Origin of the sequence: Streptococcus mitis (assembly GCF_001281025.1) — a bacterium.
GTDB classification, from domain to species: domain Bacteria; phylum Bacillota; class Bacilli; order Lactobacillales; family Streptococcaceae; genus Streptococcus; species Streptococcus mitis_AK.
This window is the reverse complement of sequence record NZ_CP012646.1, coordinates 1,022,400-1,137,742: the sequence shown is the minus strand read 5'-3', so window position 1 is coordinate 1,137,742 and position 115,343 is coordinate 1,022,400. Positions and strand designations below refer to the sequence as shown.

Sequence of the window (115,343 nt, the reverse complement as noted above, 5' to 3'; positions counted from 1 at the left end):
TCTGGCTGGATGCAAACTGGCTGGGTAAAAGACGGTAGCTGGTACTATCTTCAAGACTCAGGCGCTATGAAAACTGGCTGGATGAAGGTATCTGGTAAATGGTACTATGCTTATAGCTCTGGTGCACTAGCAATCAATACAACGACCCCTGATGGCTATCGTGTTAATTACAACGGTGAGTGGGTTTAACATACAATAGAAATAGATTAAGGAGACAATTATATGAACAAAGTTATAAAAATTGAAGATGAAACAGTTTATGTTGGAAAAGGTGATAATGGCCAATTTACTGCAATTTCAAGAAAAAGTTTTGGTTTTGAACCACAAGTAGGTGATTACGTAGAATTTTATCAAAACGGTGATGAGTATATTGTTTCAAAAATAGATAACACATCTCCAGCTAGCTCTAGCCAACATTCAAATGGAGTGAGTGATAAATCTAAACTGGCCGCAGCCTTATTTGCCCTATTTTTAGGAGCACTTGGTGGATACGATTTTTACATCGGAAATTCCAAACAAGGATACAAGCGTATCGGCATAACTCTGCTAGCTATCATTCCTATTTTATTGCCATTTGTTTTACTAGCAAATGCAATTTGGAATATTATAATTACTATTCAAGTTTTAACGTCCAAAACTGGTAGCAAATGGCACCAAGATGCTCAAGGTTTAGAATTGCAAGATTAAACATATGAAAAAATTATTTCTATTCAGTATTAGTATTTTAGCTATCTCTATTTTAACGGCTTGCCAACATCAGAGTGAAAATACTTCTGCAACAAGTTCTGAAGCGATTGCCTCAAGTACTAGTTCCACTTCTTCCACATCGGAAGAAAAGAAAACTGACTACACCCTGTACAATCCTATCCTTAAAGAATATGCCAAAGTATTAGATGGTTCACCAGCTTCACATACAGAGGTCAATTCAAAAGCAAACTTAAAAAATACTTATCCTAAAGAATATTCTGGATTACAGTATAGCTTGTATGATTTAGACAAAAATGGTACGGACGAACTTTTGATTGCCCTAAAAATGGATTCTAACTATTACGATTTGTTAGATATTCGAACTCTAAAAAATGATGAAGTTATTCGACTGACCAATGCAGAAAACAAGCTGGACTTTATTGGAGAGCGAGTACATTTTAATCCTTTAGAAAATGGCTATTTCCAATTATCTACCCGTGTATCTACTAATCAAATCCAAGTTAAACTATACAAGTTAAATCAGGATGGAACACGGTTAGAGTTAATTAGCGAATCAGATACAGAAGAGGGACTGGGGACAAAACCACCTTCCCTTGATATAAGATCTTTCTCTTGGAAGTCTGTCACAAGTCTCATAAATGGAGAAACTAGCCTTCCGTCAGAAAGCAAAGGGATGGATATTTCTGCAATTCAAAATGGGGATTTTTCTAGTGTCTCAGGAACTTGGAGGAATCGTTCAGGTATTGAATTTACTTTCGACAAAAATGGTTTAGTAAGTGATCAGTCCAAAATTTCAATTGAACATGCTAAAGAAATTGACCACTATCTTAAGGCAAATTCTGTTTCTAAAGATGGAGGTGCTGGTGCAGCTATTGCCTTTTTACCAGCAGGAATCCCTATAACTATGTCTGTCACCTCTTCTACAGATAATGGCTATACCGACTCATCTGATATCACACAAGACCGCTTATGGTTTGGACAACAACTTATCAATGGTAGTACTGAGGGATTTTTCTATAAAGTAGAATAGTGTTAGTAAACCCTTAAACGAGCTCATAAAATATCTAGCACCTTTTCATAAACACATATAGGATAAATATTCTTATGCTCTGAGAATATCTATCCTATATTTTTATTCCATCTACATCCCTATCGATACTTGATGAATTCTCTCTAAAAAAGATTAGACTTTTAGTCTCAAAATTGATAAAATAAAAAAGAAAATAATTGTAAAAGGAAACTATAAATCACCATGATGAACATGCAAAACATGATGCGCCAAGCACAAAAACTTCAAAAACAGATGGAACAAAGTCAAGCAGAACTTGCTGCTATGCAATTTGTTGGCAAATCTGCTCAAGAACTTGTTCAAGCGACCTTAACTGGTGACAAAAAAGTTGTCAGCATTGACTTCAATCCAGCTGTCGTTGACCCTGAAGATCTTGAAACTCTTTCTGATATGACTGTTCAAGCCATCAACTCTGCTCTTGAACAAATCGATGAAACTACCAAGAAAAAATTTGGTGCTTTCGCTGGAAAATTGCCATTCTAAGCATAAGAAAAACAAGCATTCAATAGAATACTTGCCTATCATGGGAGGAACAACTGTTCCTCTTTTTGCTTACTAAAAATTAAAGAATTCCATTGCCTGTTTAAACAGTAAATCCGTATACTCTGGGTCTTCTTGGGCAATGGTAACCTGATCTTGAATCATTTCCAAGTCATCCGTTATCATGCCGTCTGCCCCCAAATGAACAGATTTATCAAAGGACTCTGAACTATTGATGGTCCACACGTACAATTTCTGATCGGTATTCCAAAGCTTGTTGACAAAATTTTCATCTAAAGTTGAATACTCCATGGTGTAACCTGTAGCCTTGGTTCTTGGAAAAATACTATTATAAGGTAGGATTAAAAAGACTGGAATTTGAGTATCGTAGACTAAAACCTGGTCAATCACATGGTAGTCCAAGGATTGCATTTGGTGACCATTCTGCTTAAGAACAGTTCCATATTTTTCCATAAAGCGTTTCATCATATCTGGACTATCTTTTCGACTGGTTTTAATTTCAATAAGGAGTTTTTGATGCAATTCATTGGCTTTATTGAGATAGTCATCAAAACTAGACACCTTGCTATGATAGCCATTTTCTGAAATATCAAGTTTGGTTAATTCTTCCAAAGTGAGATCCTGAGGATTGGCATTGACTCCTGTCAGATTCTTGATATTGGCATCATGCATCATGACAAACTGGCCATCTTTTGTTTCCTGAACATCTGTCTCAACGAAATCTGGAGATAACTGAGCGGTTTTTTCTAGTGATTGGACTGTATTTTGCACACCATTCTTATTAGATACTCCCCTGTGAGAAATGATTAAAGGTTTATTGGCAACTGGAGCTTCTAAATAAACATAACCCTCAAGAGCGAAAAAGATACCAGCACAGCCCATCACTCCCCATCTCATCCAGTGGTCTTTCTTTCTCCTTGGTGTGATTTCTAGTTCTTCTCCTGTTAAGAAGGAAACAAATTTAATGAGAAAGTAAGTCAAGGCCATATAGTGGAAATTCTTAATCAAGACAAAGTTGATAATTCCCAGCACAAGAGATTCCTTATGGGTCAAACCATCCATCAGCACCTGACTTGCTAATATTGGAATCAATAAAAGAATGAAAAATAGGTAGGTTTTGACGATAATCCAAAGCAAGTTCCAAATATAAAACCAGGAGTGCTTTCTTGTCTTCTCTAGACTATATCTGACCGCTTCTTTGACTGTTTTTTTCTCAAATAAAAGCTGAGGTAGAGCAAACATGAAACGCACTGAAATGTAAAATAGCAGTAAAGCCAGAATAGTAACCACTATACCTACTAGCCAATACTTGTCTTCTACATAATCAACAATAAAGTCTGGAATGACAATTTTATTGAGGTAGTAAATCTTTAAAATCTTTCGAATCAATGGAAAGAGCATCATGACATAAAAGAAGATAAAGGCTATCTTTGCAAGCGTGACTTGCTTCATAAACAAGAAACTTTGGCGAAAGACCTTACGACTGTACTCCAGCAAAGTTCTCTTTTCATGATAGAGTAGGTGCCGGGCTCCGATAAAGAGAAGTCCTATCTGGTAATAGGCGATCAGTAAATTAACGATTACCAGAATAAATAAAGCAAGACTAACAAAGGGAGAACCTTTTATAATGGCAAAAATATTGTTGTAAGATAGAAAGAGATAACCTGTCTGACGGAGCAAAAGTCCAGCAATCCAAGAATTTGACGGTAACCAGACAAACTCAATCATCATAAAAGTCAAGAAAAATAGAAAAAGTATTTTATCTAGATTAAAGTATATCTGCTTAAAACCTAGATTTTTAGGTTTTTCAGGTTTCATAGGCACTCCTAGTCAAATAATTGAGACAAATCCAAGCCTCCAAAAGGATTGTTTGAAAGACTACTTTCTGTCTCTAACAATTCTCTAGCTTGGTCTGACTCTAGAAAGGACTCGTAAACACGCGCTGTCATACGAGCATCCTCTAAGCTATTATGAGACTGACCTTGAAATCCAAGAAACGAGGCAACGGTTTGCAATTTGAGATTGGCAATACCGTGTAAATCCGAACTCCGACGTTCAAAAGCTTCATCATACAAGTCCACCTTATACTGCTGACTGTAGTCTAAACCATGATCCGTTAAAATAGGTAGATCACTTTTAGCAGCATTGTAGCCAACCATGGGTAAAGAACCCACAAACTCTTGGAAATCTTTTATAACTTTCTCCACTGGAGGAGCATCTTTTAAGGTTTCAGCTGTAATTCCAGTCAAACCATTGATAAAACTCTTTAGAGGCACACTAGTATGGACATAGGAATCATAGGCATCGATTTCCTGACCATCTCTAAAACGCACTGCCGATACTTGAATCAAGTGTGTTTGTCCTTCATGCTGATTAAATTCTAAGTCAAAAGCAATGTAATCTTCTAATCGTTCCATTCTATACCTCTCCTATACTGTTATTTTATACTTTTCGAAAATCAAATTCAAACTACGTCAGCTTCGCCTTGCCGTAGATATATGTAACTGACTTCGTCAGTCTTATCTACAACCTCAAAGCAGTGCTTTGAGCAGCCTGCGGCTAGCTTCCTAGTTTGCTCTTTGATTTTCATTGAGTATTACTTGAGCAACTATACTATTTAGAAACAAAAGAAGCCATCAGGTTAGCATTTAACCTAAACAGCTCCTTGATTATCCTCCAAATAAACGAGCAAAAAAGCCTTTCTTAGTGGATTGGACTTCTTCTTTTGCTTGGTCCAGCTCTAGCTTAAGATTTTCTTGATCCTTCATGGCTTGAAGGGTCAATTGTTGCTGCTGATCGAGTTGTTTGTCTTTCTCAGCAATCTGACGGTCTTTGATACGCATCTGCTCGTCTTTTTCTGATAACTGACGATCCTTGGCTTTTAATTGTTCATAAAGACGAAGAATTTCTGCATTCTTCTCATCAACCAAAATCTCCATCAGTTCACGTTGCTTGACATCTTCGCTGACAGGCTCATCTTCAAAAATCGTTTTTTTATAGATTTCTTCTAGCTTAATCAAGCCACTTCTGGTAACGACTGTTACCCCTTTGTCATTTTTATCTGTGTCTTCTTCTGGTAATTCTTTGACACGGTTATTGATTGCTTGGCGAGATAATCCTAAGACCTCTGCAATCTCACTGACGGTCATTTCAATACTCATAATATCCTCTGAAACGTTTTCTAGCTTTTCTTTACTTAAATCTTATCATAAGCTAGAAAAACTGTCAAATTTCCGCTTAATCTAAAGCCTTCAAAAAGGCTAATAAGACTTGGGCAGAGCGACGTCCAGCTTCGATAATAAACTCATCAAAAGAGATGTTTGCTTCATGGTTGGCATTGTCACTCATAGCTCGAATAACTAAAACTGGAAGATTAAGGGCATGCGCTGCCTGAGCAATAGCTGCCCCCTCCATCTCAACAGCTAAAACTTCTGGGAAATGGGACTTAATCGCTTCTATCTTGTCATTTCCTGCAACAAAACTATCTCCTGTAGCAATTAAACCAAGGTGCCATTTTTGCTCCAATTGAGATAAACTCTCTTGGATTTTAGCAACAAAGGTTTTATCTGATTCGAAATAAAGCGGTTGTTGCGCCATTTGTCCATAAGCATAACCAAAAGCTGTGACATCCACATCATGATAGGCTAATTTGTCAGCAATCACAACATCCCCAACAGCAATACCTTCTGCCACTGCCCCAGCTGATCCCGTATTAATTAGAGCATTCACCTGGAAATGATCAGCCAAAATTGCCACACTCATGGCAGACATGACCTTACCAATTCCACTTTCTACAAGAACGACTTCATGAGAGGCAATAGTTCCTGTGTGATAGGTATTGCCTAAAACAACTTGCTCCTGGGCATTGTCTAAATGCTGGACCAGATACGCCAGTTCTTCTGGCATAGCCGCAATAATTCCTATTTTCATTTCAATTCCTTTTCTATTACAAAAGTTTCATTGCTAAGACAAGCAAAATTAAGAGAAAGATGACTGCAAATAAGATTTTATTCAGTTTAGAATTGAAGACATTTCTCTTAGTATTTTCAATGCGACGGCTTTTATGAATAGACGGTTCGACCTGAATCTTCAAGGTTTCCTGGCTAAAACCATGTTCCCTAGGATTGGCATAACCAAAACGGGAAGAAGAGGTTGGTAAAATCTTGGTCTCCTCATCATCTAGCAAAGGGGGACCCGAAATTTTTTCGCCTCTATTAGCTCTTTCAATCATTTCATCCGTTAATAAAGGTTTACCCATACTGACCTCCTCTATTTTTTCTGCAATTCCCAATACTGAACAGCCATAATTGTCTTGGCATCACAGATATGACCTGATTGGATTAATTCCTTAGCTTCTTCTAGGCTCACTTCAAGGACTTCCAAGGTCTCATCCTCGTCCTGCGGACGCGGATTTTCCACTTTAGTCAAATCGCTTGCTCGGTATAGTTTTAACTTTTCATTACAAAAGCCAATGGCCGAGTAAAAATCGTACAAGAGTTCTAATTTCCCTGTATAGGCTGTTTCTTCCTCTAATTCACGAAGTGCTGCTGCGACAGGGTCTGTGTTTTCTCCTACTTCCAATTTTCCGGCTGGAATTTCATAAGAGGCTGCTTCAATGGCTTTGCGGTACTGCTTGACCAAGATGAGTTTTTGCTCATCCGTTACAGCTAAAACACAGACAGCTCCATTGTGGAAAATCAAATCCCGTTGGGCAGTTCCCTTTCCTTCTGGTAATTCAACCTGATCTTGGACCAGTTTAAATATTGGTCCTTGATAGATCTCTTTTCGGCTTAGCGTTTTTTCTTCAAATTCCATGATAGGCTCCTACTGATTCTTAGGATGATGAGGAAGGCGTGTTGCATATTCGTCTTTATTAACCTGACGACCGCGACCAATAGCAATAGCATCCGCCGGCACGTCTTTAGTAATAGTTGAACCAGCACCAACGAGAGAATTGTCACCAAGTTCTACTGGCGCAATAATGGTTGAATTTGAACCCACAAAGACATTGTTTCCAATGACTGTCTTGTATTTGTTTTTGCCGTCATAGTTGACTGTAATGGTTCCTGCACCAAAATTAACCTTGCTACCCACTTCACAGTTTCCGATATAAGTCAAATGACCAGCCTTGGTATTCTCACCGATAGAAGAACCTTTCACCTCAACAAAGTTACCAATATGAACTTGTGCACCTAGAGATGAACCTGGACGAATGTGGGCGTAAGGACCGACTGTTACACCGTCTGCAACACTGCTTTCCTCAATCATAGAATTGGTAATGACAGCTCCTGCTCCGATAGTGCTGTCCACTACATACGTTCCATTTGTCAAAACAGTCTCAGCACCAATTTTCGTATGCCCTTTCAAGGTAACGTTGGCTTCGATTTGAACTTCGGGAGCAATCTCAACATCAATATCAATATAAGTTGCTTCTGGGTTGACAAAGCTAACACCGTTGACCATGTGCTGATGATTGATGCGACGACGCATAACCGACTCAGCAGTCGCAAGAGCCACACGGTCATTTACCCCAAGACTTTCATCAAAATCTTTCAAAGTATAAGCGCCAACTTTTTCACCAGCTTCACGGAAAATGCCAATGACATCTGTAATATAGTATTCGCCTTGAGCGTTATTGGTATTGATATTTTTCAAAGCCTCAAACAAACGCTCGTTGTCAAAGACGTAAGTTCCGGTATTAATTTCCTTGATTTGTTTCTCAAAATCTGTGGCATCCTTTTGTTCAACAATGCGAAGAACCTCAGCATTATCATTACGCACAACTCGTCCATAGCCAAAAGGATTATCTGTTTCAGCAGTCAAGATAGTGGCCACATTTTTATGATTGATGTGGAAATCAATCAAGTTTTTCAAGCTTTCACCTGTGATTAAAGGAGTATCCCCTGCAATGACCAAGGTGTGACCTGACAAACCTTCTAGGATAGGCTCTGTCATCATAACTGCATGGCCAGTCCCTAACTGTTCAGATTGAGTCACAAATTCTGTCTGTCCAGCCAAGACCTCTTCCACCAATTCCGCCTTGTGTCCTACAACTGTTACTGTCTTTTCAGGTTGGATAGCTCCCACACTACGGAAAACATGTTCCAACATAGAAATACCCGCAACCTTATGCAAAACTTTTGGCAAATCAGATTTCATGCGAGTCCCTTTACCCGCTGCTAAAATAATGGCATAATTTGACATAATCTTCTCTTTTCTCTAGAAATTCCCTTTTATTATACCATATTTCAAATCATTCCGCGCTCTTGAATGAAAAAATACTCTAAAGTCCTTTCTTAACCCATTTTTTGAGTATTTTTTTTGATTTTTTTTCATTTTTAAGGTAAAATTATGAGATATGAGAAAGAAAATTAATCCGCTTATTTTATTTGGTTTTTTTGGGATTATGATTTTCATTTTAATCCTGAATCGCCCTCGTTTTGAGGACCATCCTGTAAAAACAAAGTCAAATATCGCGCAAGTAGAGACACAGGCGCTACACAATATAGATAAACCGGTAATTGATGTTTCTGGTTGGCAGCGTCCTGAGGAAATTAATTACGATACTCTCTCCCAAAACATTTCTGGAGCTATTGTTCGTGTCCATAGTGGTGCTCAAACGTCCAAAGAGAACGATGCTTCCTATGTTAATGGTGTTGATAAGGCCTTTAAAACCCATATCACTGAGTTTCAAAAACGAAATGTCCCAGTTGGTGTCTATGCCTATGTAGCTGGAAAAAGTGTCCAAGAAATGGAAAAGGCCGCTGAAGTTTTTTATAACGCTTCATCGCCATACAGCCCTAGCTACTATTGGCTAGATGTGGAAGACAAAACCATGTCCAATATGAACGAAGGTGTTGAAGCCTTTCGAGCAAAACTAGAATCACTTGGTGCTAAAAATATCGGCATCTACGTTGGGGTCTACTTCATGGAAGAACACAGTATTGATACAGACAAGTTTACGTCTGTTTGGATTCCTTCCTATGGTTCTGACTCAGGATTTTACGAAGCTACTCCTAAGACTGATTTAGATTACGACATTCACCAATACACATCTAAAGGAAAAATTGCTGGCTTTGACCACGATTTGGATATCAACGTCATTTCTTCCTTAAAAAACAAAGAAGAAACCTTTAGAAAAATCTTTTTAAAACCTTAAAAGCATTTGTTTATCATTTGCTTTTTCTTTTTGTGTTTGATTGTGATACAATATAGTAAGGATTTTTTGAAATAGAAATAGTTGGAGGAACAATATGCTCTCATGGTTAGCACGTGTTATTAAAGGGATTGTCATTGCTCTTGGATTTATCTTACCGGGAATTTCCGGAGGGGTTCTAGCAGCAATCTTAGGAATTTATGAACGAATGATTGGTTTTCTGGCCCATCCCTTTAAAGACTTTAAAGAAAATGTTTTGTACTTTATTCCAGTTGCCATCGGTATGCTTCTGGGAATCGGCTTATTTTCCTACCCGATTGAATACCTGCTTGAAAATTATCAGGTCTTTGTCTTATGGAGCTTTGCGGGTGCCATCATTGGTACAGTTCCTAGCCTTCTCAAAGAATCAGCTCGAGAATCTGACCGAGACAAGATTGATTTAGCTTGGTTCTGGATAACCTTTATCATTTCTGGATTAGGACTCTATGCCTTAAATTTTGTTGTTGGAACCTTAAGTGCCAGCTTTCTTAATTTCGTCCTAGCTGGTGCACTGCTGGCTCTTGGCGTATTAGTTCCTGGCCTCAGTCCATCAAATCTACTTTTGATTTTGGGCCTCTATGCTCCTATGTTGACTGGTTTTAAAACCTTCGACCTCTTGGGAACCTTCTTCCCGATTGGAATCGGGGCAGGTGCAACTCTCATTATTTTTTCAAAATTGATGGATTATGCCTTAAGCAACTACCACTCACGCGTCTATCATTTCATCATCGGTATCGTCCTATCGAGTACCCTTTTAATCTTGATTCCAAATGCAGGAAACGCTGAAAGTATCGAATACACAGGCCTTTCACTTGTTGGGTATGTCATCATCGCCTTCTTCTTTGCACTGGGAATCTGGCTTGGTATTTGGATGAGTCAATTGGAGGATAAGTATAAATAATGGCAAAAAAAGTTAAAATCAAAAAAACATTGGTGGAACAAATCCTGTCTAAAGCATCTATCCCTCATCAGGGGATTCAAATCAATGCCCTAGAAGGAGAGCTTCCTCAAGGTTATGAACGAGATCAGATTTTCAAAACCTTGGCTCTTTTGGGAGATAAGACAGGACCGATTATCGGAGTTATCCCTATCACCCAACACTTGTCTGAAAAGAAACTAGCCAAAATTTCTGGCAATAAAAAAGTGAGCATGATTCCACAAAAGGACTTGGAAAAAACAACTGGTTACATTCATGGAGCAAATAATCCTGTCGGAATTCGTCAGAAACACAATTATCCCATTTTTATCGATAAGATCGCTCTAGACTTGGATCAAATGATTGTCTCTGCAGGGGAAGTTGGTCACAGCATTATCGTTGCTCCCCAAGACTTAGCTAGCTTTGTAAAGGCTGACTTTGCAGATATCTTGGAGGACAGCAAGTAATGAAACTCTACTTTGTCCGCCATGGCCGCACAGTCTGGAACCAAGAAGGACGCTTTCAAGGTGCTAGTGGTGATTCTCCCCTTCTTCCTGAATCCATTGACACCCTAAAACTACTTGGCCAGTATCTCAAGGATGTTCCTTTCGATCAGATTTATTCAAGTGATTTACCTCGAGCGGTCAGATCTGCCGAGATTATCCAAAGTCAACTCCAGACCCCCTGTCCTTTAGAAAGCGTTCCAAATCTCCGTGAATGGCAGCTGGGTAAGTTAGAAGGTTTAAAAATCGCAACCTTGGAAGCAATTTACCCACAACAAATCAAAGCTTTCCGATCTAATCTTGCTCAATTTGACACTCAAATGTTTGGAGCCGAATCCCTCTATAGCACCACGCAACGGACCATCCAATTTATCAAATCATTAAAAGATAGTCCAGCTGAGCGTATTCTAATTGTCGGTCATGGTGCTAATCTTACTGCCAGTATTCGTACTCTTCTAAGTTATAAAGAACCTCTTCTTCGTAAAGATGGAGGTCTAGCAAATGCCAGCCTGACAATTCTAGAAACCCATGATTTTGAAACATTTACGCTCGATACTTGGAATGATACTTCCTATCAATAACAGAACTTGATTTTATCGTCAAGTTCTTTTTAGTTTTGAAAGATTATCCGTGAATTTCTTGCTTATTTATGATAAAATGGGAGTATCGCAAAAAATGACTCATCGTATTCAATTTTGAGTAAAACTAGGAGGATCCCATGTCAACAGAACATATGGAAGAACTAAATGACCAGCAGATCGTTCGCCGTGAAAAAATGGCTGCGCTCCGTGAACAAGGAATCGATCCTTTCGGAAAACGCTTTGAACGCACTGCAAATTCACAAGAATTAAAAGATAAATTTGCTAACCTCGATAAAGAACAATTACACGATAAAAACGAAACAGCTACTATCGCAGGACGCTTGGTAACCAAACGTGGTAAAGGTAAAGTAGGTTTTGCCCACCTTCAAGACCGCGAAGGTCAAATCCAGATTTACGTTCGTAAGGATGCTGTCGGTGAAGAAAACTATGAAATCTTCAAAAAAGCAGACCTTGGTGACTTCCTTGGTGTCGAAGGCGAAGTGATGCGTACAGATATGGGAGAACTCTCTATCAAGGCAACCCACATTACACACTTGTCTAAGGCTCTCCGTCCTCTTCCAGAGAAATTCCACGGTTTGACAGACGTTGAAACAATTTACCGTAAACGTTACCTTGACTTGATTTCTAACCGTGAAAGCTTTGAACGCTTTGTCACTCGTTCAAAAATCATTTCTGAAATCCGTCGTTACCTTGATCAAAAAGGTTTCCTTGAAGTGGAAACACCTGTTCTTCACAACGAAGCTGGTGGTGCTGCTGCCCGTCCATTTATCACCCACCACAATGCCCAAAACATTGACATGGTGCTTCGTATCGCGACTGAGCTTCACTTGAAACGCCTTATCGTCGGTGGTATGGAACGCGTCTATGAAATCGGACGTATCTTCCGTAACGAGGGAATGGATGCCACTCATAACCCTGAATTTACTTCTATCGAAGTCTACCAAGCTTATGCTGACTTCCAAGACATCATGGACTTGACGGAAGGCATTATCCAACATGCTGCTAAGTCAGTTAAAGGCGATGGTCCGGTCAACTATCAAGGAACTGAAATTAAGATCAACGAACCATTTAAACGTGTTCACATGGTGGATGCTATCAAAGAAATTACTGGTGTCGATTTCTGGCAAGACATGACTTTGGAAGAGGCTAAAGCTATCGCTGCTGAGAAGAAAGTTCCAGTTGAGAAACACTATACTGAAGTTGGCCACATTATCAATGTCTTCTTTGAAGAGTTTGTTGAAGAAACTTTAATCCAACCTACCTTTGTCTATGGACATCCAGTAGCTGTATCTCCACTTGCTAAGAAGAATCCTGAAGACGAACGCTTTACTGACCGTTTCGAGCTCTTCATCATGACTAAGGAGTACGGTAATGCCTTTACTGAGCTCAACGACCCAATCGATCAGCTTAGCCGTTTCGAAGCCCAAGCTAAAGCCAAAGAACTTGGTGATGATGAAGCGACAGGAATCGACTATGACTACATTGAAGCTCTTGAATACGGTATGCCACCAACAGGTGGTTTGGGAATTGGTATCGACCGTCTCTGCATGCTTCTCACTGATACAACTACTATCCGTGACGTATTGCTCTTCCCAACAATGAAATAAACTCTTATCCTCTGGTTCTTGCCAGGGGATTTTTTGATGCAAAAAGAGACTGAGCAAAAACTCAATCTCTACTTTTCACTTCTTTTGTTGCCACATCTTCTCCAAACCATTTTTGGCTGATTTCCTGGAACTTTCCTTCTTGGTATAGTTCGATAAAGGCTTGGTTTAAAGCTTGTAGTAATCTTTTGTCTGCTGGTCTTACTCCGACTGCAAAGGATTCACTTTCAAATCCTGCTGAAAAGACATTGTAATCATTTAATATTCCTTCAGACTGGAGATAGTAATTAGCATACACTCGGTCAATCAACAAGGCATCAACCCGGTCATTTTTCAAATCAATCAAGGCCTCATTGAAACTCTGGTACTGATTAGCCTTCTGGTCTTTGACACGATTTTTCAATAAATCTGGCTGGGCTTCAAAGTCTAAATAACCAGAGGAACCGGCTTGGGCTCCCAAGGTCTTATCCTTCATATCCTCTACTGAATGAATTTGCTGGCTTTTCTTCGCAACCAGAACTTGCTGATTTTCCATATATGGAATGCTAAAGGCAACCTTTTCTCGGCGTTCATCAGTGGCAGAATAGCCATTCCAGATGGCATCAATGGTCCCATTTTGCAGTTCTGTCTCCTTCATATCCCAGTCGATTGGTTGAAATTGAACCTTAAAACCTAATTTTTCAGAGACAGCTTGTGCTAAGTCAATATCAAAGCCTGTATATTGGCCATCCTTTTCTTCAAATCCCATAGGTACGAAGGTATTATCAAAACCAATGGTTATACTCCCCTGCTCTTGATACTTATCCCAGTTATCCTGCTTTGGATCACTAGCCTTCTGAGTGCAAGCCGTTAAAAAGAAAGTCAGGATAGAAACCAATACTAAAGCAATTTTCTTATTAGTCATCGGCACCTCCTACTTGGGCTCAACCTTGAGAATCTGATCTGCGATATTTTCAGCGAACTGTAAATCGTGGGTAACCACAATCTGCGTCATGCCAAGTTCCCTATTTTGCAAGATCAGTTTTTCCACTTCCAAGCGCAATTCTGGATCAAGTGCAGAAGTTGGTTCATCGTAACCAATGATTTCTGGGTCAATCATCATAGCACGCGCCAAGGCTACCCTTTGCTTTTGCCCACCAGATAGTGAGAAAGGATAGGCATCTGCGTGCCCTGCCAGTCCCAACTGTTCCAGGAGCCCACACGCCTTCTTCTCAGCCTCTTGCTGCTTCATTCCCATGGTTTTTACGGGCGATAAGGTCAAATTATCTAAAACTGATAAATGAGGGAAAAGTTGAAAATCTTGAAATACAAATCCCAGTAGATTCCGCTTCTCCAGTTCATCCAATTCTAAAGATTCTCCATTATAAAAGATTTGTCCTGAATCAATGGTTTCAAGACCTGCAAGCATGCGTAAGAGGGTTGTCTTACCTCCACCAGAAGGTCCAACGATAGCCAGGATTTGCTTTTCAGGAATTTTTAGACTGAAATTGGACAAAATTTGCTTTTCACCAAAGTCTTTATTGATATTTCGTAATTCTAACATGGCAGCCTCCTATCTATAGTAACTGTACTTCTTCTCAACTTTTTTGGCAAGAATGGTCACAATCCCAATCAAAATCAAGTAAATGGCTCCTGCCAAGAACATGGGAACCAGGCTAGCGTCACGGTTGGCAGCTGTTCGACTCGCCAAGATAAGGTCTGAAATGCCTAGAGCATAGACCAGAGAGGTATCCTTGACCAAACTCATAACTTCGTTAAAGACACTGGGAAGAACAATCTTGGTCACTTGGGGCAAGATGATATAACGCACTGTGTCAAAAGGACTGAACTTCAAGACCTTTGCAACCTCATATTGACCTTTAGGAATGGTATCAATCCCTCCACGGAAGATTTCAGCAAAGTAAGCCGCATAATTGAGAACAAAAGCAATGATAGCCGCAGGAAGACGGTCCAAACGAATCCCAATACTTGGAAGCACATAATAAATAAAAATCAATTGCAAGAGCAAGGGTGTTCCCCGCATAATCCAAATATAAATATTAATCAGATGATGGAGGGGCTTCCAATGGACTTGCAAGGCAAAGGCAATCAAAACGCCCAAAGGAATAGAAAAAATCAAGACCAGTGCAAAAACCTGCAAAGTCATGCTTGCACCGCTCAATAAACTCGGTAATATCTCAAACAAATAAGACATACTGCACCTCCTAAAAATAATTGTTCCTATTATAGCATAAATAAACAAAATAACCAAGAATTTTTGTAAAAAAATTCTCTTTAAAAAGAAAAACTATATCTATCAAAAATGATAAGATACAGTTTTAAAAATATATCCTTACAATGTCTCAAATAGTTCTTGCATTTGCACATCATCTGGAACCAGTTTTAAGTAAGCTTGAGCATTGACTTTTGCTTCCTCAAAGTAGCCCAATTCACGCAAGAGGTAGATATAGTGTTCCAGAAACTCTGGATTATCCTTTAAATCTCCTGCCAACTCTTGGTAAAGCTCATAGGCAGTATCCAAATCGTCCATTTCTTGATAAGAACGAGCAATCATCCATTTGGTCAAGAGATTTTCTGGCTCGTCGCTCTGCAAATCTAGAATATCCTCATAACGCTCCTGCTCTAGATAAATAGTAGCCAAACGAAGCAAGATTTCTTCTGTATCCTCAGCGTCTTCTTTTGCAGTAAGGAGGTAGTTCTCTGCCCCACTAGCATCATGCAATTCATAAGAAAATTGTGAAGCAGCCAGTAAGAGACGAGTTTCAAATGGATTTTTCTCCAACCCTTGCTTAGCGATACGCAGGGCTTCTTGAACTTGATGTTCCTTATGTAAGGCCTGACTGTAACCATACTCATATCCTTCAAAATCAGGTGAAATGGTATCAAGTTGCTTAAAGTAGAGGACAGCTTTTTGGTATTCTTCTTGATCAAAGTAAAGACTGGCCAACTCAAAAGCTGTTAGGTCATCGTATTCTAACTCCAGGGATTTTTCTAAAAACTCTGTAGCCGTTTCAAATTTCCCTAACTGGGCATAGGCAAAGCCAATCCGTTGATAGGTGGAAATGCCTGTTTGCTCATAAATAGTACGATTATCTAACTGGGCATAGCCTTGAATGGCCTCTTGATAATTTTCCAACTCACTATCCAATTCTGCTAAGCCCAATATCAAGAGAGGATCTTCTGAGTAAGTCAAGGCCTCCAGAAGTTTCTCACGCGCCACATCTGTCAAACCTTCCATCTGGTAAAGGTCTGCCTTAAGTGCCAAAGCCGAAACATACCAGTCACTGTCAGTTTGGATTTCCTCTAGATAGGCAAAGGCTTCTTCGATTTGACCATCCTCGCTAGCAATAGCTGCTAGATTAAGATGAACCTCTGGAAAATCCTCTACGATTTTCAGGTAAATTTCCTTGGCCTGAGGATAAAAACCAATTCCTTCAAGATAAGTAGCTAACTCATACAGAAGGTCACTTGGATCATTTTCTAAAGCTTTGACGAAATAATGTTCTGCCTTGGTTAAATCTTGCTCCTCCAAAGCCTGTAACATCTGTTGACTATTGTTCACTCTTTATTTCCTCTCCCTCTAGTTCATATAGTCCACTGACTACCTTATACCATTCAAAAATCGCTGAAATGACAACTTTAGCAGAAGCATAAACCGGAATACCGAGTAAAACTCCCCAGATACCAAACATGGATCCTGAAGTTAACAAAACAAAGAGAACATTAATGGGATGGATGTTTAATTGACTTCCCAAAATCAGTGGAGAGACAAAACGGCCTTCAATAGTTTGTTCTACGATAAAGACAATCACTACTTTTAAAAGCATAACTGGCCCAGCAATCAAGCCCAATACTAGGGCAGGAAACATGGCTAAAAAGCTACCAAGATAAGGAACCAGATTTAAAATACCAGCAGTAACCCCCAACGTAACTGCATAGCGTAGACCAATAATCTTGAAGAAAATCATAAACATTACCGCTACAATAATAGCCACTGTTACTTGCCCTCTAACATAGTTAGACAACTGCTGATTCACATCTGATAGAACTTGTCCAACAGGTTCTTTCAATTTCGTTGGCATGAATTGGGTCAAATAGTGACGTAGTCCTTTTCCATCACGTAAGAGATAAAAGAGCATGAAAGGAACGATAATCAAGGCAACAATCACTTGAGAAGCCCCGCTAATAAAGGCGCTCACCCAGTTGACTGCTTGAGATGAAACCTTACTTGCCCAAACTGTAGCCTGACTTGAGAAGTTTGTCAAAACTTGTTCTAACTGAGGTCTGAAATCATCTGGTAAACGCTTAGTTACCAGATCATCAATAACCCTGTCAGCATCTTCAAGGTAGACTGGAACATTCCTTGCAAAACTTAAAACCTGACGTTGTAGATTTGGAATAGCTACTGCCAAGCCCCAAATGATAAAGAGAGCGATGATGACAAAGACAATACTAATCGCTATAACACGATTGATTTTGTGTTTCTCCATCCAATCAACAATAGGATTTAACAAATAGTATAGTAAACCAGATAGAATGACTGGCAACATCACGACTGCCAAAAAGTCTAAAACAGGTGAAAATAGAAAACTAATCTTACTTAAAATAAACAGATTCAGTCCCAATAATAAAGTTACCAAAAATACCGTAATGGCCTTGTTATCCAAAAACCACTTGAAAAACCAAGATAGGCTAAAATGTTTCTCTTTTTGCTCCATAAATACTTCCTTTCTATTGTTCTCTCATTATACCATTTTTAAATCAAAATAACTCTTTTTTAAAGTGCTTACATGGAGACAGCGACATAAAAAATCCCCTCAAAAGAGGAGATTCGATTAGTCTTGAATATGACGGTCTAAGTTCTTCTGATAATCAGCATTGGATTTGCCTTTTTCATCAGCAAATTTCTTGCGGAACTCATCCATTTCTTTGGAAGTGACAATCTTATCTTGGAGTTTAAGATATTTATAACTGTTATCTCCTGTTTTGTCACCAATCCAACCATCAGCACCACTACCTAATACTTTCTTCGTTACTAACATTTGGGCACCGTCTGAGTGTACAGGAATAACTAGAGCACTATCTGTTAACCAAGCTTGCGCCTTAGCATATTTAGAATAACGTTTTTGCAGATCTGTTTTTTCACTATTTGCATCATCAATCAATCCTTTGTATTTATCCAATCCAACTGTTTTAATGGCTTGATTGTCTGTTCCTGGTGCTACACCAAGAGAGCCGAGGAGACTTGGACCTGAAGTTGGATCAAATACATCTAGATAAGTTGATGGGTCTGCATAATCCGGACTCCAACCACTATTAACATTAATGTCCCAATCAACATTATTATTTGATGTTGCTAGAACAGTCATGTTTCCCAATTCATCATCAGAAACCTGTTGAATATCAACAACTACATTTTCAGAGCCCAAGGCTTCTTCAATGGATTGTTTATAAGACTGAGCTTGATGGATAAAATCTGTCTGAGTCGATGAAACTGGAAGATCTAAATGAATCGGATACTGCACTCCATCAGCTTGAAGAGTTTTCTTAGCAGATTCAAACTTAGCTTTAGCCTTGTCTACGTTATGAAGTGAATCTTGGGCATCATCAAGACTGACATCTTTCCAGACATTATCCAATTTATCCAATTCTGTCTTAGTTACTTGACCAAACGATTGGTCTCCAACTTGTACAAATGTTGGAGGAGTGAAACTTGTACGTAGTTTACGAGGTGCCACTTCATCTCCAAACACCTGAGAAACAGCTGCTTTACGATCTGCAGCAAATGCCAAAGCTTGACGGAATTCTTTATTTAACAAAGCTTTTTTTGTAGATGATTTTTCTGCATCACTTGTTTTAGCAGTATGATTGTATGACACACGATCAATATTAGTAGACATATAGAAGACGCCACCTCTTTGTTGACCATATACAATATTATCCTTGTATTTTTCTTTTAGACGTTCATAGTTGGCAGAGTTTTTAAAGAGTGGAGCAGCTGGATAATGTCCCTCATCAAAACCGCGTCCTAGAGAGTCTGCATCTTGACCATCAAAGAATGATAACTTGATATCATCAATAAAGACATTTTGCTTATCCCAATAATTTTGGTTTTTAGTCATTTCGATAGAAGACTTAGATGTAAGACCCTTGAGGAGATAAGGACCGTTGTAGAGAATGCTCGTAACATCAGTGGTCTTACCAAAATCATCTCCTTTAGAAGCTAAAAAGTCTCCACTCACGGGAGCAAGGACTCCCATTGTTGTTTTTGAATTCCAGAAAGATTCTGGATGGTTCAAAGTATAAACAACAGTATAATCATCTGTTGCTTTCACACCTACGGTTGAGAAATCTGTTGTTTTCCCATTTACATAGTCATCCAATCCTTTGATAGAATCCTGTACCAAATAGAGAGCCTGTGATTTCTTATCAGCTGCATGCTTCAGACCAGTTACAAAATCCTGAGCCTTAACTTCACCATACTCCTCTCCCTCATTGGTATACCACTTGACACCCTGACGGATTTTATAGGTATAGGTCAAACCATCTTTGGAAACAGTCCAATCTTCTGCAACTGATGGGACCAGATTCCCATATTGGTCATTTTCTAATAATCCATCAATAACATTACCTGTAATCTGTTTAGTGCTGACATTACCAGAAACTGTATAATCCAAAGTAACAGGATCTAATGAGAATACATAGGCATAAGTAACTGGTTTAGTTGCTTGTTTAGTTGCTTCTTTATTACCATTACCAGATGAACACGCTACTAGCACTGCTGCCGAGAGTACAGCAACTCCTGCTGCTAAGAAAACACGTTTTTTCATAGTTAAACTCCTTTGCAATTTGTATAAGATTATTATAGCACTTTTATTAAGTAAATCAATGAAAACATTTCTAATATTATCATCAAAAGAATTAGGTAAAGCTCTTGCTAATCTTGATTTCTTTATACTTCCATTTTTGTGATATAATAGTCTTATCTTTTGTATAGAGGTAAAGTTATGAAAAAAACTGTTTATTTTGGAACTTATACACGTCGGACTTCCCAAGGGATTTACAAGGCAGACTTTGATACAGAAACTGGTCAGCTTTCAAATCTAGAACTTTTTGCTACTGAGCCAAGTCCAACCTACCTTGCCTTTGACCAGCACCAACATTTATACACTGTTGGTAGTCAAGACGATAAGGGTGGAATTGCAGCCTATCAAACTAATGGTAACTTATTAAATCACGTCGTTGAAGAGGGAGCCCCCCACTGTTATGTTGCCGTTGATGAAGAGCGTGATTTGGTTTACGCGGCAAACTACCACAAGGGACAGGTCCTTGTTTATAAACGTCAGGAAGATGGTCGTCTTGTACTTAGTGATATTGATCAACACAGTGGCCAAGGTCCACATGAAAATCAAGCTTCTCCACATGTTCACTATACAGATTTAACACCTGACCACTATCTAGTGACCTGCGACTTGGGAACAGACCAAGTTATCACTTATGATTTTGATTCAGAAGGAAAATTATCTAAGCTCTATACCTATCATAGCCAGCCAGGAGCAGGCTCACGCCATATTATTTTCCATAACCATTATAAAATCGCTTATCTCATTTGTGAACTCAATAGCACTATCGAGGTTCTAATCTACGATGGTGTTGGCGAATTTGAACGCATGCAAGTCATTTCAACTCTACCAGACGGTTATGAAGGCTTTAATGGTACTGCTGCCATTCGTCTCTCTAAAGATGGTAAATACCTCTACGCCTCTAACCGTGGTCATGATTCTATCGTAGTATATACAATCCTTGCGGACGGTAGCTTAGAGTTGTTAGAAATCGTTCCGACACATGGTCAGACTCCACGTGATTTTGATTTGACACCAGACCAAGAATTTGTCATTGCTGTCCATCAAGACTCTGACAATGCAACCGTCTTTAAACGCAATTCTGAAACTGGACGTCTAGCAGAACTTTCTAATGACTTTCATGTCCCAGAAGCAGTCTGCATCAGTTTTGCCCCTTAAGAAAACATAAAAAATGAACTTGGTAACTCAAGTTCATTTTTTTCTTATAGTCTATTTCCGACATTAATACGGTTAATGGCACGTTGCAGTGCAATCTTCGCACGACGTTCTTGGTCAATCAAGTGTTTGTCTTGTGCTTCTTCAATTTCACGCTCTGCTCGAAGTTTGGCACGTTCTGCACGACTAACGTCGATATCACGAGCCCGTTCTGCAGAGTCAGCAACGATTGTGATAACACCATTGGCAACTTCGATAACGCCTCCGTTCACTGCAATCCAGTTCACGTGATTTTCATCATCTACACGTTTAACCTTAACCTCATCAACTGCTAAAACTGCAATCATATTTTCATGTCGTGGCAAGATTCCCATCTCACCATCCAGAGTTCGAACTGATACAAAGCTGGCATGGTGATCATAGACGAGACCATCTGGTGTCACGATCTGGACAGTTAACTGAGCCATAGATCACCTCTTAAAATCCCATTTTTTCAGCTTTTGCAATCACATCTTCGATAGAACCAACCCCACGGAAGGCATCTTCTGGCAAGTGGTCGTGTTTACCATCAAGGATTTCCTTAAAGCCACGAACAGTTTCAGCAACTGGAACATAAGAACCTGGCTGACCAGTGAATTGTTCCGCAACGTTGAAGTTTTGTGACAAGAAGAACTGGATACGACGGGCACGAGCAACCAAGGTCTTTTCTTCATCAGAAAGCTCATCCATACCAAGGATAGCAATGATATCTTGCAATTCATGGTAACGTTGAAGAACGCGTTTTACTTCAGCAGCAACTGCATAGTGCTCTTCTCCAACGATTTCAGGTGCCAAGGCACGTGAGCTTGAAGCAAGTGGGTCAACGGCTGGGTAGATACCCAATTGTACCAACTTACGTTCCAAGTTAGTTGTTGAGTCCAAATGAGCGAAGGCTGTTGCTGGCGCTGGGTCAGTATAGTCATCCGCTGGCACATAGATAGCCTGGATAGAGGTTACAGAACCCTTTTTAGTTGATGTAATACGCTCTTGCAATTGACCCATTTCCGTAGCAAGTGTTGGTTGGTAACCAACGGCTGATGGCATACGACCCAAAAGGGCAGATACTTCTGAACCAGCCTGAGTGAAACGGAAGATATTATCGATAAAGAGAAGCACGTCTTGGCCTTCCACATCACGGAAGTATTCAGCGATTGTCAAACCAGTAAGGGCAACACGCATACGTGCTCCTGGTGGCTCATTCATCTGACCAAATACCATGGCTGTTTTCTCGATAACACCTGATTCTTTCATTTCCCAGTAAAGGTCGTTCCCTTCACGAGTACGTTCCCCAACACCGGTAAATACTGAAATACCACCGTGTTCTTGGGCAATGTTATGAATCAACTCTTGAATCAAGACAGTTTTACCAACTCCGGCACCACCGAAAAGTCCAACCTTACCACCTTTAAGATAAGGGGCAAGAAGATCGATAACCTTAATCCCTGTTTCAAGGATTTCAGAAGAGGTAGACAACTCATCAAAAGTTGGAGCTTTTTTATGAATTGGCTGACGCTCTGCATCTTCTGTAAAAGGAACTTCCAAGTCAATGGTATCTCCCAAAACATTGAAGACACGTCCCAAAGTTTCTTTACCTACTGGTACAGAGATTGGACGACCTGTGTCCAATACTTCCATTCCACGAGTCAAACCATCTGTTGATTCCATGGCGATAGTACGGACCATACCATCTCCCAACTCCAAGGCTACTTCAAGGACGATTTTTGTTTTTCTTTCGTCATTTTTGTAGACGACAAGTGCATTGTTAATCTCAGGAAGTTTTTCCCCTGCTGCAAACAAGACGTCTACAACGGGACCGATAACCTGAGCAATTTTACCTGAACTCATCTCCTTCTCCTATTCTATATAAGATACTGTCGGTCCCTAGCTTAACTAGGTCCTAAGTTCATTTTCATACGAGCTGGACTAGTGCCTATTCTAAGGCACTAGCTCCTGCTACGATTTCTGTAATTTCTTGTGTAATCGCCGCCTGTCTGGCACGGTTATACTGAATTGTCAAATCATTAATGACTTTCTTAGCATTATCTGTCGCTGTTTGCATGGCTGTCATACCCGCAGCATTTTCGGCTGTCTTAGCGTCGATAATAGCACCATAAATCATACTTTCTGCAAACTGAGGCAACAACTGCTCCAAAATTTCTTCTCGGCTAGTTTCCAATTCAAAGGTCAAGCTGTAACTGTCATCTGCTTCATTTGGATCCAAGTCAACAATTGGAAGCATTTGTTCCACACGCATTTGACTGGTTAGCGTATTGACATGGTGGTTATAGCAGACATAGAGTTCATCAAAAAGTTCATTTTGGTACATTTCAACAGTTTTTGAAATAATCTTACGGACTTCATCAAAGCTAGGTTGGTCTGCCAAGCCACGTAGTTCATAAAGTGGTTGAATACCACGAGCCTTAAAGAAATCAGCTCCCATTCCACCAATACAGATCATTTCAAAACCTTTACCATCTGGATGGTACTCTTCTTTCAGCTCCATAACGGCTTTCAGAATAGAGGAATTATAACCTCCAACCAAACCTCGGTCTGATGTAATGACGATATAGCCTGTCTTCTTAACTGGACGGCTAATCAACATCGGATTGGTTGAACTACCAGCTCCATTCCCATGAAGAATATCCGTCAAAAGTTTACGAACTTTCTGAGCATAAACTTGGAAGTTGCGAGCAGCTTCTTCAGAACGACCTAGCTTAGCAGCTGATACCATCTGCATGGCATTAGTGATTTGACTCGTATTTTTTGTTGAGGCGATTTTTGTTTTAATATCATTTAGAGATACTGCCATCTGACACCTCTATTCTTATTGGAAGCTGGTTTGATTGAGAAACTCTGTAATCGCAGCATCCAAGACTGCTTCTTCTGGCAAGTCTTTTGTATCACGAATGGTTTCTAAAATCTCTGGATGTTGAGCGTCAAAGAAGGCATGGAACTCTTCCTCGAAACGAACAATATCATCTACTGGAACAGTATCCAAGAAACCATGTGTCAAAGCATAGAGAATGGTTACTTGTTTCTCAACAGGTAATGGTTTGTGAACAGGTTGTTTCAAGACTTCAACTGTACGACGTCCACGGTTCAACTTAGCCTGTGTCGCCGCATCTAAGTCAGAACCAAACTTAGTGAAGGCTTCCAACTCACGGTATGAAGCAAGGTCGATACGAAGTGTACCAGCAACCTTCTTCATGGCTTTGATTTGTGCAGAACCACCTACACGCGATACAGAAGAACCCGCATCGATGGCTGGACGAATACCTGCATTGAAGAGACCATCACCAAGGAAGATTTGTCCATCAGTGATTGAAATCACGTTGGTTGCGATATAGGCAGAGATATCTCCTGCTTGTGTCTCGATAAACGGTAGGGCTGTAATAGATCCACCACCAAGTTCATCAGAAACTTTAGCTGAGCGCTCAAGCAAACGGCTGTGAAGGTAGAAAACATCCCCTGGGAAAGCTTCACGACCTGGAGGACGACGAAGCAAGAGAGAGAGTTCACGATAAGCTACCGCTTGTTTTGATAAATCATCATAAACGATCAAAACATGTTTCCCTTGGTACATAAATTCTTCCGCCATGGCAACCCCAGCATAAGGAGCTAGGAAAAGCAATGGAGATGGTTGTGAAGCAGAGGCAGTCACAACGATTGTGTAGTCCAAGGCACCGTACTGACGTAGTGTTTCTACTTGCGTACGAACTGTTGATTCTTTTTGTCCAATCGCAACATAGATACAGATCATATCTTGACCTTTTTGGTTCAAGATTGTATCAATTGCAATGGTTGTTTTCCCTGTCTGACGGTCACCGATAATCAACTCACGTTGACCACGACCAATCGGTACAAGGGCGTCGATAGCTTTCAAACCAGTTTGCAATGGTTCTGATACAGACTTACGTTGCATAACACCAGGAGCTGGCGCTTCTACTGGACGAGTTTTATCAGTGTGGATTTCTCCAAGACCATCAACTGGACGACCAAGCGGATCCACAACACGTCCAATCAGACTTTCACCTACTGGGACTTCCATGATTTTCCCTGTACGGCGGATTGTATCGCCTTCACGGATATCTGTAAAGTCACCTAGGATGATAATACCAACATCTGTTGACTCCAAGTTTTGAGCCATACCATAAGAGCCGTTTTCAAAAATCAACAACTCTCCACTCATGGCATTTTCAAGTCCGTGAGCACGCGCGATACCGTCCCCGATATAGGTTACAACACCTGTTTCAGTCACATCAAAATTGGGTTTGAAATTTTCAATTTGTTGCTTAATTAAAGCGCTGATTTCTTGTGCGTTAATTGCCAAAAGAACACCACTTTCTATTTCAAATTTTCTTTAACAACTTTAAGTTGTTGTTTAATACTCACATCAATTGTCTTGTGATTGGCAAAAATGACAAAACCACCAATAAGACTTTCATCGATTTGTTCTTTTACACTCCTTACTTTAAGAGACATTTTTTTCTCAATCAAAGGGAGCAAGCGACTCTTCTGTTCATCAGTTAAAGGATGAGCTGACGTAATCGTCACTTCAAATCGATTTGTTTCTTTTTCAAGTCGGTTCAAGCAATCTACAAGAATATCATAAAAAAGATTTGCTCTGTGATTGTAGATAAGAACCTGGATAAAGTTTTGCAATAAAGGTGACACAGAGTCTTGGAAGAAAGCAATTGTTTTTTCCTTATCAGACTCGTCTACTGCCACTTTTTTTAAAAAAGAAGGTAAACCTGTTTCTTCAGCAACTTGCTTGATTTGAGCTAAGTCTGAAAAGATACGGTCTTCTTCTCCTTTTTCTAAAACCAATTGGACAAAAGGCATGCTGTATTTTTCAATTACCTTTACTGTTTTCTTGTCCATTAAGCTTCTCCTAACTGATCGATATACTGATCAATGAGTTCTTTATGGGCATGACCGTCAAGGTTTTGTGAGATGATTTTACCAGCCAGGCTGATTGTCAAATCTGCTACCTCACCCTTAACGCTTTGTAAAGCTTCAGCTTTATTTTGAGCAATTTCTTGGTTCGCTTTTTCTTTCAAGCGTCCTGCTTCTAGCTTAGCATCTGCTAAAATACTAGCTTTGCTTTTCTCAGCTGTTTCTTTCGCATTCTCAATGATTGTCTTAGCTTCTTTACGGCTACCAGCCAATTCATCTTCGCGTTTTTGAGCCAATACTTCTGCTTTTTGACGTGCTTGTTCAGCTCCGTCAATATCTGCTGCAATTTTTTCTGCTCTTTGTTCGAAAATACTAGTCAAATTTGACCAAGCATATTTCTTAACCAAGACTAGCAAGAGAATAAAGGAACCAGCGATTAGTATAAAATCACCAAGTAATTCACCTACTGTTACATTCATAAACTACTCCTTTCTATTCTTCATCATTAATTTTATTTCCTAGGTACATTGAAGATAACAATGTAAATACATATGCTTGTACACAAGAAATAAAAACAGAAAATGCAGTCCAGATTAGATTTGTTCCAAAAGCAATAGGGTACCAATAGAAGGCCTGATGAGAAAGTAGGACTAACATACTTGCCATCACTTCCCCTGCAAAGATATTACCAAATACCCGCAATGCAAGTGAAAGGAGATTGGTAACTTCTTCCAAGAGATTCATTGGTGTCATAAAACCTGGTGTTACAAATGCTTTTAAATACTTTTTGATTCCACGACGACGAATTCCTTCTACGTGTGTCATTAAGATAATTGTAAAAGACAAGACCAAGTCAAATGACAAATTTGCTGTTGGTGAGGTCCAAAGATTTACACCATCTGTAGTCTGAATTCTAGCCATTAAGCCAATATTATTTGCAATGGCCATAAATAGGAATAAACAGAAATAAAAGAGAGAATAATCCTTTATCATTGGACCAAGGTTTGATTTTGTAAATCCAACAACAAAATCAAATAAATACTCTAATACATTTTGTTTTCCTGTGGGTCTCAAAGTCATATTTCGAGTTGCCCAATAAATAAAGCCAAAAATAAGTGCTACAGTCAACAAAGTCAAAACTACTATGGTTAAATTAAAGGTAACAGGACCAATATTGATGGTTGGATTAATACTTTCTTCCATCTAAAATCCTCCCTTTTTCAATTTATACTTCTTTTATTTGATGATAAATGAAAAGACAAGAGTAACGAAGAAAGTACCTTCAATAAAGGCAACCCCTAGGATCATCAAACTACGTAGTTCTGAGATGATATCTGGTTGGCGAGCAACTGATTTCAACAAACCGTTCATCAACATACCTTCACCAAGAGATACACCCATACAGGCAAGACATAGACCGAAAAATGTTAAATTCATGACGAATTCTCCTTTTAATTAAAATTTACTTACTTAGTTTAGTCCTAAAAATTGGATTTGTCAACTTTTTACTTACGTTGAAAGCGTTTAATGAAAATTATTTACAATTTTACTATTTTTTAGCTTATTATATAGAAAACTTTGGAAAAAACTTGTAATAAATCCGTCCATTATCTAGGTCTTTCTGAAAAATAATGAAAAATCCGAGATGAAATCTCGGATGGAAATTAATATATTTTTTTAACCTAATGTTCTTTTAGTAAATAGGATTAAAGGGAAAGCAACTAGAAAACTTTCGTCTCCTACATGTTTATTAAGCACGAACTGTGACGCTGGTTCCATCTTCCTTATAAAGATTGATAAGACCTTCTTTAAGAGCTCGAACCATGTCTCCAGCTTGAACAGGTTGTGGAACCTTGATAGTCAAGAGTTCCATTGGATTAGGAGCACGATCGATCTTATTTCCTTTAGCATCATGCAAATCTTCGATATAAGTCTCAAAATGACGGAAACCTGGACCATAAAACTCAACTTGGTCCCCTTCGTTAATGACGTTCCGTTGGCGAATGGTTGCTGTTTGTGTCGCATCATCGTAAGAAACCACTTCAGCGACAAACTTATACTCAGGAATTTTACGACGAGCACCAAACAACTGCTCATTTTCAGATGGTGTACCATAGTAGAAACCTGTTGCTAATTCACGTTGGGCAACCTTCCACATCTCATCAATCAAGTCTTGCTTGATAGCTTCAAACTTCTCTGGACTCTCTAGATAAGCATCAACAGCCGCCTTATAACAGTTAGTTACTGTTGAAACATAGTGAATAGACTTCATGCGTCCTTCGATCTTCAGACTGTCCACACCGTTTTCAATCATATCTGGGATATGGTCAATCATAGACATATCAACGGCTGACATTGAAAATTCTTCAGGAATTTCACCTTTAAGACTCTTACGTTCCTTCCCAAATGGCATATCGTAAAGGTCGTACTTCCAACGGCAAGACTGAGAGCAACCACCACGGTTAGCATCACGCATACTCATGTGATTTGAAAGCGTACAGCGACCTGAGTAGGAAATACACATAGCTCCATGAACAAAGGCTTCAATCTCAACGTCTGTACGTTTGCGAATTTCTGCCAATTCTTCCATTGAAACCTCACGCGCCAAAACGACACGAGTCAAGCCCAGTTCTTTCCAGAACTCAAGAGTTTCATAGTTGGTGGCACTTGCTTGGGTAGAAAGGTGGATTTCAAGACCTGGTGCTTCAGTCGCCGCAATCATAATCAAAGCTGGGTCAGATACGATAACTGCTGCAATCCCGATATCACGTAGTTTACGGAACCACTCACCAGCACCAGCCTCATTTCCTTCGTGCATAACCATATTGGCAGCCACATAAACCTTAGCACCATACTTGGCCGCAAACTGTACGCCTTCTTCCATCTGTTCGAAAGTAAAGTTTCCGGCACGGCTACGAAGACCATAGGCCTGACCACCGATAAAGACAGCATCTGCTCCATATTGAACAGCTACTTTTAGCTTCTCTAAAGTTCCTGCAGGTGATAAAACCTCAGGACGTTTTAATGTTTTTGCCATGTTTTCTCCTATTTGCAATATAAAAGTTTGACGTTTTTCCTTCTCATTTTATAGTAAATAAGCCATAAAATCAAGCCTAGACAGATTGTTTTGACAATTCTAATCTTTTAGACTTTAGATAACAGAGTTCTAAAAGCTTTTACTTATAACAAACTTCTCACATCATCATCTCGTGAAAAATTTATACTCAATAAAAATCAAAGAGCAAACAAGGTAGCTAGGCGTACAGCAAGGAGAAGCTAAAAATATCCTCCGATACACCACTTTCATCTAGCATATCGGAGGATTAGCTCTTATAGCACTATTCTTATTATGGAACACCTACAGTCTGGTAACCATAATTAACTATCTTAAGCCAATAAAAGCAAGTAAGCATCTGAAGGATTTACACCTTTTATACTCCATTCCTACTTTTGATAAACTAAGAGCGAAAAATTTAGCTTCTAGTCTTCTTTTCTTTTGGCTACATAAAGAGTAAGTAAGATTCCACTTCCTAAAAGAATTGAAATGACATCTGTTTGACTTCCAGTATTCGGTAAGGCTACTCTTGTATGATTCGTCATTCCAGAAGTTCCATAATCTGGGATTTGAGTATTTGTTTCAGATGTTACTGGAACTGTGTTTGGAATCTCAACAGTGTCAGAGGTATGTGATTCAAGTACATTTTGATTATTTGTACTTGGGATGCCTGTTCCTGACTTGTCCGTTCCTGGCTTCCCTGTATTTGGAGTACTTTCTCCTGGAATATCCGGTTTGCCGTTTTCAGGTGTTCCTGTATTTGGAGTGCCTACGCCCGGAGTGTTTGGTTTATTTGTTTCTGGCTTCGGCTTCGGTTTTGATTCCGGTTGTTCTGATGGTGGTGTAATTCTTCCCGATTCTGGTTTCGGTTGTTCTGGTGGTATTGTTCCAGTATTTCCTGGTTGTACAGGGGTTGGATTCACAGCACAATTACATGTTCCATCCTTACCATCACGTCCATCTTTTCCGTCTTTACCATTTTTCACTACAATTTCTTGTTTTGTTCCATCTGGATTTGTGATGACAATTGTATGACTTCCATCTAGATTCTCTTTCGTTTCAATTGTAGGAGATTTACCGTCTTGGCCATTTTTCACTACAATCTCACGTTTTGATCCATCTGGGTTGGTAATAATAATTGTATGGCTTCCATCAGAGTTTTCTCTTGTTTCAATTATCGCTGATTTACCATCAATACCATTACGACCGTCACGACCATCTACTCCGTTATAGATATCTTCCTCACTAATCAAAGTATCTCCAGCAGTATAGGTCAAAGTATTATCATTATCGTAATAAACTGTAATATGAACGCCAATTGGCTCCGTTGCTGGTTGAGTAGTTGCAAGATCCTCATCCACACTTCTTGCTCTTCTAGCGCTTCGAGGTTGTGCAGGATAAATTGGTTTTAGTTCAATTCTTGGAGAACGTCCATCTTTTCCGTTTTCTCCATTTTTAACCGTTGTTGCAATTGGTTCTTTACCATCTGGTTGAGTAATTGAAATTGTATGACTTCCATCTGGATTTGTCACTACACTTACTTCTGGTGTAAAGCCGTCTTTTCCGTCACGGCCGGCTACTCCAGCTTCACCTTTATCACCTTTTGCTCCCTTGATATTTCCTGCTGGTTTCCACTCTCCATCTTTCTTAACAAGGACATCTCCTGTTGTTGTATTGATGAATGTGTCGCCATCTTTTCCATCTTGGGCTTTTGGTGCATTTGCGCCACTTAAGATATCCTTCCCGTCTCTGCCGTTTTGTCCTGGTAAACCTTGAGCTCCATCTTGCCCACGTTCACCTTGAATACCTTGGTCACCCTTGTCACCTTTTGGCCCAGCTACTCCAGTTTCACCTTTTTCACCTTTTGGTCCAGCTGCTCCGTCTTGTCCATCTTTAATCACGGATGTGCCTAGAACTGTATCTGTTCCTTCGTCAAACTGATTATTGGCATTCTTGTCACTATAGAACGTTAATGTCGTTTCTTTCTTAGTTTCATCACGGTCTACTTTAACTTTTGGAGTCTCACCATCTTTACCATTTTTAATAACGGTTGATACTGGTTGTCCACCTGGTTGTGAAATCGTAACTGTATGCGTTCCATCATTGTTTTCTGCCACAGTTACAGTTGGTGTAGCTGGTGTTAAGTCTACAACATCTATGGTGATATCTTTGGTAATTGATTTAGTTTTACCTGCATTTATCACCGTTACTGGTATATCAAATGCTCCAGCTATTGTTGGTGTTCCTGAAATAGTCTTAGCAGATTCATCGTATGTTACACCATCTGGAAGTTTGGTCTTATCAACCGTTAATGTAGCACCTGCTGGTACTGTAAACGTAATTGGACGAAGATCAGTTTTTCCTAGCGCAATCATTTGACGATCATTTTTAATGTCTAATGATACTGGATCATCTACTACCGTTACAGTGATAATCTCTTCTGCACTACCTTTACCTAATGTTTCAGAATCCAATGTTGCTTTTAAACGAACTTTATAAACACCAGGCTTGGTTGGAGTTCCACTAATTGTATGCGTTGCAGCATTATAATTTAAACCTGCAGTTGATTCAAGATATGAGTCTAAGTCTGTTTCCGGTAAATCTACGCTTAGATAACGAGCACCTAAACTTGAATGTTCACTGTGAGAAACCACCATATTTTTAATAGTTTCACCCAGACGAATCGTTTGTTCTTTTTCTGTAACATTAATACTTACAGGAAGTGGGCGAACATTAATTTTAATATGCCCACCTGCAACTGGAGATTCTGCCATTTCTGGGAAAGTAGCTTTATATGGAATTAAGTACTCTCCCACTTTAGATGGTGTTCCAGAAATTGTTCTACTTGCTGAATCATAAGTAACTCCTGGTGGAAGTTGACTTGTATCAACTTCTAATCTTGCTTTACTGTCAGAAGGAGTCAGTACTACATTGTCTATAGCAGTTAGAACTGTCTTCTCTTGTTCCTTATTATCAACCGTTACAGTTAAATCACGTGATGTTACATTAATCGTTAAGGTTGCGCTTGCTGTTGAATTCCCACTAATTGTCGGACTTGTTGCTGTGAATGTTGCTGTATAGGTTCCTACTTTTGTAGGAGTTCCTGAAACAGTTTTCGTAGCAGCATCATAGTTTACACCTGGAGGAAGTTCTCCAGAAGTGATTGTTAACAAGGCTCCATCCGCTTTCAACTTAATCGAAGGAAGTTCATCCAAAACTTTCACTTCTTTTTTATTGTCTGGAATTGAAAAGTCTAAAGGAACACTTTTTACTGTGATATTGACATACGCATAGGCATATTGGTTATTTCCCGATTTGTCAGTTCTATATACATAAGCATATGTTTGAAACTTACCTACTTGAGTTGGAGTTCCTGTTATAGTTTTATTATCTGAAGACCAACTTAAACCACTTGGTAAACTTCCACTTGTATAACTTACTGTCGCATTTTTAGGAATTTTAAGAGTAATCGGTGGTATTGATTCACCTGCTGTAAACGTGTAATCAACTGCTGGAACATTAAAGTTTCCTGGCGTTACTGTCAAATCGACTACTTTAGTAATGGAAACTCCATCTTTTGTAGCAGTAACCGGAATCACATAATGTCCTTCATATAATCCAGTGCCTGATAATGTTTTGCTATTGCTATCATACATAACACCATCTGGCAGTGTTCCTACTGAAACTGTAGCCCCTTCAGTTGCTGTCACAACCATATCTGCAAATTTAGTTCCTTCTGAAACTGTTTGCTTATCATTCGTTACAGATAAAGTTAAATCAGAAACTGGTGGAGGTGTAACTGTATAAGTAAAGCTGGTCTTAATCTGACGACTTTGACCTTCATTATTGGTATAAGTAGCTGTTACAATCGCTGTTTGTGGTGCATCTGTATGTTTTAAAGCATAACCTGTTAGACCTGTATTGTCAGCATTAGGACTTAGGTAGAGATGTTCTCCATCAGCCTCAACTGATAGACTCGTAATCTTACTACCATTTGTCATCGAAACAGGAATAGTTGGGATAGCTTGTCCTTCTTGCCAACTTTGATTGGAAATAGGATTTAGGCCGTCCATTACTTCAAAAGTAAATTCCCGTACCGGAGCATCTTCTCCATAGTGTCCATCCTTAGCCTTTGCTGTAATCTTATGAACACCGATAGGTAAGATTACTCCATCTCTTTTGGTAATGACGTATTTAGTTGGATCTTCTGCACTTCTTGTAATGCTAACTCCCTCAGGAGCATTTATGTCCATCAACTCTGCATTTTCTTTATTTAGTACTAACTCACCTAATTTTTGAAGGGCAGTAGATTTAGGAACTGCAACTGGTGTTGGATTTTTTACTTGATAAAGCTTATCCGCATGAAACAAAACATCTGCATGGGTTAAGTAATTATTTAATCGATAATCACTGTTATTAGCAACTGAACGTTCCTCCGTCCTGACTGGAACTGTAAATAGTTTTTCAGTTCCAAAACTATCTGTCGTTTTAAACTTAATTGTAAAGTTGGCTTGCTGTTTAGGCAGTTTTGTAAAACGTACTCGATAAGGAAGTCTATCGACAGAATAAGAATCAGCTTGCCAATCATTGCCAGATTCTAATTTAGAAACATCGACTAGTTCGTATGCTACATCTGCATTGGTATCTATACGTTCAAATTTATCAATCCTTACCTTATCCAGAGAAACAGAAGAATCGCTAAATCTTAATCCAAACTCTGTATAGTAATGAAGCGTATCTTTTTTGGCATCTTTAATTGTTCTTATAGTGTCTGTACTTTCTAAATCATTGGAATTTCTACTATCAGAACCATATAGGACATTTGGATTATAATTTCTGACAGTTTCACTATCATAACCTACAGCATAACCAAAGGTTGTTGTAGGAATAACCAAACCTTCATCTGAACCGCTTGCAGCACTAGGATTAAAAGAATACCGACTAGCTCGTGCTGTATTTATTACATAAGTACCAGGATTTCTAATAGTTAGAGGTATACTCTTTTCATATTGACCGTCTTTAGAAACTAAACCAATATTATAAGTACCCTCCTTAATACTCTTATCTAAAGTTATTTTTCCTGAAATTCTTTGGTTGGCAGAATCATAAGTTAATCCTAAGTCTTTGGCCCCTTGAGTCAATTCCACTTGCGTTTTAGGATCTATACGGCTAGTTCCTGTTTTATAACTTAATGTTATGTCACGTCCATCTTTAGTAACAGTAGAATAGCCACTCTCATTTTCTACGGTAATATAGGGTAATTCACTAACTGATTTTATGATTAGACTTGTCGTATAGGTTTGATTGTTATATGTGAAGCCGACATTGTAAGTACCAGGCTCTACCGTAGTTGGAACATTTCCAGATAGGGCGAGAATCCAGTCACGATCCCCTGACGGATTCCTAGTCTCTTTTTCTATAATCTTTAAACCTAATTTTTGAGCATCTTCATTTACAGTTGAACCATTTTTAACTCCATAGTATAGACTAGAATTAGAACCATAGTATGGTGCAAGATCGGTAGAAATATCAAATTCGACTTTAGGTGCAGTTGCTGCTCCGTAGGAGTAAACCGTTTTTGACCCTGTTGTCGGGATTAGCACAGCTGGTTGACTCGTCGTCTCTGCATCCAACATATAACTAAGATTGCCTGAATGCCCCATCTTTTTGAGTTGGTTCCAGACTGCCTCGATGGCTTCTGCTAGATTGGTACGTGCTGTTTCAAAGGCTGTATTTGAAACATCTATTGACTTGAGGGAAGTTCTGGCCTCTGTTAAAAGTTGGTTGGAGCGACGCAAGGCTTCTTCGATGGCAGCTTTTTGATTTGAGTCTGTTAGACCGCTCAGGTATTTTTCTGCTTCCTTCGTTACTACCTCTGCTTCAGTGATTGTTGTTCCCAACTGGTCCTTGTCAGGATTTGTAACCTCTTCCTTTTCCTCCAGTTTCGTCAGAGGAGCCTCTACTAACGGTTTTTTATCGGATTCTTTCTGAACAGTCTCTGCCACTTCTTTTGACAGCATTTCTGGCTGGGCTTTTGGATCCTTTTCTGTAGAAACTGCTTTTTCTGAATTTGAAATGCTTGCTTCAACTGACGGTTGAGTTACAACTGGTTTTTCTGCCGACTGATCTGACTCAGGTCTAGGAACAACTTGATTTTTATCAGTGTCTACAGTAGCTGCTTCTACCTTGGGTTGAGCTACTTCAGCATCTGGGTCCTTTTGCTTTTCCGTATGGACACCTATCACTTCACTGGCGCGTACGACTGGCGCATTGGCTACAGCACCAATAAAGAATTGCCCAATCAAAACAGATGCCACACCGACACTGAATTTTCTAATGGCAAACTTTTGACGTTTTTCGAATTTCACTTCTATTCTCCCTTATTATTTTTTTGAGTTCTTTTATCAAACAATAATAAACATATACTAAATCATAAGCAATTGTGTATATTATTGCCTATTTTACTATTTTAATACTTTCTAAATAAAAATCAACAGATATCCACTGTTTTCTTTCACAGCAAAAGTAGAAATAACCACTAATAATAAATTTATCACAAAATAAAATACGCAAAATTAATAACTATTCATTTCATTAAGTGTTTGTTCTCGCTATACGCATATTTACCCCCCCCCCCCATGAAATATTGGGAGTTTTTTGTGAAATATAACATTTTTAGTACAAATTTCAATTTCTAGACTCAGAGATAGACAAAGTCCACTTCACAATTATTGTAGGGTGAAAGTTCTGCTATTTTCCATTTACTGAGTAGCAACTTCATTTCACGCTTGATAGCAAACAAAAAGACTCCATAAAATCTGAAATGGATCTTAGCCACTACAGATTTTATGGAGTTTTATTATCTTAATGCTGTTACATCAAGGATTCTTAGCCTAAGTTACTCTTATCTATTATTCCCATTCAACTGTTGCAGGTGGTTTACTTGTAATATCGTAGACGATACGGTTAACATGATCCACTTCATTTACGATACGTACTGAGATTTTTTGAAGGACTTCCCAAGGAATTTTGGCAAAATCAGCAGTCATACCGTCGATAGAGGTAATAGCACGGATTGCAATCGTGTAGTCATATGTACGACCGTCACCCATAACACCGACTGAACGAACGCCTGTGTTAACAGTGAAATATTGCCAGATATCGCGGTCAAGGCCAGCTTTGGCAATTTCCTCACGCAGGATAGCGTCTGATTCGCGAACTGTTTCAAGTTTTTCTTCAGTTATTTCACCCATGACACGGATCGCAAGTCCTGGTCCTGGGAATGGTTGGCGCCATACGATATGGTCTGGCATGCCAAGCTCTGTACCAAGGGCACGAACTTCGTCTTTATAAAGAGTATTGAGTGGTTCAATCAATTCAAACTGCATGTCTTCTGGAAGACCACCCACGTTGTGATGTGACTTGATAGTTTGAGCTGTATCTGTACCAGACTCGATAACGTCTGTATATAAGGTACCTTGAGCAAGGAATTTCACATCTTTTAGCTTGCTTGCTTCGTCATCAAAAACATATACAAACTCATTACCGATGATTTTACGTTTTTGTTCAGGGTCAGAAACGCCAGCAAGTTTATCAAGGAAACGTTTAGCAGCGTCTGCTTTGACGATATTTAAACCAAACTTACCACCAAGCATGTCCATAACTTGGTCCGCTTCCCCTTTACGAAGAAGACCGTGGTCTACGAAGATACAAATCAATTGATCGCCAATCGCTTTTTGGAGAAGAACCCCAACGACAGATGAGTCAACCCCACCTGAAAGGCCAAGAAGGACACGTTTATCACCGACGGTTTCACGGATTTTTTGGATCTGCATATCGATGAAGTTATCCATTGTCCAGTCGCCTTTAGCCTTACAGATGTTAAGGGCAAAGTTACGAAGGATGTCATTCCCGTATACAGAATGGCGAACTTCTGGATGGAATTGGATACCGTAAATGTGTTTATCTGGGTTTTCAATGGCTGCGTATGGGCAGTCAGCTGATGTACCTGTACGAACAAAGTCAGCAGGAATCTCAGTAACTGCATCGCCGTGGCTCATCAATACAGTCTGTTCATCAGGTGTTGATTCAAAAAGAGCTGATGGTGTGTGTGTTAGGGTTGATTGACCGTATTCACGATTCCCCGCATCTCCTGCTGGTACAACCTTTCCTCCAAGTTTATGGGTCAATAACTGCATACCATAACAAATTCCCAAAATTGGAATTCCAAGTTCGAAGATTTCTGGGTCAATATCGAATGAACCATCTTCATATACAGAGTTTGGACCACCTGACAGGATGATCCCTACAGGATTGATTTTACGAACTTCAGCAGCTGAAATTTTATGGCTTTTTAGTTCTGAAAAAACACCAATCTCACGGATACGGCGTGAAATCAGCTGGTTGTATTGGCTACCATAGTCCAGTACGATGATTTTTTCTACATCTTGCAAATCAGTTGAAATGTTGCTCATCTTTTTCCTTTCTCAAAAGAAATATCTTTTTTCAATATTCTATCACAAATAAGGGCGAATTACCAACTAAACAAGGCGAAGTTTGACTTTTTCTAGTTTATTGGGGTACAATAGAGAAAAGATAGAAATGAAGTGAAAAATATGCTACCAGCTTATATGAAAATCCATGATCAGATAAAAAAGGATATTGACGAGCACCGTTGGGCTATTGGGGAGAGACTCCCTAGTGAACGAGATTTAGCAGAGCAGTTTGCGGTTAGTCGCATGACCCTCCGCCAAGCCGTATCTCTATTAGTCGAAGAAGGCGTCTTAGAGCGCCGTGTAGGAAGTGGCACCTTTGTTTCCAGTACTCGAGTACAAGAAAAGATGCGAGGGACAACCAGTTTTACTGAAATTGTTAAGTCCCAAGGTAAAGTACCCTCTAGCCAACTCATTTCCTACAGAAAAACCATTCCCAATGAGCAGGAAGTTGCCAAGCTAGGAATTTCTACAACAGAGAATATTATCCGAATGGAACGTGTTCGCTATGCCGACCAAGTCCCTCTGGTTTATGAGGTTGCTTCTATTCCTGAAAAATTCATTAAGGACTTTAAAAAAGAAGAAATCACCAGTCATTTCTTCCAGACTCTACAAAAACATGGCTACCGTATCGGTAAATCACAGCAGACTATTTATGCTCGCCTTGCTAAAGAAAAAATTGCCCACTATTTGGAAGTTGAAAAAGGGCATGCTATTCTTGGTTTGACTCAGGTTTCCTACCTAGAAGATGGTACTGCTTTTGAATATGTAAAAAGTCAATATGTAGGCGAACGCTTTGAATTTTATCTTGAAAATAATTAGATTACTATGCAAAAACTCTCTGTCACGGACAAAGAGTCTTTTTATTTTTCTAAGAGTAAATCTTTCAAAGAAATCAGAGTTACAGCAAACAATATCATTGCCATACCAAGAAAATCAATGGGATAAAATTGTTCATTCATAATTAGGAAAGCAAAGAAAACCGCCGAGATTGGCTCAATTGAAGCCAACAAACTTGACTTGACCGGCCCAATCAGACTGGCTCCTTTTAGAAAGGCTGTATAGGCAAAGACAGTCCCGATAAGAATAATACCTGCAAAAGCAAGGAGAAAATCAAGACTAGTCGGTATATTGGCCTGTAGAACCCCTGTAAAAGGAAGGACGACCAAACCAGCTATGACCATTCCCACACCAATGATCAAACTGCTCCCCCACTTCTTAATCAAGGTTATGGGCAAAATGATATACAGGGCGTAAGTCAGAGCAGAAAAGAGACCCCAGAACAGGTCTGCAGGTGTCATGGATAACTGGTCCAACTGCCCATGAGTTGCAATCAGGAAGGTCCCTCCGATGGCTAATATGATAGAAACTATCTCTCCCAGTGTCGGTGCCACCTTATCCTTGATACAGCTATAAATTAAAATCCCGACAGGACAAACATACTGAAGCACAGTCGCAGTTCCTGCATTGGTCTCCTGAATAGCAGTTAGATAGGCGAATTGGTTGAGGAAGAGACCAATTAGAGCAAAAATAAGAAGAGACAGCAAACTCTTTCTATCCTTTAAAAAGGCCAGCATTTTATCCTTTGCAGTAACATAAGCTAAGAGCATGAGAATCCCACCAGCGATTAAAAGTCGTAAGTTAGTTAAAACCAGAGCCGAAATTCCGTGTGCCATCAGGTATTGGCCACTCGTTCCTGACAAGCCCCAAGCTGTACCAGCTACAACTGTTAATAGAGTCCCTTTTAAAACGTTTGACATGTCTCTCCTTACTCTTCTTTGCGAATCAAGTCCATCACTTGATTGCGGTCTAAAATCCATTGAGCCCTCTCATCCTTTTTATAGGTACGATTCGATAGGAAAATAGCCGCTTCTTGCTTCTGGCGATTCCACATGATAAAGGTACCTGTATAGCCCGTATGGTCTAACCAATCTCCTTCCAAATTCCATGCCAAAGAACGTTCCTTGTCATCCAAAGGAGAAAAATTTTGACTCAAATCTCTTGCAAAATCATCTGCTAAATAGTGTTCTAAAAAGATTTGTAAATCCTTTACAGTCGAAAACAAACCAGCACTACCTGCATGTCTGCCTAGGAGGCGAGCCTTGGGATCATGTACCAGACCTGCCTCGACACCTCTAACTGTTGGAACAGCAAGCTCAACAGGTCCAAATTGGGTTTCCGTCATTCTCCAAGGATTAAAAACTTGCTCCTGTAAAATCACATCCAAGTCTTGATTAAAGATTCTTTCCAAAACAAAGCCCAACAGTAAAAAATGAACATCCGAATAAAGAAAGGATGGCTGACTTCGTCTGTTGAGATGAAACATCGCTTCCTTTAATTCTGAGGCTGTTAAAAGATCACGATTGGGAATAAAAGGATCAAGGTCTGTAGCATGAGTTAAGAGCTGACGAATAGTAATATCTGGATAATCACTCTCAGCTAAAAAATCGGTTACTGGTCTGTCAATATCTAATTGACCTCTTTCCCACAAAAAAGTAAAAACAGTACCTACCCCAACAACCTTGCTGACACTGGCTAGGTCATAAACTAGTCCTGCTTGAGTCTGCAAGCCATGCTCTGGGTCACTCTGACCTAAATAGAACTCCTTCCATTGATGGTCCTTAAAATACGCAAAAGAGGCTCCGGGATAGATCCCTGCCTCGATTTGTTCTTCTATTTTTTTAATAATCTTGGTCCACTTCATACTTCTTCAAACCACAATTCAACATTATTTCTATCTTTTCCAAGGAAGAATTTTTCAGACTTGGGAATAAAATATTCAGTAGACTCAAATTTCTGGCGAAGACTTTCTATATCTAGTTCATTGACCAAGAACTTGAGCATAGATAAGTCCCAAGTAATCGTATTGTCCACAGTCAAATCTTGCCCCTGAGCTGGGATAAAATCAAGTGACGCCCCAATTTCAGATAGTTCCAAGAAACTATCTACATCCGTTGGGAGGTGTAATTCCATAGAAATTTCAAATTTACTTAAAGAAATTGACTCCAGATCTGTTTGAAATTCTGGCTTTTCTCCTACTTCTACTAGATTTTCTCTGTCATCTTCCGCATGAATCAAAACCAAATCATCTTCTGGAGAGTAAATTTCAAAAGCGTAGCCGTTTTGACCTTTATATAATTGATGAATCGAATCTGTTTTAGATAAGAGTCCTTCAATTTCTAAGGGATTTTCCACTTTGACAATCAATCTAGCTAGTTTTTTTCTTCCCTCTACCTTACGAGTGCGCATACTTGGAGCTTCTTCTAAAACCAGCTTTTCTAGACCTGTTTGATCACCTAGTGACAGAAAGGCTGACTCTTCTAACAAGGCCTTCATGCCAAGGGTTTCTATATAAAATGTTTCATTTAATTTTCTATTATTAACTTTTAAAGTAGGAATAATCCGTACAATCTGATTTACATTCATAAATTCCTCCAACTCTTTTATTTTAAAGGATTTTAGAATTTTTTACAAGAAATTATGCTCAGATTTACCTTTTTTTCGTAAAATTTCATCTAAAAAACCGAGGATTTCCTCGGTTTCAATTTCTTATAGGTAAAGGAATTTGAAGATAGCTACTGCCGCAATTGCTGCTGCGATCGGTGCTACTACTGGTACCCAAGAATACCACCATTTTGAATCACCTTTGTGCTCACCAAGAACTGATTTTGGAAGGAAAGCATGAAGGAGACGTGGTCCCAAGTCACGGGCTGGGTTCAAGGCAGGTCCTGTAGGTCCACCAAGTGATGTTACCAAGGCCATAACAAGGAATCCAAGTGCCAAGTGAGCAATTCCAAGACCAGATGTCATAAATGGTGCTACTTGTTCTTTAGCTTGATCAAGTGCTGCTGTTACTTGTTCTTGAGGAATTGTTTGACCTTGAGTAGTTGCTTGTGCAACTTGAGCATTGATAGCAGCTTGTGCTTTTGATACTAGTTCAGCACCAAAGAAGTTTTTAGTCATTCCAAGAGCTGCAAAGAAAAGAACAAATGAACCAACAAACTCGTTTACAAAACCGTTAACAGTTGCTGCAAAACGTGATTCTTTTGTACCATTATCCAAACTTGAAATGGTTGAGAAAGTACCCAAAATGTTGTTTGGATTTTCAGTTTTCAAGTAATATGGGCGGTGTGTCGCCACAACCAAGGCTTGACCAAAGATAGCACCCAAAACTTGTGCGATGATATAAGGCGCAACTTGTGCCCAAGGGAAGAGACCGCTGATCGCAAGTCCAAGAGTGAAGGCTGGGTTAATGTGGTTACCAGATACGTTACCAAACATCAAGGCTGGGATCATAACCCCCATACCATAACCAACAGCGATAACGATCCAGCCACTTTGGTGACCTTTCGTACCTTTAAGTTCAACGTTGGCAACTGCACCATTTCCAAGAATGATCAAAATAGCAGTGGCCAAAAATTCAGTGGCATATTTAATTGCCCATGTGAAATCCATTTGATAGATTCTCCTTAAAATTTTTTAGACAATCCTTATTCTATCAATTTTTATATCTTTTAGCAACAGGTTTTCTAAAAGAATGTATGAGAAAGCGGTTTTATTTCTCTTATTAAAACAAAAGGATTAAGGGGATCCATTTCCTTAATCCGAGAGTTCTTATTCTTGACGTTGTCCGAAATATTTTCCAATTTTTTAATTAGCAAAAAAGTTCGAAATTCTTTTAAATTTATAATTTCATATTCTTTAATATGTTCTTTTAAGAAAAGTTAACTCTTTTCACTACTTAAATTGATCTGATTCGTATATATCCGATGATAATAAAATATGCATATCACATTTCTCATTATTCTTAATACGAATAAACTCCCCATCTTTTAAATAATATTTGTAATTAGTCATACTATTTATTTCTAAAAATTGATTTTCGTCATTATTTAATATGAACAAACTAACCTCTAGTTCACTACTAGTAATCGGTTCTATGATTTGAATATTGTAAAACTTCTCCTTGTGATTATAATTATATGAACTAAACTTTTTATATTCATCACTTCCTATTTTAATAAGCTGTAAAGTTTTATTATCAATTACTAAATTTACTCTATCATCGTTACATTTCTCGATTTTCCCAAGTATTTCCTCTTTATCATTATAGATAACATTATCTTCATCAAAAGTGAAAAAACTACCCAAAAATTTAATTCTATTGCCATCAATATTTAATAAGAATTTTCTCACAATAATATCTTTGTTCGTAAATTTATTTATTGTAATCATATTCCAATTTCCATATAAATATTTTTGACTAGATGGTAATCCAAGCATGATTTGAATTTTTTGTCTTAGTTTCTTAAAATAAATTAAAAATAAAAAAAGAGGATATGTTATTTCTAATACAATAAATCTATAAAGTCCAGTTAGCAACATCGTATAAATCGAAGCATTATCAACATCAGGACGGGGATAAATTAAAGAGGAGGCATAAATTATTGGGACAAGAAATAATACTGATATTTTTATAACCGAAAGTTGTTTTTGTCGTTGCTTTGTCACTTTTATATTAAATACATCCTCTAGAGTGTCAGTTGTCAATAACAAAGTAGCTACTGCTGTGATTGCCGAAACTAGAGCGGATTCAGATGGATTAATAAAAAATAATAAAATTGAAAAAATAATTACAAAAAAGATTAAAAATGTTCCCGTTATTCCCGTTATTATCGTCCTTGAATTTGATTTTTCTTTTATAAGGCTTTCCAAAAATATCGTTATTATAGCCAAAAGAAATAATTTCAAATCTTGATTACCATTTAGTAAGTAAAATAAAACAGAAAACTCTACTAAACCTAATAAAATTGTTATAGAATAATTGAACCATTTTTCTAGTCTATTTTTTCTTTTTGAAACAAAGTAAGTCACTAACAATTTTGTTATAGAAAAAACCGAAACTAAAACTAATAAAACTTTATCTGTCTTACCCCAAAAAGAAATTAATTGATAACCACTATATAATATTATTGCAAATGTAATAATTCCGATAATAGAAGAGAGGAAAAGACGCTCTATTTCTTCTTTTTTCATTTTAAATTTAGACTCCTTAAAATAAATTAATAGTTGATGTACAAGATATATTCAAAATAATAAACAAATTTCCATTACGTCTTTAAATACCTTTGATATTAACATTTCTACATTATTAGATCATATTAATTAAATTGGTTCAAATTTGCTAACATTTGGTCTTCTATTCTATTAAAAAGGATAAAAGGCAGCAAACTCCTTTCATTCTTTTCATTACTCTTGACGTTGTCCGAAATCAGCAATCATCTGCTCCATTTCTTGTCGACTCGGAGTTGTCATCATATAAAGGTAATCCCCTTGAAGTTCCGCGAAGGCCGCTGGCATGATTTTTTTAACCTTGAACTGCTGACTATATTTGGCAAGCAAGTCCTCCTCAGAATAGACATAGTGAGCATTTGCACGACGTGATGTAGCCAAACAATACTGAGGTTCAAACTCTGACGCTGGGAACTCTTCTCCTGCGACTATAGCTGCGTAGCCACGATAAAGATCCAAAGAATGAGCAAAGTTATAAACATCAATAGTGAAACCACCTGCAGGGCGGTTATTGTACTCAATGGCGATGTAATCATCCCCTTCACGGAAGAACTCGATATGGAAGAACCGTTCTTTCATACCAAATTCCTTGACAATTGCCTCACCATATTTACGTAATTTGGGATCCATCTCCTTGAGCACATAGTAGGAATTGTCCATCTTGTAAATCATGAGATCCAGCGGTGTATAGGCGTAGTCGAAGGTCGTTGAGAAGACAATCTTTCCATCCTTGTCTACAAGCCCGTCAAAGGTACAGATTTCGCTAGAAGTGACAAATTTTTCAAAGAAATAAACGGTTGAATGGTCCCACTCAGCCTTGAAGTGGTTGATATCGTCTTCTGTTTCAAGCTTAAAGGTCGCAGCTGCTCCCACTCCATTGTCAGGTTTGGCAATCATTGGAAGACCGATTTCATTCACAGCTTGATCCACATCTGCTTCCGTCTTGATAACAGCTCCAGGTACCACGGGGACACCTGCTTTTTTGAAGAGTTTCTTCATTTCAGACTTAAATTTCGTCTTTTTGAGATCCTCTGGTTTGGCACCAAAGACATTGAATTGCTCTCTGAGTGCTGCGTCCAGCTCTAGCCAATATTCATTGTGGGATTCAATACGGTCAATCGGGCCATGTTTATAAAAGAGAAAAGCAACTGCACGTTTGACTTCATCTATATTTTCAAGATTGTCAACACGGAAATACTCGGTCAGGCTATTGCGTAAAGGTTCATCCAATTGCTCGTATGGTTCTTGACCAATTCCCAAGACTGTGATGCCTTTATTGGCTAGTTCGATGGTAAACTGTTGAAAGTTTTGCGGATAGTAGGGAGAAATAACAAGGTAATTCATAGGTAACTCCTTTTATAAATAGAGATGGCCAAGGAAATAAGGCATTTGTTTGCGCCACCATTCCCAGTCGTGGGCGACATCGTGTCCCCATTCAGCAAACCAGGCTGGAATTTGTTTCTGGTCAAAGGCTTCTTTGAGCTTATAGAAAGATGGTAGACCGTCTTGTTCCCAGGCACCAAGACCCGTACACAGCACAATCTCTGCCTGACGATAACGGTCAATAAACCAGCCGTCGTTCTGGTTCCAGATATAATCTACTGGCGAGTTTTGGTAAATGGCATCGTCATTGTAGTAATCGCCGACAAAGAAACGTGCATCGTAAACACCACTAAGAGCAATCACTTTGGTAAAGACATCTGGATGCTGGAGGAAGAAATTGACAGCATGATAGGCACCCATGGAGCAACCTGTCGTCATCATACCATCAAACCAACCTGTCTTATGCTTGATAAAAGGAATAGCCTCCTCAATCACATAGCGTTCGTAGGCACGGTGCATCTCCGCCTGGTCATGACTATTTTTCCAAGTGGCCAACCAGCTCTCACTATCCACACTGGATAGGGTAAAGAACTGGACACGACCTTCCTCGATAAAGGAAGCACAGGCATCAATCATGCCAAAATCATAGTATTCGTTGTGACTACCACCTGATGAAGCAAAGACCACAACTGGAATCCCAGCATGTCCATAACGATTAAGGTACATTTCACGGTTAAGATTGCCACTCCAGTGGCTAAGGTTTTCAATATGCATTGGCTTTCTCCTTTCCTAACTTACCATTTTTCTGCAAAAAATCTCAGACAGTCTGGTAAATTTTCCGACCAAGGGATTTCACTATGGATGGCACCAGACTGAACTTTCAAGACAAGATTATCCAGATGAACTCCCTCAGCAATCAAATCATGGTAATAGCGAAGCGAAGAGTCGATATAGGCTTGTTTGATATTACCAGCCATCAAGGTCTTGTCTGTATCATCCGCTTCTTCCGTTCCCACATAGATGAAGATGCGCTGGTCAGGCGATAGTTGCTGACGCTCGATATAGCGGTTAAAGGCCTCTTGATGGAGCCAGTTAGCAGATGAAAAGACCCCGAGACATCCAATTTGGTCTTGGTATTCCAAACCGATAAACTGGGTAATATTGCCACCTAATGAGGAACCAATCATGGCTGTATGCTGGCGGTCTGCTTTTGTACGATAAGTTTCATCGATAAAAGGCTTGACCACCTCCATGACAAACTCGGCATATTCCACACCCTTACCGCCAAACTGCTGCCCCGGAATAGGAGATTCTTGGAACTTCCATGCCGCATACTCATTCATCCGCCCCATTCCATCATTATCAATGGCTACGACAATCATGCGACTGATATCAGGATTACGCTTAATAGCTGGGATAATCTTCCATGAATGACCAATGAAAGACTCCTTGCTATAAAAAACATTCTGCCCGTCATGAAAGTAAACAACAGGATAGGAACGATTCGTGTCTTTCTCATAATCTTTAGGCAGAAGAACACGAACACGGCGCTCCTTGCCCGTATAAGGAACCTTGAGTTTGTGTTCTTTCATTTTTAGATAAAAGTAGGATTGATTCATTGTCAGAAAACTCTCTATATTCAAAATTTTATTTTATTATATCACAGTTTAAGAAAAAAAGTTAGTTTTGCTTCCGTTTTTGGAATTAAAAACTAACTTTTTCATTTATTTTTCTAAATTCTTTTGGATTTTCTGATTAGAGCAGATTGTCAATCAAGTCATCAACTTCATCTTTTTCAGCTTGAGGTGTAATCTCAGTAATCATGATTCCAGCCACTGCTCGCTCAACTAAGCCTTCAACATCCATACGTGCTTCATACTGCTCTGCATTCTTAATCTTAGGATTGGTCTTAGGACGATCTGGCGCAAAAATCGTACAGCAGTCCTCAAAAGGCTGGATAGAAATGTCAAAGGTATCGATTTCCTGGGCGATGTCAATGATTTCCAACTTATCCATTGTCACAACTGGACGGATGATGGGAGTGTTGGTAACTGCATTGATAGCCTGCATGCTTTCAAGAGTTTGGCTAGCGACTTGACCAAGACTTTCCCCATTGATAATAACCAAACCATTTCGTACCTCACGAATACGATCGGTAATCCGCATCATAAAACGACGAGTCAAGGTCATGAGATAGGCTTCTGGCGCTTTGGCCTTAATTTCCTCTTGAATCTCTGTAAAAGGTACTTCGATAAACTGGATATTTCCCCCAAACTTGGTCAATTTACGAGTCAAATCCTGCGCTTTTTTAAGAGCTCCAGGACTCGTGTAAGGTGGGCTGGCAAAATGAACAGCCTCAATATCTACCCCACGCTTAAGCGCTAGATAACCAGCTACAGGTGAATCAATCCCTCCCGACAACATAAGCATCCCTTTACCTGAAGTTCCAACTGGCAAACCACCAGCCCCACGAATAGTTTCATAAGAAATATAAGCAGCTTCCTCACGAATCTCCACCTGAAGATTGATATCAGGATTTTTCATCTGAGCTTGCACATTTGGAATTGCTTCAAAAACAGCTCCTCCAAGCGTTTGGTTGAGTTCACGACTGTCGAGTTCAAAGTTGTGGTCGCTACGCTTGCTAGAAATCTTAAAGGTCATGCCTTCCTTGTAGATGTCCTGCATAATCTCTTGGACAGCAGACCTCAGAACTTCTACAGATTTTTCAACCTTATAAACAGGGGAAAAGTTTTGAATTCCAAAAACTTGTTTGAGCGATTCTGCTACTGCTGTGTAATCAGCTCCATTGAGGTAAGCGTGGGCACGGTCACGATCTGCGGTTACCTTAACTTGGGGATAGATAGACAAAACGTCTGAAATATTATTGCGAAGTTTATTAATGAAACGCATACGGTTTTTACCCTTGGTTGACAACTCTCCGTAGCGAATCATAATTTCTGAATACTGCATGAATGCTCCTATCTTACTTTTCTAGTTTGGTTGTAAATTAATTTTAACTTGGTCAAAAATTGCTCGACCTGACTCATATCATTTTCAAGGTCTAGACTAAGACGCACAGCTGACTGGGCCTTATCTTTATCCACTCCCATGGCAATCAGGGTTCCTGCAGGTTTCCCAGCCTTGGACGAACAAGCAGAGGTCGTTGAGATGAAAATATCATAGTCTTCAAAAGCGTGAACGATGACTTCACCACGAACACCCTTAATTCCAAAAGTCAGAATATGAGGTGCGAAGTCTTCCTCATCTGAAAAGACAAAAATATCTGGATAGTCCAGAAGTGCTTGACGAATTACTGACTTCATCTGCCCAGTCTTGCTCCTAAAGATATCTAGCTTTTCCATAGACAAGCGGAGAGCCTTGGCAGTCGCTGCAATTCCTGCCACATTTTCAGTTGTCGAACGGTAATCACGTTCCTGACCCCCACCTGTTAAAAGAGGCGTAATCTTCTTGCCAGACTTGATATAGACAAAACCAACACCACGAACTCCGTGGAACTTGTGACCAGAGAAAGTCGCGAAATCCACTCGTTCTGTCAGATATTTTTCAGTCGGAATCTTGGCAAGCGCCTGAACCGCATCAACGTGGAAGGAAATAGTCGGCTTGTCTGCTAACAGTTCTGAAATAGCCTCAATAGGTTGAATCGAGCCGATTTCATTGTTCACAGCCATGACGGAAACGAGGGTCGTATCTGGTCGTATCAAATCTGCTAGCGCCTCAACATCCACAAATCCTTTCTCATCAACTGGAGCAAAATCTACCTCAAACCCTTGATTTTTCAACCAAAGGGCTGACTCTTTGACTGCCGGATGTTCAATGGCTGATACGATGATGTGCTTGCCAAACTGGGCTTTTTCAAAGGCCACACCCTTGATAACCCAGTTATCACCTTCTGTTCCACCAGATGTAAAGAAGATTTCATCACTTTTCTTACCGATTAAATCTGCAATCTGTTGGCGAGAAGCATCTAAGATTCGTGTTGCCTGGTCTCCCAAACGATGGAGACTAGATGGATTTCCTAAAATTTTTGAAGCGACCTGCATATAAGTTTCAAGGGCTTCAGGATAAGGCTTGGTCGTCGCCGAATTATCAAAGTAAATCATGTTTTCTTACGCTTTCTAAAATCACTCCCTCTATTGTATCATGAAACGGAGCCTGCGACAAGAAAGGGCAATTCCTCTTTTTTTAAGATTTTTTTAAAGAAATGCGGTATAATAAGTTTTAATCAAAGGAGAGAATGCATGTCTAATTATCGTAGAACTTCAAAACCAAAAACAGAACACATCAAAAAAGGCTTTACAGTCTTTCAAAAAATCGTTGCGACTATCGCTAGTATCCTTGGCTTAATTACCGCAAGTATCACTATCATGAACGCCTTGGATAATAACAAAAATACTAAAAAAGAACCTACGACAACCCAGACGACAACCATTGTCAAAGAAATTCAAAAAGAATCCCCTAAGGAAAACACTAGTCCTAATAAGGAAAATAATACTAGTCAAGAAAAAACACAGCAAGAGGAAACGCCAAAAGCTAGCGTCAAGGAAGAGAAAAAAGAAGAGCAGAAAGCAGCAACTCAGGATTCTTCTACTCCTACTCCAAGTAAGCCTACTACTGAAAATGAAAAACAGTCCAATAGTCCAACTTCGGAAAATAAAACTAATCAATAATCACTAAAATAGCCTCCTTCCAAACTTGGAAAGAAGCTATTTTTTTATTGTTGTAAAACTTTTCTTGGTTTGGTACCTTCAGCTGGACCAATGACACCTGCCATCTCAAGCTCTTCCATGAGACGAGTCGCACGGTTAAATCCAACTGACAAACGACGCTGAATCATAGATGCGCTGGCTTTCTGAGTTTCGATTACCAAAGCCTTGGCTTCTTCAAAGAGCGGGTCACCACCAGATTCACCATCTGAAAATTCTCCTTCATTTTCAGAAACCTCACCTGGATCAAAACTCTCATCGTAGTCCGCATCTGCCTGAGCCTTGATAAAGTTTACGATGCGTTCAACATCATCATCCGAGATAAAGGATCCTTGGAGACGAACTGGATGATTTTCATCAATTGGTTTAAAGAGCATATCTCCACGTCCAAGCAGTTTCTCAGCTCCATTTTCATCCAAGATAGTACGGGAGTCTGTCCCTGATGAAACCGCAAAAGCCACTCGTGATGGAACATTGGCCTTGATCAAACCAGAGATGACATCAACGGATGGACGCTGGGTTGCAAGAATCATGTGAATCCCTGCAGCACGCGCCTTCTGTCCGAGACGGATAATGGCATCTTCTACTTCCTTGCTGGCTACCATCATGAGGTCAGCCAACTCATCCACAATCACGACAATGAGCGGTAGCGGAATCTGCTTGTACTCAGACTGGGCATTGAACTCTTCTACCTTGGCATTAAAGCCTGCAATGTTACGAACTCCCACCTTGGCAAAAAGTTCATAACGATTTTCCATTTCATCCACAACCTTTTGCAGAGCCTTGCTGGCCTTGCGTGGATTGGTCACAACTGGAATCAAGAGGTGGGGAATATCATTGTAAACAGATAACTCAACCATCTTGGGATCGACCATCATAAATTTAACTTGGTCAGGTCTCGCCTTCATGAGGATGCTAGCGATAATGCCGTTAACGGCGACCGACTTACCTGAACCCGTTGAACCTGCGACTAGCAAGTGGGGCATTTTAGAAAGATCAAATGCTCTTGCAGTGCCATTAACAGCCTTCCCTAAAGGAATTTCCAAGAGATTTTCAGCTTTCGTTTGAGATTGTTCCCATAGTTCGCGGAAGGACACAGTAGCAATCTCAGAGTTGGGTACTTCGATTCCGACCAGGGATTTCCCTGGGATAGGTGCTTCGATTCGAACATCCTTGGCTGCCAAGGCTAGAGCAAGGTCGTCTGCGAGATTGGAAATGCGGTTGACCCTTACACCCACTGCTGGCTTGACTTCATACTTGGTTACTGATGGTCCAATTTCAGCCCGTTCAACTGTTACCTTGATACCAAAGCTAGCAAAGGTTTCTTCTAGGATTTTGATGTTTTCCCGGACGATTTTCTTCTCTTTAGACTGGTCTTTGGGTCTATCAGGGGCAAAGAGTTGTAAGCTTGGAAGTTTGTATTCAAGGGCTTCCTTAGCTGAAAAATCAACCCGTACGTCTTCATCATCTGAGCCATCTTCCTGTTCAGCGAATTCAAGTTCAGCTTGAGGCAGGATGATTTCTGGTTCCACCCACTCTTCTTCTGGAACAGGTGGAGCGTCAAGCACAACATCTTCTGTCAGTATTTCACCCGTTTCCACATCGACAGGAGGCAAATCGAGTAAGGCTTTTTCGACCTCTTCTCGTTCTAATCTAGCCTCTTCCTCAGCCTTTTGACGAGCTTTTTCTTCCTGTTTGACAAAGCGTTCCTCTTTTCGAAGCTCATGCCCTTCCCGCCATTTGGCAAAGCCTCTACTGAAAAATTCAGCAATATCGTAAACAGACCAAGGACTGATTAGCAGGGCTCCAGCTAAAATCAAGATAGAACCAATAAAGTAAGTGCCGATATTTGAAAAGAGAAAGGCGGTTGGAATATAAAGAGCAACCCCAATCAAGCCCCCCCCAGCAAAACTGGTCGTTCGAAAACCAGTTAAATCCGTCACAACCTGAGCCATGGTTCCTTTTAGAACGGACTTGTCCAAACCATATTTCCAAACTAAGTAGGCTTCAAAAATCAGGAGCAAGCCCGCAAATATAGTGAAAAAGCCAGATAGAAGCCCTTCCTGTTTTCGTATCCACTTGAAAAAGAAGAGGTAGAGCAGGATACCAAATATTGCCAAATAAGCTAGACTACCCACCAGCAAGCGAATTATATTGTAAATGGTTATACCTGCAGCCCCTAATTTAAAGGCTGCGAAAATCAATAACAGCGCGATTCCTAACGAAATCAACATCCGTTGAATCGCTTCTTTTCTTTCGAGTTCTGCTTTAGACGGTCTCCGTCTTGTTTTACTTGTATTCTTGTTTGCCATTCTTCTATTATACCATATTTCACAGGCATTTCGGAAAGAGAAAAAGACTGCACCAAACGGTCCAATCTTTTCATTTTCTATCTAGATTTTATGCTTGTGGCTTGCGTAGGTAACCATAGACCACACCACTTACAATTGCTCCTACTAAGACAGAAACGAGATAAAGAAGAGCATTTGAAGTAAGGGCGATCACGAAGATTCCTCCGTGTGGCGCCATTAGTTTGATACCAGTAAGACCAACGAGGCCACCTGCTACTGCTGAACCAAGGATGAAGCTTGGGATCGCACGAGCTGGGTCAGCTGCACCAAATGGAATCGCTCCCTCAGTAATAAATGACAAGCCCATGATGATGTTTGTCAAACCAGAGTTTCGTTCTTCCTTAGTAAATTTATCTTTAAAGAGAAGAGTTGCGACAAAGATGGCAAGTGGCGGAACCATTCCTCCAGCCATAACTGCTGCCATGGCTACAGAACCTCCTGAAGAAACAGTTGCTGCAAGCGTACCTGTACCAAAGACATAGGCCGCTTTATTAACAGGTCCACCCATATCGACAGCCATCATTCCTCCAAGAACGATACCAAGAAGGACAGCTGAACCTCCTCCAAGACCGCCTAGGAAGTCATTCATAGCAGTGTTGATTGCTGCCATCGGGATGTTAACAGCTAGCATGACAAATCCAGTAAAGATTGTTCCAAGAAGTGGCAATAGAAGGATTGATTTTGCACCTTCAAGTGAACGAGGAACTTTAACGTATTTCTTGATAGCAAGAACTAAAGCACCTGCGATAAATCCACCAACAAGGGCACCTAGGAAACCAGATGATACACCTGCAAGAGTTGAAGTTGCTTCACCACCTGCTGCATAGGGGATTTTACCAAAGGCAAAACCTTCTTTAGCAATAGCACCAGCCACAAAACCCGCTACCAAACCTGGTTTTTCAGCGATAGAGTAGGCAACATAACCTGCAAAGACTGGGAGCATCAAACCAAAGGCAGCTCCACCAATTTTCATAAACATAGAAGCTAGCTCATGGTAGGAACCAAGATTACCAAGATTTTCATTTGGAACACCCAAAGCACCGTCAATCAAGAAGGCAAGGGCAATCATGATACCACCACCTATAACGAATGGCAACATTTGAGATACACCACTCATCAAGTGTTTGTAGAAGGCACCACCAAGGCTTTGTTTTTCGTTGCTTGCTGTCGAAGCTTTTGCTCCATTAGCAGCACGGTAGACTTCAGCATCTCCTGAAAGAGCCAAGTTAATCAATTCTTCTGTTTTACGGATACCGTCAGCAACTGGACGATTGATCAATGGTTTGCCATCGAAACGATCCATCTCAACCGCCTTGTCTGCAGCGATGATAACAGCTTTAGCCTTGCGGATGTCCTCAGCAGTTAGTTGGTTTCCAACACCGCTAGCACCGTTGGTTTCAACCTTGATTCCAACACCCATTTCAGCAGCCACTTTTTGAAGGGCTTCTTGAGCCATGTAAGTGTGAGCAATACCTGTTGTACAAGCTGTAACAGCAACGATAAACTCATCAGAGTCATTAGTAGGTGCTTGAACAGGCTCTTCAGTTTTTTCGGAAGCTTTGTCAAAAAGTTCGATAACTTGGTCAGCTGATGTTACTTGACGAAGTTTGTCAGCAAAACCGTCTTTCATCAAGTATTGAGACAATTCTGCCAAGGCTGCCAAGTGAGTATCATTGGCACCTTCTGGAGCCGCAATCATGAAGAAGAGGTCAGTTGCTTGTCCATCCAAGCTCTCATAATCAACACCCTTATTTGACTTAGCAAAGAGAACTGTCGCTTCTTTGACAGCAGCATTTTTGCTGTGAGGCATTGCGATTCCGTCACCCAAACCTGTAGAAGTCAAAGCTTCACGTGCCAAAATACCTTCTTTAAATGTTTCAAAATCTGTCACATAACCGTGATCTACCAAACTTTTAATCATTTCTTCGATGACAGCTGTTTTTTCAGTTGCCTGCAAATCCAGCAACATGACATCTTTTCTCAATAGGTCTTGAATTTTCATCGTTTTTCTACCTCAACTTTTTCATATGTTTCTTTAATAAATTCTGCTGTTGCCAAGTCATCCGAGAAGGTAGTTGCTGTTCCACAAGCAACTCCCCATTTGAAGGCTTCTACTGCGTCTTTTGATTTGACAAATTCACCTGTGAATCCGGCAACCATAGAATCACCAGCACCAACTGAATTTTTGACTGTCCCTTTGATTGGTTTAGCAAAGTATGCTCCCTCAGATGTGACAAGAAGGGCACCGTCGCCAGCCATAGAGATAATGACGTTTTGAGCACCTTTGGCCAATAACTCACGAGCGTATTTCTCAATTTCATCTAAACTTTCGAGTTTCACTCCAAAAATCGCTCCAAGCTCGTGATTATTTGGTTTAACCAAAAGTGGCTGATAGTCCAAACTATCAATCAAGGTCTGTCCTTCAAAGTCACAAACCACTTGCGCACCCGTCTGACGTGTCAAGGCAATCAAATCCTTATAGATAACATTGCCTAGATTTTTAGCACTTGAACCAGCAAAGACAACTGTATCTTCTGCAGTCAAACTAGATAAAATAGCTTTCAACTCTTCTAGCTGGGCTGATTCGACATTTGGACCCGTTCCGTTGATTTCTGTTTCTTGGTCTGCTTTAATCTTGACATTGATACGAGTATCTTCTGCTACTTGGACAAAACGTGTCTCGATTTCTTCATCAGCCAGAGTATCTGTGATAAATTTACCCGTAAAGCCTCCGATAAATCCCGTCGCTGTATTTGGAATATCCAAGCGTTTCAAGACACGACTGACATTGATTCCTTTCCCACCAGCAAACTTATCATCACTGTCCATACGATTGACACTACCGACTTGGACTTGGTCCAAACGAACGATATAATCAATAGATGGATTGAGCGTGACTGTATAAATCATACTTCTATTACCTCCGTTTTCTCCTTAATAGCCTGCAAGAGTTCATGCCCTTGACTTGTGATAACGATAGCGCGTTTGAGTGGTGCTACCTTGGCAAAGCAAGTTTGTCCAATTTTAGACGAATCCACCAAGACATAGGTCTGTTTGGCATTCTCTAAAATAGCACGCTTCACAGCCCCCTCCTCCATATCAGGAGTCGTATAATAGCCATCATCTACACCATTCATCCCGATAAAGGCACGGTCAAAGTGCAATTGGTTAATCTGGTTAAGAGCAACGCCCCCGATGCTAGCATCTGTCGCCATCTTGACACTTCCTCCAACCATGACAGTTGGAATCTGCTTTTCAACCAACTGTGCGGCATGGTGAATCGAGTTGGTCACGACTGTAACATTCTTATTAACCAATTCATGAATCAAAAAAGCAGTTGTTGTTCCAGCATCGATAAAGATGACATCTTGTTCCTTTATGAGAGAGGCTGCTTTCTGAGCCAACAACTTCTTCTCTTGAAGGTTTTTGACAGATTTTTCTTGAATGGTTTCTTCTTCCTGCAAGGAGTGAGGCAATTCTGCTCCACCATGCACGCGACGAAGCTTGTTTTCTGCTTCCAACTCATCCAAGTCTCTTCGAACCGTTGATTCTGACGTTTCTAACAAACTAACTAATTTTTCTAGAGAAACTACATGATGTTGATTTAACTCCTCTAAAATCAGTTGTTTCCGCTCTGTTTTTAACACCGAATCACCTCCTGTTATCGTTTACAGTATTCATTCTATCACACTTTCTTTCAAAGTCAAGCGTTTTTTATCATTTTCTTTCAAATTCTATCATTTTTCTTATTTCCAGAATTTTTATTGCAAGATAAGAACCTTTATGGTAGACTATTTGAGTAAGTATTGGAAGATTACTCAAGAGGCTTAAGAGGCCGTGTTGGAAACGCGGTAGGCGTGTAACAGCGTGCGTGGGTTCGAATCCCATGTCTTCCGTAGAAAAGAAAAATTATTTCTAGGATACGACAAAAGTTGTATCTTTTTTGCTAATAAAACGAAATAAAGCAAGTAGCTATTATAAACTACTTGCTTTACTTTTTAAACTAATTATCAGATACTACTTTTATCTTTTTTATCTGAGGAGTTGTCTGTCGATTTATCACTAGATTTGCCTTTGTCGTTAGATTTTGAAACATTACTTCGGACAACAGTATCATAACCTTCTGTATTATCAATTAACTCAGTCGCTAGAGTACGATAATCCTCTTGAGAGATAAGCCAGTTGCCATCCTTATCTTTGGTTAATTTAATTTCAGTATCAAAATCTCCAGTAGTAAATGGTGTATACGCTAAGTTAGGGTCAACATCGTTATAGATAGTAAAATCATGCCTAAACAGATGCTCAAAAATCCAGTACGAAATTAATGTTTGGTATCGTTTAATATCAACATTTGATCCCGCAGTATTGTACTTACCTAAGTTGTCAATCCCTCCAATTAGAGTTGTTAAAACGTCTCTTGTTGAAGAAGCCAAGCCCTTAGAATGCAACTTTTTAGATGTAAAAGTTACAGTAGCTGAACTCCCTGATTCGTCTAACTTAACATCCTTAATAGAGTAAGAACCAATCTCCTGGAACATTTTTCGTCTTACTTTTAAGAAACCAGTAATTGTTTCTTCTGGTGTTTCAATAGGGAAATCAGCATGCCATTGAACAGAATAGGTAGAGGCTGGTGTAAGACCATCATCTTTTACCTTTTCACTAGTTTGAACCGCAAATACTGCCTCAGTCCATTTTTCATAGGTTTCGCCGTAAATCTTTTTAAACTTAGCAATATCAGTAGTCAAAACTGCATCTAATAAAGTTTCAGCATCTTTTGTAACTTTTTCTTTGACTGATTCTTCTTTCTTATCAGTTTGTTCGGTTTTGTCAGAATTCGACCCTGACTGACTCGGAAGTGAAGAACAAGCACCTAAGACAACTGCTGAGAGCGCTAAAATACCAAGCAACTTAACTTTTTTCATAATACACCTCTTTATAAAATTTACTCTTGGAAAAAGTCCCTAAGAGTGTTTCTTTAGAAAATCTCAAGATTATTCTAACGGAGAATGAGGGATTCGAACCCTCGCGCCAGTTACCCGACCTAACGATTTAGCAAACCGTCCTCTTCAGCCTCTTGAGTAATTCTCCAAAAATAAAAATACTAGAACGATTGGATTTATCAAACCTAACATCACGAATAAACATCATTTTTTGTTTATTTAATTTTTTACCTGTTACCCTTGTATTTTAAAGTAAATACTCTATCAACCAAGATAAAGTATCTAAGTCTATATTCAAAAATTTTTAAAATCGTACTCAATTATACCCAATGTTCAAATTCAAGAATCATTTCAAAACTATGTTATATATTCTCTTCTTCTAGATAATTGTTCTTTTTGAAAATCAAACACAACATTACAATAAACCCACAATATACAATCATTATATCATTCAGGGAGATAAAAGTCGGTATATTTTTTAATTTGTTATGTCTAATTTTTGAACGTTAAGTTCATTTTTTTAGTTTTTATAAAGAACTTCAAAATAAAAAACGTTGATTTAACAACGTTTCACCAATTAATAATGGAGCCGGTGGGAGTCGAACCCACGTCCAAACATCTGCTAACATATTTGTCTACAACCATAGGTTATGTATTCGTTTAACAGTCCCTCGACACATAACTCAAGCCTAGAAACCGCGAGTCTATCAATCTCTTATCAAGCCGCTAGACAAGACTTGATCGTATCTCGCTAATAATAAGACCTGTCATTGAACACGAGCAATCCAAATCGGGTCACGCCTGCTGGTTTTTAGGCAGCTAGAGCGTAAGAAGTGTTATTTTTTGCAGTTATATTTAACTGAGCGTTTACGTCGCCACACGAGTCGCAAAATATGCCTCATAATGCCTGTCGAATCCGTAACGACCCCAAAAGATAATAGAACTATTATACCTTATCTATGGTAAAAATGCAAAAAGGAAATCAACTAACTACAAAAGATAGTCTTTCAAAGCTTTGGTCAAAACCTGATAACCAGTAACACTAAGGTGCAACCCATCAGTTGTATAATCTTTTTTGAGTTGGCCTGCCTGGTCTGTCAAACTATCAAAAACTGGCACAAATTCTACCTGCATATAGGCTGAAGCAAGCTCTCGATAGGCTTGATTCCATTTCTGGATTTTTTCATTCGTGCGGATATAGACTGTCTGCTTGTACTCCTCTCCCTCATTGACTGGCAAAATGGAAAGCAATTTAATCTCAGTCAATGGATAATCGCGAGTAATGGATTGTATGATAGCTTCGAGATTATTGAGAGACTCATTCACAGGCACATCTTTTCCGATATCATTTGTCCCAATCAAAAGGACAATTTTATCTACTGCTCCACCGTACAGATGCGCATCTAGATTTTCTAATAACAGCCCTGTCTGATACCCTCGAATGCCTCGATTGACAATCGTCTTCGAAGTCCCAAATAGTTCCTGCAGAGGATAATATTCGACAATGGAATCCCCAATAAAAAGAATGTCTGGCTCTACAACAGAAACCTGATTTAAGTGACGATACTTCGTTTGGATTTTTTCTTGTTCCTTTAGTAACCAATTTTCTAATAACTGTACTGCCACTTCATTCTCCTTTTTCTAACCAGTTTTCCAAGATTTGATAAACTCCTCCTTGGCTATTGGCTGGCGCTAGAGCAGTAGCCACAGCTTTGGCTTTATCATCAGCATTTTCCATCGCATAGGCAATTCCAGCCATTTCAAGCATTTCAACATCATTTTCACTGTCACCAAAAGCCATGATTTGTTGGGAGGTCAAGTCCCAGCGCTTGAGTAATTCTTCCAAGCCCCATGCTTTATGAATTCCAGCTTGAAGGATATCAATGCAACCATAGCCACTCGATACAGCACGAACACGGCCATCAAAGAGGTCATTGATTTCTTCCAAGACCGAACTCAAACGTTCCTCACCAACAACCATACTCATCTTGAGCACACCACCAAAGAGGTCAGAGGTTAATTCGTCCACAAATTGCATCCGTTGGTAGAATTTTTCAATCATTTCTGGAGTCATAAAACTTTCAAGGTCTGTAAAAATCGTACCTTCTTTGACGAAACCACCCTTCATAGACGTTACAACAAACTGGTCCTGACACGCTCGATCCTTGAAACGAGCCAAAGCCTTATCAACAATGGCATCATCCCAAGTCTGAGCCTGAATCAGTTCATTGTTTTCAAAAATACGAGCACCGTTTGCAACAACCAGAACCACTCGATCGACCAAGTGCTCCAGTAGTTGCCTCATGCGATGAATTTCATTGCCCGTCGCGATGACAAAACGAATACCCCTTTGATCCAACTGATCTAAAATCTTTTCCAAGCGTGGGAGATCAAGCTGGCCTCTAGAATCCAGCAAGGTCCCATCCATATCTGTTGCAATTACCTTAATCGTCATTTACTTCCCTCTGGATTCAAGCTAATCCCACTTCAATCCTACGTGTTCGTTCATTTCTTTATAGGCTGTATCAATTCGTTCCTTAGTCGCTTCATCTAACTGGTCACGATGACTACCACCCTCAATAAAATCTTCTAAGATATAAGTTTGGTATAGGAATAGTGGATAACCTTCTGGAGAATAGGTTCCTTTCGGTGTACGATTTACCCAAGAAGGATGTGCTTTGGCAGTTTCGATTGTCGTCTTACCAGCCTTTTTCTTAATGGTCACATCCATGAGCACGCCACGCTCTGTCCACTTAGCATTCTCTTCATCTTGCATGGTTTCAATTCGTTGATTGGAAATGAAGTTCCCCATTGAATAGATAATGAGTTTCTTGTCTCCATCTTTTTCAACCGTTTCAGATGGTTCAACTACGTGAGGATGCCCTCCAAAGATAATATCAGCTCCCCAATCGATCATCTTGTGATAAAGAGCCTTTTGTTCTTCAGTTGGTTCCAAGCGATACTCCACACCCATCTGAGGCATGATAATGGTGATATCCGCTTCCTTCTCTGCACGCTCAATTTCAGCCTTCATCTTGTCTTCATTTAGATCTGAAAGATAGCGGTTATAGTCTTCTTGAGAAATACTTTGCTCAATTCCATTAAAACCATAAGAATAGGCCAAAAGTGCAACCTTGATACCATTCACTTCCTTGATAACCAGTGGAGCTTGATCACGGGACTCATGCGTATACACTCCAATAGGTGTCATTCCTGCCTTCTCAATAGCATCTGCTGTTGAAACCACACCTTCTATTTGTGAATCTAGGATATGGTTATGTGCCAAATCTAGCACTTGATAACCGGCATCCTTGATAGCATCCATGACTTCTCCAGGTGCATTAAAGAGAGGATAACCTGCCAAATAGTGGTCCTTGTTCACAGTACCTTCAAAATCACCTATAATCAAGTCTGCTTGTTTGAGCCATGGTTTCACATAATCAAAATTTTCATGAAAATCATAGGTTCCATCTTCTTTTAAAGCAGAACGATAGATGGGAATATGATAGAGGAGGTCCCCGTTGGCCATAATTCTAGCAGTTTTTTCCTCTTCTTGATCTTTAGCATTTTGATTCGTCTTATTTGCTTCTTGAGAAATGGCATCCTTTTTTTGACTGGTTAAAGGGATTCCTTGGAAACTTTCAAACAACAAGACCAAGCCCATTGATAAAGCAACTGCTAGCAAGAGTATAGCCACAAATCCCTTATTACTCCACTTGCGATAACTCCTAAAAAAGTTTACAAAACCCCTCATAAAACGAAAAACTGGTCCACGTTTATGTCTATCTTGTCTTCTTTGCATCTTTATTCTCCCCACTTTCTAATGCAAGCCTTTTCTTTTTATTATATCATAGATAAGTAATTCTTTCACAATTGAATCGAACCTAGTAGGCATTTTCTATAAAAGCTCGATGCCATAATGCTTTCATTCCTTGTCATTTTGTGATATCATGTAGAAGTAATGAAAGGAGAGAAAATGTCTGCTATAGAACGTATTACAAAAGCTGCTCACTTAATTGATATGAACGATATTATCCGCGAAGGGAATCCTACTCTACGCGCGGTTGCTGAGGAAGTTACTTTCCCCTTGTCTGACCAGGAAATCATCCTTGGAGAAAAGATGATGCAATTCCTTAAACATTCCCAAGATCCTGTAATGGCTGAAAAAATGGGACTCCGCGGTGGGGTTGGACTTGCTGCTCCTCAATTAGATATCTCAAAACGTATTATCGCTGTTTTGGTGCCAAACATTGTCGAAGAAGGCGAAACTCCACAGGAAGCTTACGACTTGCAAGCTATTATGTACAATCCAAAAATCGTCTCTCACTCTGTTCAAGACGCTGCTCTTGGCGAAGGAGAAGGGTGCCTTTCTGTTGACCGCAACGTACCTGGCTATGTTGTTCGCCATGCCCGCGTTACTGTTGACTACTTTGACAAGGATGGAGAAAAACACCGTATCAAACTCAAAGGCTACAACTCCATCGTTGTTCAGCATGAAATTGACCACATCAACGGCATCATGTTTTACGATCGCATCAATGAAAAAGACCCATTTGAAGTTAAAGATGGTTTACTAATTCTAGAATAAAGAAAATCCCGTTGCAAGACGGGGTTTTGTGTTATAATAGAGGCATGAAAACAAATGATATTGTCTATGGCGTCCACGCCGTTACCGAAGCCCTCCTTGCAAACACAGGAAACAAACTTTACCTCCAAGAAGATCTCCGAGGTAAGAATGTTGAGAAAGTCAAGGAACTAGCTACAGAAAAGAAGGTCTCCATTTCTTGGACCTCAAAAAAATCCCTCTCTGAGATGACTGAAGGTGCTGTCCACCAAGGTTTTGTTCTACGAGTGTCCGAATTTGCCTATAGTGGGCTGGACCAAATCCTTGCCAAAACACGCCAAGAAGAAAATCCTTTGCTATTAATTCTGGACGGGTTAACCGACCCTCACAACTTAGGCTCCATCTTAAGAACAGCCGATGCGACCAACGTTTCAGGTGTCATCATTCCCAAACATCGTGCTGTCGGTGTTACTCCTGTCGTTGCCAAAACGGCCACAGGTGCTATTGAGCACGTCCCAATCGCTCGAGTGACCAATCTGAGCCAAACTCTAGACAAACTCAAGGATGAAGGATTCTGGACCTTTGGAACGGATATGAATGGTACTCCTTGCCACAAGTGGAATACAAAAGGGAAAATCGCCCTCATCATCGGAAATGAAGGAAAAGGCATTTCTAGCAACATCAAAAAACAGGTTGATGAAATGATTACCATTCCTATGAATGGACATGTTCAAAGCCTCAATGCCAGTGTTGCTGCAGCCATTCTCATGTACGAAGTTTTCCGAAATAGACTATAAAAAAGTTTCCAGTCATCTGATTGGAAACTTTTTTATGATTAACTATGTTCTGTGATAAATTTATAGGCTTCTTGACCAGCGATAGCTCCATCTCCAACTGCTGTTGTTACTTGGCGGAGGTCCTTCAAGCGAACATCTCCAACTGCAAAGATACCATCAACTGCAGTTTTCATGTGGTTATCTGTCACAATCCATCCTGCCTGATCTTGGATATTCAATTCTTTAACAAAATCGCTAAGAGGGTCCAAACCAACATAGATAAAGACACCTCCGAAGGCTTGTTCTGTCACTTGACCTGTTTTTACATTTTCAAAAACGACAGATTCTACTCGGTTTTCACCCTTAATTTCCTTCACTACAGAATCCCAGATAAAGCTGATTTTCTCATTCGCAAAGGCGCGATCTTGTAACACTTTTTGTGCACGAAGTTGGTCACGACGGTGAACAATGGTAACAGTCTTAGCAAAACGAGTCAAGAAGAGGGCTTCTTCAACAGCTGAATCTCCACCACCAACTACCAACAAATCTTGGTCACGGAAGAAAGCACCATCACACACGGCACAGTAAGAAACACCACGACTGTTCAGTTCTTCTTCTCCAGGTACTCCCAAAGGACGGTGTTTAGAACCAGTTGCTACGATAACTGTACGTGTTTCATATGTTTGGACATCAGTCATCACTTTCTTAAAATCACCATGGTCTTCTACATTTTCAACATAACCATAAATGTGCTCAACACCAAGATTTTCAAGCGGTTCAAACATTTTTTCTGCCAATTCTGGCCCACTAATATTAGCGTATCCTGGGTAATTTTCGATATCAGAGGTATTATTCATCTGACCACCTGGCAGACCACCTTCAATCAAGCCTACTTTGAGATTGCTTCGAGCAGCATACAAGGCTGCAGTCATTCCTGCAGGACCAGCACCGATAATAATAGTATCGTACATATAGTTTCCTTCTTTCTTGTTGTAACTATCTTTATTCTAACTCTTTCTTGTCAATCATGCAAGGATTATGCCTTGAAAACAAGAATTAAACTCATAACCGCAAAGGATAATACTGGAACAACCAAGACACCAATCATAATCATATCATAGAGATGTGCTTGGCGAGCCTTGGCTGTCTTATCAACTCCCGACATGGCTCTCAGTCCAATCCAAATCCCTAAAAAAATCAGGACGAGGATGGTGGTCAAGATCAAACTCTCGAAATATAAAGAAAATAGTTGCAGTAGCATGATTTCTCTCATTTCTATCTTTTTTAAAGAGTAAACTCAGCTAGTCCAACTAACTGAGTTTTCCTTTATCTATTATATCAAATATAAGTCCGTTTGTAACTAGCAAAGAATTCTTTTGTCCGCTCTTCTTTAGGATGGTGGATAATCTCATCCGGTGTTCCAGATTCGATGATTTTCCCCTTATCTAAGAAGAGAATCTTATCAGCAACTTGGGCTACAAAGGACATATCATGACTAACCAAAATCATGGTTTGACCTGACTTAGCAGCATCTGCAATAGATTTTTCTACTTCACCGACCAATTCTGGGTCAAGAGCTGAAGTTGGTTCGTCTAAGAGCAAGACATCTGGTTTCATAGCGAGAGCACGCGCCAAGGCAACCCGTTGCTTCTGTCCACCTGATAAATGGCGAGGGTAATGGTTTTCACGGTCAGAAAGCCCAACCTTAGCCAACTCTTCCTTGGCAATCTTAGTCGCTTCTTGGTCGGATAATTTCTTGACAACAACCAAGCCTTCTTTCACATTATCAAGTGCTGTTCGGCGTTCAAACAAATTAAACTGTTGGAAAACCATGGACAGCTTACGGCGTAAGGCAAGGATTTCTTCTTGAGTAATCTTAGAAAAATCAACTGAGAAATCATCAATCTGAATAGAGCCACTGTCAGGTGTTTCAAGATAATTGAGACTGCGAAGGAAAGTTGATTTTCCAGCTCCTGAAGAACCAATCAAGGCTACAACTTCCCCTTTTTGAATATCCAAGTTCAGATGATCCAAGACAGTCTGTCCTGAAAAGGATTTGCTTAAATTCGAAATCTTAATCATTAACGAAGGTCTCCTTTCACATCTGTTTGCACGGTATCTGGTGCAGAAATAGCCATTTTTCTCTCGATGAAACGACCGAGGCTTTCAATTCCAATATTGACTACCCAATAAACAAGGGCTACAGAGATGAATCGTTCAAAGTAACGATAATCAGCTCCACCTAGAATCTGAGCTTGGGCAAAGACTTCCACAACACCCGCACTGAAGGCTAGAGAAGTCCCTTTGGTCAAGCCGATTAGGGAATTGATTAAAGTTGGAGTCGCCACAACTGCTGCATTTGGAATAATCACGCGACGATAAACTTGCGCTCGGGTCATCCCCAGACTTCGTGCCGCCTCAATCTCACCAGGATTGACTGAGAGAATGGCTGCACGAATGGTTTCACTGGCATAAGCTGCCTCATTAAAGGCAAAGGCGACAATCGCAAAAGCTGCAGCTGGAATCGCATTGATATTGAGACCAGTACCCCATTGCTGATTGAGGGCTTTCAAAGCCAAAGGAATTCCGTAGTAGGTCAACATGAGTTGAACCAAAATCGGTGTCCCTTTTAAGAAACTAACAAAGAAGGCCTGCAAGGGGTATAAAATCTTGACACGATTGATCTTCACAATGGCAAAAAGAAGCGCCAAAACCAAGCCAAAAAGAGCACCACCAATGGTCAACATAATCGTTGTTGGAAGCTGTTGGACAATTCTTGGAATTCCATCAAAGACCGAACGCAGGCTAAAAAGCTTGCCATCCGGAATCAATTGCATCAAGTTTTGGTACCAATCTGATGCTAAAATCGTTGTAACATTCATAAAAACATCCTCTCCTGATAATGATTCATTCTACCATACTTCTGCCGTCAATGAAATTATTTGCTACGGTCAGATACAGACTTTGTCTACCTACTAGTTTATCATACTTTGAAACAGGGAGGCTATATATTTTATCTATCAAAGAGATAGATAAAAACTATTTCAATCCCAATTCTTCGTAAGCTTTTCGATAGCCGATTTGCTTAACAGTTCCATTCTCCACTAAAATCGGTCGTTTTAACAACATTCCGTCGCTTGCTAGCAACTCGGCTGCTTCTTGGTTTGACAGGCTTCCTACCTTATCTTTCAGCCCCAATTCACGGTATTTGATTCCACTGGTGTTAAAAAATTGCTTCAACTCAAAACCTGAGGTTTCTATCCAGTTTAAAATGACTTCTTGGCTAGGTGTTTCTTCGACGATATGGACGGCTTTATAGTCCACACCGAGTTGGTTTAATTCTTGTTTTGCTTTTTTACAAGTTGAACATTTTGGGTATTCGATAAATTCTAACATGTCTTTCACTTTCTATTGTTTATATCTTTAAAATCTGCGCCTTCATGCTCCAAAAGCCAGGCTTTCTTTTCCACTCCTGCAGCATAACCCGTCAGACGCTTGCCTGCTCCCAGCACACGATGACAAGGTACTAGGATAGACCAAGGATTGCGTCCTACCGCTCCGCCAATTGCTTGAGCAGAAGCCACTTGCAGGTCTTGGGCTATTTGTCCATAGGTCACTGTCTGACCATAAGGAATTTCCTGTAAATAGGCCCAAACTCTCTTTTCAAAATCTGTTCCGATTGGAGCCAAGGGCAAGTTGGATAAATCCTGAGACTTGCCTTTAAAGTAAGCATCTAAGCAAGCAATAACTGGGTCTAAAATGGGATGACTAACAACTGCTTCTATCGTCTCATCTCCTAGTCCCATCTCAAAATGCTTCTGCTCCTGCACCCAAATTCCATACAAATGATAGTCATCAGCTACGAGGGAAAGGGAGCCAATTGGCGAAGAATAGAGTGTTTTTACGTACTTCTTTTGCATTATTTCTTCAATTTTTGATAGGCCAAGCGTTCACCATCAACTGGAACTTTTCCGACCTGTTTAAATCCAAGCTTTTCAAAAATATGTTGCATAACCTTGTTTTCAGCATGCGTATCTGAACGAAAATCAAGATAGTCAAAACCTTCAATCAAGCCCTCTAAGAAGGTTTGAGCAACTCCTTGTCCCTGCACATCTGCAGCCACAGCAATACGGTGAAAGACTAGGTGCTCTGACTCTCCAGCTTGCCATTTTCCTTCATAAATGGCTTCATAGACTGCCTCTGGACTCTTGGTAACAGCTGCATAAGCTAGTAGTTTACCCTCTTCCAAGGCTACATAGGCTTGACCTGAGATAATATCTTCAATAATAATATCAGCATTTGGATAGCCATTTTGCCACTGGTCACTACCAGCATCTGCTAAACATTTTTTAGCATCCTCCATCACCTGCATGATGGCATCTACTTCATTTGGAAAAGCTAAACGAATTTCCATCTTTTCTCCTCTTTTCTGACTAGTTTCTCCCATCATAGCATAATTTAAGCCTTTTCACAAGCAGTTAAAACTTGACTTTCTATTTTTATTATTTTATAATCTAGTTATCAAAACTAGATAAAAAGGAGTCGGAAATGAAAACTGATTTTTCCTACCCCAAATGGGCAGAAATTCCAAATATTGACCTCTATCTGGACCAGGTTTTGCTTTATGTCAATCAGGTCTGCGCCCCTATCAATCCTGATAAAGACAAGGGCCTGACAGCATCTATGGTCAATAACTATGTCAAACATGGTTACCTGACAAAGCCTGACAAGAAAAAATACCAACGCCAACAGATTGCACGTTTGATTGCTATCACAACCCTCAAGTCTGTATTTTCTATTCAAGAAATAGCACAGACACTGAATACTCTACAAACTCAAGCAAGTTCAGACCAACTCTACGATGCTTTTGTAAACTACATGAACCAAGGAATTGATCCAGCTAACCCCATTATCCAAACCAGCTGCCAAACCGTTAAACTCTATCACCAAACTCTAGACTTAATCGATCATACTCAAGAGGAGGTAATCCAATGAACACTAGTCTTAAACTCAGCAAACAACTCAGTTTTGGAGAGGAGATTGCTAATAGCGTGACCCATGCCGTAGGTGCAGTCACAATGCTCATCTTACTCCCTATTTCATCCACCTATAGTTACGAAGCACACGGATTTTTATCCTCTATCGGCGTTTCCATTTTCGTCATCAGTCTCTTTCTCATGTTCCTCTCATCCACCATTTACCACTCTATGGCCTATGGTTCGACCCACAAATACGTCTTGCGAATTATTGACCATTCTATGATTTATGTGGCTATCGCAGGCTCTTATACGCCAGTCGTCTTAACCTTGATGAATAACTGGTTTGGCTATCTAATTATTGCCATCCAGTGGGGAACGACCATCTTTGGTATTCTCTATAAAATCTTTGCTAAAAAAGTCAATGAGAAATTCAGCCTTGCTCTTTACCTGATTATGGGCTGGTTGGTTCTAACTATCATTCCTGCCATCATCAGTCAAACGACACCAATTTTCTGGAGTCTCATGGTAACTGGCGGACTCTGTTATACAGTTGGGGCTGGATTTTACGCCAAGAAAAAACCTTATTTCCACATGATTTGGCATCTCTTTATCCTAGCTGCGTCCGCACTCCAATACATCGCTATTGTTTATTACATGTAAAAAAGTTGAGAAATTCAATCTCAACTTTTTTCTTTACACATATTGATAAAGTACTGGTGCAAGCGCACATCATCAGTCAATTCTGGATGAAAAGAAGTTACCAGCATATTTTTTTCTTGGGCTGCAACGATTTGATCTTCAACTGTTGCTAGAATTTCTACATCTTCTCCAACACTACTGATAATCGGACCGCGAATAAAAGTCATTGGAATCTGACCGACTCCCTTACATTCTGCTTCCGTGTAGAAACTTCCTAATTGGCGCCCATAGGCATTGCGCTCGACCACCATATCCATAGTTCTTAGATGACTCTCTTCCTGAGAAGTAATTTCCTTAGCTAAGAGAATCAAGCCTGCGCAAGTACCAAAAACGGGAAGTCCAGAAAGTATGGTTTCTCGAATGGGAATCAGCATGTCCTGCTCACGTAAGAGCTTGCCCATGGTTGTAGATTCCCCACCAGGTAGTATCAAACCCGCCAAGTCACTCTGATATTGTTGAAAATCATCTAAATTTCTGATTTCAACACTCTCGACACCTAATTGATCTAGCACTTTTGCATGTTCTGCAAAGGCCCCTTGCAAGGCCAATATTCCGATTTTCATCTATTTTCCTCGCTCAGCCATGAGGATTTGGATCTCATTTTCATTGATACCAACCATGGCTTCTCCTAGATCTTCAGAGATTTGAGCTAGGATCTGAGGATTTCGGAAATTAGTTACCGCTTTGACAATGGCACTCGCTCGTTTAACAGGATCTCCTGACTTGAAAATACCTGAACCGACAAAGACACCCTCTGCCCCTAATTGCATCATCAGCGCAGCATCTGCTGGCGTTGCAACACCTCCAGCAGCGAAATTTACAACTGGCAATTTCCCATGTTCATGGACGTATTGAACCAATTCTACAGGGACTTGTAAGTCCTTGGCGGCAACATAAAGTTCGTCCTCACGTAGGTTTTGAATGCGGCGAATTTCCTGATTCATCATACGCATATGACGAACAGCTTGAACAATGTCTCCTGTCCCTGGTTCTCCTTTTGTACGAATCATAGAAGCACCTTCAGCGATACGACGCAAGGCTTCACCCAAGTCCTTAGCCCCACAGACAAAAGGAACTTGGAATTCTTTTTTGTCCACATGGAAACGGTCATCAGCTGGAGATAAAACCTCACTCTCATCGATATAGTCAATTTCAATAGCCTCTAAAATCTGAGCTTCAACAAAGTGCCCGATTCTGACCTTGGCCATTACTGGAATGCTGACTGCTTCTTGGATTTCCTTAATCATCTTTGGATCACTCATGCGGGAAACCCCACCAACTGCACGAATATCAGCCGGAATCCTCTCCAAGGCCATAACAGCTGCCGCACCAGCAGCTTCAGCGATACGGGCTTGTTCAGGGTTCTGAACGTCCATGATAACCCCACCTTTGAGCATCTGTGCCAAGTTTTTATTTAGTTCATAACGATTTTCAGTCATTTCTTTATCCTCATTGTTTGTATTGGTAGCTACCATTTCATTTTATGTTAGATTAGAATGAATCACAAGATAAAAAAAACATAATTGTGTGGGTACAGAATGGTTAAAAAACTATCTGGCCTTAACTTAAGGCCAGATAGCTCATTCATTTTTATTTTTCAGCTGTAAGTGCAGCCATTGTGATGTAGTTGTATGGTTTGTTGAAGTGTGGCAAGAAGAATAGGTCTGTCAATGCCAATTTATCAATTGTCACATGCTCTTGAATAGCAAGTGAGAACATGTGAATTCCCATACTAATCGCAGGGTCATGTGAAACCATTTGTGCACCAAGAATTTCACGACTATCTTTGTCAAAGACAATCTTGATGGCTACTTCATGGTTATCATGTTTCATGAATTCTGGTTTTTGAAGATCGTTAAAGCCTGTTTCAGTTGCGTTGTAACCAGCAGCTTTAGCTTTTTCAAGAGTCAAACCAGTTGAAACCATGTGAAGACCGTAGATTGAGATACCGTTTGAACCTTGAACACCGATTCCTTCCAATTCATGTCCACAAGCATTGTAAGCACCAACAATACCAGTACGAACTGCGTTTGAAGCAAGTGCGATGTAGCTTGTATCTTTACGAGCGTTGTCATAAACAGTCGCACAGTCTCCAACAGCAAATACACCAGGAAGTGAAGTTTCTTGTTTCTTGTTTACAAGGAAAGCACCGTTACGGAAGAGTTCAATCTTACCATCAGCAAGAGCAGTATTTGGACGGAAACCAACTGCAAGGATAACCATATCCACATCGAAAGTTTCTTTATCAGTAATCAAGCGTTCAACTTTACCGTCACCCTCGATTGCTTTAACAGTTTGACCAAGAGCCAAGCGAATGTTGTGGTCTTCCAAGTTCTTCGCCATCATTTGTGTGAAGTCTCTGTCATAGTAACCGTTCAAAACAGTATCAACGATATCAACAAGGACAACTTCTTTTCCAAGACGCTCAAAGGCTTCAGCAAGTTCAACACCGATGTAACCACCACCAACAACGGCGATACGGTCGAGGTGTTGGCTCTTGTCAGCAAGTTTATTGATAACTTCTTCAGCATTTTGGTACAATTTCACGAATTGTACGTTTTCAAGAGTTGCTTTAAATTCGCGGTTTCCTTTAACAATTTCAACACCTTCGATTGGTGGCAAGATTGGTGTAGAACCTGTAGCGAAAATCAATTTCTCGTATGATTCTTTGTGCTCTTTCCCTTCAACTTCTGCTGTAACTACTTTGTTATCATAGTCGATTGAAAGAACTGGTGAGTTCATGTAAACCTTAGCACCTTTAGCTTCCAATTTTTCTTTATCAGAATAGAACAAGCCTTCAGCACCGTCAATTTGTTCACCAATCCAAAGGGCCATTCCACATCCTAGGAAAGAGATGTTAGAGTTTTGGTCGAATACAACAATTTCGTTCTCATTACCAAAATTATCCAACATAGTATTAATACATGCTGTACCAGCGTGGTTAGCACCAACTACAACGATTTTACTCATAGAAAAATTCCTACCTTTAATTTTAAATTTACCCTTCTAGTATAACATTTACTGTTAGCGTTTACAAGAGTTTAGCTAATTTTCCCGATTTTTTTGTAAAAAAATGTAAATAATCTGTATTTTATCAGCCTTTCTTACAATTACTCTTTATTTTCTGAGCATATTTCTTGACAAGTTTACAAATTTTATTTGTGAAAACGCTGACTTTATGGTATGCTAGTATCATGGAAAGAAAATGTAAGGGGTTAAATTTAATATAAATTTACTATATTGCAGCCTTCTTTTCATAAGAGAAAGGAGTTGGTAGCTTGCCTCTTAGTTCACATTCCGAACGCCTAATGGGGACTACTATCACTATTTCATTAGTAGATGAGCGAGCCGATAGCTTGCTCCAAAAATCCTTTGGTTTGCTCAAAGAACTTGAATGCCGTTTCAATGCCAATAGCCAAGAATCGGAGTTGATGGAAATCAATCATCAAGCTGGAATAACTCCAGTCAAAGTTCATCCAAACCTGTTTGAGCTGATTTCACTTGGATTAGAACATAGCCTAGCGCCCTCTAGTCATCTCAACATCAGCATTGGTCCCTTAATTCAAACCTGGCGTATCGGTTTTTCAGATGCCAAGGTCGCCCAGCCTCAAGAAATTGAGTCGGTGCTACCTTTAATCAATCCTCATTATATCGAGTTAGATTCTTCCACTTCCACTGTGTTTTTAAAACAAAAAGGAATGAAGATTGATCTTGGTTGTTTAGCCAAGGGTTATAGTGCGGATAAGGTTGCCCAATTTCTTAGAGAAGAGGGAGTGACATCTGCCTTGATTAATCTGGGAGGGAATATCCTGACCATTGGAAAAAATCAGGCAAGAGGAAATCAGCCTTGGCAAATTGGGATTCAAGACCCAGCCAATCCGAGGGGAAATCACTTAATGACCATCCCTATTGTCAATAAATCTGTCGTGACTTCAGGCATTTACGAACGTCACCTGACTGTCGATGGAAAAGATTACCATCATATTTTTGACAGCCAAACAGGATATCCTGTTGAAACGGAACTAGCAAGTCTAACTATCATCTCTGATAAATCTGTTGATGGAGAAATCTGGACAACTCGACTCTTTGGAGAAAGACCTGCTTCTATCCTCTGGCAAGTCGAAAGTTTGGAGGGCATCGAAGCTATCCTCATCGATAAGGAAGGTCACCTAAGCTGTTCTTCAGGAATTCCTACTCTATAGAAATAGATGTTTCAATGGAGTTCTAAAATTGTATTATGTAAAAAGAGAAAGGAAATCTCATGTTAAAACTTATTGCTATTGTTGGAACAAATTCAAAACGTTCTACAAACCGCCAATTGCTTCAATACATGCAAAAACACTTTGCTGAAAAAGCTGAAATTGAACTTGTTGAAATTAAAGACATTCCTGTCTTCAATAAACCAGCTGACAAGCAAGTACCTGCTGAAATTCTAGAAATAGCTGCTAAAATTGAAGAGGCAGATGGCGTTATTATCGGTACTCCTGAGTATGACCACTCTATCCCAGCTGTTTTGATGAGCGCTCTTGCTTGGTTGTCATACGGTATTTACCCACTTTTGAACAAACCAATCATGATTACTGGTGCTTCTTACGGTACGCTTGGTTCATCACGTGCCCAATTACAACTTCGCCAAATCTTGAATGCTCCAGAAATTAAAGCAAGTGTCCTTCCAGATGAATTCTTGCTTTCACATTCTCTTCAAGCCTTCAACCCAAGTGGAGACCTAGTGGATCTTGATGTTATCAAAAAACTGGATGCTACTTTTGACGACTTCCGTATCTTTGTAAAAATCACAGAAAAATTGCGTAACGCACAAGCACTACTTCGCAAAGATGCCGAAGACTTTGACTGGGAAAATTTGTAAGATAGGAGACCAAAAAGAATGAAATTTGTTGGACTTGTAGGATCAAACTACGATCAATCATATAACCGTAAACTCTTGGAATTCATCCGTCGTCACTTCAAACTCAAATTTGAATTAGAAGTTCTCGAAATTGACGAAGTTCCAATGTTCAACCAAGACGAAAAATGGGATGAAAGTTTCCAATTACGTCTCTTGTATAACAGAATTACTCGTGCTGATGGTGTTATCATTGCTACTCCTGAGCATAACCACACAATCTCAGCTTCTCTTAAATCAGTTCTTGAATGGCTTTCATACGAAGTTCATCCATTTGAAAACAAGCCAGTCATGATTGTGGGTGCTTCTTACTACGACCAAGGTACTTCTCGTGCCCAAGTTCACCTTCGTAAGATTCTTGATGCCCCAGGTGTCAATGCCTACACACTTCCAGGAAATGAATTCCTTCTCGGTAAAGCTAAAGAAGCTTTTGATGTTAATGGAAATATCACAAATGAAGGAACTGTTAATTTCCTTGAAACATGCTTGGACAACTTTGTAAAATATGTGGGAGTCGTTTCAAAATTGAAAAAACCAAAACCAATTGCACCAGAAGATTTATATTGTACAAATTCAATTGCAACTACAATTCAAGGTGTTGATCCAGACGATCCTGAATGGGTAGAAAAAGCAGCTGAACTTGTTGGAGCTGTTTCTGGTGATACTTACGTTAAATTAGACCACGGTATCTTGACAGTTAACCAAATTGACATGTTCTTGAAGGCAATGCCATTTGAATTAACATTTGCAGATGATAATAATCAATTCTTGTACTTTAATAACGCACACCAAGACCCAGATACAATGTTTGGTAAACGTGTCCGTGCTCAATCAGGAAACAGATTAGGAACAGTACACGGTACATTGCCAGATTCTAGAATGAAAAACGTTGAATGGGTTGTCGGCGTATTGCGTAATGGGGACCAAGAATATGTCCGTACAATTGTACCAGGAACACCAGAAGGCGTTATTAATACCCATAATTACCAAGCAATGTATTACCCAGATGGTTCATATGCTGGAATCAATGAGATTATCTTTAATTTCCAACCATGGCTTGACTGGTACCTCAATACGACTGGTCAACGTCTAGTCGGTGGAAATGCTGCAGCTCCTGCTGGAGGACATGGCAGTGCAGATGCCACATCTGGAGCTTCAGATTCAGGTGATGCTGGAGGCCACGGTGGTGGCGCAGACGCTACATCTGGCGCAAGTAACTAATAATAGCTTTGGGAACCATCTTGGTTCCTTTTTTAGTGATAAAAAGACTAGCAGACAAAAACTGCTAGTCTTTTGGTTATTATTTTATCTATCCTTGTTAAAAGAAAGAATATTTATTATGAATTTGGGTCGTCGAGACTACGACCATGTAATCCTTTTTCACGTTGGACTTGACGTAGTTTCTCTGGTGTAACATCGTTTCCTTCTTCGTCCACAATTTTGATCCCTTCAATGTGGTGACGAACAGAGCGACGATAGCCTTCGATATACTCCTCACGAAGTTTAGCTTGTTCCACTTTTTCAGCAGAAGTTAAGCCTTCTGTTTTTTTCTTTTTGGCAAGCTCGTTGATACGAGCGATTTTTTTCGGATCCATTTCTTCTCCTTTGTGATAAGATACAGTCCGTTTGACTGAGTTTATTTAGTATTGATTTGGTTAAAACGAGCGAGCTTAGCTGCTTTCTTGGTTAGTTGTGACAAGATTGCCAAACGATTTTGACGGACTGCTTCATTTTCAGCCATAACCATGGTATTCTCAAAGAATGCATCAATGACTGGGCTAAGAGCAAAGAGTTGGTTCAATTGCTGACTTGCGGATCCTGATAAAATAAGTGATTCTACTGCTTCCGCCAAAGCTTTTTCTTGGTCATTTTCAAAAAGTGCTGAATCAACTGTAGCAACTCCTTCTGCCTTCTCAGCCAAGTTAAAGGCACGAGAAAGTGATTCAACAGATGGTTTAAAGTCTTCTCCCTTGCTTGCTTCTACAAGAGCACTTGCTGCTTCCAACATATCCGCCACAACAAAGTTTGACCCTGCAAGAACGGCTTCCTTAATATCTTTTGGAGTAGAGCCCATCATCTTATCAACACGAGCCTTGATAAATTCCATAACCTCTGTCTTATTTTCATAAGTCAAACTGTCAAATTTCAAAGCATAAAGGCTATCAATCAACTCATCCATAGCAATGTGCCAACCAAAGGCATCCAAGATACGAACCACACCTTGGGTCGCACGACGAAGGGCATAAGGGTCATTAGAACCTGATGGAATCAAGCCTACTGAGAAGAAACTCAATATCGTATCCAATTTATCTGCAATGGCAAGCACTGCACCGACCTTGCTCTCTGGAAGTTCTCCTTCAGCTGATGTAGGCATGTAGTGTTCACGAATAGCAACTGCCACTGCTGGAGTTTCACCAGCAAGAAGGGCATATTTCTCCCCCATAATTCCTTGGAGCTCGTCAAATTCACCAACCATACCTGTCAACAAGTCAAACTTGTAAATGGCTGCTGCACGGGCTAGATCAATCGTTTCATCCGCTGACAATCCTGCTTTTTCTGCCAAGAGAATAGCAATCTGACCAGTACGAATCATGTGTTCACGAAGGGAACCAATTTTCTCATGGAAAGTCACATTGTTTAATTTTTCAACAAGATCTGAAATGACCAATTTTTGGTCTTCACGCCAGAAGAATTCACCGTCTTCCAAGCGGGCTACCAAGACTTTTTCATTTCCTTTAATGACATTTTCCAAATGCTCTGCATTTCCGTTACGGACAGAAATAAAGTTTGGCAATAGTTTACCATCTTGATCACGAACAACAAAGTAACGTTGGTGTTCTTTCATTGAAGTCACCAAAACTTCTTCTGGAACTTCAAGGTATTTGGCATCAAAACTTCCCATAAAGGCAGTTGGGTATTCAACCAAGTTCAAGACTTCATTAAGCAAGTCAGCATCAATCTCGATGCGTACACTATGCTCAGCTTCGATTGCTTTGATTTGGTCAACAATCATTTGCTCTCGTTCACGTGGATCTGCTATTACAAATTGTGCACGAAGATCTTCTTCATAGCTCAATGCTGACTGAATTTTGGTTTCTTTCCCCAAGAAACGATGACCACGGCTCACACGACCTCCCTTGATATCAAGGAAATCCAAATCAAACTCTTGCTCATCCAAGAGAACAGTTAAGGTGTGAACAGGGCGGATGTATTCAAAACTATTTCCAGCCCAGTGCATGCTGACAGGGAAAGTCAGTGACTTCAAGACATCTACAACACCAGGAACAATGGCTTCAACTGCTTGACCAATTTCTTCCTTAGTGACATAGACATATTCTTCACCCTTGATTTCACGGAATTCGATATCTTCAACAGTCAATCCTTTTCCACGGACAAATCCTTGAGCTGCTTTGGTGAAGTTTCCATCACTATCCAAGGCAATTTTCTTTGCTGGCCCCTTGAAATCTTCTGTCAAATCAGACTGTTTGTCTGCAAGACCAGTTACACGAACAGCCAAACGACGTGGTGTTGAGAAGGTCTGAATAGCTTCAAAAGACAGGCGGTTTTCCTTGAGGAAGACTGCCATTTTTTCGCCTAGTTGTTTTTCACTTGGTGTTACTACGTAGGCTGGTAATTCTTCAAGACCGAGTTCTACTAATAAGTTTTTTGTCATGTTTTTTCTCCGAAAAATATCTTTTTATTTTCCAGTTTGCCTTATGTGATTGGCACGCAAGCAACCAACTTCGTTGTTTCATTGCTAAAATTGGAGCCAAAAGTCTCCAATTTTGCCTAGTATCCTTAGTTTCACTAAGGATACCTTCATCACTGCGGCAACTGGTTCAGGGCTCACACTGTTCGCCCATTTTCGTAATTTGTCACTTTCTTTATTCCGCGTCTTCTGCTAGGAGTTTAGCTCTTGTTTCTTCATCCAAAAGTGGGTAGCCTAGGCGTTTTCGTTCTGCGACAAAGGTTTTGGCTACGACACGGGCCAAGTTACGGATACGAGCGATATAGCCTGCGCGCTCTGTTACAGATACGGCACCACGCGCATCAAGCAGGTTAAAGGTATGTGAACATTTGAGAACATAGTCATAGGCAGGGTGCACTAATCCTTCTTCCAAGGCACGACCAGCTTCTTTTTCAAACTTATCAAAGTTTTCCAGCAACATTTCTTGATCTGAAATTTCAAATGAATATTTTGAGTGCTCATACTCAGGCTGGATAAAGATTTCTCCGTATTTTACACCATCAGCCCACTCGATATCATAGACAGAGTCTACTTCTTGAATGTAAGAAGCCAAACGCTCCAAACCATAGGTAACTTCCGCAGTCACAGGGCCAGTTGCCAATCCACCTACTTGTTGGAAGTAAGTGAACTGAGTGATTTCCATACCGTCAAGCCAAACTTCCCATCCAAGACCAGCTGAACCAGTAGATGGATTTTCCCAGTTATCCTCAACGAAACGAATATCATGTTCCAAAGGATTGATTCCCAATTTTTCCAAAGACTCAAGGTAAAGTTCTTGGATGTTTGATGGAGAAGGTTTCATAACCACCTGGAATTGGTGGTGTTGGTAGAGACGATTAGGGTTTTCCCCGTAACGACCGTCAGCAGGACGACGTGATGGCTCTACATAAGCCGCATTCCATGGCTCAGGTCCGATAGCACGAAGGAAAGTGTAAGGACTCATTGTTCCCGCACCTTTTTCGTTGTCATAAGCCTGCATAAGCATACAACCTTGATCATTCCAAAATTGTTGCAAAGTCAAAATAATTTCTTGAAATGTTAATTTCTTAGACATTGTTTACTCCTTTAGTTTTTATATTTCTTTTTCAATTAATTTCTGCTGAACAAACCAATTTAACAAGGGAAGAGTTTTATCTGTATTTGCCCATAAATGATAAGAATCGAAGACCGCTTGTACACTACCTAGATTTTCTACCAACTTATCTATTGTCAAAAAACTACGCCAGTATTCGTAAAAAATACTTGCATAGTTCTTATCATAAGTCGAAGAACCAAAATCATTCAATGAATGCCAACCATACTTCTTCTGAAAAAGTTCTACAAGAGATTGATTACAAATTTTTTCCGCTTGAAATTCCTCTTCTGTCAAGAAATACTTGCGACTAATATATTCAACCATACCCTCTTCGAACCAGATATAAGAGTCGTAACCATCAAAATCATCTAAAAAATACTCCGACCAATGAGCTAACTCATGTCCTACAATCTGTAAGAGGAAATTTTCAGATAAAGAATGATAGTGACTTTCTATTGCTTGAGTTTGCTGAGAACACTCGTAGTCCATCAACTGATACAAATACAACTCTTTCCAAACAGCTAAATCAGGCGTCATAACTATTCGTCTATTATTTGTATAGGCTGGAACAGCACTTTCCCTAATAATCTGTGTAGCAGCATTAAAACTTGACCAAATAACGGCTTGCGGTAAATCACAGACTGCAAGTTCATTCTTTAAAAAAGATTGATAATCTTTCAACTTTTCAGTATTTCTTACTACAAACTCACGAAATGCAGCTAGTTGACTATCGTCTTTTACAAGATAAAGGTTTTCCACGTCTCTCCTTTCTTTCACATAATAGACTGAATAAGCGAAAGAACCGCGTCCGACAATCCTAGGTTGATTTAACCTAGGGGCGTCAAAAACGCGGTTCCACCCTAATTTATTACTTCATTGTTTTTGAAAATACTACAGAAAGCGCCAGCTCTTTATTTTGTCCTACTTGGCTCCCACTATCCCAAGCTCGCTTGAAGAACGCCATAAGACTTTCTTTCCTGCTGACTATTATATCAAAAATTAGAACAATGTACAATTTTTTTATGATTTTCTAGAAATCCATATCATCAACTCGTGGAGCACCAGACTGAACAGCAATTGTTTTTAAGGTTTCACGTTCCTCATGATTCAGCTCAATTCCGAAACAATCAAGATTAGCCTGAATACGAGACGCTGTGACAGATTTCGGAAGTGGTAAAAATCCTTCTGCTAAGCTCCATGCCAAGGCTATCTGAGCAACAGACTTTCCGTGATTTGTTGCGATTTCTTGGACTTCCTTGCTATCAAACAGTTCTCCCTGACCAAAAGGTCCCCAAGCTTCCAATAAAATTTCTTTTTCTCGACAGTAATCTACGACTTCCTCTTGATACACACCTGGAGCCAAACGAACTTGATTGACCGCTGGAAGAATTTTTGCTGTTTCAAGCAAGGCATCCAAATGATGGGGAAGAAAATTACTAACACCGATAGCACGGATTTTGCCTTCTAGGTAAAGATCCTCCATCGCTCTCCAAACTTCTGAATTTCGAATTTTCCAGTGGTTATTTTCTCTGAGCGGTTTTGGATTTGGCCAATGAATCAAATACAAATCCAAATATCCCAAGCCCAGCTTCTCTAAAGACTCTTCAAAAGCCTGACGAGCTTGCTCATAGTTGTGATTTGTATTCCAGAGTTTACTGGTTACAAAAATTTCCTCACGCGGAACGCCACTATCTTGAATAGCACGACCAACGCTTTCTTCATTTTTATAAATAGCTGCCGTATCGATATGGCGATAGCCTGCCTTTAAAGCATCTAGAACAGCTTGATAGGCAATCTCTCCATTTTCAGCTTTCCAGGTTCCAAATCCTAGAACTGGAATTGTAACGTCATTGTTTAAAATATAAGATTTCATTTTTTTCCTTTCTAAATTAGAAGAAAATCCAAAGAGGCAAATTTTCAAGGAAAACTTATCTCTTTAGATTTTGTGTATTATTGATCACGGTCGTAGTAAAGCTGGTGAGCTTTAAGACGAGAATCTAACAAATCTGGTACGGTCACAAAGTCATAACCCTGACCTTTCAAATAGTCAATGACCTTTGGTAAAGCATTCACTGTTTCAGCATGGATATCATGCATGAGAATAATAGAACCATTCTTAACTTCACGCTGAATTTCTGTCAAAATAGATGCTTCATTTTTACTCTTCCAGTCCAGACTATCTACATCCCACATAATAAAGCTCAAATCTAAGCTATTGCGAATGTCGTCTGTAATGGCTCCATAAGGCGGACGCATGAGTTTGGAACTAGAACCCAACACTTTAGTTAGCGCATCCTCAGTATCAGTAATTTGTTTTTTAGCTTCATCAAGGGAAAGTTTTGAAAGCACTGGATGACTCCAACTATGGTTTCCAATAGCATGGCCATCCGATTTCATACGTTTCAAAATCTCTTCATTTCCAGAAACATTCTTACCTAAAACAAAGAAAGTTGCCTTGATACCATACTTAGAAAGTGTATCTAATGCTTGATTTGTCGTTGCAGGATTTGGTCCATCATCAAAAGTCAAGGCTACTACTTTACGATTTTTCTTTTCATAATAAGCCTTATATAGTTCTGCGTCCTTATCTAATAAATAAGAGGACTGAATAACCTCAAAGAAACTTGATACCGGCAAGGCAATCTCATCTAGATTTTCAACTGACTGACTTGGATAAAGGATAATCTGACTATCCTTGTAATCAAAATTCCATGCAGACAAGTCTTGGTCAGAGAAGCCTTTAACAACTTGATCAATCTTTTCTTGCTCCAATTTCTTATCCTGTAAGAAAGTGGTGATTTCTTTTAACAACTGCTCTTTGGCTTTACTAGGATCTGAAAATAATTGATCAAGTGTAAAAGGTTTACCATCTTCTGTCAAATGTACTTTTGCCAGACTAGTTTTTTCAGTCTCTTCAACTTTTGACGAAGTTAAATCATAGACTTGTTTCATCACACTTCGGTTGACAATCCCTTTTAAAGTCGAATCCTGTTTCTCCGTATAATAAAAAACCAGATTTTCCTTATCCTCTAGATTGTCTTTAATATCCTGTGTCATGATTCCCTTTATAGACGAAATCACTTGCTCCCCTTGGAGAGGATAATAGGCAATTACTTCGGCTTGTCCCTTACGAAAATGATCTTTCTGATTTCCCTCACTCAATTGATTATCTTTATCATTTTTTAAAGACTCAATTTTTTGTTCGAAACTTTGCTTTGTATATACTTTGTATCCAATCATTGAACCAAGGACACAAATACTTACCGAAAAGATAGCTACCAGGGCTATTAAACCGATTCTCTTTTTATCGTGCTCAACACGTTTTGCTCTACTTTTATCCATAGAGATATCATATCAAATTCAGGCTATAATTTCAATTATTTTAGAGGAAATAGTATATTAAAAAGAGGCTCTTTGTCAACTGTAGTGGGTTGAAGAAAAGCTAAGATCGAGAAAGGACGAAATTCGTCCTTTCTTTTTTGATATTGAGAGCGATGAAAATTCGTTTTTTGAAGTTTTCAAAGTTCCGAAAACCAAAGGCATTGCGTTTGATGAGTTTAATGAGATTATTGGTGGCCTCCAATTTGGCGTTGGAGTAGGGTAGTTGAAGAGCATTGACAATCTTTTCTTTATACTTGAGGAAGGTTTTAAAGACAGTCTGAAAAAGAGGATGAACCTGCTTTAGATTGTCCTCAATGAGTCCGAAAAATTTGTCTGGCTCCTTGTTCTGAAAGTGAAAGAGTAAGAGCTGATAGAGATTATAGTGGTGTTTCAAGTCTTCTGAATAGCTCAAAAGCTTGTCTAGAATCTCTTTATTCGTCAAGTGCATACGGAAAGTAGGGCGATAAAAACGTTTATCGCTGAGTTTCCGACTATCTTGTTGGATGAGTTTCCAGTATCGCTTGATAGCCTTGTATTCATGAGATTTTCGTTCAAACTGATTCATGATTTGGACACGCACACGACTCATAGCACGGCTTAAATGTTGTACAATATGGAAACGATCTAGAACGATTTTAGCACACGGAAAAAGCTGTTTAGCCAAGTCATAGTAAGGGCTAAACATATCCATAGTAATGATTTTCACCTGACAACGAACGACTCTATCATATTTAAGAAAGTGATTTCGGATGACAGCCTGTGTTCTACCCTCAAGAACAGTTATGATATTGAGTTTTTCAAAGTCCTGAGCAATGAAACTCATTTTTCCCTTAGTGAAGGCATACTCGTCCCAAGACATAATCTCAGGAAGGCTAGAAAAATCATGCTTAAAACGGAAGTCATTGAGCTTGCGAATGACAGTTGAAGTTGAAATGGCCAGCTGATGAGCAATATCGGTCATAGAAATCTTCTCAATCAACTTTTGCGCAATTTTTTGGTTGATGATACGAGGAATTTGGTGATTTTTCTTGACGAGAGAAGTCTCAGCGACTATCATTTTTGAACACTGATAGCACTTAAAACGACGCTTTCTAAGGAGAATTCTAGTAGCCATACCAGTTGTTTCAAGGTAAGGAATCTTAGATGGTTTTTGAAAATCATATTTCTTCATTTGACTTCCACATTCAGGACAAGATGGGGCCTCATAATCCAGTTTGGCGATGATTTCCTTGTGGGTATCTCTATTAACAACATCCATAATTTGGACATTAGGGTCTTTGATATCGAGTAGTTTTGTGATAAAATGTAATTGTTCCATATGAATCTTTCTAATGAGTTGTTTGGTCACTTTTCATTATAGATCTTATGGGACTTTTTTTCTACAACAAAATAGGCTCCATAAGATCTATAGGGGATTTACCCACTACAAATATTATAGAGCCTAAAAAGAGGGGAACTCCCTCTTAAAATCTTATTTTACTGCTTCTTTCAAAGCATCTACCTTGTCCAAACGTTCCCATGGAAGATCAATATCTGTACGTCCCATGTGTCCATAAGCCGCTGTTTGACGGTAAATTGGGCGCTTGAGGTCCAGCATTTGGATAATTCCTGCAGGGCGAAGGTCAAAGATTTGACGGGCTGCTTTTTCAAGCTTGCTTTCAGCTACTGTTCCTGTACCAAAGGTATCGATACGAACAGAGACAGGCTGCGCAACACCGATAGCGTAAGCCAATTGCACTTCTGCTTTCTTAGCAAGACCTGCTGCAACGATATTCTTTGCAATATAGCGAGCCGCATATGACGCAGAACGGTCCACCTTAGTCGCATCTTTACCAGAGAAAGCACCACCACCGTGACGGGAGTAGCCACCATAAGTATCCACGATAATCTTACGACCAGTCAAACCTGAGTCCCCTTGAGGTCCACCGATTACAAAACGACCAGTAGGATTGATGAGGAATTTTGTTTGCTCATCCAAGTAAGAAGCTGGAATAACCTCTTTGATAACCTTGTTAATGACATCATTGTGAATTTGTTCGTTGCTGACTTCTGGATCGTGCTGAGTTGAAATAACAACTGTGTCCACACGTACTGGACGGTCATTTTCATCATACTCAACTGTAACTTGTGATTTAGCATCTGGGCGAAGATAGCTAATTTCCCCAGACTTACGAAGTTCTGCCAAACGACGAACTAATTTATGACTGAGTGAGATTGGCAATGGCATGAGCTCTTCTGTTTCATCCACTGCAAAGCCAAACATGAGACCTTGGTCTCCAGCACCAATTAAGTCCAGCGGATCTTGGTCTGCATTTCCACGAACCTCCAAGGCTTCGTTAACACCTTGGGCAATGTCAGGAGATTGTTCCACTAAAGATGGATGTACTCCTACAGTCTCAGCAGAAAAACCATATTCTGTATTAGTGTAGCCAATCTCTGCAATGGTATCACGAACCACACGGTTAATATCTACATAGGCATTTGTAGATATTTCACCAAAAACATGGACTGAACCAGTATATACAGCTGTCTCAGCAGCAACGTGCGCCTCTGGATCTTTAGCTAAAATAGCATCCAAAATCGCATCTGAAATTTGGTCTGCAATCTTATCTGGATGCCCCTCAGATACAGATTCAGACGTGAATAATTTACGTTCTGACATAAAAATGTCCCCCCTTAAAAATAGTGTTATAGAGTTACAAAGTACTGATAGGAAATTTCTTAGTGCTGAATACCTACCATCTTATCGGGACTATATAACTCTTCCATTATACCATTTTTAGGCTCAATTTGCAGTCTATAATGTAGTGTTTCAATGTAGATATTTCGTTCTCATAAAACAAAAAGGATTTAATCCTGTTATATACAGAATTAAATCAAAATCTGAATTGCTTTTAATATTTTTTATACTCTCTAAAAACACCTCTATAATACATACTCAGACCTAATATAGCAATAAATTTATGAATAATAGTATTTGATTCGAATAAAATGTTAATGACTATCCCAGTCATTATAAAACTAATTGCAATTATTAAACGCTGCTTCATTTGTACCTCAACTTTCTATTTCGTAGAAAAAAAATTCAGTTCCTATCCAAAAGCCTATAATAGCTCCACCATATCCTCTTAAAGAAACAATACCTTCTCAAAGCATGAGAGTTCACCTTCAATTCTTGATAGCATTGCTTCATGCATTACATCATATCGTTTCACCATTGTATGCATCACGAATACTTCCTTACATTTATATTATTTTTTTATCTTGTTACAAACTCGGTAAGTTTTTTCTGCTCATTTTTCATTATCTCGTTATACCAAAAGAAATTAATCCTTGAGCTATATTTTTACTCAATTCTCCATATGTGGCAATTTCTTTATAAAATGTCGCAACCTTTGGGCTCAATGATTTCTGACTATGAATCCCACTAACAGCCTGCTGACGAAGAGCTTCTGCCAACTCCATGACAACTCTCTGTTCATTTTTTGTATTCTCTAATAGAGTTTTATAACGTAATAAAATATCTCGTTCATTTTTATGAATCTCTGTATCTAAAATCAAATTGTAAACCTTATTGAGAATTTCTTCTGTTCTCTTATCCATAAATTATCCTCTATAACCTGAAAGACAATAGCTCCTACCCAATGAAGATATCCAACCATTAACCATGACATCTTTAGTTGACTCAAAATCACACTTAGTTACAATATCTCCATTCTCAATTTGGAAATTAACAGATGAAACATTGTCCAAACATGTAATGACGCGAAAAAGTATCGTCAACAAAACCTTATAAAGTTCCCTTTTGGTTCATTCCCTTTAAACCTATACAAATCAATAGTAGAGTGGCTATGATATCAACAATATCTTGTGACTTTAGTAAAGACAAGACTCCTAGAGAAATAATGTAAAATATACTAATTACTTTTCTCATTATCTACAAAAACTATCTGCCGCTAGCCCACCTGTTGAAATCGCAATGCAACACCAACAGGACCAGTAAATGCAGTTAGACCTATATAAATTGACATACCAACTAATACTCCACAAGTAGGATTTAATCCACCAGAGTACTCTTGTAAATCACTGTTTTTTAGAATTGAAAACTGATTCATTGAACTATTCATTGTACATCCTCTCTCTTTTTAGCAAATTCGCATAGCTGAAGCACCACATATAATCGCAGCTCCAGCGTAGAAAAAGTCTATTTCAGTCATCCCTGCCATACCTGAAATACAACCCAAATCATTTTTACCTCCTTCAACACAATAATAGAAAGAGCATCAACTTTGAGCACATTAACTTGTTCTATTGTTTTTGTATCCATGATGAATATCTCGTATATAATAGAAATCTTTTGTCAGATTATAACCTTGACAAGTTCAGTATAGCAAAACAAAATCGATTTTTATCACAAAGTATTTACATGTTGCTAACTCCACTTATCTTCAAATTTAAATAGACACATTATCGGAGTTATCAATAAGAAAAAATCTAACCAATTTAGATAGTTCATAATATAGGATATAATACCAGCCATAACGAAAAGGTACAAAGCTGTACGATATCCTCTCTTTGGGTTTTTATCAGCCTTAGTGTTAAAAATAATGTACACACAACAAATTGCAATGAGTATAAGCTGAATCATAGTTTCATTTAACATATTAGCACCTCTTCTTTTTTTAAAACTATTTTAAATAAGTTGTTGTTTTTGATTCCACGATGATTACATCCTGTATAATAGATGTTTTTTATGAGATTATAATCTTGACAAGTTCAGTATAGCAGGAAAGAAGAAATTTTTACCTCAAAGTCTTTAAATGTACTTTTTTCATCACGAAACGTATTTTTTCATGATTTGTAACCTTTCGAGATTAAAAATAAACCATTTTAAAATTTATTCCACAAATCGCTGCTAGATATTGTAAAGTCGTCACTCTAGCTTTTTTGCCCAGTTTTATTGTTATGACTATTTCCTAGCTCATTTGTAGGAACTAGCTAAAAAATAATGTATATAAAGTCATAACAAAAGAGTCCCCCTTAAAATATTCTATAGAATATCCTAAGAATGGCGACTCTTTTAAAGTTCTATTTCCAAGATCTGTGTAAAGACATAATTTTTACTTGTGGTTTTCAAACATACATTTGGATAAGATTTTAAAATTCTCCGAACATTGGCCAAGCCTATACCCCGACCTACTCCTTTTGAAGAATTGTCACGCTTGAATATATCTCTCAATTCTATCTCTCTTTCTAAAGTAGAATTTTTTACAATCATGACTAATTTATTCCATTCTGTATCCTCAAGAAAACAAACTGCTATTCCTCCTTCTGCTGCGGACTCTATAGCATTATCTAACAAGATAGAAGTAATTGTTAAGAAGTCAATTTGTTCCATATTTTTTATAGAGAACTGTTCACTAATCTCCAGGGAGACTGGAACAGATAAGTTTTGGGCCTCCGATAACTTAGATAATAGTAAACTCTTTAGCGCCAAATCATTGATATTTCTTAGATGTGCTACATCAAAACGCTTGCCTTTTAATTTTTCACCAGAATTTTTCAAAACGCTATCATAGACTTGAGAAACCAAATTAATATCTTTTTGATCGATACCTATTTTTAAGCTCGATAAAATATTAGCATAATCATGTCTAAAGCTTCTAATTTCTTGATACAGCCCCTCAACTTGTTGACTATAATTACTAAGATTTTGCAATTGAATTTCTTTTTGTAGAACGACTTTCTCCTGTAATTCTTGAAGTAACTTTCTATCCAATAGATTAACAAAACAAATAAACAATAAAAAGTAAACTGCTGTCAATAATTCTTTATAATCCAACATTCCATCCCAACTTACTTTATCAATGTAGTTTATATAAGGCGGTAAGATAAAATAAGCAATCATTAAAATATCCGCAGTAATTAAGATAAATTTTGTCTTTCTATCTAAGTTCTTTATTTTTAAATGACTAAAATTATATTGAAAGATACTAATAAGGAATAACACAATAATTTTAGCTAGTAAAGAGAAAATCATTATTCCTAGATTTGTTTCATATATAGTTTGCAATATGGGAATCTTATAAATTACAAAGTAACCTAAAAAGTTTTTGATGACATCCCAAAATCCAAGTGGAAATAGTGAGTAAAAAAGTAGTAAAGAAACCTTACTTCTTAATTCACCAATGGACAAAGTATATAGTATAAAAAAAGTGGGATAACTCAATAATGACCCGTAAAAATAAAATTCTGTTGATCCAAATACAAAAACAAATAGTAATATTGAAAGATAGAACAGAATAATGGATATTCCGATTTTTTTCAGATTTAATCTCTCACCTAAAACTCTAGCATGGATACATAACATTAGAAAAGTACCTATAATATCTAGAAAAAATATCATCTAAATCTCCTTAGTCATGAAGTCTTTCGACAGCTTTCATGAGTGAACGTATCTTTAACCTAGAGACAATACAAGAGGACCCGTTTTGAAAATGAACTACCCGATTTTCTTTATCAATTGAAGAAATATTATAAGGATTTACGATAAACGATCTATGACATTGAAATAAGCGTGGTTCCTGTTCTATGATTTCGGATAATTGTCCATAAAATTCAACTATGTCTCGTTTTGAATAGAGTGTCAATTTATGGGCTATTGACGATGTCTCAATATACAATAAATCTTTAAAAGGGACTTGAATTTGAGCTTTAGATCCTGTAAATATAAAAGAGTCCTCAGATACTGTTATTCCTTGATTATCGCTAACACTTAAAATAACATTTTCAATTCGTTTGATAAATAATGGTTCAGGTAATTCTTTATCAATGAAATCAATAGCTGATACTAAATATTCAAAAGATACAGGCATAAACTCAGAATGTGATGTTACAAAAGCAATCACTGCTTGAGAATCAAGTTTTCTAATTTCTCTAGCAACGTCTAATCCTCTTTTGTCAGCATCTTTTATTTCAATATCAAGTAAAAATAATTGATGATTTCCTCTCTCTGAAATGTCCTCTAAAAGCTGTTGAGGTTTTCCATAAACCTCAAAATGCCTATACTCAATCTTATTATCCACCAAAATTTTTTTGACAACATTTTCAATTCTAGTCTGTTGTAAAAAATTATCTTCTAGTATAAAAATATTCACTACTTCACTCCTATATATTTTTCCACTGATTTTTTAATATTGTAAAGTGTCTTCTAGAACAAGCAATGTCTGATACTCTATCATCCAAAAACATAATCGTTCTTGTCTCATGATTAAATCCTGCTATTTTATCTTTATTCACAAGAAACTTTCTATGGCATCTAATAAGTTCTTCTGTACTTTCTGCTTCAATTTTAGATAGTGAGGTTGAAGCTTCAAAATTCCCTTCGGCTGTTACAAAAAGAACAGCATGAGCTTTTGTTGGGTGAGTTGTAACATAATAAATTTTAGAGAGTGGTACCTTTACGATAGCTCTATCTTGATATAAAATGTAGTCTGTCATATTTAGCCTCCTTCTATCAGTTTAATCTTATCAGAATGATGGAAATTAAATTATAAAAATCTCAAATGGTTTCTATACTGTCTCAAATGGTAAAAATTTTCTTAATTTAGACATTTCATGATAAAATAGATACTTTTTAGTATCTCAATAATATTAATCTTTCTTCATTTGATAAACTAATTTCTAATGAAAGGAAAGCTATGAAGGCAATTCAAATTTTACACTACTCTTTATTTGGCTATATTTTATCTCTGTATTTAAAATATTATTTCTTAAAGAAAACATTCAAAAATACAAAAATTTTACAAGGACATAAGATTAACTACAAATATAAATCTTCTACTTATTTTATCATAAAATCAGGGTCTCTAACATCTAAAAAAATGAAACTCTATTTAAAATCTATCCAATTTAGTTCAAAAAAATCAGAAGTTATCATCATAGGCAGTCAGATTGATTATGATGAGCTTTACCGAAACCACTATAGTGTGTTTGGTGTTATAGACATAACTAATAATAAATCATTAAAATATATTAAAGAAAAAATTCATTTTTACTTGGAAGAGATCTATGAATTTAAGAAGGATAGAAGTGATTAAGTCTCTGAAATAAGATTTCAGTCTTATAACTTTATATTCCATTACATCATAGAATTTTGATTTCTTACTCCATATACTCCAGTTTGATTGCAAATTTTAGTTTCATTTTAAAGTAATCATATTTTGTCAGTCTTCTTTTTTCTTAGTTATTGAGATTGATTTGAACCTCTACTAGCTCATTGATATGAGCTAGTTTATTATGTAACTTTCAGTCACATAATAAAAAAAGTTGGAGCTCAGTACTCCAACTTTTTCTATTAAAATGTTTGGCGTTTTGCTTTACGCTCTGCACGACCGCGAGCACGATTTTCAGCACGCTTGGTCTTGCGACGTTTTTCATCAACCGCCCATTTAATTTTTTTCTTATAACCTGGTTTGACTTTTTTCTTTTTCTTTTTAACCAAACCAATCATTTCGATATCAAGTTTATCTTGTTTTTTCTCACGGTTAGCACGACGATCACGGTCATAAGTATCTTGAAATTCCCCGTCTTTGACCATCTTAGGAGTAAACTTGATTCCCAATTTCTCCAACTCACGGATATCCGAGTCATCACTTGGCTGATAAAGGGTAATAGCTGTACCTGGTAGGCCATTACGCCCAGTACGACCAACACGGTGAACAAAGAAGGACAAATCTTGCGGAATGGCATCATTGATGACATGGCTGACACCTTCAATGTCAATTCCACGCGCTGCCAAGTCTGTTGCGACAATATACTCAAAATCCAGATTTTTAACCTGGTTCATGATACGTTTGCGCTCACGAGGGGCAATATCCCCATGGATTTTTGCAACCTTCAAGCCTTGAGCAGTCAGATATGAATGCAATTCATCAGCACGCGTTTTAGTGTTAACAAAAATCATTGCCAAATACGGTTGCATCAACTGAGTCAACTGGTAAATTTGAGCATTCTTATCTCGGCCCTTGGTCGAAATCAACCAATTATCAATGGTATCAGAAATGACCGTTTTGGTCTTGATTTTCTCCATAACAGGATTTGATAAGTATTTTTTCAAGAATGGTTGCAGTTTTTGTGGAATAGTCGCTGAGAAGACCATGAATTGCAGGTCTTTTGGAAGGCTTCCAGCAATCTTATCAACAGTTTCCAAGAATCCCATATCCAAGGTCATATCTGCCTCATCGACCACAAAGGTCTTAGCCTTGTGAATAGCTAGGTCACCAGACTTAACTAAGTCATAAATACGGCCAGGCGTTCCGATAACAATATGAGGCTGGTTACTTGCCAATTTGTCAATCTGGCGAGCCTTATCTGTACCACCCACATAATTAACCACACGAATTTCTACCTCTGAGTGGGCTGCAATCTGACGGGCTGCTTGGTAAATTTGAGTAGCTAATTCACGGCTCGGTGCAGTAATGACTGCTTGAACACTATCGCTGGCTTCATCTAATTGCTGGAAAATCGGCAATAGGAAAGTATGAGTCTTACCAGAACCTGTTTTTGATTCTCCAACCAAATCTCGGCCTGCCAAGACAATGGGAATCAACTTATCTTGTACCTCTGTTGGAGTTGTAAATTTCAACTCCTCCAAGGCTTCTCTAATATAGTTTTTAAATTGAAATTTCGTAAATGACATAATATCCTCGATTCTATCTATCTTACCAATTATACCATATTTTATTCCATTTCAGTAGCCTCACTTATTTATACTCAATGAAAATCAAAGAGCAAACTAGGAAGCTAGCCGCAGGCTGTACTTGAGTACGGCAAGGTGAAGCTGACACGGTTTGAATTTGATTTTCGAAGAGTATTAGGCTATTTCCAGTAGCTTCTCTAATAAGAAAAAGGCTGGAATGTTATAGTTCCAACCTCTTTTCAGTTATTATTTCCAGTTTAACATAGCATTCAAGCCATAGTGATCACTCACTTGTGGATTCTTATTACCATCAAATACGACATGTAAATTTTCCACCGCTAACTCTTTGGTAGTAAAGACATAATCGATTCGAAGGGGTTCAGTGTTCCCTTTCCAGCCATCAATTTCTGGTGGAACAGTATAGCTACCGCTTTTCTCTTGAGCAACTTCAAAAGCGTCTTGTAAACCTAATGGACTAGCTAAAATAGCTTGGTAGCCTTCCTGACCAGCTGGGTTGTTGAAATCTCCAGCTAGCAAAAGCGGCTTGTTCAATTCTTTCAAGACAGCCTCAAATCGCGCCCATTCTTCTTGGAAACCTTTATCCCACCAAGAAAGGTGGACACTGGCAACTGCAAGGTCCTTGTCATCGACTACAGTTTCAGCCAGGGCGACACGGCGAGTATGATAGTCTGTTGGATCATCCACATCTGAAACCAAAATTTCTCTTGCTTCAATAGGTGTTTTAGACAAGATAGCCACACCTTCATGGTAGCGGTCATAACCAATATGGTTATAGGCCCAAGTCCAGTAGTAATCTTTTCCTTGCTGTGACAACTTTTCAACCAAAAGTCTAACATAATGGTCTTGGTGAATAGGCTCAGCTGCTGGCAAAGCTTGATAAAGGTCATTAACCTCCACCTCTGGCGAAGTAATCTCCTGATTGATCTCTTGGAAACATATCAAATCATAGTCTTTATCAAGAATATCTTCAAGCAAGAACTGGAATTTTTCCTCAGCTTCTTTTTCCATCCAACTATGAGTATTGAGTGTTAAAAATTTCATTCTTTTCTCCCAAAATAAGAGGTTGGAATACAGCTTCCAACCTCAAGTATATTACAATTCTACTTTAGCAACTGCTGATTTAGCTGCAAGAGAACCTGTTTTTTCTAATTTAACTGATTTAATTGCATCACCATTTGTGAAGACAACTACTGTTGAAGTTTCACGACCTGCTGCACGGATAGCATCCAAATCAGCTGTGACAAGGAGATCTCCTGCTGCAACTTTTTGTCCTTCAGCAACATGAACTGTAAATGGTTTTCCTTCAAGACTTACTGTGTCCAAACCAATGTGAACCAATACTTCAAGACCTGCTTCAGTCACAAGACCAAGAGCATGTTTTGTAGGGAAGATGCTTGATACAGTACCTGAAACTGGAGATACAATGTTTCCATTTGCAGGTTCTACAGCAAATCCGTCGCCCATCATTTTTTGAGCAAATACTGGATCTTTAACTTGTTCCAAGGCAACAACTTGACCGTCTGCTACTGAGTAAACTTCCTCAGTAAGACCTTTGAAGTGAACAGTGTTTTGTTGCGCTTCTGTCATTTGACTTGGAAGAGTTTCAGGAATGATTTCACCTGAATCAAGGATATCTTGGATATCAGATTTCAATACGTCAGCTTTTGGACCGTAGATAGCTTGAACTCCTTGTCCTTTCATGACAAGACCCATAGCTCCTTCTGCTTTCCATTGTTCTGCATCACCGACTTTGTCAGCATCTTTTACAGTTACACGAAGACGAGTCATACATGCATCCACATCAACGATGTTTGCACGTCCACCAAGAAGGTTGATAATGTTTACAGCTTGAGAACCTGCTGCAACTTTCACTTCGCTGCTAGATTCTTCTGAACCTTCAGCAGTTTCGTAGTTTCCGTTACGCCCTGGAGTTGCGTAGTTGAATTTTTGAATCATGAAGTTTGCGATAAAGTACATGATTACGGCAAAGAGAACAGTTACCCAGATAAAGTTAACAATATCCATACCGATACCAGCGCTAATTGCAATAGGTGTACGAGTCAAGAACTCGATTGAACCGAATGAGTGCATACGTAGGTTTACGACGTCAGCCATAGCGAAGGCCGCACCTTGAACAAGTGAGTAAACAAGGTACATAGGTGTTGCTACAAACATGAACATGTATTCGATTGGTTCAGTAACCCCTGTCAAGAATGTAGCAAGAGCTGTTGCAATCATCATACCTTTGTATTTGTGTTTCTTGTCAGCATCAACATTACGGTAGATAGCCACAATCATACCCATCAAGATACCGAATGAACCGATCATTTGTCCAACTTTGAAACGAGCTGGGTGAACAGTATCTAACAATTGTTGGTAGTGACTTGCATCTGTACCTTTAAGGTTAACAAGGTCTGTTACCCATGCAAGCCAAAGTGGGTCTTGACCAAATACTTGGCTACCTTTTGCTGCACCAGTTAAGACTTCATAAGTTCCACCAAGAGCTGTGTAGTTCATTGGGATAGTCAACATGTGGTGAAGACCAAATGGCAAGAGCAAGCGTTCCAATGTACCATACAAGAATGGTGCAAGGATTGGAGCAGTTTCTTGTGAGTTAGCAATCCAGATACCAAAGCTATTGATACCAGTTTGCACAAGTGGCCAGAAAGCTGAAAGTACGATTGCAGCAATTACTGAACGAAGAATAACTACAAACGGTACAAAACGTTTTCCGTTAAAGAATGAAAGTGCATCAGGAAGCTTACGGAAGTTGTAGTATTTATTGTAAGCAGTTGCTCCAATAAAACCAGAAATAATCCCTACGAAGACACCCATGTTAAGTGCTGGGGCTTCCATAACACTAATGAAGTAATCAGCAACCTTGATTGATCCACCAAAGAGTGTTGTTACAATAGCTTCTGGATTTTTCAACATATCTCCTGATACACCAAAGATTGTACCAGTGATACGATTGATTAGGATAAAGGCAAGACCTGCCGCAAACGCACCACCAGCACGTTCCTTAGCCCAGCTTCCTCCAATAGCGAGGGCAAACAAGATATGAAGGTTAACGATGACTCCCCAACCGATTTGCTCTAGTACACCACCAGTAATAACGAGTGGAGCAAAGTTAGGGTTGATCATCACAAGCGACTTACCGATTGAAATCATCAAACCAGCAGCCGGCATAACGGCGATAACCACCATCAAAGCCTTACCGAATTTTTGCCAAAACTCGAAAGACAAGACATTTTTGAATGTATCTTTCATCATTCAAATCTCCTTTATTTTTATTTAGGCAAACGTTTTACGAAAACGTTTGCACTTTCTACAATTCAATTATACCACTTTTTTTTTTTTTGTAAAGGCTTTTATTAAAAAAAGTAGACTTTTTTCTAAAATTTTTGTAGTAAAAAAGGAGATAGTAAAATCTCCTCAAATATACATCTATTAAAATTTAGACTTTTAAGAATCGGCGCATAGAAATTCCTGATCCGATTGAACCTATAAAAATTCCAATCACAAATAATAGGGCAATCATCAGAGGAGTAAATACCTCTGGCGCAATCATAGAAAGATTTTGACCTACCAATGACTTATTAACCGATTGGTAAACCATTTTATAAACAACAAATACCAAAACTGATGGAAGGGTTGCTCCAAGCAAACCAATGAAGGCACCTTCAAGCAAGAAAGGTCCGCGGATATAGCCATTCTTAGCACCTACTAAACGCATGATTTGAATTTCACGGCTTCGTGAAATGATGGTGATACGTATAGTATTAGAAATCAAGAACACCGCAATGAAAATCAATAATCCCGCGATAACTAGTCCCCAGACACGAATAAATGAGGCTAACTTAAACAAGCGTTCTGTATTGGCACCACCATCTTGAACTTCTGATACACCTTCAATTTTCTTAGCTTCTTCTGCTACTGTCTTTACATCACTGGGTGTATTGGTATCTACTATATAGGCATCATAGAGAGGGTTTGCATCACCTTCAAAGATTTTCCAGTTGTCCCCCATTGTTTCTGTCAACTTTTCATATTGTTCTTCTTTACTTGAAAACGTAACACTTTTAACGGTTGACATACCTTTCAAAGCATCATATACCTTATGGTAGTCGTTATTTGTAACAGTTTGACCTTCTTTTTCAATGGTCTCACTATTATCAGCTACGTCCTTACGAATGTATACCATTACTCGGACATTATTTTCGATATCTGTAGCTAGTTTAGCCGTATTAAAGATAACAGATGCAAATATTGCAACCAAGGTCAAAGTAATCATAACTGAACTGACAGCAGCTACTGTCATCCAGCCATTTCGTTTCAAACTTTTTAATGATTCAAATAAATGGCGAAAAAATCTACTAATCATCGTATCCATATTCTCCTTTAGCTTCGTCACGAACGACACGGCCATTTTCAATGGCAATGACACGGTGGCGCAAGGTATTTACAATCTGACTGTTGTGGGTAGCCATCAAGACAGTTGTACCTTGGAGATTGATGCGTTCCAACAAATTCATGATTTCCCATGAATTATCTGGGTCCAAGTTTCCTGTTGGTTCGTCCGCAATCAATACTTTTGGATTGTTTACAATGGCACGTGCAATTGCAATCCGTTGCTGTTCTCCCCCTGAAAGTTCATTTGGGAAAGAACGAACCTTATGCTTTAATCCAACCAAGTCTAAAACTTCCATAACACGTTTTTTGATATTACGGCGGCTCTCACCAATAACTTCCATTGCATAAGCAATATTTTCATAAACGGTTTTCTTTGGTAAGAGCTTATAATCTTGGAAGACAACCCCAACACTACGACGTAGGAGAGGGACATCTTTCTTTTTAATTTTAACCAGATTAAAACCAGCAACAGATAAGCTTCCTTTTTCGATTTTTACTTCGCGGTACAAAGAACGAATAAAGGTTGATTTTCCAGCTCCTGACGGACCTACGATATAGGCAAATTCTCCTGGTTGAATGCTGACCGAAACACCACGTAGGGCAGTCGTTCCGTTGTCGTATTTTTTGACGACATCTCTCATTTCAATGATTGACATGTGAGTTCCTTTCTATCTTAGCTGATTCGCCACTTGAGGTAGGCATCGATAAAACCATCTAGGTCCCCATCCATAACCTTATCTACTTGTGCAACTTCAAAGCTAGTTCGATGATCTTTTACCATAGTATAAGGCGTGAAAACATATGAACGGATTTGGCTTCCCCATGTGATTTCCTTTTTCTCACCCTTGAGGGAATCAACTTCCGCAGCTTTCTTTTCTTGCTCCATTTGATAGAGCTTAGCCTGCAACATCTTCATGGCACGATCTCTATTTCCATACTGGGTACGATCTACCGTTGATTGGACGACAGTTCCCGTAGGAATGTGTGTCAAACGCACTCCAGTTGAAACCTTATTGACGTTTTGTCCACCAGCACCACCTGAACGGAAGGTGTCCATCTTGATATCATCTTCACGGATTTCCACTTCAATGGTATCATCCAATTCTGGCATTACTTCCACCGATGTGAAAGAGGTATGGCGACGTTTAGCAGAGTCAAATGGTGAAATTCGCACCAAACGGTGTACCCCCATTTCTGACTTGAGAAGGCCATAGGCATTAGGTCCTTCAAATGATAAGGTTACTGACTTGATACCAGCTTCATCTCCTGCTTGGTAATCCAATACTTCCACTTTAAAGCCCTTAGCATTTCCATAGCGAGTGTACATACGAAGCAACATATCACCCCAGTCCTGAGCCTCAGTACCACCGGATCCTGGATGGATTTCCAAGATGGCATTGTTGTGGTCATAAGGTTCTGACAAGAGTAGAGTCATCTCGTAGCTGGTCATCATCTTATCAAGTTCTGATAACTGTTCAACCAATTCTTCATGCACCGACTCATCTTCAGCTAAAAAGTCTAATAAAATTTCAACTTCATCCTGCAACTCTTCCATTTTGTGGAAGGTGTTGTAAGTGTTTTTTAATTCATTTAATTCTTGCGACGTTTTTTGGGCCGCAATATTATCGTTCCAAAAATCAGGTTCTGTCATCTTGTTTTCCAAGATGGCAATCTCTTCCTCTAGACCCTCGAGGTCAAAGAGACCCCCTGAAAGAAGCTAATTTTTCACGATTTGCGTCAATTTTCTGACGAATTACTGAAATGTCCATAAATACTCCTTTTTTACATCATTTCATTATAGCATATTTTATCATTTCTTTCCATCTTTTGCTCTAATCCCCTTTTCATGAAAAAAGAAGCCTTTCGGCTTCCCTTCTTACAAGACTTTTGCTGAGGTACGAGTAATCTCTTCTACTTGAATATTCTCTGATTCAAATTTTTCTTTCAAGGCTGGTAAATCAATTGATCCATCGATTTGAACTTCGATAATCACCTTACCATCCTTACGCGGAATATTGACTGTATGCGAGATATTCAAATTTTCTTCTACAATCAAAGAAACAATCTTTCCGAGTACACCAACTTCATTTTCCGTAACAAAGCGTACACGAATCCCTTCTTCGCCATAACCTGCGATTTCAAGAAAGGCTTGGAAAACGTCACGGTCCGTAATAACCCCATAGACTTGATGGTTATCTACGACAGGAAGAATACCAATCTTGTTTTTCAACATCAGATAAGTTGCATCCTCTAGACTCGCATAGCCTGAAACAGTGACAACATCACGAATCATCACATCTTTTACTTTTGTCTTATTTAGAAGATAGTTCATCTCATAGATAGAAAGACTTGTTGCCTTGGATGGACTAGCTTGGGCAATGGTGCCCTCAGTCACCAAACCAACCAATTGATCATTTTCGATAACAGGCAAGCGGTGTAATCCTTGCTCTCTCATTAAATCTGCTGCATGAGATACTGTTGTATCTGGACTAATATAAACTACCTTGCGGGTCATAAAATCTTTAACTGCCATGAGACTTCTCCTTTTCTATTCTTATCCCTATTATACAATCTTTTTGTAAATCTATCAAACGCTTACATTTCTTTTTCAAAATTCAGAAAAGTATGAATAAGCTAGCAAAAAGAGCTCTAAAATCGAGCTCCGTGAATGAAGGATAGACAGCTTCATTCTGTTTTGTTTCAATGATTAGAAGCTAACCTTCCAGTGCAGATGAGAATTGCTTCGCAATCTCTATCTGCCGACTAAAAAGGTCCCCCGGACTATGCGATGATTGCTCTGCAATCTCTATCTGCCGACTAAAACAATCCACTGGATTTGATAATTGCTTCGCAATCTTCATCCGCCGACTAAAAAGGTCCCCCGGACCTTTTTAGCCACCTAGATATGCTTTTCTGACTTCTTCTGATGAAGCGAGTTCTTTTCCTGTTCCTGATAGAACGATTTTTCCTGTTTCCAGTACATATCCTCGGTCAGAGATTGCGAGTGCCTTATTGGCATTTTGTTCAATCAAAAGGACGGTTGTTCCTTGTTTCTGGATATCTTGAATGATATCAAAAATCTCTTGGATAAAGATTGGGGCAAGTCCCATTGATGGTTCATCTAAAAGTAGAAGTTTCGGTGTCGACATAAGAGCTCGTCCCATGGCAAGCATTTGTTGTTCCCCTCCTGAAAGAGTGGCTGCATCTTGGTTCTTGCGTTCTTCAAGACGTGGGAAACGTGAGAAAACTTTCTTTAAGTTAGCTTGATTTTCTTCACGATTTTTCTTTAAGAAAGCACCCATTTCTAGATTTTCCATAACAGTCAAGCCAGGGAATACGTGGCGTCCTTCTGGTACTTGTGAAAGACCACCTGCCACGATTTTTTGAGCTGGCATTTTTTGGATTTCTTGACCTAAAAATTCAATCTTTCCTGAACTCGGTCTAACCAAACCAGACAAGGTACGGAGAATGGTTGTCTTACCTGCACCATTGGCACCGATAAGGGAAACAACCTCTCCTTCATTTACTTCAAAGCTTACATCACGGACTGCTTGGATCATACCGTAATGCACAGAAAGATTATCAACTTTTAACATAGACATTAGGCTTCACCTCCTAGATAAGCTTCGATAACGCGTTTATTGGTCTTAATTTCGTCTGGAGTTCCCTGAGCAATCAAACGACCATATTCAAGTACGTAGATACGTTCTGTCACTTCCATGACCAGATTCATATCGTGTTCAATCAGCATGATCGTAATCTTAAATTCATCTTTGATACGACGAATTAACTCAGTCAATTCTGCTGTTTCCTGAGGATTCATACCTGCAGCTGGTTCATCTAAAAAGAGAATTTTAGGTTCCGTAGCGAGGGCACGAACAATTTCCAAACGACGTTGTTGTCCGTAGGCAAGATTTTTAGCAAGCGTTTCTGCATCACCATCTAAATCAAAGATTTTCAACAATTCCAAGGCTTTAGCCTTTAATTCTTTTTCACTCTTGTAAAAAGCTGGTAAGCGCAAAAAACTAGCAAAAACATGTTGTTTGTGATGGTTGCCAAAAGCAATCAAAACATTGTCCAAAACTGTTAAATCTTTAAAGAGTCGAATATTTTGGAAAGTACGTCCAAGTCCCAAAGAGGCAATCTTATAAGGTGCCTTTCCATTCAAAAGGTGACCATCAAGGGTTACTGTTCCCTCGCTTGGTTCATAAACACCCGTCAAGAGGTTGAAAAGGGTGGTTTTCCCAGCTCCATTTGGACCGATTAATCCAACCAGTTCCCCTTCGTTCAATTCAAGAGTCACATCTCCAACAGCTGTTAGACCGCCAAAATGTTTGGTTAACTGTTTTACTTCAAGTAATGCCATTAGTTTTGTTCCTCCTTCTTAGATTTTTTAAAGAAACGTGATAGGCTCAATTCCCATGTTCCAAGGAGTCCACCTGGTCTGAAAATCATTACCAATACCAAGGCCAAAGCGTAGATAATCATACGCACGCTAGCAACATCTTGGAGAAGCATATTCAAAATTCCAAGGACAATAGCTGAAACAATCGCACCTGTAATGGAACCAAGTCCACCAAATACAACAATAATCAATACGTTGATTGAGTTAATGAATGTGTAATCTTTCGGTACAACAGACCCGATAAATCCTGCCTGAAGTGACCCTGCAATACTTGCAGTAATGGCACCAAAGACAAAAGCGATGATTTTAATTTTAGTTGTATTAACACCGACTGACTCTGCAGCGATTTCATCTTCACGAACGGAGAGGGTTGAACGACCAATTGGACTACGCAAGAAGTTCAAGGTTGCAATGGTTGTAATCACGACAAAGAAGTATACCATTTGCCAAGTTGTAAAGTTAGGAATTCCCAAGATACCTGCCGCACCATTTGTAAGGCTTCCACCATTGATGATAAAGATACGGATAATTTCAGAAACACCTAGAGTCGCCACCGCAAGGTAATCCCCCTTCAAGCGCAAGGTTGGAATTCCGACAAGCAAGGCAACTGCTCCTGAAAGCAAAGCCCCTATCAGCATAGCTCCAAAGAAGGCACCGTAGGTTGGTGATTTAGATCCAATAATAGCAGCGGCATAGGCACCAATCGCCATGAAACCAGCATGCCCAAGTGAAAATTGTCCTGAAAAACCAACGATTAAGTTGAGACCAACAGCCAAAATAATATTAATTCCAATTTGTTGTAAAATCTGTACATAGAATAGGTTGAGTACTCCGACTGAAACCAGTACACTAATCAAGCCATAGCCAGCTAATAAAAGGAGTAACCATAGAATATTAACTTTTAAATTTTCCTTCATCGTTTACACCTTCTCTTTCACATTTTTACCAAGAATACCTGCTGGGCGGACAATCAAGATCAACAACAGGATTCCATAAACAATGGCATCACGGAAGTCTGACATTCCAAAGGCTGTCGCAAAAGTTTCCAATAAACCAATCACAAAACCACCAAGAGCCGCACCAGGAATAATCCCGATACCACCAAGTACTGCGGCAACGAAAGACTTAAGACCTGGAGTAACCCCCATCAAAGGATCAAGAGAGTTATAATAGAGGGCAATCAGAACACCAGCTGCACCAGCAAGAGCTGAACCCAAAGCAAAGGTAAAGCTGATAGTACGGTTTACATTGATCCCCATCAATTGTGCCGCATCGCTATCTACAGATACAGCACGCATGGCTTTCCCCATCTTTGTTTTTTGGACAATGACTTGTAACAAAATCATCAAAATCAAGGAAATGGCCAAGATCATTAACTGCACATTTGTTAAGCTGATTGGTCCCAAATCATAGCGAACTGTTTGAATCGCTTGAGGGAAGGCACGGGTATTGGCACCAACCAGATAGACCATCCCATACTCCAATAGGAAAGAAACCCCAATAGCTGTAATCAAAACAGCAATACGCGTAGAGTGACGCAAAGGTCGGTAAGCAAGGAACTCAATCACGACACCAAGAATGGCTGTCGCTAACATCGCTACAATAAGCGCTACAAAGAAATTCATTTGGAAAGAATTAATCAAGAAATAACCGATAAAGGCTCCCATCATATAAATATCACCGTGGGCGAAGTTGATGAGCTTGATAATTCCGTAAACCATGGTATACCCTAGGGCTAACAGTGCATATACACTACCTAGAATCAAACCATTTACAAGTTGTTGGAGCATAAGATTCACTCTTTCTATATAATTTCGAGGGTTTTCCCTCACTTTTTGATAGGTTCTTAAACATCGAAACAGGGAGTGAGTCCGAGTCTCATTCCCTATTTCAACATTTTTCTATTATGGTTTTACAACTTCTGCTGCTTCAACCTTACCATTGTTCATGGTCATCATGTAAGCAGTTTTAACTGTATTGTGGTCTGCATCGAAGCTTGTTTGACCAGTTACACCTTCAAAGTCTTTTGTTTTAGCAAGATTATCCTTAATCTCACCTGAATTTTTAGCACCTTTTGCTGCGTTTGCTACAAGGTGAACTGAATCATAAGCCAAGGCTGCAAATGTTGAAGGCTCTTCGTTGTACTTAGCACGGTATGCATCAAGGAAAGCTTTTGCTTTAGCTGAAACTTCTACAGTAGTTGAGAAGCCTGAGATAAAGTAAATGTTTGATGCTTTTTCAGCAGTTGCTTGTTGTACAAACTCTTCACCGTTGAATCCATCACCACCAACGATTGGTTTGTCAATTCCCATACCACGCGCTTGGTTTACAATTTTACCAGCTTCAGTGTAGTAACCAGGAACGATGATAGCATCAAAGTCTTTCCCTTTCATTTTTGTAAGGGCTGCTTGGAAGTCTGTGTCACCTGCTACGAAAGTTTCATCTGCAACGATTTCACCTTTGTAAGCTTCACGGAAGGCTTTGGCAATACCTTTAGCATAGTCGCTGGCATTGTCAGTGTAAAGAACAACTTTCTTAGCTTGCAATTTATCAGAAACATAGTTTGAGATAATTTTTCCTTGGAAGCTATCTTGGAAAGTTCCGATAAAGAGGTAATCTTGACCTTTAGTCAATCCATCTTGAGTCGCACTTGGTGAGATCAATGGAACACCAGCTTTTGTAGCGTTCGCTACCGCAGCTGCAGTTGCACCAGATGTCGCAGGTCCTACGATTGCTGATACTTTAGATTGGGTTACAAGGTTAGTTGTTACTGAAGCCGCCTCAGCTGTTTCAGACTTATTATCTTTATCGACTACTTCGATTTGTTTTCCATCGATACCACCTGCTGCATTGATTTCATCAACGGCAAGTTGGGCACCTTTTTGTTCAGATGTTCCGTAGGCTGCTACGGCACCAGTTTCTTCGAAGTTAAATCCGATTTTGATTGTCTTTTCATCTACTGAGTTACCAGCAGCGTTTGACGCTCCAGACTTCACTTCTCCACAGGCTGCAAGAAGTGCTACACTTGCAAGCGCCACAAACGATAGGGCAAATTTTTTCTTCATCTTTTTTGTCTCCTTATTTCTTAAATAAATAGCATGTTAAGAATATACCGAATTATCAGAAAATTGTCAACACTTTTCTTGAACTTTTTCAATGATAACGTTTTCCTCTCGATAAAGATTGCCCACAAAGGGTGTTTCAAGCTCTTGGATATGACAAACTCTGACTTTTTTTATAAATTTTTCCTTGCTCAAACGCCCGACCAATTGCTCCACTTCTTGAGTTGGAACATAAAGCTGTAAGTATCGATGTTTCTTGGAATGATAGGTAATATCTCCATAATCCTGCAGTTTTTTTGCATCACGATTATAGTAAAGATAGATAATCAAGCCAGATCGATTGACTTTTTCAAACATGATAAATCCTCTTTCTAAGAAATCTCCCCCTATTATACCAAAAAAAGCAAACTCAGTCGAGTTTGCCTTCTTTAATCATTAGTTCAATGAATTGTTGGCCATGATTTCATCAATAAAGCCATATTCAAGTGTTTCTTGGGCGCTCATCCAATTATCGCGTTCTGCATCTGCATGGACTTTTTCGATTGACTGACCTGAATTTTCAGCCAAGATTTTTTCCAAGATGTTACGAGTTTTGAGCAAGTGTTCTGCAGCAATCGCCATATCGGTTTGTTGAGTACCACCACCTGTACCACCCATTGGTTGGTGGATCATATACTCTGCATTTGGAAGCATGAAACGTTTGCCTTTTGCTCCACTTGACGCGATGACAGTCCCCATAGATGCAGCCATCCCCATAACGATAGTTTGGACATCTGCCTTGATAAAGTTCATGGTATCAACGATTGCCAAACCAGCTGAAACTGAACCACCAGGTGTATTGACATAAAGGTAAATATCTTTTGTACTGTCTTGGGCATCCAAGAAAAGCAATTGGGCAATAACAGAGTTAGCCATATTGTCTTCAACTGGACCTGTCAGCATGATGATGCGGTCTTTGAGAAGACGTGAGTAAATATCGTAGGAACGTTCTCCACGACTTGTTTGTTCAATAACTACAGGAATCATTCATTTCTCCTTTTGAGTTTTAATTTTGTTGGTCAAATGACTGAAGATAAGACTATTATAATATCTTGGTCAAAAAAGGTCAAATTTTTGCTCTGTTTTCATCAGACAGAAACAAAAATTCAACCTCCTTTCACGACTGGAAATTCTTTTCCAATTCATTCTTCTTTTCGATTTTATTTCGTACCGAACAAGCGGTCCCCAGCATCCCCAAGACCTGGAACGATATAACCGTGTTCGTTCAAGCGTTCATCCAAGGCTGCTGTAAAGATTTCTACATCTGGATGAGCTTCTTGAAGGGCTTTTACACCTTCTGGAGCAGATACAAGGCAGACAAATTTGATATTTGATGCGCCACGTTTTTTAAGAGAATCAACAGCCAAGATTGCTGAGCCACCTGTTGCCAACATTGGGTCTACGACAAAAATTTGACGTTGGTCAATATCTTCAGGCAATTTCACCAAGTACTCAACTGGTTGAAGCGTTTCTTCATCACGGTACATACCGATGTGACCAACCTTAGCAGCTGGAACCAAGCTCAAGAGTCCATCAACCATTCCGATACCTGCACGCAAGATTGGAACGATGGCCAATTTCTTACCTGCCAATTGTTTTTGAACTGTTTTTGTGATTGGTGTTTCGATTTCCACATCTTCTAGTGGAAGATCACGAAGTACTTCATACCCCATCAACATTGCAATCTCATCTACTAGCTCACGAAAAGCTTTTGTAGAAGTATCTGTACGACGCAAGATTGACAATTTGTGTTGAATTAATGGATGATTAATAACTTCAATTTTTCCCATTTTTGGAATTCCTTCTTTCAATTTATTCTTCTTATTATACCAAAAAACGGTTTAAAAATCTTTCTAAACCATTTATTTTTGATATTTTTTACATTAGATCAGCCTCTTTAAGAGCTGTCTGTACTGTCTCAAGTGGTAAATGAGTCAATTCTGTCCCTTTTTCTTGATAAAGGTATTGGGCGTAGTCGTCCATTCTGTACTGGTTGATATATACCACGCGCTTGCAGCCGACCTGCAATAATTGTTTGGTACAATTCAGACAAGGAAAATGGGTTACATAGGCTGTAAAACCTTTAGGAACACCACGTTCTGCACCTTGAAGGATAGCATTGACCTCAGCGTGAAGGGTGCGAACACAGTGGCCTTCAATGACTAGACATTCGTGGTCAATACAATGCTCGGTTCCTGATACTGAACCATTGTAACCAGTGGAAATTACCTTATTATCTTTTACCAAAATCGCGCCCACTTTGGCACGTTTACAAGTGGAACGATTGGCAATTAGTAAGGCTTGGGCTGCAAAATACTCATCCCAGGCCAGTCTTTTTTCAGTCATCTCTTTTCTCCTTTTTCTCTATTTTTTAAAAAATGGTAACCGTAAATCCGCTATCTTTTCAGCAGGTACCTTCATGCCATCCTTGATCCATTTTAGAAGGACAGAGACGATGGCCGAGCTCCAGAAGGAATGAAGATAAGAGCTGACACCTTTTGATTTTCCATGATACTTTTCTAGAAATTCCTGCATGGCTTGGACAAAGATTTTTTCCAGATGGTAATCTAAGGCCAATTGAATCACTCTGGCTTCCTTTCTTGCTTCTCGGAAAAGGTGAACCCAGACCAGATAAAGGTCTGTCTTTAAATCATAATGATGCAACTGTTCCATAATATTGTGGACAGTTCGTTTAAAGACGCTTTCTAAAATCTCCTCTTTGGAATCATAATTACGGTAAAAGGCTGCACGAGAAACGCCTGCACGTTTGACCAATTCAGAAATACTAATCTTGGTCAAGTCCTTTTTTTCCAAGAGTTGCAAGAGGGCTGTTTCGATGGCTTCTCTAGTTAATAAATTGGATTCTTGGTTTGATTTTCTGAGATTTTCAAGAGATTTTTCAGAGATTCTACGTTCAGACATAACATTTTCTTTCTACTTGTCACAACAGACGGATGAGGCTTTTGTTTCAAGGGCTTTCATGATATAATTGTAAAAAAAGACAGAACCTTTGTCAATGTATAACTGACAAAGATGGAGAATTTCTATGACTTGGAAGATTATTGCTGACTCTGGTTGTGATTATCGTCAGCTGGCAACACCAGCTATTGACACGACCTTTGTAAGTGTCCCCTTAACCATTCAAGTAGCTGATCAGGTCTTTGTTGATGATGCCAATCTTGACATTGACCAAATGATGGAAACCATGTATGCAACTGCAGAAGCTTCAAAATCAGCTTGTCCAAGCCCAGATGATTATTTGCGAGCATTTGAAGGAGCCAAAAACATTTTCCTAGTAACCATCACTGGTACTCTTTCTGGCAGCCACAATAGTGCTCAACTAGCAAAAAATATTTATCTGGAAGAACATCCTGACACTAAGATTCATGTGATTGATAGTTTGTCTGCTGGTGGGGAAGTTGACTTGCTCGTAGAAAAATTGAATGACTTGATCGACCAGGGCTTATCTTTTGAAGAAGTGGTTGAAGCTATCACTGCCTATCAAGAAAAAACCAAGTTACTTTTTGTCCTAGCCAAAGTCGATAACTTGGTGAAGAACGGCCGTTTGAGCAAGCTTATCGGTACGGTCGTTGGCCTTCTAAATATCCGTATGGTCGGAGAAGCTAGTGAAACTGGAACTCTCGAATTGCTACAAAAAGCACGAGGACCAAAGAAATCAGTTCAAGCTGCCTATGAAGAATTAGTCAAGGCTGGATATGCTGGTGGCCGTATTGTCATGGCTCAACGCAATAACGAGAAATGTTGCCAACAGCTTTCAGAGCGAATCCATGAAACCTTCCCACAGGCGGATATTAAAATTCTCCCAACATCTGGTCTCTGCAGTTTTTATGCGGAAGATGGCGGTTTGCTGATGGGATATGAAATTGATTAATTGCATTCTTGACAAGAGGTGACCATCATCTCTTGTTTTTTGTGGTACAATAGAGCTATGAAACATTTTGATACTATTGTCATTGGTGGAGGTCCTGCTGGTATGATGGCTACGATTTCCAGTAGCTTTTATGGACAGAAAACCCTCCTCATCGAAAAAAATCGGAAACTTGGAAAAAAATTAGCTGGGACTGGTGGGGGACGCTGCAATGTGACCAACAATGGTAGCTTGGACGACCTACTAGCTGGCATCCCTGGAAATGGGCGCTTTCTCTACAGTGTCTTCTCCCAATTTGATAACCATGATATCATCAACTTTTTTACTGAAAATGGTGTTAAACTTAAGGTCGAAGACCACGGCCGCGTCTTTCCGGCTAGTGACAAGTCTCGTACCATTATTGAAGCCTTGGAAAAGAAAATCGCTGAGCTAGGCGGACAAGTTCTCACTCAAACAGAAATTGTTTCGGTTAAAAAGGTAGAAAATCAGTTTATCCTTAAATCCACAGACCAAACATTCACTTGTGAGAAACTCATTGTCACAACTGGTGGGAAATCCTATCCTTCTACTGGTTCGACTGGTTTTGGTCACGAGATTGCCCGTCATTTTAAACACACCATTACCGAGCTTGAGGCTGCTGAAAGTCCTTTGTTGACAGATTTTCCACACAAGGTCTTGCAGGGTATTTCACTGGACGATGTGACCCTAAGCTATGGTAAGCATGTCATCACTCATGATTTGCTCTTTACCCACTTTGGTTTGTCAGGCCCTGCTGCCCTGCGTATGTCTAGTTTTGTCAAGGGTGGGGAGGTTCTCTCACTAGATGTTTTGCCTCAACTTTCTGAGAAGGACTTGGCTGCATTTCTAGAAGAGAATCGGGAAAAATCCTTGAAAAATGCTTCAAAAAACTTGTTTCCAGAACGCTTGGCAGAATTTTTTGTGCAAGGCTATCCTGACAAAGTCAAACAACTGACTGAAAAGGAACGCGAACAACTGCTCCAGTCTATCAAAAATCTCAAAATCCCTGTAACTGGTAAAATGTCTCTTGCCAAGTCATTTGTTACCAAGGGTGGCGTCAGTCTCAAGGAAATCAATCCTAAAACTCTAGAAAGTAAGCTGGTCCCTGGCCTCCACTTTGCGGGCGAGGTACTGGATATCAATGCTCATACGGGGGGCTTTAACATCACTTCTGCCCTCTGTACCGGCTGGGTGGCGGGAAGCCTGCATTATGATTAAAAACTCTTATAGTAGAAAAATCGGAAGAATACTCCTCCGATTTTATTTTGTCTGAGTTTGGACATAGTGGGCAATCACATCTGATGTGTACTGGGCTGTTCCAGGTCCAAATTTGTCAATGTTTTCCTTAAATTCTGGGTTGTAGACGTAGCCTTTACCGATGTGACCGAATACCTCAATAGAGCAGTCAAATCCATAAGTACGGATGGCTTGCAAGAGTTTGGCAGCTTCTTCTTGGTTTTCTGTTGCTGTTACAGGTAGACCAGCTTGAAGATTTTGTGCCAAAGCTTGAAAAACTTGGTTGAAGGCAGCTGTAGCCTCGTTTTCGTGACCTTTCTGGCGCTCCAGCGCTTGGTCCATGACTTCTTGTCCATATTTCTCTACCGCCTCTTGGTGGTATTTTTGATGGTCTTGGTAGTTAAATCCAGCGAATTTTTCCTCAATGCTCATTTCTCTTTCTCCTTTTTGTTCTTGAATGGTTTTTTGCAAGGTTGAAATCAAGGTATCCAGATGTTGCCTTTCTCTGGTCAAATAGTCCAACTGTCTGATCAAGTGAGGCAACAAATCTGATCTATCTTCCTTTAACAGCTCTGCTATTTTTTCTAAAGAAAAACCTAGATATTTATAGTAAAGAATAACCTGAAGGCGTTCCAAATCCTCCTGATTATAGGTTCGATAGCCGTTTTCCGACTTTAAAGGAACTAAGAGTCCTATCTTATCGTAGTGGTGTAGGGTCTTGACAGAGACGCCCGAAAGCTGCGCAGCTTCTTTTATATGGTACATGTTTCCTCCTTACATTGATAGTATAACCCCTCCCCCTAGGTCAGAGTCAAGCATTTTTGCGAAATTTTTTTACTTTATCATAACATGAAAATGGTTTTCTTGACAGACCTTAGAAAACATGATAGGATAGTCAAGTCTATCAATCAAAAGAAAGGCTCATTTTGAGTACTTATGAGGCTATTTGCCAAGGGCAGTAGCTTTTTCTTTTGTAACACTAATTTTAGGAGTTTAACTATGTCTGAAAAATCTCAATGGGGTTCTAAACTAGGCTTCATCCTAGCATCTGCTGGTTCAGCCATCGGACTTGGTGCCGTTTGGAAATTCCCCTATATGACTGCTGCTAACGGTGGAGGAGGCTTTTTACTGGTCTTTCTCGTTTCCACTATTTTAATTGGTTTCCCTCTTTTGCTTGCAGAATTTGCCCTCGGCCGAAGTGCTGGTGTCTCAGCAATCAAAACCTTTGGAAAACTAGGCAAGAATAGTAAGTACAACTTTATCGGTTGGATTGGTGCCTTTGCCCTCTTTATCCTCTTATCTTTCTACAGTGTTATTGGGGGATGGATTCTGGTTTATCTAGGCATTGAGTTTGGAAAATTGTTCCAAATTGGTGGAACGGGGGATTATGCTCAGTTATTTACTTCAATCATTTCAAATCCAGCCATTGCCCTAGGAGCTCAAGCAGCCTTTATCCTATTGAATATCTTCATTGTATCACGTGGGGTTCAAAAAGGGATTGAAAGAGCTTCGAAAGTCATGATGCCCCTGCTCTTTATCATCTTTGTCGTCATCATCGGTCGTTCTCTCAGTTTGCCAAATGCCATGGAAGGGGTTCTTTACTTCCTAAAACCAGACTTCTCTAAGCTGACCAGTGCTGGTCTCCTATATGCTCTGGGACAATCTTTCTTTGCCCTCTCACTAGGGGTTACAGCCATGCTGACCTATGCTTCTTACTTGGATAAGAAAACCAATCTGGTTCAGTCAGGGATTTCCATCGTAGCCATGAATATCTCGGTATCCATCATGGCAGGTCTAGCCATTTTCCCAGCCATGTCAGCCTTCAATATCCAGTCTGAAGGGGGACCAAGCTTGCTATTTATCGTCTTGCCTCAGCTCTTTGACAAGATGCCTTTTGGAACCATTTTCTACATCCTCTTCCTCCTGCTCTTCCTCTTTGCGACGGTCACTTCTTCCGTCGTTATGCTGGAAATCAATGTGGGTAATATCACCAATCAGGACAACAGTAAGCGTGCTAAATGGAGTGCTATTTTAGGAATCTTGACCTTTGTCTTTGGAATTCCTTCAGCCCTATCTTACGGTGTTATGGCGGATGTTCATATCTTTGGGAAGACCTTCTTTGATGCTATGGACTTCTTGGTTTCTAATCTCCTCATGCCATTTGGTGCTCTCTGCCTTTCACTCTTTACAGGCTATATCTTTAAAAAGGCTCTTGCCATGGAGGAACTACACCTTGATGAACGAGCATGTAAACAGGGACTTTTCCAGGTCTGGCTCTTCCTTCTTCGTTTTATCATTCCTATCATCATCATCGTGGTCTTTATCGCCCAATTTATGTAATCAAAAAGGACTTGAGTAATGAACTCAGGCCCTTTCTTTTTTATGGATGACTAACAATCAATTCCAAACCTTGCCCTTCCAGAATCCAAGCTTCAACATCACTTGGTAGGATAAAGTGGCTGCCTTTTTGGATTGGATAGTTTTTTCCGTCAACAGTTAGCTGACCTTGACCAGCTAAGACACTGAATAAGGTGTAATCAGCTGTCTTCTCAAAATCAACTTTTCCAGTGATTTCCCACTTGTAAACTACAAAGAAATCATTAGATACAAGGAGAGTGGAACGCAAATCATCTGCTTTAACAGTTACAGGACGGCTATTGGCAGGCTCTCCAATGTTCAAAACATCGATAGATTTTTCAAGGTGAAGTTCACGCAAGTTGCCATTATCATCCTTACGGTCAAAGTCATAGACGCGGTAAGTTGTATCACTAGACTGTTGGGTTTCAAGAATCAAGATGCCTGCCCCGATAGCATGCATGGTGCCACTTGGCACATAGAAGAAATCTCCAGCCTTAACAGGAACTTTTGTCAGCAAGTCCTCCCAGTTTTTATCCTCGATTTGCTGGCGGAGTTCTTCTTTTGACTTAGCATTGTGACCGTAGATAATCTCTGAACCTTCATCCGCTGCGATAATGTACCAGCATTCTGTTTTTCCAAGTTCGCCTTCATGCTCCAGTCCATAAGCATCATCTGGGTGAACTTGGACGCTGAGCCAGTCGTTGGCATCCAGAATCTTAGTCAAAAGCGGAAATACAGGTTCTGGACGATTGCCAAACAATTCACGGTGTTCTGCATACAAAGTAGCTAGGTCTGTTCCCTCGTAACGACCATTGGAAACTTTAGAGACTCCATTTGGATGAGCTGAGATGGCCCAGTATTCTCCGATTTTTTCACTTGGGATGTCGTAGCCAAACTCATCACGTAGCTTGGTTCCACCCCAGATTTTTTCTTGCATAACTGATTGTAAAAATAATGGTTCTGACATCTTATTCTCCTGTCTGATTTTTCTCCCCTCATTATAGCAAAAAGCCAGGTCTAATTGAACTCTTTTTCCTATTATATAAAGTAGAGAGAAGATTTTATAAAAATAGTGAACAAATGTGCTCTACTCAATGCTTGCACCATTGCTGGCAATGACATCCTTGTACCAGTAGAAGGATTTCTTCTTGCTACGTTTGAGGCTTCCATGACCAGCATTATCTCGATCTACATAGATAAAGCCATAGCGCTTGTTCATTTCGCCTGTTCCAGCTGAAACCAGATCGATACAGCCCCAAGTCGTATAACCAAGCAAGTCAACGCCATCTTGGTAAATGGCATCTCGCATGGCCTTGATATGAGCCTCTAAGTAAGCAATCCGATAGTCATCTGCTACATGACCATTCTCATCCGGTGTATCCATAGCACCTAGACCGTTTTCCACGATGAACATTGGCTTTTGGTAACGATCCCAGATAGCATTGAGGGTGATACGAAGACCAAGTGGGTCAATCTGCCATCCCCATTCTGAGGATTCAAGATAAGGATTTTTGAGAGAGGCAAAGATATTTCCAGCAGTTAATTCTTTAACTTCTGGATCACCTGAGGCTACTAGACTTGCATAGTAAGAGAAGGAAACAAAGTCAACAGTATTGTCCTTCAACAACTCTAAATCTTCTGCAGTCATTTGAATCTCGATTCGCTCACGCTCCCACTGCTTCTTGGCGTAGTTTGGGTATTCCCCACGCGCTTGAACATCAATGAAGAAGTAACTCTTGCGGTCTTCCTCCATGGCTGCCCAGTAGTCTCTTGGATGGGCTGTGTTAGGATAGTATTGCCCTGCAGCCAACATACATCCCACCTTATTTTCTGGGTCAATTTCGTGGGCAATCTTTGTCGCAAGAGCTGAAGCTACCAACTCATAGTGTGCAGCCTGATATTTAACCAGTTCTTGATTTTCTCCTTCTTCAAAACAGAGCCCAGCTCCCATAAAGGGGGCATGGAGAATCATGTTGATTTCGTTGAAGGTAAGCCAATATTTGACCAAACCCTTATAGCGGGTAAAGAGTGTGCGACAAAGTTTTTCATAGAAGTCTAACATCCGACGATTGCGCCAACCACCGTACTCTGTAATCAAGTGCATAGGACAGTCGAAATGAGTGATAGTCACCAGAGGTTGGATACCATACTTGTGGCACTCCTTAAATAAATCCTCATAAAAGGCTAGACCAGCTTCATTTGGCACTGTTTCGTCGCCCTTAGGAAAAATCCGAGTCCAAGCAATGGATAGACGATAAGTCTTAAAGCCCATTTCCGCAAAAAGGGCAATATCTTCCTTGTAATGATGGTACATATCAATAGCTTGCTTGGCTGGGTAAAAATAGCCCTCCTCAAACGAAAACATCTTTTTCTGACCTGTGATAATGGCTTCACGATCTGGACCGATGGGGACGACATCCACATTCGCCAATCCACGACCTTCTAAATTATAAGCACCCTCACACTGGTTGGCAGCTGTCGCTCCGCCCCACAAGAAACCATCCGGAAAAGTCAGTTTTTCGGTCATAACTCTACTCACTTTCTTATTTGCTTGTTCATTTACTTATATTATAACTTATTCTGTAAACCTTTTCTTATAAAATACTGTGACATACTGATACTATTCTACTATTTAAGTTTATCAGATTGTTTTTTAAAAAATTATCCTCTAGAAAAAGTAAATAGCCTCCCCTGAAACAAAAAAGAAGACTGAAAACTAGTCTCCTCTGTTCCTTTTAAATCAAAGCTGTAATAACCGTCACTAGGCCAAAAATAATACCTGGTGCATTAGCTGCTGCAAGGGGGATATCTCTTTCTTTTTTGAAAAGACCGTAGTAAACCCAGAGACTACAGTTGATGGCAGCAACCAAGGGCTGGATGAAATTTCCTTTTTGACCAGCCAGATTGTTCATGATTTGTGGGAAGTAAGACACATACATCATAACAGACATAAAGGTCGCTACCCAACCTAAAATTTTCATTTGTTTTTCAGACATTTTCAAAACCTCTTTCATTTTTACTGAATCTTATTTTAAAATATTCTTTCAAAACAATCAAGTCTTTAAAACTTTTGTTATAAAGATATAAACTATCACAATCTTGTTATAAGAAAGAGGGAACAGAAAAAAGACCGAATTGCTCCGTTCTGTTTACTCAATCAAATATTAGAAAATGAATACTCCTTTTCAATGAATCGATTGATTGATGGTAAATAAGCCGTTAGAAATTATTGACAGTATCGAAATTTTCTAGTAAAATGAATTTTGTTAATACCTAAATGGTGTGTAGTTTTCTATCAACATAGTCAGGAGAAAAGGAACTTATGCTAAAAAAATTTAATGAATTGTCACTGAAAGATAAGGCTTATCTAATTGGCGGTTTGAGCTTATTAGTCATTGTGATCTCATTTGGTCTACTCAATCGTCAAACAGTAACTGTCAGTCTTGTCTTTACACAACTATCTGCTCCCTTGATTTTGGTGATTTTTACTTGTCTAGTAATCGGGATCATTGCTGGTAGTGCTATTGGTATTAGCTATCACCATAACAAGACTCAAGATCTGAGAAGCCGCATTGCTGAAGCAGAAGCGACTATCAATATAAAAGACAGGGAGCTTGTCCAGTACGAGGAACAGGTGCAACAATTAAAACAGGAAGCCAAACAATAAGTGTAGAAATCATAACCACCCGTGAAAACGGGTGGTTTTTTGTCTCGCACCTAACGGAGCGAGACGGACTGAAAGTCGCATAAATACAAAAAAGATCGAATTGCTCCGATCTTTTTAAGTTTCACTCCAAGAATGTTTAGATAAAAAATTTGATAATAGAATTACCTACTTCATACGATAAAAATCAATCACTAGACCAGCAGGCCCTTTAACTAATAAGGACTCTGTTCCCCAATCGGTTACAGTTGGTCCGTTTAAAACCTGGATACCAAGTTCTTTCAACCGTTGGTAATTCTGGTCTACATCCTCAACCTCGATATGAAGAATGATTCCTGACTGAAAATCTTCCAAAGGAATCAAATGATTTTGGGACAACATCAGACAGTGACTGCCAATCGTAAACTGAGCAAAACTGTCATCAACATAATCGGGCTTTTTATCCAAAATATGCTCCAAGTCAGCACAGACTTGAGGAACATCTGAAACGATAATATCTAATTGATTTAAATTCATTTACTATCCTCCATAAAAAGACCGGATTGCTCCGATCTTTTCAAGTTTCTCTCTATGAAAATCAAAGAATAAACAAGGCATCAAACCGCAGGCAGTACTGGAGTACGGCAAGGTGAAGATAACGCAGTTTACATTTGATTTTCGACGAGAGAAATTATTTAATTGCGCGTGATTGCAACCCTTCTTCTTCCAAGAAGAGGCGGAATGGTACGAGTTCTTCTGCTTCGTATTTTTCCTTGAAGTCTTTGATTGCTTCTTCTGAGTGAAGTTTTGGATCCAATTCAAGTACTTCTACTGGAAGTGGACGGTGTGGAGTGATGCGAGCATCGATCACAACAGTTTTACCTTCTTTGTTGAGTTTAACAGCTTCTGCAACAACTGCATCGATGTCTTCGATACGGTCAACTGTAAATCCTACAGCACCTTGAGCTTCAGCGATTTTCGCATAGTCAGCATTAGGGAAGTCACAACCAAACAAGTGTTTGTTTGTGTCTTCGTATTTGTCCTTGATGAAGGCATATTTACCATTTGAGAAGACAACGTTGATAACTGGAAGGTCGTATTGAACGTTTGTGATAACGTCTGGGTAGCACATGTTGAATGCACCGTCACCCATGATGTTCCATACTTGGCGATCTGGATTGTCTTTCTTAGCAGCGATACCACCAGGAAGGGCAATACCCATTGTCGCAAAGAGTGGAGATGTACGCCACATGTTCTTAGGTGTCATGTGAAGGTGACGAGTAGATGTTTGAGTAGTGTCACCTACGTCGATTGAATAGATAGCGTCTTGATCAGCATGTTTGTTGATTGCATTGTAAACTTGATACAATTGCAATTCACCCTCAGTTTTACCTTCGAGTTTGTTCATGTAATCACGCCAGTTTTG

At 39.4% G+C, this 115,343-nt stretch carries 111 protein-coding genes, 2 tRNA genes, 1 other RNA gene and 3 pseudogenes (2 of these 117 cut by a window edge); 25 read left to right on the top strand and 92 right to left on the bottom strand.

The window, feature by feature from the left end:
• The 4 genes from RN80_RS05555 to RN80_RS05540 all read left to right on the top strand — a co-directional run.
• Nucleotides 1-189, top strand: the final stretch of a protein-coding gene (locus RN80_RS05555) for an N-acetylmuramoyl-L-alanine amidase family protein (RefSeq protein WP_253275443.1). The gene continues 630 nt to the left of window position 1, outside the view; only the last 189 of its 819 coding nucleotides appear in the window; its start codon lies off the left edge, out of view; it ends in the stop codon at nucleotides 187-189.
• Nucleotides 190-222: 33 nt separating this feature from the next.
• Nucleotides 223-687, top strand: coding sequence for a hypothetical protein (locus tag RN80_RS05550; RefSeq protein ID WP_049547095.1), 465 nt, complete (start codon nucleotides 223-225; stop codon nucleotides 685-687).
• A 4-nt stretch (nucleotides 688-691) separates the two neighbouring features.
• Nucleotides 692-1,738, top strand: a complete 1,047-nt coding sequence (locus tag RN80_RS05545) for a DUF6287 domain-containing protein (protein WP_060628078.1) — start codon at nucleotides 692-694, stop codon at nucleotides 1,736-1,738.
• A gap of 222 nt (nucleotides 1,739-1,960) precedes the next feature.
• Entirely contained in the window at nucleotides 1,961-2,260 is a 300-nt protein-coding gene (locus RN80_RS05540) for a YbaB/EbfC family nucleoid-associated protein (protein WP_060628076.1), read from the top strand.
• Nucleotides 2,261-2,332: 72 nt separating this feature from the next.
• On the opposite strand, the gene RN80_RS05535 is transcribed toward RN80_RS05540, so the two are convergent.
• From RN80_RS05535 to glmU, 7 genes are all read right to left on the bottom strand, one after another.
• Nucleotides 2,333-4,096 carry a glycerophosphoryl diester phosphodiesterase membrane domain-containing protein gene (locus tag RN80_RS05535; protein ID WP_060628072.1) on the bottom strand — a complete coding sequence of 588 codons (1,764 nt, stop codon included), beginning with the start codon at nucleotides 4,094-4,096 and terminating at the stop codon, nucleotides 2,333-2,335.
• An 8-nt stretch (nucleotides 4,097-4,104) separates the two neighbouring features.
• Entirely contained in the window at nucleotides 4,105-4,695 is a 591-nt protein-coding gene (locus RN80_RS05530) for a 3'-5' exonuclease (protein WP_060628069.1), read from the bottom strand.
• Between the two features lie 252 nt (nucleotides 4,696-4,947).
• Nucleotides 4,948-5,439 carry a chromosome segregation protein RocS gene (gene rocS / locus RN80_RS05525; RefSeq protein WP_000021242.1) on the bottom strand — a complete coding sequence of 164 codons (492 nt, stop codon included), beginning with the start codon at nucleotides 5,437-5,439 and terminating at the stop codon, nucleotides 4,948-4,950.
• Between the two features lie 76 nt (nucleotides 5,440-5,515).
• Nucleotides 5,516-6,208: a 5'-methylthioadenosine/adenosylhomocysteine nucleosidase gene (locus tag RN80_RS05520; protein WP_060628066.1), complete on the bottom strand. Its 693-nt coding sequence runs from the start codon at nucleotides 6,206-6,208 to the stop codon at nucleotides 5,516-5,518.
• Nucleotides 6,209-6,224: 16 nt separating this feature from the next.
• Complete coding sequence (macP, locus tag RN80_RS05515; RefSeq protein ID WP_060628063.1) at nucleotides 6,225-6,536, bottom strand: cell wall synthase accessory phosphoprotein MacP; 312 nt, start codon at nucleotides 6,534-6,536, stop codon at nucleotides 6,225-6,227.
• 11 nt (nucleotides 6,537-6,547) lie between these two features.
• Nucleotides 6,548-7,093, bottom strand: coding sequence for an NUDIX hydrolase (locus RN80_RS05510; RefSeq protein WP_060628060.1), 546 nt, complete (start codon nucleotides 7,091-7,093; stop codon nucleotides 6,548-6,550).
• A 9-nt stretch (nucleotides 7,094-7,102) separates the two neighbouring features.
• Entirely contained in the window at nucleotides 7,103-8,482 is a 1,380-nt protein-coding gene (gene glmU, locus RN80_RS05505) for a bifunctional UDP-N-acetylglucosamine diphosphorylase/glucosamine-1-phosphate N-acetyltransferase GlmU (protein ID WP_060628057.1), read from the bottom strand.
• Nucleotides 8,483-8,636: 154 nt separating this feature from the next.
• Between glmU and RN80_RS05500 the strand changes: the two genes are divergently transcribed.
• The 5 genes from RN80_RS05500 (at nucleotide 8,637) to lysS (ending at nucleotide 13,101) form a co-directional block, all read left to right on the top strand.
• Nucleotides 8,637-9,437 carry a GH25 family lysozyme gene (locus RN80_RS05500; protein WP_060628056.1) on the top strand — a complete coding sequence of 267 codons (801 nt, stop codon included), beginning with the start codon at nucleotides 8,637-8,639 and terminating at the stop codon, nucleotides 9,435-9,437.
• A gap of 94 nt (nucleotides 9,438-9,531) precedes the next feature.
• Entirely contained in the window at nucleotides 9,532-10,374 is an 843-nt protein-coding gene (locus tag RN80_RS05495) for a DUF368 domain-containing protein (RefSeq protein ID WP_060628054.1), read from the top strand.
• Nucleotides 10,374-10,856 carry an aminoacyl-tRNA deacylase gene (locus RN80_RS05490; RefSeq protein ID WP_060628052.1) on the top strand — a complete coding sequence of 161 codons (483 nt, stop codon included), beginning with the start codon at nucleotides 10,374-10,376 and terminating at the stop codon, nucleotides 10,854-10,856. Before RN80_RS05495 ends, RN80_RS05490 begins: the two co-directional genes overlap by 1 nt.
• Nucleotides 10,856-11,473, top strand: a complete 618-nt coding sequence (locus RN80_RS05485; RefSeq protein WP_060628049.1) for a histidine phosphatase family protein — start codon at nucleotides 10,856-10,858, stop codon at nucleotides 11,471-11,473. Before RN80_RS05490 ends, RN80_RS05485 begins: the two co-directional genes overlap by 1 nt.
• Nucleotides 11,474-11,610: 137 nt before the next feature.
• Complete coding sequence (gene lysS / locus RN80_RS05480; RefSeq protein ID WP_060628046.1) at nucleotides 11,611-13,101, top strand: lysine--tRNA ligase; 1,491 nt, start codon at nucleotides 11,611-11,613, stop codon at nucleotides 13,099-13,101.
• 61 nt (nucleotides 13,102-13,162) lie between these two features.
• Here lysS and RN80_RS05475 read toward each other — a convergent pair whose 3' ends face one another.
• From RN80_RS05475 to RN80_RS05450, 6 genes are all read right to left on the bottom strand, one after another.
• A complete protein-coding gene (locus RN80_RS05475; RefSeq protein WP_060628043.1) occupies nucleotides 13,163-14,002 on the bottom strand; it encodes an amino acid ABC transporter substrate-binding protein in 840 nt (279 codons plus the stop codon).
• Nucleotides 14,003-14,011: 9 nt separating this feature from the next.
• On the bottom strand, nucleotides 14,012-14,641 hold the full coding sequence (locus RN80_RS05470; RefSeq protein ID WP_060628041.1) for an amino acid ABC transporter ATP-binding protein: 630 nt from the start codon (nucleotides 14,639-14,641) through the stop codon (nucleotides 14,012-14,014).
• Between the two features lie 9 nt (nucleotides 14,642-14,650).
• Entirely contained in the window at nucleotides 14,651-15,292 is a 642-nt protein-coding gene (locus tag RN80_RS05465) for an amino acid ABC transporter permease (protein WP_060628040.1), read from the bottom strand.
• Between the two features lie 138 nt (nucleotides 15,293-15,430).
• The gene (locus RN80_RS05460; RefSeq protein ID WP_060628038.1) at nucleotides 15,431-16,660 is read right to left on the bottom strand and encodes a tetratricopeptide repeat protein; all 1,230 of its coding nucleotides are present in this window, start codon (nucleotides 16,658-16,660) and stop codon (nucleotides 15,431-15,433) included.
• Entirely contained in the window at nucleotides 16,650-17,816 is a 1,167-nt protein-coding gene (locus RN80_RS05455; protein WP_060628036.1) for an AI-2E family transporter, read from the bottom strand. Before RN80_RS05455 ends, RN80_RS05460 begins: the two co-directional genes overlap by 11 nt.
• A 117-nt stretch (nucleotides 17,817-17,933) precedes the next feature.
• A complete protein-coding gene (locus RN80_RS05450; protein ID WP_060628026.1) occupies nucleotides 17,934-19,928 on the bottom strand; it encodes a peptide ABC transporter substrate-binding protein in 1,995 nt (664 codons plus the stop codon).
• 177 nt (nucleotides 19,929-20,105) lie between these two features.
• Here RN80_RS05450 and RN80_RS05445 point away from each other — a divergent pair, with 177 nt between their 5' ends.
• A complete protein-coding gene (locus RN80_RS05445) occupies nucleotides 20,106-21,119 on the top strand; it encodes a lactonase family protein (RefSeq protein WP_060628023.1) in 1,014 nt (337 codons plus the stop codon).
• Nucleotides 21,120-21,163: 44 nt separating this feature from the next.
• Here RN80_RS05445 and RN80_RS05440 read toward each other — a convergent pair whose 3' ends face one another.
• The 13 genes and pseudogenes from RN80_RS05440 to guaA all read right to left on the bottom strand — a co-directional run bounded on the left by RN80_RS05440 (nucleotide 21,164) and on the right by guaA (nucleotide 37,580).
• Nucleotides 21,164-21,583 carry a F0F1 ATP synthase subunit epsilon gene (locus RN80_RS05440; RefSeq protein ID WP_000068037.1) on the bottom strand — a complete coding sequence of 140 codons (420 nt, stop codon included), beginning with the start codon at nucleotides 21,581-21,583 and terminating at the stop codon, nucleotides 21,164-21,166.
• Nucleotides 21,584-21,593: 10 nt separating this feature from the next.
• Nucleotides 21,594-23,000, bottom strand: coding sequence for a F0F1 ATP synthase subunit beta (atpD, locus tag RN80_RS05435; protein ID WP_049547270.1), 1,407 nt, complete (start codon nucleotides 22,998-23,000; stop codon nucleotides 21,594-21,596).
• A gap of 85 nt (nucleotides 23,001-23,085) precedes the next feature.
• A complete protein-coding gene (locus RN80_RS05430; protein WP_000301224.1) occupies nucleotides 23,086-23,964 on the bottom strand; it encodes a F0F1 ATP synthase subunit gamma in 879 nt (292 codons plus the stop codon).
• 15 nt (nucleotides 23,965-23,979) lie between these two features.
• Nucleotides 23,980-25,485: a F0F1 ATP synthase subunit alpha gene (gene atpA, locus RN80_RS05425; protein ID WP_000996629.1), complete on the bottom strand. Its 1,506-nt coding sequence runs from the start codon at nucleotides 25,483-25,485 to the stop codon at nucleotides 23,980-23,982.
• Between the two features lie 14 nt (nucleotides 25,486-25,499).
• Entirely contained in the window at nucleotides 25,500-26,036 is a 537-nt protein-coding gene (locus tag RN80_RS05420; RefSeq protein WP_004256581.1) for a F0F1 ATP synthase subunit delta, read from the bottom strand.
• Complete coding sequence (gene atpF, locus RN80_RS05415; RefSeq protein WP_001103468.1) at nucleotides 26,036-26,530, bottom strand: F0F1 ATP synthase subunit B; 495 nt, start codon at nucleotides 26,528-26,530, stop codon at nucleotides 26,036-26,038. The genes RN80_RS05420 and atpF overlap by 1 nt, the downstream gene beginning before the upstream one ends.
• A gap of 13 nt (nucleotides 26,531-26,543) precedes the next feature.
• Nucleotides 26,544-27,254 carry a F0F1 ATP synthase subunit A gene (atpB, locus tag RN80_RS05410; protein ID WP_000392870.1) on the bottom strand — a complete coding sequence of 237 codons (711 nt, stop codon included), beginning with the start codon at nucleotides 27,252-27,254 and terminating at the stop codon, nucleotides 26,544-26,546.
• 33 nt (nucleotides 27,255-27,287) lie between these two features.
• Entirely contained in the window at nucleotides 27,288-27,488 is a 201-nt protein-coding gene (locus RN80_RS05405) for a F0F1 ATP synthase subunit C (protein ID WP_001054560.1), read from the bottom strand.
• Between the two features lie 313 nt (nucleotides 27,489-27,801).
• Nucleotides 27,802-29,088: a peptidase U32 family protein gene (locus RN80_RS05400; RefSeq protein ID WP_060628020.1), complete on the bottom strand. Its 1,287-nt coding sequence runs from the start codon at nucleotides 29,086-29,088 to the stop codon at nucleotides 27,802-27,804.
• Nucleotides 29,089-29,531: 443 nt separating this feature from the next.
• Nucleotides 29,532-30,248, bottom strand: a pseudogene (locus RN80_RS10295) (collagen-flanked surface repeat-containing protein); the annotation flags it as partial.
• A gap of 267 nt (nucleotides 30,249-30,515) precedes the next feature.
• Nucleotides 30,516-30,869: pseudogene (locus RN80_RS10290) on the bottom strand (collagen-flanked surface repeat-containing protein); the annotation flags it as partial.
• A gap of 309 nt (nucleotides 30,870-31,178) precedes the next feature.
• Nucleotides 31,179-35,474 (bottom strand): annotated as a pseudogene (locus RN80_RS05395) (putative Ig domain-containing protein); the annotation flags it as partial.
• Nucleotides 35,475-36,017: 543 nt separating this feature from the next.
• Entirely contained in the window at nucleotides 36,018-37,580 is a 1,563-nt protein-coding gene (gene guaA, locus RN80_RS05390) for a glutamine-hydrolyzing GMP synthase (RefSeq protein WP_060628015.1), read from the bottom strand.
• Nucleotides 37,581-37,721: 141 nt separating this feature from the next.
• On the opposite strand from guaA, the gene RN80_RS05385 reads away from it, so the two are divergent.
• The gene (locus RN80_RS05385) at nucleotides 37,722-38,420 is read left to right on the top strand and encodes a GntR family transcriptional regulator (protein WP_060628013.1); all 699 of its coding nucleotides are present in this window, start codon (nucleotides 37,722-37,724) and stop codon (nucleotides 38,418-38,420) included.
• 41 nt (nucleotides 38,421-38,461) lie between these two features.
• Here RN80_RS05385 and RN80_RS05380 read toward each other — a convergent pair whose 3' ends face one another.
• The 10 genes from RN80_RS05380 to RN80_RS05335 all read right to left on the bottom strand — a co-directional run bounded on the left by RN80_RS05380 (nucleotide 38,462) and on the right by RN80_RS05335 (nucleotide 49,114).
• Nucleotides 38,462-39,358: a DMT family transporter gene (locus RN80_RS05380; protein WP_060628010.1), complete on the bottom strand. Its 897-nt coding sequence runs from the start codon at nucleotides 39,356-39,358 to the stop codon at nucleotides 38,462-38,464.
• 8 nt (nucleotides 39,359-39,366) lie between these two features.
• Complete coding sequence (locus RN80_RS05375) at nucleotides 39,367-40,302, bottom strand: serine hydrolase domain-containing protein (RefSeq protein WP_060628007.1); 936 nt, start codon at nucleotides 40,300-40,302, stop codon at nucleotides 39,367-39,369.
• The gene (locus tag RN80_RS05370) at nucleotides 40,299-41,024 is read right to left on the bottom strand and encodes a CppA N-terminal domain-containing protein (protein WP_033687154.1); all 726 of its coding nucleotides are present in this window, start codon (nucleotides 41,022-41,024) and stop codon (nucleotides 40,299-40,301) included. The genes RN80_RS05375 and RN80_RS05370 overlap by 4 nt, the downstream gene beginning before the upstream one ends.
• A 123-nt stretch (nucleotides 41,025-41,147) precedes the next feature.
• Complete coding sequence (gene gla, locus RN80_RS05365; RefSeq protein WP_000348095.1) at nucleotides 41,148-42,053, bottom strand: aquaglyceroporin Gla; 906 nt, start codon at nucleotides 42,051-42,053, stop codon at nucleotides 41,148-41,150.
• Between the two features lie 282 nt (nucleotides 42,054-42,335).
• On the bottom strand, nucleotides 42,336-43,634 hold the full coding sequence (locus RN80_RS05360) for a hypothetical protein (protein WP_060628004.1): 1,299 nt from the start codon (nucleotides 43,632-43,634) through the stop codon (nucleotides 42,336-42,338).
• A gap of 213 nt (nucleotides 43,635-43,847) precedes the next feature.
• Complete coding sequence (locus tag RN80_RS05355) at nucleotides 43,848-45,014, bottom strand: ATP-grasp domain-containing protein (protein WP_060628002.1); 1,167 nt, start codon at nucleotides 45,012-45,014, stop codon at nucleotides 43,848-43,850.
• Nucleotides 45,015-45,026: 12 nt separating this feature from the next.
• Nucleotides 45,027-45,767 carry an esterase family protein gene (locus tag RN80_RS05350; RefSeq protein WP_060628000.1) on the bottom strand — a complete coding sequence of 247 codons (741 nt, stop codon included), beginning with the start codon at nucleotides 45,765-45,767 and terminating at the stop codon, nucleotides 45,027-45,029.
• Nucleotides 45,768-45,787: 20 nt separating this feature from the next.
• On the bottom strand, nucleotides 45,788-46,612 hold the full coding sequence (locus tag RN80_RS05345; RefSeq protein WP_060627997.1) for an alpha/beta hydrolase: 825 nt from the start codon (nucleotides 46,610-46,612) through the stop codon (nucleotides 45,788-45,790).
• A gap of 136 nt (nucleotides 46,613-46,748) precedes the next feature.
• The gene (gene thiI, locus RN80_RS05340) at nucleotides 46,749-47,963 is read right to left on the bottom strand and encodes a tRNA uracil 4-sulfurtransferase ThiI (RefSeq protein ID WP_060627993.1); all 1,215 of its coding nucleotides are present in this window, start codon (nucleotides 47,961-47,963) and stop codon (nucleotides 46,749-46,751) included.
• Between the two features lie 8 nt (nucleotides 47,964-47,971).
• Nucleotides 47,972-49,114 carry a cysteine desulfurase family protein gene (locus tag RN80_RS05335; protein ID WP_060627990.1) on the bottom strand — a complete coding sequence of 381 codons (1,143 nt, stop codon included), beginning with the start codon at nucleotides 49,112-49,114 and terminating at the stop codon, nucleotides 47,972-47,974.
• A gap of 138 nt (nucleotides 49,115-49,252) precedes the next feature.
• Here RN80_RS05335 and RN80_RS05330 point away from each other — a divergent pair, with 138 nt between their 5' ends.
• Nucleotides 49,253-49,681 (top strand): DUF6556 family protein, encoded by a 429-nt coding sequence (locus RN80_RS05330; RefSeq protein WP_060627988.1) that lies wholly within the window; start codon nucleotides 49,253-49,255, stop codon nucleotides 49,679-49,681.
• Between the two features lie 44 nt (nucleotides 49,682-49,725).
• On the opposite strand, the gene RN80_RS05325 is transcribed toward RN80_RS05330, so the two are convergent.
• The 4 genes from RN80_RS05325 to RN80_RS05310 form a co-directional block, all read right to left on the bottom strand.
• Nucleotides 49,726-52,029, bottom strand: a complete 2,304-nt coding sequence (locus RN80_RS05325; protein WP_080998509.1) for a DNA translocase FtsK — start codon at nucleotides 52,027-52,029, stop codon at nucleotides 49,726-49,728.
• Nucleotides 52,030-52,117: 88 nt separating this feature from the next.
• The gene (locus tag RN80_RS05320; RefSeq protein ID WP_060627984.1) at nucleotides 52,118-54,070 is read right to left on the bottom strand and encodes a fructose-specific PTS transporter subunit EIIC; all 1,953 of its coding nucleotides are present in this window, start codon (nucleotides 54,068-54,070) and stop codon (nucleotides 52,118-52,120) included.
• Nucleotides 54,067-54,978, bottom strand: coding sequence for a 1-phosphofructokinase (gene pfkB / locus RN80_RS05315; protein WP_060627982.1), 912 nt, complete (start codon nucleotides 54,976-54,978; stop codon nucleotides 54,067-54,069). The genes RN80_RS05320 and pfkB overlap by 4 nt, the downstream gene beginning before the upstream one ends.
• Nucleotides 54,975-55,715 (bottom strand): DeoR/GlpR family DNA-binding transcription regulator, encoded by a 741-nt coding sequence (locus tag RN80_RS05310; RefSeq protein WP_000920654.1) that lies wholly within the window; start codon nucleotides 55,713-55,715, stop codon nucleotides 54,975-54,977. The genes pfkB and RN80_RS05310 overlap by 4 nt, the downstream gene beginning before the upstream one ends.
• A 161-nt stretch (nucleotides 55,716-55,876) precedes the next feature.
• Here RN80_RS05310 and RN80_RS05305 point away from each other — a divergent pair.
• Nucleotides 55,877-55,964 (top strand) — tRNA-Ser (locus RN80_RS05305).
• A gap of 114 nt (nucleotides 55,965-56,078) precedes the next feature.
• Here RN80_RS05305 and RN80_RS05300 read toward each other — a convergent pair.
• The 6 genes from RN80_RS05300 to RN80_RS09710 all read right to left on the bottom strand — a co-directional run bounded on the left by RN80_RS05300 (nucleotide 56,079) and on the right by RN80_RS09710 (nucleotide 60,810).
• On the bottom strand, nucleotides 56,079-56,990 hold the full coding sequence (locus RN80_RS05300; RefSeq protein ID WP_060627979.1) for a hypothetical protein: 912 nt from the start codon (nucleotides 56,988-56,990) through the stop codon (nucleotides 56,079-56,081).
• 78 nt (nucleotides 56,991-57,068) lie between these two features.
• Nucleotides 57,069-57,156 (bottom strand) — tRNA-Ser (locus RN80_RS05295).
• A gap of 433 nt (nucleotides 57,157-57,589) precedes the next feature.
• Nucleotides 57,590-57,937, bottom strand: a transfer-messenger RNA (tmRNA) gene (gene ssrA / locus RN80_RS05290).
• Nucleotides 57,938-57,998: 61 nt separating this feature from the next.
• A complete protein-coding gene (locus RN80_RS05285) occupies nucleotides 57,999-58,634 on the bottom strand; it encodes an SGNH/GDSL hydrolase family protein (protein WP_060627977.1) in 636 nt (211 codons plus the stop codon).
• A 1-nt stretch (nucleotide 58,635) separates the two neighbouring features.
• Complete coding sequence (locus RN80_RS05280) at nucleotides 58,636-59,463, bottom strand: HAD family hydrolase (RefSeq protein WP_060627967.1); 828 nt, start codon at nucleotides 59,461-59,463, stop codon at nucleotides 58,636-58,638.
• A 21-nt stretch (nucleotides 59,464-59,484) separates the two neighbouring features.
• A complete protein-coding gene (locus tag RN80_RS09710) occupies nucleotides 59,485-60,810 on the bottom strand; it encodes a CapA family protein (protein WP_080976377.1) in 1,326 nt (441 codons plus the stop codon).
• Between the two features lie 174 nt (nucleotides 60,811-60,984).
• Between RN80_RS09710 and def the strand changes: the two genes are divergently transcribed.
• Together def and rlmB are read left to right on the top strand one after the other, a co-directional pair.
• Entirely contained in the window at nucleotides 60,985-61,596 is a 612-nt protein-coding gene (gene def / locus RN80_RS05265; protein WP_045611905.1) for a peptide deformylase, read from the top strand.
• A 44-nt stretch (nucleotides 61,597-61,640) separates the two neighbouring features.
• Nucleotides 61,641-62,369 carry a 23S rRNA (guanosine(2251)-2'-O)-methyltransferase RlmB gene (gene rlmB, locus RN80_RS05260; protein WP_060627964.1) on the top strand — a complete coding sequence of 243 codons (729 nt, stop codon included), beginning with the start codon at nucleotides 61,641-61,643 and terminating at the stop codon, nucleotides 62,367-62,369.
• Between the two features lie 38 nt (nucleotides 62,370-62,407).
• Here rlmB and trxB read toward each other — a convergent pair whose 3' ends face one another.
• The 7 genes from trxB to RN80_RS05225 form a co-directional block, all read right to left on the bottom strand.
• Nucleotides 62,408-63,319 (bottom strand): thioredoxin-disulfide reductase, encoded by a 912-nt coding sequence (gene trxB / locus RN80_RS05255; RefSeq protein WP_060627963.1) that lies wholly within the window; start codon nucleotides 63,317-63,319, stop codon nucleotides 62,408-62,410.
• Between the two features lie 65 nt (nucleotides 63,320-63,384).
• Entirely contained in the window at nucleotides 63,385-63,609 is a 225-nt protein-coding gene (locus tag RN80_RS05250) for a DUF4059 family protein (protein ID WP_000926599.1), read from the bottom strand.
• 77 nt (nucleotides 63,610-63,686) lie between these two features.
• On the bottom strand, nucleotides 63,687-64,430 hold the full coding sequence (locus RN80_RS05245) for an amino acid ABC transporter ATP-binding protein (protein ID WP_000590982.1): 744 nt from the start codon (nucleotides 64,428-64,430) through the stop codon (nucleotides 63,687-63,689).
• Nucleotides 64,430-65,230 carry an amino acid ABC transporter permease gene (locus tag RN80_RS05240; protein ID WP_001103449.1) on the bottom strand — a complete coding sequence of 267 codons (801 nt, stop codon included), beginning with the start codon at nucleotides 65,228-65,230 and terminating at the stop codon, nucleotides 64,430-64,432. The genes RN80_RS05245 and RN80_RS05240 overlap by 1 nt, the downstream gene beginning before the upstream one ends.
• 157 nt (nucleotides 65,231-65,387) lie before the next feature.
• The gene (locus RN80_RS05235; protein WP_060627960.1) at nucleotides 65,388-65,744 is read right to left on the bottom strand and encodes an arsenate reductase family protein; all 357 of its coding nucleotides are present in this window, start codon (nucleotides 65,742-65,744) and stop codon (nucleotides 65,388-65,390) included.
• 5 nt (nucleotides 65,745-65,749) lie between these two features.
• The gene (locus tag RN80_RS05230; protein ID WP_060627958.1) at nucleotides 65,750-66,268 is read right to left on the bottom strand and encodes a methylated-DNA--[protein]-cysteine S-methyltransferase; all 519 of its coding nucleotides are present in this window, start codon (nucleotides 66,266-66,268) and stop codon (nucleotides 65,750-65,752) included.
• A complete protein-coding gene (locus tag RN80_RS05225; RefSeq protein ID WP_060627956.1) occupies nucleotides 66,268-66,762 on the bottom strand; it encodes a GNAT family N-acetyltransferase in 495 nt (164 codons plus the stop codon). The genes RN80_RS05230 and RN80_RS05225 overlap by 1 nt, the downstream gene beginning before the upstream one ends.
• 134 nt (nucleotides 66,763-66,896) lie before the next feature.
• Between RN80_RS05225 and RN80_RS05220 the strand changes: the two genes are divergently transcribed.
• Both RN80_RS05220 and trhA read left to right on the top strand, forming a co-directional pair.
• Nucleotides 66,897-67,343: a DUF1836 domain-containing protein gene (locus RN80_RS05220; RefSeq protein ID WP_060627954.1), complete on the top strand. Its 447-nt coding sequence runs from the start codon at nucleotides 66,897-66,899 to the stop codon at nucleotides 67,341-67,343.
• Nucleotides 67,340-67,987, top strand: coding sequence for a PAQR family membrane homeostasis protein TrhA (gene trhA, locus RN80_RS05215; protein WP_060627951.1), 648 nt, complete (start codon nucleotides 67,340-67,342; stop codon nucleotides 67,985-67,987). Before RN80_RS05220 ends, trhA begins: the two co-directional genes overlap by 4 nt.
• A 20-nt stretch (nucleotides 67,988-68,007) precedes the next feature.
• Here the strand turns inward: trhA and pdxT are convergent, their stop codons facing one another.
• The 3 genes from pdxT to nox all read right to left on the bottom strand — a co-directional run bounded on the left by pdxT (nucleotide 68,008) and on the right by nox (nucleotide 70,996).
• Nucleotides 68,008-68,589, bottom strand: coding sequence for a pyridoxal 5'-phosphate synthase glutaminase subunit PdxT (gene pdxT / locus RN80_RS05210; protein ID WP_060627948.1), 582 nt, complete (start codon nucleotides 68,587-68,589; stop codon nucleotides 68,008-68,010).
• Complete coding sequence (pdxS, locus tag RN80_RS05205; RefSeq protein ID WP_000138533.1) at nucleotides 68,590-69,465, bottom strand: pyridoxal 5'-phosphate synthase lyase subunit PdxS; 876 nt, start codon at nucleotides 69,463-69,465, stop codon at nucleotides 68,590-68,592.
• A gap of 151 nt (nucleotides 69,466-69,616) precedes the next feature.
• The gene (gene nox / locus RN80_RS05200; RefSeq protein ID WP_049500112.1) at nucleotides 69,617-70,996 is read right to left on the bottom strand and encodes a H2O-forming NADH oxidase; all 1,380 of its coding nucleotides are present in this window, start codon (nucleotides 70,994-70,996) and stop codon (nucleotides 69,617-69,619) included.
• A 308-nt stretch (nucleotides 70,997-71,304) separates the two neighbouring features.
• Between nox and RN80_RS05195 the strand changes: the two genes are divergently transcribed.
• Genes RN80_RS05195 through RN80_RS05185 form a run of 3 tightly spaced genes read left to right on the top strand, consistent with a single transcriptional unit; the run spans nucleotide 71,305 to nucleotide 74,150 of the window.
• The gene (locus RN80_RS05195; RefSeq protein ID WP_060627945.1) at nucleotides 71,305-72,228 is read left to right on the top strand and encodes an FAD:protein FMN transferase; all 924 of its coding nucleotides are present in this window, start codon (nucleotides 71,305-71,307) and stop codon (nucleotides 72,226-72,228) included.
• A gap of 59 nt (nucleotides 72,229-72,287) precedes the next feature.
• Entirely contained in the window at nucleotides 72,288-72,893 is a 606-nt protein-coding gene (locus tag RN80_RS05190; RefSeq protein ID WP_000915951.1) for an NADPH-dependent FMN reductase, read from the top strand.
• A gap of 18 nt (nucleotides 72,894-72,911) precedes the next feature.
• Nucleotides 72,912-74,150 (top strand): NAD(P)H-dependent oxidoreductase, encoded by a 1,239-nt coding sequence (locus RN80_RS05185; RefSeq protein WP_045611925.1) that lies wholly within the window; start codon nucleotides 72,912-72,914, stop codon nucleotides 74,148-74,150.
• A 116-nt stretch (nucleotides 74,151-74,266) separates the two neighbouring features.
• Here RN80_RS05185 and RN80_RS05180 read toward each other — a convergent pair whose 3' ends face one another.
• The 13 genes from RN80_RS05180 to RN80_RS05120 all read right to left on the bottom strand — a co-directional run bounded on the left by RN80_RS05180 (nucleotide 74,267) and on the right by RN80_RS05120 (nucleotide 88,633).
• Complete coding sequence (locus tag RN80_RS05180; RefSeq protein ID WP_000371291.1) at nucleotides 74,267-74,524, bottom strand: DUF896 family protein; 258 nt, start codon at nucleotides 74,522-74,524, stop codon at nucleotides 74,267-74,269.
• Between the two features lie 41 nt (nucleotides 74,525-74,565).
• The gene (glyS, locus tag RN80_RS05175) at nucleotides 74,566-76,602 is read right to left on the bottom strand and encodes a glycine--tRNA ligase subunit beta (protein ID WP_060627943.1); all 2,037 of its coding nucleotides are present in this window, start codon (nucleotides 76,600-76,602) and stop codon (nucleotides 74,566-74,568) included.
• A gap of 211 nt (nucleotides 76,603-76,813) precedes the next feature.
• Nucleotides 76,814-77,731, bottom strand: coding sequence for a glycine--tRNA ligase subunit alpha (gene glyQ / locus RN80_RS05170; RefSeq protein ID WP_000038736.1), 918 nt, complete (start codon nucleotides 77,729-77,731; stop codon nucleotides 76,814-76,816).
• Nucleotides 77,732-77,749: 18 nt separating this feature from the next.
• On the bottom strand, nucleotides 77,750-78,511 hold the full coding sequence (locus tag RN80_RS05165) for an elongation factor Tu (protein ID WP_060627941.1): 762 nt from the start codon (nucleotides 78,509-78,511) through the stop codon (nucleotides 77,750-77,752).
• A 271-nt stretch (nucleotides 78,512-78,782) separates the two neighbouring features.
• The gene (locus tag RN80_RS05160; protein WP_060627939.1) at nucleotides 78,783-79,625 is read right to left on the bottom strand and encodes an aldo/keto reductase; all 843 of its coding nucleotides are present in this window, start codon (nucleotides 79,623-79,625) and stop codon (nucleotides 78,783-78,785) included.
• A gap of 77 nt (nucleotides 79,626-79,702) precedes the next feature.
• Nucleotides 79,703-81,094, bottom strand: a complete 1,392-nt coding sequence (gene pgdA / locus RN80_RS05155; protein ID WP_060627937.1) for a peptidoglycan-N-acetylglucosamine deacetylase PgdA — start codon at nucleotides 81,092-81,094, stop codon at nucleotides 79,703-79,705.
• Nucleotides 81,095-81,194: 100 nt separating this feature from the next.
• Complete coding sequence (locus RN80_RS05150; RefSeq protein WP_060627934.1) at nucleotides 81,195-82,451, bottom strand: ISL3 family transposase; 1,257 nt, start codon at nucleotides 82,449-82,451, stop codon at nucleotides 81,195-81,197.
• 153 nt (nucleotides 82,452-82,604) lie between these two features.
• The gene (metK, locus tag RN80_RS05145; protein ID WP_060627931.1) at nucleotides 82,605-83,795 is read right to left on the bottom strand and encodes a methionine adenosyltransferase; all 1,191 of its coding nucleotides are present in this window, start codon (nucleotides 83,793-83,795) and stop codon (nucleotides 82,605-82,607) included.
• Between the two features lie 641 nt (nucleotides 83,796-84,436).
• A complete protein-coding gene (locus RN80_RS05140) occupies nucleotides 84,437-84,736 on the bottom strand; it encodes a bacteriocin immunity family protein (RefSeq protein ID WP_045607191.1) in 300 nt (99 codons plus the stop codon).
• A 353-nt stretch (nucleotides 84,737-85,089) separates the two neighbouring features.
• A complete protein-coding gene (locus RN80_RS09915) occupies nucleotides 85,090-85,260 on the bottom strand; it encodes a bacteriocin secretion protein (RefSeq protein ID WP_125393441.1) in 171 nt (56 codons plus the stop codon).
• A 953-nt stretch (nucleotides 85,261-86,213) separates the two neighbouring features.
• Entirely contained in the window at nucleotides 86,214-87,539 is a 1,326-nt protein-coding gene (locus tag RN80_RS05130; protein ID WP_060627929.1) for a GHKL domain-containing protein, read from the bottom strand.
• A 10-nt stretch (nucleotides 87,540-87,549) separates the two neighbouring features.
• Nucleotides 87,550-88,290: a response regulator transcription factor gene (locus RN80_RS05125; RefSeq protein WP_060627927.1), complete on the bottom strand. Its 741-nt coding sequence runs from the start codon at nucleotides 88,288-88,290 to the stop codon at nucleotides 87,550-87,552.
• Nucleotides 88,291-88,300: 10 nt separating this feature from the next.
• The gene (locus RN80_RS05120) at nucleotides 88,301-88,633 is read right to left on the bottom strand and encodes a LytTR family DNA-binding domain-containing protein (RefSeq protein WP_060627925.1); all 333 of its coding nucleotides are present in this window, start codon (nucleotides 88,631-88,633) and stop codon (nucleotides 88,301-88,303) included.
• A 200-nt stretch (nucleotides 88,634-88,833) separates the two neighbouring features.
• Between RN80_RS05120 and RN80_RS05115 the strand changes: the two genes are divergently transcribed.
• On the top strand, nucleotides 88,834-89,232 hold the full coding sequence (locus RN80_RS05115) for a hypothetical protein (protein ID WP_060627924.1): 399 nt from the start codon (nucleotides 88,834-88,836) through the stop codon (nucleotides 89,230-89,232).
• 257 nt (nucleotides 89,233-89,489) lie between these two features.
• Here the strand turns inward: RN80_RS05115 and RN80_RS05110 are convergent, their stop codons facing one another.
• The 17 genes from RN80_RS05110 to RN80_RS05030 form a co-directional block, all read right to left on the bottom strand.
• Nucleotides 89,490-90,833: a DEAD/DEAH box helicase gene (locus RN80_RS05110; RefSeq protein WP_060627923.1), complete on the bottom strand. Its 1,344-nt coding sequence runs from the start codon at nucleotides 90,831-90,833 to the stop codon at nucleotides 89,490-89,492.
• 246 nt (nucleotides 90,834-91,079) lie between these two features.
• Nucleotides 91,080-91,895 carry an endonuclease/exonuclease/phosphatase family protein gene (locus tag RN80_RS05105; RefSeq protein ID WP_060627920.1) on the bottom strand — a complete coding sequence of 272 codons (816 nt, stop codon included), beginning with the start codon at nucleotides 91,893-91,895 and terminating at the stop codon, nucleotides 91,080-91,082.
• 51 nt (nucleotides 91,896-91,946) lie between these two features.
• Nucleotides 91,947-94,127, bottom strand: coding sequence for a PTS transporter subunit IIBC (locus RN80_RS05100; RefSeq protein WP_080998508.1), 2,181 nt, complete (start codon nucleotides 94,125-94,127; stop codon nucleotides 91,947-91,949).
• A 184-nt stretch (nucleotides 94,128-94,311) separates the two neighbouring features.
• On the bottom strand, nucleotides 94,312-95,238 hold the full coding sequence (gene ftsX, locus RN80_RS05095; protein WP_060627916.1) for a permease-like cell division protein FtsX: 927 nt from the start codon (nucleotides 95,236-95,238) through the stop codon (nucleotides 94,312-94,314).
• Entirely contained in the window at nucleotides 95,231-95,923 is a 693-nt protein-coding gene (gene ftsE, locus RN80_RS05090) for a cell division ATP-binding protein FtsE (protein WP_000022260.1), read from the bottom strand. Before ftsE ends, ftsX begins: the two co-directional genes overlap by 8 nt.
• 17 nt (nucleotides 95,924-95,940) lie before the next feature.
• Nucleotides 95,941-97,036 (bottom strand): peptide chain release factor 2 gene (gene prfB, locus RN80_RS05085; RefSeq protein WP_101784613.1). Its coding sequence is split into 2 segments (ribosomal slippage): nucleotides 95,941-96,963 and nucleotides 96,965-97,036, totalling 1,095 coding nucleotides; the frame shifts between segments, so codons are not numbered across the junction.
• A 107-nt stretch (nucleotides 97,037-97,143) separates the two neighbouring features.
• A complete protein-coding gene (locus RN80_RS05080; RefSeq protein WP_004256822.1) occupies nucleotides 97,144-97,800 on the bottom strand; it encodes a CBS domain-containing protein in 657 nt (218 codons plus the stop codon).
• A 358-nt stretch (nucleotides 97,801-98,158) separates the two neighbouring features.
• Nucleotides 98,159-98,869: an ABC transporter ATP-binding protein gene (locus tag RN80_RS05075; protein ID WP_000062200.1), complete on the bottom strand. Its 711-nt coding sequence runs from the start codon at nucleotides 98,867-98,869 to the stop codon at nucleotides 98,159-98,161.
• On the bottom strand, nucleotides 98,869-99,633 hold the full coding sequence (locus tag RN80_RS05070; RefSeq protein WP_001185995.1) for an ABC transporter ATP-binding protein: 765 nt from the start codon (nucleotides 99,631-99,633) through the stop codon (nucleotides 98,869-98,871). The genes RN80_RS05075 and RN80_RS05070 overlap by 1 nt, the downstream gene beginning before the upstream one ends.
• The gene (locus tag RN80_RS05065) at nucleotides 99,633-100,589 is read right to left on the bottom strand and encodes a branched-chain amino acid ABC transporter permease (RefSeq protein ID WP_000662286.1); all 957 of its coding nucleotides are present in this window, start codon (nucleotides 100,587-100,589) and stop codon (nucleotides 99,633-99,635) included. The genes RN80_RS05070 and RN80_RS05065 overlap by 1 nt, the downstream gene beginning before the upstream one ends.
• 3 nt (nucleotides 100,590-100,592) lie before the next feature.
• Entirely contained in the window at nucleotides 100,593-101,462 is an 870-nt protein-coding gene (locus RN80_RS05060; protein ID WP_060627914.1) for a branched-chain amino acid ABC transporter permease, read from the bottom strand.
• A gap of 114 nt (nucleotides 101,463-101,576) precedes the next feature.
• Nucleotides 101,577-102,737 carry an ABC transporter substrate-binding protein gene (locus RN80_RS05055; protein WP_045611943.1) on the bottom strand — a complete coding sequence of 387 codons (1,161 nt, stop codon included), beginning with the start codon at nucleotides 102,735-102,737 and terminating at the stop codon, nucleotides 101,577-101,579.
• A gap of 66 nt (nucleotides 102,738-102,803) precedes the next feature.
• Nucleotides 102,804-103,091, bottom strand: a complete 288-nt coding sequence (locus RN80_RS05050) for a YlbG family protein (RefSeq protein ID WP_000462127.1) — start codon at nucleotides 103,089-103,091, stop codon at nucleotides 102,804-102,806.
• A gap of 78 nt (nucleotides 103,092-103,169) precedes the next feature.
• Nucleotides 103,170-103,760, bottom strand: coding sequence for an ATP-dependent Clp protease proteolytic subunit ClpP (gene clpP / locus RN80_RS05045; RefSeq protein ID WP_000613471.1), 591 nt, complete (start codon nucleotides 103,758-103,760; stop codon nucleotides 103,170-103,172).
• Between the two features lie 173 nt (nucleotides 103,761-103,933).
• On the bottom strand, nucleotides 103,934-104,563 hold the full coding sequence (gene upp, locus RN80_RS05040; RefSeq protein WP_000515974.1) for a uracil phosphoribosyltransferase: 630 nt from the start codon (nucleotides 104,561-104,563) through the stop codon (nucleotides 103,934-103,936).
• 88 nt (nucleotides 104,564-104,651) lie between these two features.
• The gene (locus RN80_RS05035) at nucleotides 104,652-105,119 is read right to left on the bottom strand and encodes a deoxycytidylate deaminase (RefSeq protein WP_000136976.1); all 468 of its coding nucleotides are present in this window, start codon (nucleotides 105,117-105,119) and stop codon (nucleotides 104,652-104,654) included.
• A gap of 18 nt (nucleotides 105,120-105,137) precedes the next feature.
• Complete coding sequence (locus RN80_RS05030; protein ID WP_000004136.1) at nucleotides 105,138-105,695, bottom strand: TetR/AcrR family transcriptional regulator; 558 nt, start codon at nucleotides 105,693-105,695, stop codon at nucleotides 105,138-105,140.
• 124 nt (nucleotides 105,696-105,819) lie between these two features.
• Here RN80_RS05030 and RN80_RS05025 point away from each other — a divergent pair, with 124 nt between their 5' ends.
• Complete coding sequence (locus RN80_RS05025; RefSeq protein ID WP_004256807.1) at nucleotides 105,820-106,665, top strand: DegV family protein; 846 nt, start codon at nucleotides 105,820-105,822, stop codon at nucleotides 106,663-106,665.
• A gap of 57 nt (nucleotides 106,666-106,722) precedes the next feature.
• The gene (gene aao / locus RN80_RS05020; RefSeq protein ID WP_004256803.1) at nucleotides 106,723-107,898 is read left to right on the top strand and encodes an aminoacetone oxidase; all 1,176 of its coding nucleotides are present in this window, start codon (nucleotides 106,723-106,725) and stop codon (nucleotides 107,896-107,898) included.
• A 42-nt stretch (nucleotides 107,899-107,940) separates the two neighbouring features.
• Here the strand turns inward: aao and RN80_RS05015 are convergent, their stop codons facing one another.
• Nucleotides 107,941-108,681, bottom strand: coding sequence for a MerR family transcriptional regulator (locus RN80_RS05015; protein ID WP_060627912.1), 741 nt, complete (start codon nucleotides 108,679-108,681; stop codon nucleotides 107,941-107,943).
• A 234-nt stretch (nucleotides 108,682-108,915) separates the two neighbouring features.
• On the opposite strand from RN80_RS05015, the gene RN80_RS05010 reads away from it, so the two are divergent.
• Nucleotides 108,916-110,256 carry a sodium-dependent transporter gene (locus RN80_RS05010; RefSeq protein WP_060627910.1) on the top strand — a complete coding sequence of 447 codons (1,341 nt, stop codon included), beginning with the start codon at nucleotides 108,916-108,918 and terminating at the stop codon, nucleotides 110,254-110,256.
• 40 nt (nucleotides 110,257-110,296) lie between these two features.
• Here the strand turns inward: RN80_RS05010 and manA are convergent, their stop codons facing one another.
• From manA to RN80_RS04995, 3 genes are all read right to left on the bottom strand, one after another.
• Complete coding sequence (manA, locus tag RN80_RS05005) at nucleotides 110,297-111,241, bottom strand: mannose-6-phosphate isomerase, class I (protein WP_001294313.1); 945 nt, start codon at nucleotides 111,239-111,241, stop codon at nucleotides 110,297-110,299.
• Between the two features lie 120 nt (nucleotides 111,242-111,361).
• Nucleotides 111,362-112,801 carry a 6-phospho-beta-glucosidase gene (locus tag RN80_RS05000; RefSeq protein ID WP_000136868.1) on the bottom strand — a complete coding sequence of 480 codons (1,440 nt, stop codon included), beginning with the start codon at nucleotides 112,799-112,801 and terminating at the stop codon, nucleotides 111,362-111,364.
• A 208-nt stretch (nucleotides 112,802-113,009) separates the two neighbouring features.
• Nucleotides 113,010-113,270: a SemiSWEET family transporter gene (locus RN80_RS04995; RefSeq protein ID WP_001291472.1), complete on the bottom strand. Its 261-nt coding sequence runs from the start codon at nucleotides 113,268-113,270 to the stop codon at nucleotides 113,010-113,012.
• A gap of 326 nt (nucleotides 113,271-113,596) precedes the next feature.
• Between RN80_RS04995 and RN80_RS04990 the strand changes: the two genes are divergently transcribed.
• Nucleotides 113,597-113,941 carry a lipopolysaccharide assembly protein LapA domain-containing protein gene (locus tag RN80_RS04990; RefSeq protein ID WP_000913393.1) on the top strand — a complete coding sequence of 115 codons (345 nt, stop codon included), beginning with the start codon at nucleotides 113,597-113,599 and terminating at the stop codon, nucleotides 113,939-113,941.
• A gap of 165 nt (nucleotides 113,942-114,106) precedes the next feature.
• Here the strand turns inward: RN80_RS04990 and RN80_RS04985 are convergent, their stop codons facing one another.
• Nucleotides 114,107-114,454 (bottom strand): VOC family protein, encoded by a 348-nt coding sequence (locus tag RN80_RS04985; protein WP_060627908.1) that lies wholly within the window; start codon nucleotides 114,452-114,454, stop codon nucleotides 114,107-114,109.
• Between the two features lie 154 nt (nucleotides 114,455-114,608).
• Nucleotides 114,609-115,343, bottom strand: the 3' end of a protein-coding gene (spxB, locus tag RN80_RS04980; RefSeq protein ID WP_023943150.1) for a pyruvate oxidase. Its footprint extends 1,041 nt past the window's final position; 735 of the gene's 1,776 nt are visible here — the last part of the coding sequence; its start codon lies off the right edge, out of view; the stop codon is at nucleotides 114,609-114,611.

Excerpts from the sequence above, each read along its gene's own strand:
- RN80_RS05440 (WP_000068037.1), bottom strand. The coding sequence starts at position 21,583 with ATGGCTCAGTTAACTGTCCAGATCGTGACACCAGATGGTCTCGTCTAT.
- RN80_RS05430 (WP_000301224.1), bottom strand. The coding sequence starts at position 23,964 with ATGGCAGTATCTCTAAATGATATTAAAACAAAAATCGCCTCAACAAAA.
- atpF (WP_001103468.1), bottom strand. The coding sequence starts at position 26,530 with ATGAATGTAACAGTAGGTGAATTACTTGGTGATTTTATACTAATCGCT.
- glyS (WP_060627943.1), bottom strand. The coding sequence starts at position 76,602 with ATGACAAAAAACTTATTAGTAGAACTCGGTCTTGAAGAATTACCAGCC.
- RN80_RS05160 (WP_060627939.1), bottom strand. The coding sequence starts at position 79,625 with ATGAAATCTTATATTTTAAACAATGACGTTACAATTCCAGTTCTAGGA.
- RN80_RS05080 (WP_004256822.1), bottom strand. The coding sequence starts at position 97,800 with ATGGCAGTTAAAGATTTTATGACCCGCAAGGTAGTTTATATTAGTCCA.
- glyQ (WP_000038736.1), bottom strand. The coding sequence starts at position 77,731 with ATGTCTAAGAAATTAACATTTCAAGAAATTATTTTGACTTTGCAACAA.
- pdxT (WP_060627948.1), bottom strand. The coding sequence starts at position 68,589 with ATGAAAATCGGAATATTGGCCTTGCAAGGGGCCTTTGCAGAACATGCA.
- RN80_RS05130 (WP_060627929.1), bottom strand. The coding sequence starts at position 87,539 with ATGATATTTTTTCTAGATATTATAGGTACTTTTCTAATGTTATGTATC.
- RN80_RS05330 (WP_060627988.1), top strand. The coding sequence starts at position 49,253 with ATGTCTAATTATCGTAGAACTTCAAAACCAAAAACAGAACACATCAAA.
- RN80_RS05230 (WP_060627958.1), bottom strand. The coding sequence starts at position 66,268 with ATGCAAAAGAAGTACGTAAAAACACTCTATTCTTCGCCAATTGGCTCC.
- RN80_RS05185 (WP_045611925.1), top strand. The coding sequence starts at position 72,912 with ATGAAATTTGTTGGACTTGTAGGATCAAACTACGATCAATCATATAAC.
- RN80_RS05380 (WP_060628010.1), bottom strand. The coding sequence starts at position 39,358 with ATGTCAAACGTTTTAAAAGGGACTCTATTAACAGTTGTAGCTGGTACA.
- RN80_RS05530 (WP_060628069.1), bottom strand. The coding sequence starts at position 4,695 with ATGGAACGATTAGAAGATTACATTGCTTTTGACTTAGAATTTAATCAG.
- RN80_RS05075 (WP_000062200.1), bottom strand. The coding sequence starts at position 98,869 with ATGTCTATGTTAAAAGTTGATAATCTTTCTGTGCATTACGGTATGATC.
- RN80_RS05050 (WP_000462127.1), bottom strand. The coding sequence starts at position 103,091 with ATGTTTGAAAAAGTCAATCGATCTGGCTTGATTATCTATCTTTACTAT.
- atpB (WP_000392870.1), bottom strand. The coding sequence starts at position 27,254 with ATGGAAGAAAGTATTAATCCAACCATCAATATTGGTCCTGTTACCTTT.
- RN80_RS05060 (WP_060627914.1), bottom strand. The coding sequence starts at position 101,462 with ATGCTCCAACAACTTGTAAATGGTTTGATTCTAGGTAGTGTATATGCA.
- metK (WP_060627931.1), bottom strand. The coding sequence starts at position 83,795 with ATGTCAGAACGTAAATTATTCACGTCTGAATCTGTATCTGAGGGGCAT.
- RN80_RS05100 (WP_080998508.1), bottom strand. The coding sequence starts at position 94,127 with ATGATGAAAGATACATTCAAAAATGTCTTGTCTTTCGAGTTTTGGCAA.
- RN80_RS05470 (WP_060628041.1), bottom strand. The coding sequence starts at position 14,641 with ATGTTAGAATTACGAAATATCAATAAAGACTTTGGTGAAAAGCAAATT.
- RN80_RS05110 (WP_060627923.1), bottom strand. The coding sequence starts at position 90,833 with ATGTCATTTACGAAATTTCAATTTAAAAACTATATTAGAGAAGCCTTG.
- RN80_RS05405 (WP_001054560.1), bottom strand. The coding sequence starts at position 27,488 with ATGAATTTAACATTTTTCGGTCTATGTCTTGCCTGTATGGGTGTATCT.
- RN80_RS05250 (WP_000926599.1), bottom strand. The coding sequence starts at position 63,609 with ATGCTACTGCAACTATTTTCTTTATATTTCGAGAGTTTGATCTTGACC.
- RN80_RS05345 (WP_060627997.1), bottom strand. The coding sequence starts at position 46,612 with ATGAATCAATCCTACTTTTATCTAAAAATGAAAGAACACAAACTCAAG.
- thiI (WP_060627993.1), bottom strand. The coding sequence starts at position 47,963 with ATGCAGTATTCAGAAATTATGATTCGCTACGGAGAGTTGTCAACCAAG.
- RN80_RS05520 (WP_060628066.1), bottom strand. The coding sequence starts at position 6,208 with ATGAAAATAGGAATTATTGCGGCTATGCCAGAAGAACTGGCGTATCTG.
- trxB (WP_060627963.1), bottom strand. The coding sequence starts at position 63,319 with ATGTACGATACTATTATTATCGGTGCTGGTCCTGCAGGAATGACTGCA.
- RN80_RS05245 (WP_000590982.1), bottom strand. The coding sequence starts at position 64,430 with ATGATTAAGATTTCGAATTTAAGCAAATCCTTTTCAGGACAGACTGTC.
- RN80_RS05010 (WP_060627910.1), top strand. The coding sequence starts at position 108,916 with ATGTCTGAAAAATCTCAATGGGGTTCTAAACTAGGCTTCATCCTAGCA.
- gla (WP_000348095.1), bottom strand. The coding sequence starts at position 42,053 with ATGGATTTCACATGGGCAATTAAATATGCCACTGAATTTTTGGCCACT.
- RN80_RS05320 (WP_060627984.1), bottom strand. The coding sequence starts at position 54,070 with ATGAAAATTCAAGACCTATTGAGAAAAGATGTCATGTTGCTGGATTTG.
- RN80_RS04990 (WP_000913393.1), top strand. The coding sequence starts at position 113,597 with ATGCTAAAAAAATTTAATGAATTGTCACTGAAAGATAAGGCTTATCTA.
- RN80_RS09915 (WP_125393441.1), bottom strand. The coding sequence starts at position 85,260 with ATGAATAGTTCAATGAATCAGTTTTCAATTCTAAAAAACAGTGATTTA.
- RN80_RS05545 (WP_060628078.1), top strand. The coding sequence starts at position 692 with ATGAAAAAATTATTTCTATTCAGTATTAGTATTTTAGCTATCTCTATT.
- RN80_RS04985 (WP_060627908.1), bottom strand. The coding sequence starts at position 114,454 with ATGAATTTAAATCAATTAGATATTATCGTTTCAGATGTTCCTCAAGTC.
- guaA (WP_060628015.1), bottom strand. The coding sequence starts at position 37,580 with ATGAGCAACATTTCAACTGATTTGCAAGATGTAGAAAAAATCATCGTA.
- RN80_RS05445 (WP_060628023.1), top strand. The coding sequence starts at position 20,106 with ATGAAAAAAACTGTTTATTTTGGAACTTATACACGTCGGACTTCCCAA.
- RN80_RS05400 (WP_060628020.1), bottom strand. The coding sequence starts at position 29,088 with ATGGCAAAAACATTAAAACGTCCTGAGGTTTTATCACCTGCAGGAACT.
- RN80_RS05220 (WP_060627954.1), top strand. The coding sequence starts at position 66,897 with ATGAAAACTGATTTTTCCTACCCCAAATGGGCAGAAATTCCAAATATT.
- RN80_RS05120 (WP_060627925.1), bottom strand. The coding sequence starts at position 88,633 with ATGACAGACTACATTTTATATCAAGATAGAGCTATCGTAAAGGTACCA.
- RN80_RS05465 (WP_060628040.1), bottom strand. The coding sequence starts at position 15,292 with ATGTCTTATTTGTTTGAGATATTACCGAGTTTATTGAGCGGTGCAAGC.
- RN80_RS05180 (WP_000371291.1), bottom strand. The coding sequence starts at position 74,524 with ATGGATCCGAAAAAAATCGCTCGTATCAACGAGCTTGCCAAAAAGAAA.
- macP (WP_060628063.1), bottom strand. The coding sequence starts at position 6,536 with ATGGGTAAACCTTTATTAACGGATGAAATGATTGAAAGAGCTAATAGA.
- RN80_RS05025 (WP_004256807.1), top strand. The coding sequence starts at position 105,820 with ATGACTTGGAAGATTATTGCTGACTCTGGTTGTGATTATCGTCAGCTG.
- RN80_RS05065 (WP_000662286.1), bottom strand. The coding sequence starts at position 100,589 with ATGAAGGAAAATTTAAAAGTTAATATTCTATGGTTACTCCTTTTATTA.
- trhA (WP_060627951.1), top strand. The coding sequence starts at position 67,340 with ATGAACACTAGTCTTAAACTCAGCAAACAACTCAGTTTTGGAGAGGAG.
- RN80_RS05490 (WP_060628052.1), top strand. The coding sequence starts at position 10,374 with ATGGCAAAAAAAGTTAAAATCAAAAAAACATTGGTGGAACAAATCCTG.
- RN80_RS05235 (WP_060627960.1), bottom strand. The coding sequence starts at position 65,744 with ATGTTAGAATTTATCGAATACCCAAAATGTTCAACTTGTAAAAAAGCA.
- RN80_RS05420 (WP_004256581.1), bottom strand. The coding sequence starts at position 26,036 with ATGGACAAGAAAACAGTAAAGGTAATTGAAAAATACAGCATGCCTTTT.
- RN80_RS05240 (WP_001103449.1), bottom strand. The coding sequence starts at position 65,230 with ATGAATGTTACAACGATTTTAGCATCAGATTGGTACCAAAACTTGATG.
- atpD (WP_049547270.1), bottom strand. The coding sequence starts at position 23,000 with ATGAGTTCAGGTAAAATTGCTCAGGTTATCGGTCCCGTTGTAGACGTC.
- RN80_RS05105 (WP_060627920.1), bottom strand. The coding sequence starts at position 91,895 with ATGAAATTTTTAACACTCAATACTCATAGTTGGATGGAAAAAGAAGCT.
- RN80_RS05500 (WP_060628056.1), top strand. The coding sequence starts at position 8,637 with ATGAGAAAGAAAATTAATCCGCTTATTTTATTTGGTTTTTTTGGGATT.
- RN80_RS05140 (WP_045607191.1), bottom strand. The coding sequence starts at position 84,736 with ATGGATAAGAGAACAGAAGAAATTCTCAATAAGGTTTACAATTTGATT.
- RN80_RS05000 (WP_000136868.1), bottom strand. The coding sequence starts at position 112,801 with ATGACCGAAAAACTGACTTTTCCGGATGGTTTCTTGTGGGGCGGAGCG.
- RN80_RS05350 (WP_060628000.1), bottom strand. The coding sequence starts at position 45,767 with ATGCATATTGAAAACCTTAGCCACTGGAGTGGCAATCTTAACCGTGAA.
- RN80_RS05015 (WP_060627912.1), bottom strand. The coding sequence starts at position 108,681 with ATGTACCATATAAAAGAAGCTGCGCAGCTTTCGGGCGTCTCTGTCAAG.
- upp (WP_000515974.1), bottom strand. The coding sequence starts at position 104,563 with ATGGGAAAAATTGAAGTTATTAATCATCCATTAATTCAACACAAATTG.
- RN80_RS05355 (WP_060628002.1), bottom strand. The coding sequence starts at position 45,014 with ATGAATTACCTTGTTATTTCTCCCTACTATCCGCAAAACTTTCAACAG.
- RN80_RS05535 (WP_060628072.1), bottom strand. The coding sequence starts at position 4,096 with ATGAAACCTGAAAAACCTAAAAATCTAGGTTTTAAGCAGATATACTTT.
- RN80_RS05475 (WP_060628043.1), bottom strand. The coding sequence starts at position 14,002 with ATGACTAATAAGAAAATTGCTTTAGTATTGGTTTCTATCCTGACTTTC.
- pdxS (WP_000138533.1), bottom strand. The coding sequence starts at position 69,465 with ATGACTGAAAATCGTTATGAACTAAATAAAAACTTGGCACAGATGCTC.
- def (WP_045611905.1), top strand. The coding sequence starts at position 60,985 with ATGTCTGCTATAGAACGTATTACAAAAGCTGCTCACTTAATTGATATG.
- RN80_RS05495 (WP_060628054.1), top strand. The coding sequence starts at position 9,532 with ATGCTCTCATGGTTAGCACGTGTTATTAAAGGGATTGTCATTGCTCTT.
- RN80_RS05225 (WP_060627956.1), bottom strand. The coding sequence starts at position 66,762 with ATGGAAATTCGTTTAGCTTTTCCAAATGAAGTAGATGCCATCATGCAG.
- RN80_RS05035 (WP_000136976.1), bottom strand. The coding sequence starts at position 105,119 with ATGACTGAAAAAAGACTGGCCTGGGATGAGTATTTTGCAGCCCAAGCC.
- RN80_RS05455 (WP_060628036.1), bottom strand. The coding sequence starts at position 17,816 with ATGGAGCAAAAAGAGAAACATTTTAGCCTATCTTGGTTTTTCAAGTGG.
- rocS (WP_000021242.1), bottom strand. The coding sequence starts at position 5,439 with ATGAGTATTGAAATGACCGTCAGTGAGATTGCAGAGGTCTTAGGATTA.
- RN80_RS05190 (WP_000915951.1), top strand. The coding sequence starts at position 72,288 with ATGTTAAAACTTATTGCTATTGTTGGAACAAATTCAAAACGTTCTACA.
- RN80_RS05375 (WP_060628007.1), bottom strand. The coding sequence starts at position 40,302 with ATGAAGTGGACCAAGATTATTAAAAAAATAGAAGAACAAATCGAGGCA.
- RN80_RS05385 (WP_060628013.1), top strand. The coding sequence starts at position 37,722 with ATGCTACCAGCTTATATGAAAATCCATGATCAGATAAAAAAGGATATT.
- RN80_RS05300 (WP_060627979.1), bottom strand. The coding sequence starts at position 56,990 with ATGAAAAAAGTTAAGTTGCTTGGTATTTTAGCGCTCTCAGCAGTTGTC.
- rlmB (WP_060627964.1), top strand. The coding sequence starts at position 61,641 with ATGAAAACAAATGATATTGTCTATGGCGTCCACGCCGTTACCGAAGCC.
- pfkB (WP_060627982.1), bottom strand. The coding sequence starts at position 54,978 with ATGATTTATACAGTCACGCTCAATCCATCTATTGATTATATCGTTCGT.
- ftsE (WP_000022260.1), bottom strand. The coding sequence starts at position 95,923 with ATGTCAATCATTGAAATGAGAGATGTCGTCAAAAAATACGACAACGGA.
- RN80_RS05485 (WP_060628049.1), top strand. The coding sequence starts at position 10,856 with ATGAAACTCTACTTTGTCCGCCATGGCCGCACAGTCTGGAACCAAGAA.
- RN80_RS05335 (WP_060627990.1), bottom strand. The coding sequence starts at position 49,114 with ATGATTTACTTTGATAATTCGGCGACGACCAAGCCTTATCCTGAAGCC.
- RN80_RS05370 (WP_033687154.1), bottom strand. The coding sequence starts at position 41,024 with ATGAATGTAAATCAGATTGTACGGATTATTCCTACTTTAAAAGTTAAT.
- RN80_RS04995 (WP_001291472.1), bottom strand. The coding sequence starts at position 113,270 with ATGTCTGAAAAACAAATGAAAATTTTAGGTTGGGTAGCGACCTTTATG.
- RN80_RS05115 (WP_060627924.1), top strand. The coding sequence starts at position 88,834 with ATGAAGGCAATTCAAATTTTACACTACTCTTTATTTGGCTATATTTTA.
- RN80_RS05150 (WP_060627934.1), bottom strand. The coding sequence starts at position 82,451 with ATGGAACAATTACATTTTATCACAAAACTACTCGATATCAAAGACCCT.
- glmU (WP_060628057.1), bottom strand. The coding sequence starts at position 8,482 with ATGTCAAATTATGCCATTATTTTAGCAGCGGGTAAAGGGACTCGCATG.
- clpP (WP_000613471.1), bottom strand. The coding sequence starts at position 103,760 with ATGATTCCTGTAGTTATTGAACAAACAAGTCGTGGAGAACGTTCCTAC.
- RN80_RS05360 (WP_060628004.1), bottom strand. The coding sequence starts at position 43,634 with ATGAAAAAAGAAGAAATAGAGCGTCTTTTCCTCTCTTCTATTATCGGA.
- ftsX (WP_060627916.1), bottom strand. The coding sequence starts at position 95,238 with ATGATTAGTAGATTTTTTCGCCATTTATTTGAATCATTAAAAAGTTTG.
- RN80_RS09710 (WP_080976377.1), bottom strand. The coding sequence starts at position 60,810 with ATGCAAAGAAGACAAGATAGACATAAACGTGGACCAGTTTTTCGTTTT.
- RN80_RS05325 (WP_080998509.1), bottom strand. The coding sequence starts at position 52,029 with ATGGCAAACAAGAATACAAGTAAAACAAGACGGAGACCGTCTAAAGCA.
- nox (WP_049500112.1), bottom strand. The coding sequence starts at position 70,996 with ATGAGTAAAATCGTTGTAGTTGGTGCTAACCACGCTGGTACAGCATGT.
- RN80_RS05510 (WP_060628060.1), bottom strand. The coding sequence starts at position 7,093 with ATGGAATTTGAAGAAAAAACGCTAAGCCGAAAAGAGATCTATCAAGGA.
- RN80_RS05070 (WP_001185995.1), bottom strand. The coding sequence starts at position 99,633 with ATGGCATTACTTGAAGTAAAACAGTTAACCAAACATTTTGGCGGTCTA.
- RN80_RS05540 (WP_060628076.1), top strand. The coding sequence starts at position 1,961 with ATGATGAACATGCAAAACATGATGCGCCAAGCACAAAAACTTCAAAAA.
- RN80_RS05055 (WP_045611943.1), bottom strand. The coding sequence starts at position 102,737 with ATGAAGAAAAAATTTGCCCTATCGTTTGTGGCGCTTGCAAGTGTAGCA.
- RN80_RS05280 (WP_060627967.1), bottom strand. The coding sequence starts at position 59,463 with ATGACGATTAAGGTAATTGCAACAGATATGGATGGGACCTTGCTGGAT.
- aao (WP_004256803.1), top strand. The coding sequence starts at position 106,723 with ATGAAACATTTTGATACTATTGTCATTGGTGGAGGTCCTGCTGGTATG.
- RN80_RS05030 (WP_000004136.1), bottom strand. The coding sequence starts at position 105,695 with ATGTCTGAACGTAGAATCTCTGAAAAATCTCTTGAAAATCTCAGAAAA.
- RN80_RS05550 (WP_049547095.1), top strand. The coding sequence starts at position 223 with ATGAACAAAGTTATAAAAATTGAAGATGAAACAGTTTATGTTGGAAAA.
- manA (WP_001294313.1), bottom strand. The coding sequence starts at position 111,241 with ATGTCAGAACCATTATTTTTACAATCAGTTATGCAAGAAAAAATCTGG.
- lysS (WP_060628046.1), top strand. The coding sequence starts at position 11,611 with ATGTCAACAGAACATATGGAAGAACTAAATGACCAGCAGATCGTTCGC.
- pgdA (WP_060627937.1), bottom strand. The coding sequence starts at position 81,094 with ATGGATAAAAGTAGAGCAAAACGTGTTGAGCACGATAAAAAGAGAATC.
- RN80_RS05450 (WP_060628026.1), bottom strand. The coding sequence starts at position 19,928 with ATGAAAAAACGTGTTTTCTTAGCAGCAGGAGTTGCTGTACTCTCGGCA.